Annotated in this window: 116 protein-coding genes, 6 tRNA genes and 6 pseudogenes (2 of these 128 only partly in view); 96 read left to right on the forward strand and 32 right to left on the reverse strand. The window is 63.1% G+C overall.

The window, feature by feature from the left end; all coding sequences use genetic code 11:
- A pseudogene (locus CBP34_RS01040) lies at nt 1-218 on the reverse strand (sigma 54-interacting transcriptional regulator) (it extends 1,473 nt beyond the left edge of the window).
- A 63-nt stretch (nt 219-281) separates the two neighbouring features.
- The gene (locus CBP34_RS19300; protein ID WP_157896411.1) at nt 282-464 is read right to left on the reverse strand and encodes a hypothetical protein; all 183 of its coding nucleotides are present in this window, start codon (nt 462-464) and stop codon (nt 282-284) included.
- 47 nt (nt 465-511) lie between these two features.
- Here CBP34_RS19300 and CBP34_RS01045 point away from each other — a divergent pair, with 47 nt between their 5' ends.
- The 10 genes from CBP34_RS01045 to CBP34_RS01090 are packed head-to-tail and all read left to right on the forward strand — an operon-like array spanning nt 512 to nt 7,908.
- The gene (locus tag CBP34_RS01045) at nt 512-745 is read left to right on the forward strand and encodes a phenol hydroxylase subunit (RefSeq protein WP_094097048.1); all 234 of its coding nucleotides are present in this window, start codon (nt 512-514) and stop codon (nt 743-745) included.
- Nucleotides 746-757: 12 nt separating this feature from the next.
- Nucleotides 758-1,750, forward strand: coding sequence for a ferritin family protein (locus CBP34_RS01050; protein WP_094097049.1), 993 nt, complete (start codon nt 758-760; stop codon nt 1,748-1,750).
- 38 nt (nt 1,751-1,788) lie between these two features.
- Nucleotides 1,789-2,058: an MmoB/DmpM family protein gene (locus tag CBP34_RS01055; protein ID WP_094099000.1), complete on the forward strand. Its 270-nt coding sequence runs from the start codon at nt 1,789-1,791 to the stop codon at nt 2,056-2,058.
- Between the two features lie 40 nt (nt 2,059-2,098).
- Entirely contained in the window at nt 2,099-3,658 is a 1,560-nt protein-coding gene (locus tag CBP34_RS01060; RefSeq protein ID WP_094097050.1) for an aromatic/alkene/methane monooxygenase hydroxylase/oxygenase subunit alpha, read from the forward strand.
- Nucleotides 3,655-4,011 (forward strand): phenol hydroxylase subunit P4, encoded by a 357-nt coding sequence (locus CBP34_RS01065; protein ID WP_094097051.1) that lies wholly within the window; start codon nt 3,655-3,657, stop codon nt 4,009-4,011. Before CBP34_RS01060 ends, CBP34_RS01065 begins: the two co-directional genes overlap by 4 nt.
- A 55-nt stretch (nt 4,012-4,066) precedes the next feature.
- Entirely contained in the window at nt 4,067-5,131 is a 1,065-nt protein-coding gene (locus tag CBP34_RS01070) for an NADH:ubiquinone reductase (Na(+)-transporting) subunit F (RefSeq protein WP_094097052.1), read from the forward strand.
- A gap of 8 nt (nt 5,132-5,139) precedes the next feature.
- Nucleotides 5,140-5,496, forward strand: a complete 357-nt coding sequence (locus CBP34_RS01075) for a 2Fe-2S iron-sulfur cluster-binding protein (protein WP_094097053.1) — start codon at nt 5,140-5,142, stop codon at nt 5,494-5,496.
- Nucleotides 5,497-5,532: 36 nt separating this feature from the next.
- Nucleotides 5,533-6,477 (forward strand): catechol 2,3-dioxygenase, encoded by a 945-nt coding sequence (locus tag CBP34_RS01080; protein ID WP_094097054.1) that lies wholly within the window; start codon nt 5,533-5,535, stop codon nt 6,475-6,477.
- Nucleotides 6,478-6,532: 55 nt separating this feature from the next.
- On the forward strand, nt 6,533-7,426 hold the full coding sequence (locus CBP34_RS01085) for a SphA family protein (protein ID WP_094097055.1): 894 nt from the start codon (nt 6,533-6,535) through the stop codon (nt 7,424-7,426).
- Nucleotides 7,427-7,437: 11 nt separating this feature from the next.
- Nucleotides 7,438-7,908: a GlcG/HbpS family heme-binding protein gene (locus tag CBP34_RS01090; protein WP_094099001.1), complete on the forward strand. Its 471-nt coding sequence runs from the start codon at nt 7,438-7,440 to the stop codon at nt 7,906-7,908.
- Nucleotides 7,909-7,951: 43 nt separating this feature from the next.
- Here the strand turns inward: CBP34_RS01090 and CBP34_RS01095 are convergent.
- Nucleotides 7,952-8,874, reverse strand: a pseudogene (locus CBP34_RS01095) (LysR family transcriptional regulator).
- 121 nt (nt 8,875-8,995) lie between these two features.
- Here CBP34_RS01095 and CBP34_RS01100 point away from each other — a divergent pair.
- Genes CBP34_RS01100 through CBP34_RS01135 form a run of 8 tightly spaced genes read left to right on the forward strand, consistent with a single transcriptional unit; the run spans nt 8,996 to nt 16,152 of the window.
- Nucleotides 8,996-10,450: a 2-hydroxymuconic semialdehyde dehydrogenase gene (locus CBP34_RS01100; RefSeq protein WP_094097056.1), complete on the forward strand. Its 1,455-nt coding sequence runs from the start codon at nt 8,996-8,998 to the stop codon at nt 10,448-10,450.
- A gap of 11 nt (nt 10,451-10,461) precedes the next feature.
- The gene (locus CBP34_RS01105; RefSeq protein WP_094097057.1) at nt 10,462-11,325 is read left to right on the forward strand and encodes an alpha/beta fold hydrolase; all 864 of its coding nucleotides are present in this window, start codon (nt 10,462-10,464) and stop codon (nt 11,323-11,325) included.
- Nucleotides 11,326-11,334: 9 nt separating this feature from the next.
- On the forward strand, nt 11,335-12,117 hold the full coding sequence (gene dmpE / locus CBP34_RS01110) for a 2-oxopent-4-enoate hydratase (protein ID WP_094097058.1): 783 nt from the start codon (nt 11,335-11,337) through the stop codon (nt 12,115-12,117).
- Nucleotides 12,118-12,130: 13 nt separating this feature from the next.
- Nucleotides 12,131-13,045, forward strand: a complete 915-nt coding sequence (locus CBP34_RS01115; RefSeq protein WP_094097059.1) for an acetaldehyde dehydrogenase (acetylating) — start codon at nt 12,131-12,133, stop codon at nt 13,043-13,045.
- Nucleotides 13,046-13,058: 13 nt separating this feature from the next.
- The gene (dmpG, locus tag CBP34_RS01120) at nt 13,059-14,099 is read left to right on the forward strand and encodes a 4-hydroxy-2-oxovalerate aldolase (protein ID WP_094097060.1); all 1,041 of its coding nucleotides are present in this window, start codon (nt 13,059-13,061) and stop codon (nt 14,097-14,099) included.
- Between the two features lie 11 nt (nt 14,100-14,110).
- On the forward strand, nt 14,111-14,899 hold the full coding sequence (gene dmpH / locus CBP34_RS01125; protein ID WP_094099002.1) for a 2-oxo-3-hexenedioate decarboxylase: 789 nt from the start codon (nt 14,111-14,113) through the stop codon (nt 14,897-14,899).
- Nucleotides 14,900-14,916: 17 nt separating this feature from the next.
- Complete coding sequence (locus CBP34_RS01130; RefSeq protein WP_094097061.1) at nt 14,917-15,909, forward strand: Bug family tripartite tricarboxylate transporter substrate binding protein; 993 nt, start codon at nt 14,917-14,919, stop codon at nt 15,907-15,909.
- Between the two features lie 51 nt (nt 15,910-15,960).
- A complete protein-coding gene (locus tag CBP34_RS01135) occupies nt 15,961-16,152 on the forward strand; it encodes a 2-hydroxymuconate tautomerase (protein WP_086911027.1) in 192 nt (63 codons plus the stop codon).
- A gap of 91 nt (nt 16,153-16,243) precedes the next feature.
- Here the strand turns inward: CBP34_RS01135 and CBP34_RS01140 are convergent, their stop codons facing one another.
- Both CBP34_RS01140 and CBP34_RS01145 read right to left on the reverse strand, forming a co-directional pair.
- Nucleotides 16,244-18,142 (reverse strand): GspE/PulE family protein, encoded by a 1,899-nt coding sequence (locus CBP34_RS01140; protein ID WP_094097062.1) that lies wholly within the window; start codon nt 18,140-18,142, stop codon nt 16,244-16,246.
- A gap of 69 nt (nt 18,143-18,211) precedes the next feature.
- On the reverse strand, nt 18,212-19,015 hold the full coding sequence (locus CBP34_RS01145) for an exodeoxyribonuclease III (protein ID WP_094097063.1): 804 nt from the start codon (nt 19,013-19,015) through the stop codon (nt 18,212-18,214).
- Nucleotides 19,016-19,024: 9 nt separating this feature from the next.
- Between CBP34_RS01145 and pyrE the strand changes: the two genes are divergently transcribed.
- Nucleotides 19,025-19,732 carry an orotate phosphoribosyltransferase gene (gene pyrE, locus CBP34_RS01150; RefSeq protein ID WP_094097064.1) on the forward strand — a complete coding sequence of 236 codons (708 nt, stop codon included), beginning with the start codon at nt 19,025-19,027 and terminating at the stop codon, nt 19,730-19,732.
- Nucleotides 19,733-19,749: 17 nt separating this feature from the next.
- The gene (locus CBP34_RS01155) at nt 19,750-20,415 is read left to right on the forward strand and encodes a DUF4124 domain-containing protein (protein WP_094099003.1); all 666 of its coding nucleotides are present in this window, start codon (nt 19,750-19,752) and stop codon (nt 20,413-20,415) included.
- Nucleotides 20,416-20,458: 43 nt separating this feature from the next.
- On the opposite strand, the gene gatB is transcribed toward CBP34_RS01155, so the two are convergent.
- From gatB to gatC, 3 genes are read right to left on the reverse strand one after another with little or no spacing between them, the layout of a single operon-like run.
- Nucleotides 20,459-21,913: an Asp-tRNA(Asn)/Glu-tRNA(Gln) amidotransferase subunit GatB gene (gene gatB, locus CBP34_RS01160; protein WP_094097065.1), complete on the reverse strand. Its 1,455-nt coding sequence runs from the start codon at nt 21,911-21,913 to the stop codon at nt 20,459-20,461.
- A 1-nt stretch (nt 21,914) separates the two neighbouring features.
- Complete coding sequence (gatA, locus tag CBP34_RS01165; protein WP_094097066.1) at nt 21,915-23,417, reverse strand: Asp-tRNA(Asn)/Glu-tRNA(Gln) amidotransferase subunit GatA; 1,503 nt, start codon at nt 23,415-23,417, stop codon at nt 21,915-21,917.
- Nucleotides 23,418-23,424: 7 nt separating this feature from the next.
- Nucleotides 23,425-23,724, reverse strand: coding sequence for an Asp-tRNA(Asn)/Glu-tRNA(Gln) amidotransferase subunit GatC (gene gatC / locus CBP34_RS01170; protein WP_086911033.1), 300 nt, complete (start codon nt 23,722-23,724; stop codon nt 23,425-23,427).
- A 202-nt stretch (nt 23,725-23,926) separates the two neighbouring features.
- Between gatC and CBP34_RS01175 the strand changes: the two genes are divergently transcribed.
- The 4 genes from CBP34_RS01175 to mrdA all read left to right on the forward strand — a co-directional run bounded on the left by CBP34_RS01175 (nt 23,927) and on the right by mrdA (nt 28,622).
- The gene (locus CBP34_RS01175) at nt 23,927-24,970 is read left to right on the forward strand and encodes a rod shape-determining protein (protein ID WP_005798130.1); all 1,044 of its coding nucleotides are present in this window, start codon (nt 23,927-23,929) and stop codon (nt 24,968-24,970) included.
- Between the two features lie 134 nt (nt 24,971-25,104).
- Nucleotides 25,105-26,025 (forward strand): rod shape-determining protein MreC, encoded by a 921-nt coding sequence (mreC, locus tag CBP34_RS01180; RefSeq protein WP_094097067.1) that lies wholly within the window; start codon nt 25,105-25,107, stop codon nt 26,023-26,025.
- A 37-nt stretch (nt 26,026-26,062) separates the two neighbouring features.
- On the forward strand, nt 26,063-26,581 hold the full coding sequence (mreD, locus tag CBP34_RS01185) for a rod shape-determining protein MreD (RefSeq protein ID WP_094097068.1): 519 nt from the start codon (nt 26,063-26,065) through the stop codon (nt 26,579-26,581).
- Nucleotides 26,582-26,681: 100 nt separating this feature from the next.
- Nucleotides 26,682-28,622 carry a penicillin-binding protein 2 gene (gene mrdA, locus CBP34_RS01190; RefSeq protein ID WP_086926298.1) on the forward strand — a complete coding sequence of 647 codons (1,941 nt, stop codon included), beginning with the start codon at nt 26,682-26,684 and terminating at the stop codon, nt 28,620-28,622.
- 85 nt (nt 28,623-28,707) lie between these two features.
- On the opposite strand, the gene CBP34_RS01195 is transcribed toward mrdA, so the two are convergent.
- The 5 genes and pseudogenes from CBP34_RS01195 to CBP34_RS01215 all read right to left on the reverse strand — a co-directional run bounded on the left by CBP34_RS01195 (nt 28,708) and on the right by CBP34_RS01215 (nt 32,991).
- Nucleotides 28,708-29,604 (reverse strand): DMT family transporter, encoded by an 897-nt coding sequence (locus tag CBP34_RS01195; protein ID WP_086911037.1) that lies wholly within the window; start codon nt 29,602-29,604, stop codon nt 28,708-28,710.
- Nucleotides 29,605-29,741: 137 nt separating this feature from the next.
- The gene (locus tag CBP34_RS01200) at nt 29,742-30,485 is read right to left on the reverse strand and encodes an amino acid ABC transporter ATP-binding protein (RefSeq protein WP_086911038.1); all 744 of its coding nucleotides are present in this window, start codon (nt 30,483-30,485) and stop codon (nt 29,742-29,744) included.
- Nucleotides 30,482-31,263 (reverse strand): annotated as a pseudogene (locus CBP34_RS01205) (amino acid ABC transporter permease). The gene CBP34_RS01200 and the pseudogene CBP34_RS01205 overlap by 4 nt, the downstream one beginning before the upstream one ends.
- A 27-nt stretch (nt 31,264-31,290) precedes the next feature.
- A complete protein-coding gene (locus CBP34_RS01210) occupies nt 31,291-32,052 on the reverse strand; it encodes an ABC transporter substrate-binding protein (RefSeq protein ID WP_086928559.1) in 762 nt (253 codons plus the stop codon).
- A gap of 180 nt (nt 32,053-32,232) precedes the next feature.
- A complete protein-coding gene (locus tag CBP34_RS01215) occupies nt 32,233-32,991 on the reverse strand; it encodes a sulfite exporter TauE/SafE family protein (RefSeq protein WP_087743058.1) in 759 nt (252 codons plus the stop codon).
- A 428-nt stretch (nt 32,992-33,419) separates the two neighbouring features.
- On the opposite strand from CBP34_RS01215, the gene CBP34_RS01220 reads away from it, so the two are divergent.
- Both CBP34_RS01220 and CBP34_RS01225 read left to right on the forward strand, forming a co-directional pair.
- A complete protein-coding gene (locus CBP34_RS01220; protein WP_094097069.1) occupies nt 33,420-34,736 on the forward strand; it encodes an ammonium transporter in 1,317 nt (438 codons plus the stop codon).
- Nucleotides 34,737-34,748: 12 nt separating this feature from the next.
- Entirely contained in the window at nt 34,749-35,084 is a 336-nt protein-coding gene (locus tag CBP34_RS01225; protein ID WP_094097070.1) for a hypothetical protein, read from the forward strand.
- 87 nt (nt 35,085-35,171) lie between these two features.
- Here the strand turns inward: CBP34_RS01225 and CBP34_RS01230 are convergent, their stop codons facing one another.
- Entirely contained in the window at nt 35,172-36,851 is a 1,680-nt protein-coding gene (locus CBP34_RS01230) for a GMC family oxidoreductase (RefSeq protein ID WP_094099004.1), read from the reverse strand.
- Nucleotides 36,852-37,123: 272 nt separating this feature from the next.
- Here CBP34_RS01230 and CBP34_RS01235 point away from each other — a divergent pair, with 272 nt between their 5' ends.
- The 7 genes from CBP34_RS01235 (at nt 37,124) to CBP34_RS01265 (ending at nt 42,803) form a co-directional block, all read left to right on the forward strand.
- Nucleotides 37,124-38,245, forward strand: coding sequence for an MlaE family ABC transporter permease (locus tag CBP34_RS01235; protein ID WP_086926302.1), 1,122 nt, complete (start codon nt 37,124-37,126; stop codon nt 38,243-38,245).
- A 217-nt stretch (nt 38,246-38,462) separates the two neighbouring features.
- A complete protein-coding gene (locus CBP34_RS01240; protein WP_094099005.1) occupies nt 38,463-39,302 on the forward strand; it encodes an ABC transporter ATP-binding protein in 840 nt (279 codons plus the stop codon).
- Nucleotides 39,302-40,279, forward strand: a complete 978-nt coding sequence (locus CBP34_RS01245) for an MlaD family protein (protein WP_086911045.1) — start codon at nt 39,302-39,304, stop codon at nt 40,277-40,279. Before CBP34_RS01240 ends, CBP34_RS01245 begins: the two co-directional genes overlap by 1 nt.
- A gap of 11 nt (nt 40,280-40,290) precedes the next feature.
- Nucleotides 40,291-40,959 (forward strand): ABC-type transport auxiliary lipoprotein family protein, encoded by a 669-nt coding sequence (locus tag CBP34_RS01250; protein ID WP_094099006.1) that lies wholly within the window; start codon nt 40,291-40,293, stop codon nt 40,957-40,959.
- A gap of 241 nt (nt 40,960-41,200) precedes the next feature.
- Nucleotides 41,201-41,419, forward strand: a complete 219-nt coding sequence (locus CBP34_RS01255) for a CsbD family protein (protein WP_086913876.1) — start codon at nt 41,201-41,203, stop codon at nt 41,417-41,419.
- 99 nt (nt 41,420-41,518) lie between these two features.
- Nucleotides 41,519-42,097, forward strand: coding sequence for a hypothetical protein (locus CBP34_RS01260; protein ID WP_086911046.1), 579 nt, complete (start codon nt 41,519-41,521; stop codon nt 42,095-42,097).
- A gap of 181 nt (nt 42,098-42,278) precedes the next feature.
- Complete coding sequence (locus CBP34_RS01265) at nt 42,279-42,803, forward strand: hemerythrin domain-containing protein (RefSeq protein ID WP_094097071.1); 525 nt, start codon at nt 42,279-42,281, stop codon at nt 42,801-42,803.
- A 137-nt stretch (nt 42,804-42,940) separates the two neighbouring features.
- Here CBP34_RS01265 and CBP34_RS01270 read toward each other — a convergent pair whose 3' ends face one another.
- A complete protein-coding gene (locus CBP34_RS01270; RefSeq protein ID WP_094097072.1) occupies nt 42,941-43,711 on the reverse strand; it encodes an alpha/beta fold hydrolase in 771 nt (256 codons plus the stop codon).
- 244 nt (nt 43,712-43,955) lie between these two features.
- Nucleotides 43,956-44,969, reverse strand: coding sequence for a M14 family zinc carboxypeptidase (locus CBP34_RS01275; RefSeq protein WP_236748483.1), 1,014 nt, complete (start codon nt 44,967-44,969; stop codon nt 43,956-43,958).
- Between the two features lie 165 nt (nt 44,970-45,134).
- Here CBP34_RS01275 and CBP34_RS20265 point away from each other — a divergent pair, with 165 nt between their 5' ends.
- From CBP34_RS20265 to trhA, 3 genes are read left to right on the forward strand one after another with little or no spacing between them, the layout of a single operon-like run.
- Nucleotides 45,135-45,269, forward strand: coding sequence for a hypothetical protein (locus CBP34_RS20265; protein ID WP_255378701.1), 135 nt, complete (start codon nt 45,135-45,137; stop codon nt 45,267-45,269).
- Nucleotides 45,232-45,402: a hypothetical protein gene (locus tag CBP34_RS19600; RefSeq protein WP_167372716.1), complete on the forward strand. Its 171-nt coding sequence runs from the start codon at nt 45,232-45,234 to the stop codon at nt 45,400-45,402. Before CBP34_RS20265 ends, CBP34_RS19600 begins: the two co-directional genes overlap by 38 nt.
- An 8-nt stretch (nt 45,403-45,410) precedes the next feature.
- A complete protein-coding gene (gene trhA, locus CBP34_RS01280; protein ID WP_094097074.1) occupies nt 45,411-46,049 on the forward strand; it encodes a PAQR family membrane homeostasis protein TrhA in 639 nt (212 codons plus the stop codon).
- On the opposite strand, the gene CBP34_RS01285 is transcribed toward trhA, so the two are convergent.
- Nucleotides 46,050-46,685 (reverse strand): MarC family protein, encoded by a 636-nt coding sequence (locus tag CBP34_RS01285; protein WP_086911050.1) that lies wholly within the window; start codon nt 46,683-46,685, stop codon nt 46,050-46,052.
- A gap of 205 nt (nt 46,686-46,890) precedes the next feature.
- On the opposite strand from CBP34_RS01285, the gene CBP34_RS01290 reads away from it, so the two are divergent.
- Nucleotides 46,891-47,580, forward strand: coding sequence for a dienelactone hydrolase family protein (locus tag CBP34_RS01290; RefSeq protein ID WP_086926306.1), 690 nt, complete (start codon nt 46,891-46,893; stop codon nt 47,578-47,580).
- A 36-nt stretch (nt 47,581-47,616) separates the two neighbouring features.
- Here CBP34_RS01290 and CBP34_RS01295 read toward each other — a convergent pair.
- Both CBP34_RS01295 and hemB read right to left on the reverse strand, forming a co-directional pair.
- Nucleotides 47,617-48,748, reverse strand: a pseudogene (locus CBP34_RS01295) (magnesium transporter CorA family protein).
- Nucleotides 48,749-48,807: 59 nt separating this feature from the next.
- Entirely contained in the window at nt 48,808-49,815 is a 1,008-nt protein-coding gene (gene hemB, locus CBP34_RS01300) for a porphobilinogen synthase (protein WP_094097075.1), read from the reverse strand.
- A gap of 110 nt (nt 49,816-49,925) precedes the next feature.
- Between hemB and CBP34_RS01305 the strand changes: the two genes are divergently transcribed.
- The 21 genes from CBP34_RS01305 (at nt 49,926) to CBP34_RS01405 (ending at nt 64,873) form a co-directional block, all read left to right on the forward strand.
- Nucleotides 49,926-50,363, forward strand: a complete 438-nt coding sequence (locus tag CBP34_RS01305) for a CopD family protein (protein ID WP_094097076.1) — start codon at nt 49,926-49,928, stop codon at nt 50,361-50,363.
- Nucleotides 50,364-50,382: 19 nt separating this feature from the next.
- A complete protein-coding gene (locus CBP34_RS01310) occupies nt 50,383-51,480 on the forward strand; it encodes a VanZ family protein (protein WP_086911054.1) in 1,098 nt (365 codons plus the stop codon).
- 9 nt (nt 51,481-51,489) lie between these two features.
- Nucleotides 51,490-51,849: a (2Fe-2S) ferredoxin domain-containing protein gene (locus CBP34_RS01315; protein WP_086911055.1), complete on the forward strand. Its 360-nt coding sequence runs from the start codon at nt 51,490-51,492 to the stop codon at nt 51,847-51,849.
- Between the two features lie 84 nt (nt 51,850-51,933).
- On the forward strand, nt 51,934-52,575 hold the full coding sequence (locus tag CBP34_RS01320; RefSeq protein ID WP_094097077.1) for an alpha/beta hydrolase: 642 nt from the start codon (nt 51,934-51,936) through the stop codon (nt 52,573-52,575).
- A gap of 107 nt (nt 52,576-52,682) precedes the next feature.
- A complete protein-coding gene (locus CBP34_RS01325) occupies nt 52,683-53,852 on the forward strand; it encodes a D-alanyl-D-alanine carboxypeptidase family protein (protein WP_094099007.1) in 1,170 nt (389 codons plus the stop codon).
- A gap of 238 nt (nt 53,853-54,090) precedes the next feature.
- Complete coding sequence (gene rpsL / locus CBP34_RS01330; RefSeq protein ID WP_024813771.1) at nt 54,091-54,468, forward strand: 30S ribosomal protein S12; 378 nt, start codon at nt 54,091-54,093, stop codon at nt 54,466-54,468.
- A 164-nt stretch (nt 54,469-54,632) separates the two neighbouring features.
- Nucleotides 54,633-55,106, forward strand: coding sequence for a 30S ribosomal protein S7 (rpsG, locus tag CBP34_RS01335; protein WP_005798541.1), 474 nt, complete (start codon nt 54,633-54,635; stop codon nt 55,104-55,106).
- 155 nt (nt 55,107-55,261) lie between these two features.
- Entirely contained in the window at nt 55,262-57,364 is a 2,103-nt protein-coding gene (gene fusA / locus CBP34_RS01340; protein ID WP_086911057.1) for an elongation factor G, read from the forward strand.
- 264 nt (nt 57,365-57,628) lie between these two features.
- Nucleotides 57,629-58,819, forward strand: coding sequence for an elongation factor Tu (gene tuf / locus CBP34_RS01345; RefSeq protein ID WP_086911058.1), 1,191 nt, complete (start codon nt 57,629-57,631; stop codon nt 58,817-58,819).
- A 26-nt stretch (nt 58,820-58,845) separates the two neighbouring features.
- Nucleotides 58,846-59,157, forward strand: a complete 312-nt coding sequence (gene rpsJ / locus CBP34_RS01350) for a 30S ribosomal protein S10 (protein WP_005796953.1) — start codon at nt 58,846-58,848, stop codon at nt 59,155-59,157.
- A 224-nt stretch (nt 59,158-59,381) separates the two neighbouring features.
- Nucleotides 59,382-60,056: a 50S ribosomal protein L3 gene (rplC, locus tag CBP34_RS01355; protein WP_007847818.1), complete on the forward strand. Its 675-nt coding sequence runs from the start codon at nt 59,382-59,384 to the stop codon at nt 60,054-60,056.
- The gene (gene rplD, locus CBP34_RS01360) at nt 60,056-60,676 is read left to right on the forward strand and encodes a 50S ribosomal protein L4 (RefSeq protein ID WP_008906425.1); all 621 of its coding nucleotides are present in this window, start codon (nt 60,056-60,058) and stop codon (nt 60,674-60,676) included. The genes rplC and rplD overlap by 1 nt, the downstream gene beginning before the upstream one ends.
- Nucleotides 60,673-60,987 (forward strand): 50S ribosomal protein L23, encoded by a 315-nt coding sequence (gene rplW, locus CBP34_RS01365; protein WP_094097078.1) that lies wholly within the window; start codon nt 60,673-60,675, stop codon nt 60,985-60,987. Before rplD ends, rplW begins: the two co-directional genes overlap by 4 nt.
- 2 nt (nt 60,988-60,989) lie before the next feature.
- The gene (gene rplB, locus CBP34_RS01370; RefSeq protein WP_094097079.1) at nt 60,990-61,814 is read left to right on the forward strand and encodes a 50S ribosomal protein L2; all 825 of its coding nucleotides are present in this window, start codon (nt 60,990-60,992) and stop codon (nt 61,812-61,814) included.
- A 10-nt stretch (nt 61,815-61,824) separates the two neighbouring features.
- Nucleotides 61,825-62,103, forward strand: coding sequence for a 30S ribosomal protein S19 (rpsS, locus tag CBP34_RS01375; protein WP_005796963.1), 279 nt, complete (start codon nt 61,825-61,827; stop codon nt 62,101-62,103).
- A gap of 9 nt (nt 62,104-62,112) precedes the next feature.
- Nucleotides 62,113-62,445 (forward strand): 50S ribosomal protein L22, encoded by a 333-nt coding sequence (rplV, locus tag CBP34_RS01380; RefSeq protein WP_005796970.1) that lies wholly within the window; start codon nt 62,113-62,115, stop codon nt 62,443-62,445.
- 14 nt (nt 62,446-62,459) lie between these two features.
- On the forward strand, nt 62,460-63,341 hold the full coding sequence (gene rpsC, locus CBP34_RS01385) for a 30S ribosomal protein S3 (protein ID WP_086911060.1): 882 nt from the start codon (nt 62,460-62,462) through the stop codon (nt 63,339-63,341).
- Nucleotides 63,342-63,343: 2 nt separating this feature from the next.
- Nucleotides 63,344-63,760 carry a 50S ribosomal protein L16 gene (gene rplP / locus CBP34_RS01390; protein ID WP_005796975.1) on the forward strand — a complete coding sequence of 139 codons (417 nt, stop codon included), beginning with the start codon at nt 63,344-63,346 and terminating at the stop codon, nt 63,758-63,760.
- Nucleotides 63,761-63,776: 16 nt separating this feature from the next.
- Nucleotides 63,777-63,971 (forward strand): 50S ribosomal protein L29, encoded by a 195-nt coding sequence (rpmC, locus tag CBP34_RS01395; protein WP_024813779.1) that lies wholly within the window; start codon nt 63,777-63,779, stop codon nt 63,969-63,971.
- A 9-nt stretch (nt 63,972-63,980) separates the two neighbouring features.
- Nucleotides 63,981-64,250 (forward strand): 30S ribosomal protein S17, encoded by a 270-nt coding sequence (gene rpsQ, locus CBP34_RS01400; RefSeq protein WP_086926311.1) that lies wholly within the window; start codon nt 63,981-63,983, stop codon nt 64,248-64,250.
- A gap of 116 nt (nt 64,251-64,366) precedes the next feature.
- On the forward strand, nt 64,367-64,873 hold the full coding sequence (locus tag CBP34_RS01405) for a peroxiredoxin (RefSeq protein ID WP_094097080.1): 507 nt from the start codon (nt 64,367-64,369) through the stop codon (nt 64,871-64,873).
- Nucleotides 64,874-64,935: 62 nt separating this feature from the next.
- On the opposite strand, the gene CBP34_RS01410 is transcribed toward CBP34_RS01405, so the two are convergent.
- Together CBP34_RS01410 and CBP34_RS01415 are read right to left on the reverse strand one after the other, a co-directional pair.
- Entirely contained in the window at nt 64,936-65,427 is a 492-nt protein-coding gene (locus CBP34_RS01410) for a GNAT family N-acetyltransferase (RefSeq protein ID WP_094097081.1), read from the reverse strand.
- Nucleotides 65,428-65,494: 67 nt separating this feature from the next.
- Nucleotides 65,495-66,163, reverse strand: coding sequence for a cytochrome b/b6 domain-containing protein (locus CBP34_RS01415; RefSeq protein ID WP_094097082.1), 669 nt, complete (start codon nt 66,161-66,163; stop codon nt 65,495-65,497).
- A gap of 151 nt (nt 66,164-66,314) precedes the next feature.
- Between CBP34_RS01415 and CBP34_RS01420 the strand changes: the two genes are divergently transcribed.
- Nucleotides 66,315-66,770 (forward strand): c-type cytochrome, encoded by a 456-nt coding sequence (locus CBP34_RS01420; RefSeq protein ID WP_094097083.1) that lies wholly within the window; start codon nt 66,315-66,317, stop codon nt 66,768-66,770.
- A gap of 85 nt (nt 66,771-66,855) precedes the next feature.
- On the opposite strand, the gene CBP34_RS01425 is transcribed toward CBP34_RS01420, so the two are convergent.
- Entirely contained in the window at nt 66,856-67,884 is a 1,029-nt protein-coding gene (locus CBP34_RS01425) for an IS30 family transposase (RefSeq protein WP_094097084.1), read from the reverse strand.
- Between the two features lie 111 nt (nt 67,885-67,995).
- A pseudogene (locus tag CBP34_RS01430) lies at nt 67,996-68,498 on the reverse strand (peroxiredoxin family protein).
- A 159-nt stretch (nt 68,499-68,657) separates the two neighbouring features.
- On the opposite strand from CBP34_RS01430, the gene CBP34_RS01435 reads away from it, so the two are divergent.
- The 4 genes from CBP34_RS01435 to ptsP all read left to right on the forward strand — a co-directional run bounded on the left by CBP34_RS01435 (nt 68,658) and on the right by ptsP (nt 71,815).
- Nucleotides 68,658-69,176 (forward strand): hypothetical protein, encoded by a 519-nt coding sequence (locus tag CBP34_RS01435; protein ID WP_335622260.1) that lies wholly within the window; start codon nt 68,658-68,660, stop codon nt 69,174-69,176.
- A gap of 95 nt (nt 69,177-69,271) precedes the next feature.
- Nucleotides 69,272-69,721 carry a PTS sugar transporter subunit IIA gene (locus CBP34_RS01440; protein ID WP_086911067.1) on the forward strand — a complete coding sequence of 150 codons (450 nt, stop codon included), beginning with the start codon at nt 69,272-69,274 and terminating at the stop codon, nt 69,719-69,721.
- Complete coding sequence (locus CBP34_RS01445; protein WP_086911068.1) at nt 69,690-69,959, forward strand: HPr family phosphocarrier protein; 270 nt, start codon at nt 69,690-69,692, stop codon at nt 69,957-69,959. The genes CBP34_RS01440 and CBP34_RS01445 overlap by 32 nt, the downstream gene beginning before the upstream one ends.
- Nucleotides 69,960-70,057: 98 nt before the next feature.
- Nucleotides 70,058-71,815, forward strand: coding sequence for a phosphoenolpyruvate--protein phosphotransferase (ptsP, locus tag CBP34_RS01450; protein WP_094097085.1), 1,758 nt, complete (start codon nt 70,058-70,060; stop codon nt 71,813-71,815).
- Between the two features lie 69 nt (nt 71,816-71,884).
- Here the strand turns inward: ptsP and CBP34_RS01455 are convergent, their stop codons facing one another.
- The 4 genes from CBP34_RS01455 to CBP34_RS01470 all read right to left on the reverse strand — a co-directional run bounded on the left by CBP34_RS01455 (nt 71,885) and on the right by CBP34_RS01470 (nt 74,818).
- Nucleotides 71,885-72,718, reverse strand: coding sequence for a DMT family transporter (locus tag CBP34_RS01455; RefSeq protein ID WP_094097086.1), 834 nt, complete (start codon nt 72,716-72,718; stop codon nt 71,885-71,887).
- 86 nt (nt 72,719-72,804) lie between these two features.
- Nucleotides 72,805-73,785, reverse strand: a complete 981-nt coding sequence (lipA, locus tag CBP34_RS01460) for a lipoyl synthase (protein ID WP_094097087.1) — start codon at nt 73,783-73,785, stop codon at nt 72,805-72,807.
- 16 nt (nt 73,786-73,801) lie between these two features.
- Complete coding sequence (gene lipB / locus CBP34_RS01465) at nt 73,802-74,497, reverse strand: lipoyl(octanoyl) transferase LipB (protein WP_086911072.1); 696 nt, start codon at nt 74,495-74,497, stop codon at nt 73,802-73,804.
- 3 nt (nt 74,498-74,500) lie between these two features.
- Entirely contained in the window at nt 74,501-74,818 is a 318-nt protein-coding gene (locus tag CBP34_RS01470; RefSeq protein WP_094097088.1) for a YbeD family protein, read from the reverse strand.
- 273 nt (nt 74,819-75,091) lie between these two features.
- Between CBP34_RS01470 and CBP34_RS01475 the strand changes: the two genes are divergently transcribed.
- The 9 genes from CBP34_RS01475 (at nt 75,092) to CBP34_RS01515 (ending at nt 82,260) form a co-directional block, all read left to right on the forward strand.
- Complete coding sequence (locus CBP34_RS01475) at nt 75,092-75,565, forward strand: ATP synthase subunit I (protein ID WP_086926324.1); 474 nt, start codon at nt 75,092-75,094, stop codon at nt 75,563-75,565.
- A 19-nt stretch (nt 75,566-75,584) separates the two neighbouring features.
- Nucleotides 75,585-76,463 (forward strand): F0F1 ATP synthase subunit A, encoded by an 879-nt coding sequence (gene atpB / locus CBP34_RS01480; RefSeq protein WP_086911075.1) that lies wholly within the window; start codon nt 75,585-75,587, stop codon nt 76,461-76,463.
- A 57-nt stretch (nt 76,464-76,520) separates the two neighbouring features.
- Nucleotides 76,521-76,790: a F0F1 ATP synthase subunit C gene (gene atpE / locus CBP34_RS01485; RefSeq protein ID WP_007847749.1), complete on the forward strand. Its 270-nt coding sequence runs from the start codon at nt 76,521-76,523 to the stop codon at nt 76,788-76,790.
- A 34-nt stretch (nt 76,791-76,824) separates the two neighbouring features.
- Entirely contained in the window at nt 76,825-77,295 is a 471-nt protein-coding gene (locus CBP34_RS01490) for a F0F1 ATP synthase subunit B (protein ID WP_024813794.1), read from the forward strand.
- Nucleotides 77,296-77,304: 9 nt separating this feature from the next.
- Nucleotides 77,305-77,847: a F0F1 ATP synthase subunit delta gene (locus CBP34_RS01495; protein WP_086926325.1), complete on the forward strand. Its 543-nt coding sequence runs from the start codon at nt 77,305-77,307 to the stop codon at nt 77,845-77,847.
- A 42-nt stretch (nt 77,848-77,889) separates the two neighbouring features.
- Nucleotides 77,890-79,443: a F0F1 ATP synthase subunit alpha gene (atpA, locus tag CBP34_RS01500; RefSeq protein ID WP_086911077.1), complete on the forward strand. Its 1,554-nt coding sequence runs from the start codon at nt 77,890-77,892 to the stop codon at nt 79,441-79,443.
- Between the two features lie 18 nt (nt 79,444-79,461).
- Nucleotides 79,462-80,328, forward strand: a complete 867-nt coding sequence (atpG, locus tag CBP34_RS01505) for a F0F1 ATP synthase subunit gamma (protein ID WP_086911078.1) — start codon at nt 79,462-79,464, stop codon at nt 80,326-80,328.
- A gap of 33 nt (nt 80,329-80,361) precedes the next feature.
- The gene (gene atpD / locus CBP34_RS01510) at nt 80,362-81,768 is read left to right on the forward strand and encodes a F0F1 ATP synthase subunit beta (RefSeq protein WP_086911079.1); all 1,407 of its coding nucleotides are present in this window, start codon (nt 80,362-80,364) and stop codon (nt 81,766-81,768) included.
- Nucleotides 81,769-81,843: 75 nt separating this feature from the next.
- Complete coding sequence (locus CBP34_RS01515) at nt 81,844-82,260, forward strand: F0F1 ATP synthase subunit epsilon (RefSeq protein WP_086913881.1); 417 nt, start codon at nt 81,844-81,846, stop codon at nt 82,258-82,260.
- 104 nt (nt 82,261-82,364) lie between these two features.
- Here CBP34_RS01515 and CBP34_RS01520 read toward each other — a convergent pair whose 3' ends face one another.
- From CBP34_RS01520 to CBP34_RS01530, 3 genes are read right to left on the reverse strand one after another with little or no spacing between them, the layout of a single operon-like run.
- A complete protein-coding gene (locus CBP34_RS01520) occupies nt 82,365-82,892 on the reverse strand; it encodes a TPM domain-containing protein (protein ID WP_094097089.1) in 528 nt (175 codons plus the stop codon).
- Nucleotides 82,893-82,894: 2 nt separating this feature from the next.
- Nucleotides 82,895-83,800: a TPM domain-containing protein gene (locus CBP34_RS01525; protein WP_094097090.1), complete on the reverse strand. Its 906-nt coding sequence runs from the start codon at nt 83,798-83,800 to the stop codon at nt 82,895-82,897.
- 13 nt (nt 83,801-83,813) lie between these two features.
- Nucleotides 83,814-84,410, reverse strand: a complete 597-nt coding sequence (locus tag CBP34_RS01530) for a LemA family protein (protein WP_086926329.1) — start codon at nt 84,408-84,410, stop codon at nt 83,814-83,816.
- Nucleotides 84,411-84,565: 155 nt separating this feature from the next.
- Here CBP34_RS01530 and CBP34_RS01535 point away from each other — a divergent pair, with 155 nt between their 5' ends.
- From CBP34_RS01535 to CBP34_RS01545, 3 genes are read left to right on the forward strand one after another with little or no spacing between them, the layout of a single operon-like run.
- On the forward strand, nt 84,566-85,015 hold the full coding sequence (locus CBP34_RS01535) for a YybH family protein (RefSeq protein ID WP_086926330.1): 450 nt from the start codon (nt 84,566-84,568) through the stop codon (nt 85,013-85,015).
- A gap of 30 nt (nt 85,016-85,045) precedes the next feature.
- Nucleotides 85,046-86,110, forward strand: a complete 1,065-nt coding sequence (locus tag CBP34_RS01540; RefSeq protein ID WP_204247592.1) for a YheT family hydrolase — start codon at nt 85,046-85,048, stop codon at nt 86,108-86,110.
- Nucleotides 86,103-86,633, forward strand: a complete 531-nt coding sequence (locus CBP34_RS01545) for a DUF2946 family protein (RefSeq protein WP_086926331.1) — start codon at nt 86,103-86,105, stop codon at nt 86,631-86,633. Before CBP34_RS01540 ends, CBP34_RS01545 begins: the two co-directional genes overlap by 8 nt.
- Nucleotides 86,634-86,729: 96 nt before the next feature.
- Here the strand turns inward: CBP34_RS01545 and CBP34_RS01550 are convergent, their stop codons facing one another.
- Nucleotides 86,730-87,599 (reverse strand): c-type cytochrome, encoded by an 870-nt coding sequence (locus CBP34_RS01550; protein WP_094097091.1) that lies wholly within the window; start codon nt 87,597-87,599, stop codon nt 86,730-86,732.
- A 325-nt stretch (nt 87,600-87,924) separates the two neighbouring features.
- On the opposite strand from CBP34_RS01550, the gene CBP34_RS01555 reads away from it, so the two are divergent.
- From CBP34_RS01555 to CBP34_RS01655, 21 genes and pseudogenes are all read left to right on the forward strand, one after another.
- Nucleotides 87,925-88,000, forward strand: a tRNA-Arg gene (locus CBP34_RS01555).
- Between the two features lie 123 nt (nt 88,001-88,123).
- A tRNA-Tyr gene (locus CBP34_RS01560) sits at nt 88,124-88,209 on the forward strand.
- Between the two features lie 69 nt (nt 88,210-88,278).
- Nucleotides 88,279-88,352, forward strand: a tRNA-Gly gene (locus CBP34_RS01565).
- Nucleotides 88,353-88,415: 63 nt separating this feature from the next.
- Nucleotides 88,416-88,490, forward strand: a tRNA-Thr gene (locus CBP34_RS01570).
- Nucleotides 88,491-88,563: 73 nt separating this feature from the next.
- Nucleotides 88,564-89,754, forward strand: a complete 1,191-nt coding sequence (tuf, locus tag CBP34_RS01575; RefSeq protein WP_086926372.1) for an elongation factor Tu — start codon at nt 88,564-88,566, stop codon at nt 89,752-89,754.
- A gap of 11 nt (nt 89,755-89,765) precedes the next feature.
- Nucleotides 89,766-89,841: transfer RNA gene (locus CBP34_RS01580), tRNA-Trp, on the forward strand.
- Between the two features lie 87 nt (nt 89,842-89,928).
- Entirely contained in the window at nt 89,929-90,315 is a 387-nt protein-coding gene (secE, locus tag CBP34_RS01585; protein ID WP_086926373.1) for a preprotein translocase subunit SecE, read from the forward strand.
- The gene (nusG, locus tag CBP34_RS01590; RefSeq protein ID WP_086926374.1) at nt 90,312-90,905 is read left to right on the forward strand and encodes a transcription termination/antitermination protein NusG; all 594 of its coding nucleotides are present in this window, start codon (nt 90,312-90,314) and stop codon (nt 90,903-90,905) included. Before secE ends, nusG begins: the two co-directional genes overlap by 4 nt.
- A gap of 142 nt (nt 90,906-91,047) precedes the next feature.
- Entirely contained in the window at nt 91,048-91,479 is a 432-nt protein-coding gene (gene rplK / locus CBP34_RS01595; RefSeq protein ID WP_024813807.1) for a 50S ribosomal protein L11, read from the forward strand.
- On the forward strand, nt 91,480-92,175 hold the full coding sequence (rplA, locus tag CBP34_RS01600; protein WP_086926375.1) for a 50S ribosomal protein L1: 696 nt from the start codon (nt 91,480-91,482) through the stop codon (nt 92,173-92,175). It begins immediately after the preceding gene.
- A gap of 229 nt (nt 92,176-92,404) precedes the next feature.
- Nucleotides 92,405-92,929 (forward strand): 50S ribosomal protein L10, encoded by a 525-nt coding sequence (gene rplJ, locus CBP34_RS01605; protein ID WP_007850048.1) that lies wholly within the window; start codon nt 92,405-92,407, stop codon nt 92,927-92,929.
- Nucleotides 92,930-92,969: 40 nt separating this feature from the next.
- Nucleotides 92,970-93,344, forward strand: coding sequence for a 50S ribosomal protein L7/L12 (rplL, locus tag CBP34_RS01610; protein ID WP_086911093.1), 375 nt, complete (start codon nt 92,970-92,972; stop codon nt 93,342-93,344).
- Nucleotides 93,345-93,610: 266 nt separating this feature from the next.
- The gene (gene rpoB, locus CBP34_RS01615; RefSeq protein ID WP_086926376.1) at nt 93,611-97,723 is read left to right on the forward strand and encodes a DNA-directed RNA polymerase subunit beta; all 4,113 of its coding nucleotides are present in this window, start codon (nt 93,611-93,613) and stop codon (nt 97,721-97,723) included.
- 21 nt (nt 97,724-97,744) lie between these two features.
- Nucleotides 97,745-101,971 (forward strand): DNA-directed RNA polymerase subunit beta', encoded by a 4,227-nt coding sequence (gene rpoC, locus CBP34_RS01620; protein ID WP_086926377.1) that lies wholly within the window; start codon nt 97,745-97,747, stop codon nt 101,969-101,971.
- 115 nt (nt 101,972-102,086) lie between these two features.
- Nucleotides 102,087-102,644, forward strand: coding sequence for a LemA family protein (locus CBP34_RS01625; RefSeq protein ID WP_086926378.1), 558 nt, complete (start codon nt 102,087-102,089; stop codon nt 102,642-102,644).
- A 71-nt stretch (nt 102,645-102,715) separates the two neighbouring features.
- Nucleotides 102,716-104,086 (forward strand): 16S rRNA (cytosine(967)-C(5))-methyltransferase RsmB, encoded by a 1,371-nt coding sequence (gene rsmB, locus CBP34_RS01630; RefSeq protein WP_086926379.1) that lies wholly within the window; start codon nt 102,716-102,718, stop codon nt 104,084-104,086.
- Between the two features lie 7 nt (nt 104,087-104,093).
- Nucleotides 104,094-104,696 carry a DUF4390 domain-containing protein gene (locus CBP34_RS01635; RefSeq protein WP_086926380.1) on the forward strand — a complete coding sequence of 201 codons (603 nt, stop codon included), beginning with the start codon at nt 104,094-104,096 and terminating at the stop codon, nt 104,694-104,696.
- Nucleotides 104,693-106,980, forward strand: a pseudogene (locus CBP34_RS01640) (sensor histidine kinase). The gene CBP34_RS01635 and the pseudogene CBP34_RS01640 overlap by 4 nt, the downstream one beginning before the upstream one ends.
- A 36-nt stretch (nt 106,981-107,016) precedes the next feature.
- Nucleotides 107,017-107,694 (forward strand): response regulator, encoded by a 678-nt coding sequence (locus CBP34_RS01645; RefSeq protein ID WP_086911100.1) that lies wholly within the window; start codon nt 107,017-107,019, stop codon nt 107,692-107,694.
- 52 nt (nt 107,695-107,746) lie between these two features.
- Nucleotides 107,747-107,822 (forward strand) — tRNA-Phe (locus CBP34_RS01650).
- A 165-nt stretch (nt 107,823-107,987) separates the two neighbouring features.
- Nucleotides 107,988-109,244, forward strand: a complete 1,257-nt coding sequence (locus tag CBP34_RS01655) for an Hsp70 family protein (RefSeq protein ID WP_086911101.1) — start codon at nt 107,988-107,990, stop codon at nt 109,242-109,244.
- 120 nt (nt 109,245-109,364) lie between these two features.
- On the opposite strand, the gene CBP34_RS01660 is transcribed toward CBP34_RS01655, so the two are convergent.
- A protein-coding gene (locus CBP34_RS01660) for an IS30 family transposase (RefSeq protein WP_094097092.1) crosses the window boundary here: on the reverse strand, nt 109,365-109,489 show its final stretch. It continues 904 nt past the right edge of the window; only the last 125 of its 1,029 coding nucleotides appear in the window; its start codon lies beyond the right edge, outside the window — the gene reads right to left on this strand; the stop codon is at nt 109,365-109,367.

Below are 109,489 nucleotides of genomic sequence, written 5' to 3' on the forward strand. Positions count from 1 at the left end.
CGTTCGCCCGAGGCGTAGCCCGCGCGCATCAGCAGGCGGCGCGTCTGTGCGGCCCCCAGCGTGTTCATCAACTCCCGGCGCAAGGCGCTCAGCGCAACCACATGGACCAGCAGCATGCGCTGGCCGGACAGCCAGATGCGACCGTCGCCTGCAGAGAAATGCACCAGCCGGCGCAAATCGGCATCGGGTGGCAGTGGAGGCAGGGCGGCGGACGGCATCTACGCACTATCGATAAAAACAGTGGCGAGCGCCACCGGGTTTGCCCCCGGTTTGGCTGCACTTCACCATTTCATCACTTCGCGGCCAGTGTGTTTCAGCATTTGATCATGCTGCACTGCGGTATCTGCAGGGCGATGCGCTGCTGTCCGGCGGTCAGCGGGTTGTTGTGGGTGGGATGCAAGGGTTTTTGTAAGGATTAACCCTTGCTTTATCGATATTGAGACCTTTTTATCGACAGTTGGCATGGCCCGTGCACCAGTTGACGGCGTAAAGCCAAAACGTGGAGCCCGCAATGAACCCACCGCCACTGGCCGACAACAGCCTGCAATGCGACGTGTCGCGCAAGTTCGTCCGTGTGCTGAAAAGACGGGACAACGGTTTTATCGAGTTCGAGTTTTCGATCGGCTGGCCTGAACTGGCCGTGGAGCTGATGCTGCCGCAGGCCGCCTTCGAGGCGTTCTGCCAAGCGCACCGGGTGCAGCCCGTCAGCAATCCGATCGACGACCGCGCTACCACCATCCTTTGAGGAAACACCCCCATGAACATTGATCTGCAGGCGCGCGAAATCCAGCCTTTGCGCAGCACCTTCGCCCGCGTGGCTGCCTACACGGGCGACAAGCCCGCGTCGCGGTACCACGAAGCCACGCTGGGCATGCAGCCCGCCGCGAACTTCCATTACCGCCCGACCTGGGAGCCCGAGTTTGAACTGTTCGATGCCACGCGCACCGCGGTCAAGCTGGCCGACTGGGATGCGCTGCGCGATCCCCGCCAGTTCTACTACGCCAACTGGACCATGGCGCGTGCGCGCCAGCAAGAGGCGATGGAAGCCAATTACCAGTTTGTCGAGTCGCGCGGCCTGATCGACAAGATTCCCGACGCGCAGCGCGCCGCAGCCTGCGAGGTGCTCATGCCGCTGCGCCACGCGGCCTGGGGCGCCAACATGAACAATTGCACGATCTGTTCACGCGGTTATGGCACGGCGTTCACTGCACCGGCCATGTTCCATGCCATGGACCATCTGGCGGTTGCGCAGTACCTCACGCGCCTGGGGCTGGCACTGGGCGAGCCCGGCGCGCTCGACGCGGGCAAGAACGACTGGCTGCACGACCCGCGCTGGCAGGGGCTGCGCAGGCTGGTCGAGGACACGCTGGTCGTCAATGACCCGTTCGAGCTGTTCGTGGCGCAGAACCTGGCGCTCGACGGTCTGCTGTACCCACTGATCTACACGCATTTCGTGGACGACCACCTTGCGGTGCAGGGCGGTACGGCGGTGGCCATGCTCACGGCCTTCATGCCCGAATGGCATGACGAGAGCGCACGCTGGGTGGACGCGGTCATCAAAGTGGCCGCTGCCGCATCGGACGACAACCGGGCGCAGATCACCGGCTGGTTCAAGAGCTATGCCGATCGGGCGCAGGCCGCGCTCGTGCAGGTGGCGGACCTGGCACTGGGAGCGCAAGGCAGCGCGGCGCTGATTGCAGTGCGCACGGCGCTAGATGCGCGGGCCCGCAAGTGCGGCCTGGCTGTCTGAAGGAGGTCATCACCATGAACACCCCCAACGCCTCCGTCATCTCCAGCGTCTTCATTGCCTTTCAGGACAACGAAGAGTCCCGCCCCGTTGTGGACGCCATCCTGGCCGACAACGCCGAAGCCGTAGCCACCTATCCGCAGGGGCTCGTGAAGATCAACGCGCCCGGTCGGCTTGTCATTCGGCGCGAAACCATCGAGGAGCAGACCGGGCAGCGCTTCAACCTGCAGCAGCTGCACGTCAACCTCGTCACGCTTTCCGGCTACATCGACGAAGACGACGACGAGTTTTCACTGAGCTGGGAACACTGAGCCAGTAGTTCTTTGCACCAAACAACCAGGAGATAACACCATGGACGCACCTGCTATCAAGAAGAAATTGGGCCTCAAGGACCGCTACGCCGCCATGACGCGCGGCCTGGCCTGGGATACGACCTACCAGCCCATGGACAAGGTCTTTCCGTTCGACAAGTACGAAGGCATCAAGATCCACGACTGGGATAAATGGGAAGACCCGTTTCGCCTGACCATGGACGCCTACTGGAAATACCAGGGCGAGAAGGAAAAGAAGCTCTATGCCGTGATCGAGGCCTTTGCGCAGAACAATGGCCAGCTGGGTATTTCGGATGCGCGCTATGTGAATGCGCTCAAGATCTTCTTCCAGGCCGTGACCCCGCTGGAGTACCACTCGCACCGCGGCTTTGCCCATGTGGGCCGCCACTTCACCGGTGCCGGTGCCCGCGTTGCCGCGCAGATGCAGTCCATTGACGAGCTGCGCCACTGCCAGACCGAAACCCACGCCCTGTCGCACTACAACAAGTATTTCAATGGCCTGCACCAGGCACCCCACATGTTTGACCGTGTGTGGTACCTGTCCGTGCCCAAGTCGTTTTTTGAAGACGCCTCCACCGCAGGGCCGTTCGAGTTCCTCACCGCCGTGAGCTTCTCGTTCGAGTACGTGCTGACCAACCTGCTGTTCGTGCCCTTCATGTCCGGCGCCGCCCACAACGGCGACATGAGCACCGTGACGTTTGGCTTCTCGGCCCAGTCCGACGAATCGCGTCACATGACCCTGGGCATCGAGTGCATCAGGTTCATGCTCGAGCAGGACCCGGCCAACGTGCCGATCGTGCAGAAGTGGATCGACAAGTGGTTCTGGCGCGGCTACCGCCTGCTCACCATTGTCGGGATGATGCAGGACTACATGCTGCCCAAGCGCGTGATGAGCTGGAAGGAAGCGTGGGAGATGTACGCCGAGGAAAACGGCGGCGCCCTGTTCCGCGATCTGGCCCGCTATGGCATCCGCGAACCCAAGGGCTGGAAGGAAGCCTGCGCCGGCAAGGACCACATCACGCACCAGGCCTGGAGCGGCTTCTACAACTACGCGGCCGTCGCCCCGTTCCACACCTGGATTCCCAAGGAAGACGAGTTGAACTGGTTGTCCGAGAAGTACCCCGACACCTTCGACAAGTACTACCGGCCGCGCTTCGAGCATTTCCACGCGCAGCAGCAACAGGGCAAGCGTTTTTACAACAAGACGCTGCCCATGCTGTGCACCATCTGCCAGGTCCCCATGTTCTTTACCGAGCCCGGCGATCCGACCAAGATCTGCTACCGCGAGTCCGACTACCACGGCGACAAGTACCACTTCTGCAGCGACGGTTGCAAAGAGATTTTTGACGACGAGCCCGAGAAATATTCGCAAGCCTGGCTGCCCGTGCACCAGATTTACCAGGGCAACTGCTTCCCCGAGGGCACCGACCCCACGGTGGAGGGCTTTGACCCGCTGGCTGCCGTGATGGACTACTACGACCTGAAGGTGGGCCGGGACAACTTCGACTTTGAAGGTTCGGAAGACCAGAAGAACTTTGCCGCCTGGCGTGGTGAAGCAGCCCAAGGAGACAAGGCATGAGCGTCGTTGCCCTCAAACCCTACGACTTTCCCGCCCGCGATCGGCGGGAGAACTTTCCCGCACCGCTGCTCTACATCGGCTGGGAAGACCACCTGATGTTTGCCTCACCGGTCTGCCTGCCGCTGCCGCCGGACACCCCGTTCGGCGCGCTGGCCCAGGGCGTGCTGCCCGGTGTGTACGGCGAACACCCCGACTTTGCCAAGATCGACTGGGCCCAGGTCGAGTGGTTCAAGTCCGGTCAGCCCTGGACGCCTGATCCGGCCCAGTCGCTGCAGGCCAACGGCCTTCAGCACAAGGACGCGATCCGCTTTCGCACCCCGGGCCTGACCGGCATCCAGGGTTCGTTCAGCTAAGCCCCATTCGGTGAGGGATGCCCGGGGCCTGTGCCCCGGGCCCCGCGTCCATGCCATGACCTACCAACTGACCATTGAGCCCTTGGGCGCAACCATCGACGTCGAAGAGGGCCAGACCCTGCTCGACGCCGCGCTGCGCCAGGGCATCTACATTCCCCACGCCTGTGGCCACGGCCTGTGCGGAACCTGCAAGGTGCAGGTTTCCGACGGCGAGGTGGACCACGGCGCCGCCAACCCTTTTGCCCTGCTGGAGATGGAGCGCGACGACGGCAAGACCCTCGCCTGCTGCGCCACGCTGCAGTCGGACGCCACCATTGAGGCCGATATCGACGACGAGCCCGATGCACAGATCATCCCCATGCGCGACTTTGAAGCCACGGTGGCGCGCATCGAGCAGCTCACGCCAACCATCAAGGCGCTGCATTTGCGTCTGAACCAGCCCATCCGCTACCAGGCGGGGCAGTATGTGCAGGTGCAGATTCCAGGCGTGGAAGGGGGCCGTGCGTTTTCGATCGCGAATGCCCCTGGCGCAGACGGCCAGAGCAGCGAGATCGAGTTGAACGTGCGCCAGGTACCTGGCGGCGCTGGCACCACCTGGCTGCACGAGTCGCTCCACGAGGGTGCGCGCTTGCAGCTGAGCGGTCCGTACGGGCGCTTTTTTGTGCGCCGCTCGGCCGCCATGCCGATGGTGTTCATGGCCGGCGGTTCGGGACTGTCGAGTCCGCGCGCCATGATTCTGGAGTTGCTGGCCAGTGGCTGCACGCAGCCCATCACGCTGGTGTACGGCCAGCGCAACGCGCAGGAGCTGTACTACGACGCCGAATTTCGTGCCCTGGCCGCGCGCCACCCGCATTTCACCTACGTGCCATCGCTGTCGGAAGCAGCGGACAGCGATGGGTGGGACGGCGCGCGGGGTTTCGTGCACGAAGCGGCCAAGGCGCATTTTGGCGGCAGTTTTGCTGGCCACAAGGCCTATCTGTGCGGGCCGCCGCCCATGATCGAAGCGTGCATCGGCACGCTGATGCAGGGGCGCCTGTTCGAGCGCGACATCTACACCGAGAAATTCCTCTCGGCCGCCGATGCGCAGCAGGCGCGCAGCCCCTTGTTCCGGACCATCTAGGAGTTGCCATGGGTGCCACCACCTGCCAGCAAGTGCGTGTCAGCGTGTCGCAGACCGGCGACTGTTTTGACTGCGCCACCAACGAAAGTCTGCTCGCCGGCATGTTGCGGCTGGGCCGCAAGGGCATTCCAGCCGGGTGCGTCAATGGTGGCTGCGGGGTCTGCAAGGTGCGCATTGTGGAGGGTGCGGTGCAGTCGCTCGGACCCGTCAGCCGTGCGCATGTCAGCACCGAAGAAGAAGCGCAAGGCTACACGCTGGCCTGCCGCGTGGCGCCCACCCAGGCGGTGTGCCTGGAAGTGGCCGCCCGATTGCGCAAACCGTTTCTGGGCAGTGCCGCCTCGGTGGCGCAACGTCCAGCCAATTGAGTCATTGAAGATTTATCAACCAAGAGGAGACATGAAATGGGTGTACTGAGAATCGGCCACGCGAGCCTGCGGGTCATGGATATCGCTGCTGCCGTCAAGCACTACGAAGAGGTCCTGGGCCTCAAGACGGTCATGAAGGACAGTGCGGGCAACGTCTACCTGAAGTGCTGGGACGAGTGGGACAAATACTCCATCATCCTGACGCCCAGCGACCGCGCGGGCCTGAACCACGTGGCCTACAAGGTGGAGAAAGACGAGGATCTGGAGGCGCTGCAGGCCCGCATCGAGGCCTGGGGCATCAAGACGACGCTGCTGCCTGAAGGCACGCTGCCCTCCACCGGCCGCATGCTGCAGTTCAACCTGCCCAGCGGCCACGAAATGCGCCTGTATGCCATGAAGGAATACGTGGGCACCGAAGTGGGAACCGTCAACCCCGATCCGTGGCCGGACGGCATCCGGGGCGCGGGCGCGCACTGGCTCGACCACCTGCTGCTGATGTGCGAGATGAACCCCCCGGCCGGCATCAACACCGTGCAGGACAACACGCGCTTCATGAAGGAATGCCTCGACTTTTTCCTGACCGAGCAGGTGCTGGTGGGCCCGCAGGGCGACATGCAGGCCGCCACCTGGATGGCGCGCACGACCACGCCGCACGACATCGCCTTTGTGGGCGGCCCCGTCAGCGGCCTGCACCACGTCGCGTTCTTCCTGGATTCGTGGCACGACGTGCTCAAGGCCGCCGACGTCATGGCCAAGAAGAAGGTCAAGATCGACGTGGCGCCTACGCGCCACGGCATCACGCGCGGCGAGACCATCTACTTCTTCGACCCCAGCGGCAACCGCAACGAAACCTTTGCCGGACTGGGCTACCTGGCGCAGCCCGACCGCCCAGTGACCACCTGGAGCGAGGACAAGCTGGGCAGCGGGATCTTCTTCCATACGGGTGAACTGGTGGCCTCGTTCACGGATGTCTACACCTGACCCGAAAGCCCCGCTCGCGTCTCTTCCCTTCTTGCTTTGTTGCACGAGAAAACCCATGAAAAAAACATTTGCAGCCACCGCAGTGCTGGCCGGGTTGGCCAGCCTTTCGCCTCTTGTGGCACAGGCCGAAGGCCATTACGTTCCGGGCGTGGAAGGCATTCAGGCCGCCAGCGTGCCGCCACCCGGGTTTTATTACCTGGGTTATGCCGTGAACTACAACGCCAACAGCTTTCGCGCGCCGGGCTCCAGCACCGACTTGCCGGGGCATAACAGCGCAACTGTCTCCGCACTGACCAACCGCTTTGTGTGGATGACCGGCCACAAGGTCTTGGGCGCCGACTACGGTGTGGAGGCCATCGTGCCCCTGGTGCGTACCTCGCTCACCATCAATGCCGCCGGCATTGCCGACAGCCGCACGGGCGTGGGCGATGTGTACGTCGGCCCCCTGGTGCTTGGCTGGCACGGCGCGCAGTGGGACGCTGTGGCCGCTGCCGGGATGTGGCTGGACACGGGCAGCACCGACCATCCGGCATCGGCGGGCAAGGGCTTCAAAAGCACCATGCTGACGGCCGGCATGACCTATTACTTTGATGCGGCCAAAACCATTTCTGGCTCGGCCCTGATGCGTTTCGAGCGCCACGGCAAGACCGACAGCGGCTTTCGCCATGGCAATCAGGCGACGGTGGAGTGGGGACTGGCCAAGGTGTTTGGCACGATGCAGGCGGGGGTGGTGGGCTACAGCCAATGGCAGACCAGCAACGACAGCGGTGCGGGCGCCAGCGCCGACAAATCCTCGCGGCACGCCTTGGGGGCCGAACTGGTGTACCCGATCGCTTCTGCCGGGGTGTTCCTCAAGGGCGCGGTCTACAAGGAGTTTCGCGCCGAAGCCGGCACCGGCCCGCAGCCCAAGGGGAGCCTTGTGCGGCTGACGATGGTCAAGGCCTTTTGAAAGCCATGTCCATGCCAGATCCCAGCGTTGGATCCGGTGTTGTCTCTCTCAGCCGGGAGCAGCGCGTGATCGATGCCCCTGCGGCCCTGCGCGCCGCGGCGGCAGCCGTGCAGGCCGCCACCGTCCTGAGCGTGCAGGTCAACGTAGCGGTGGTCGATGCCGCCGGCGTGCTGGCGGCGTTCGTGCGCATGCCCGGCGCGCCTTTGCATTCGGTCGATATCGCCATGGACAAGGCCTACACCGCCACGAGCTTTGGTCTTGCGACCTCCCAGTGGCATGCGGTCCTGGGCCAGCACTCGCCCGCGGTGCGGGAGGGGCTGGTATTGCGCCCGCGCTTTGTCGCCTTTGGTGGCGGGCTGCCCATCGTGGAGGGCGGCATGCGCATCGGAGCCATCGGCGTCTCGGGTGGCAGCGAAGCGCAGGACGAAGCCATCGCACTCGCGGGTTTGCAGGCGCTGGGGCTTGCGCCTGCCGGGGCCTGATGGGAAGACCATGGCCCACCTCCCATCCACGGCCATGGCAGGGTCAATGCAGCCCGCCCGCGTCCAGGCCCTTCGCGCTCTGGGCGTTGGCAAATGCACCCACCACATCCAGAAAGGCCGCCAGCACTGGCGAAGCATCGTCAGTGCGGTACAGGCAGCTGAGCTCGATGTCGCGCAGGTGGCGCGAGCGCAGCGGCCGGTACACCACGCCTGGCAGGCGCAGGCTGGTGGCCGAATGGGTGGTGATGCAGGCGCCAAACCCCCCGCCACCAGGGCCACACAGGTCAGTACATCTTCCACGGCCTGCACCACGTTCAGGCGAATGCCCTCGCGGTGAAAGGCGCTGGCCACTTCTTGGGCCAGCCCGGGCAGCGGGGCGTTGGGGTAGACGATCATCGGCTCGCCGTCCAGCTCGCGCAGCGTGATCTCCTGGCGCGCGCACAGGGGATGGGTCTCGGGGAGGCCGACGACCAGTGTTTCCTGCAGCACGGTGAGCACACCCAGGCCGGGCTCGGGGGGCACCAGCCGGTTGAAGCCGATGGTGATGCGGCGTTCGCGCAGCGCCTGCAGTTGTTCACCCTTGGTCAGGTTGTGCAGCTCGATGCGCACCTCGGGGCGCTCCCGGTGGAATGCGGCCAGCAGCCGCGGAATCACGTTGAGCACGCCCGAGCCAAAGATGCCCACGTCGAGCTGGCCGATCAGCCCCTGCCCGGCCTGCTGCGTGCGGTCGCGCGCGCGTTGCGTCAGCGAAAGAATGTTGGGCACCTCGTCCAGCAGCGCCTGGCCGGCAGCGGTCAGCTCCACGCCCTTGGCGGTGCGCAGGAACAAAGGGGTTCCCAGTTCGTCCTCAAGCCCCCGGATCTGCCGTGTCAGGGGCGGCTGAGCCATGTGCAGCCGCGCTGCTGCCCGGCCGAAGTGCAGCTCCTGGGCGAGCGCAAGAAAGTACTTCATCTGGCGCAAATCCACCGTGCACCTCCTCATTTCAATACCTTGAAGGTATCAGATTTGGAAAATTTGGTATTGGACATTATGAGTCTCCCACCCTATCGTTACAGCCAGTCAGTGCTTGCGAGATAAGAAAGTCACCATGAAACAGATTCTGAATTTCATCAACGGCGAATACCAGGCCACCGGGCGCAGCTTTGATAAGCGTTCGCCGCTCAATGGCGCAGTGATCGCCCAGGTGCACGAGGCCGGCCGTGCCGAGGTCGATGCGGCAGTGGCTGCCGCCCGTGCAGCCCTGGATGGCCCTTGGGGCCGCATGAGCGTGGCCGAGCGCGTGGAAAAGCTCTACGCCGTGGCCGACGGCATCAACAAGCGTTTTGACGAATTTCTGGCAGCTGAATGTGCCGACACCGGCAAGCCCCGCAGCCTGGCCAGCCACATCGACATTCCGCGTGGCGCGGCCAACTTCAAGGTCTTTGCCGATGTGGTGAAGAACGTGCCCACCGAGTTCTTTGAGATGGCCACGCCCGACGGCCGCGGTGCCATCAACTACGGCTACCGTTCGCCCGTGGGCGTGGTCGGCGTGATCTGCCCCTGGAATCTGCCGCTGCTGCTGATGACCTGGAAGGTCGGCCCGGCGCTGGCCTGCGGCAACACCGTGGTGGTCAAGCCCTCGGAGGAGACGCCCCAGACGGCTGCCTTGCTGGGCGAAGTCATGAACGAAGCCGGCATTCCGCCGGGCGTCTACAACGTGGTGCACGGCTTCGGCCCCGATTCGGCGGGCGAGTTCGTCACTTCGCACCCTGGCGTGGATGCGATCACCTTCACCGGCGAAACCCGCACGGGGGAAGTCATCATGAAGGCGGCGGCCCATGGCGCCCGCCCCGTCAGCCTGGAGATGGGCGGCAAGAACGCTGCCATCGTGTTCGCCGATGCAGACTTTGATGCCGCCATCGAGGGCACCATGCGCTCGGCCTTTGTCAATTGCGGCCAGGTGTGCCTGGGCACCGAGCGCGTGTATGTCGAGCGTCCGATCTTCGATAAATTCGTTGCCGCGCTGAAGAAGGGCGCCGAGGGCATGACCATCGGACTGCCCGACGATGCCTCCACTGGCATGGGGCCGCTCATCGGCAAGGAGCACCAGGCCAAGGTGCTGTCGTACTACCAGCTGGCGGTGCAGGAAGGCGCCACCGTGGTGACCGGGGGTGGCGTGCCCGACATGGGCGCTGCGCTGGCCGATGGCGCCTGGATTCAGCCCACCATCTGGACCGGCCTGCCGGAGACGGCGCGTGTGATCAAGGAAGAAATCTTCGGCCCCTGCTGCCACATTGCCCCCTTCGACAGCGAGGACGAGGTGCTGCAAAAGGCCAACGACAACGTCTACGGCCTGGCCACCGCCATCTGGACGAAGGACCTGGCGCGTGCGCACCGCGTGGCGCAGCGCATGAAGGTGGGCCTGTCCTGGGTCAACAGCTGGTTCCTGCGCGACCTGCGCACCCCGTTTGGCGGCGCCAAGCAGTCGGGCATCGGCCGCGAGGGCGGCGTGCATTCGCTCGAGTTCTATACCGAACTCAAAAACGTCTGCATCAAGCTCTGAGAGGCACGACCATGAGCAACCCTGAAATCGCCCGCTCCATCGTGGCCGCAGGCATCCGCACCAATTACCACGACGTGGGCGCGGGCCATCCGCTGCTCTTGATCCATGGCTCCGGGCCGGGCGTTTCGGCCTGGGCCAACTGGCGCCTGGTGATGCCTGAACTGGCCCGGCAGGCACGGGTGATCGCGCCCGACATGGTGGGCTTTGGTTTTACAGACCGCCTGGACCTCACGCAGCCCGGCCAGCGCTACGACATGGACACCTGGGTGCGCCAGGCCGTGGGCCTGCTCGACGCCCTGGGCATCGAGAAAACCGACCTGGTGGGCAACTCGTTTGGCGGCGCGCTGGCTCTGGCCCTGACCATTCGCCATCCGCAGCGCGTGCGCCGGCTGGTGCTGATGGGCAGTGTCGGTGTGAGTTTTCCCATCACTGCGGGGCTCGATGCCGTGTGGGGCTATGAGGCCTCGTTCGAAAACATGCGCCGCATCATGGACGTGTTCGCCTGGGATCGTCGCCTGGTCAATGATGAGCTGGCCCGCATGCGATACGAAGCCAGCATTCAACCGGGCTTCCAGGAGTCGTTCTCGGCCATGTTCCCGGCACCGCGCCAGCGCTGGGTCGATGCGATGACCAGCTCCGAACAGGACATCCGGGCGCTGCCCCACCACACGCTGGTGGTACATGGCCGCGAAGACCAGGTGATTCCGCTGACTACATCACAGACGCTGGCTGCGTGGATTCCTCGATCGCAGCTGCATGTGTTTGGCCAGTGCGGGCACTGGACGCAAATTGAGCACACCGCGCGTTTCGTGCGCCTGGTGGGCGACTTCCTGGCCGAGGCCGGCGATGCCGAGCCCGCACCCTTGCAATCCTGAGGACCTTTCATGACGCCTGACATCCAGCAGCAGCTTGGCGACGAGCTCTTTGACGCACTGCAAGCGCGCCGTACGGTGCCCCCGCTCACCAGCCGCCACCCCGAGATCACCATTGACGACGCCTACGCGATCCAGCAACGCATGCTGGCGCGCCGCCTGGCCGCTGGCGAGCGCGTGGTGGGCAAGAAGATCGGCGTCACCAGCGCCGCCGTGATGAACATGCTGGGCGTGTTCCAGCCCGACTTTGGCTGGCTCACCGACGGCATGGTCTACAACGAAGGCGAGGCCATTCCCGCCAGCACGTTGATTCAGCCCAAGGCCGAGGGCGAGATCGCCTTTGTGCTGAAGAAGACCCTGAAGGGCCCTGGCGTCACCGCAGCCGACGTGCTGGCCGCCACCGAGGGCGTGATGGCCTGCTTCGAGATCGTCGATTCGCGCATCCAGGACTGGAAGATCAAGATCCAGGACACCGTGGCCGACAACGCCTCGTGCGGCGTGTTCGTTTTGGGTGACCGCTTGGTCGATCCGCGCGATGTCGATCTGGTCACTGTCGGCATGGTGCTGGAGAAGAACGGTGACATCGTGGCCACCGGCGCCGGCGCCGCTGCGCTGGGTCACCCGGCCAATGCCGTGGCCTGGCTGGCCAACACGCTGGGCCAGCATGGCATTGCGCTGGAGGCGGGCGAGGTCGTGCTGTCGGGTTCGCTCGGCATCATGGTTCCGGTCACCGCTGGCGACAGCCTGCGCGTGACCATGGGCGGCATCGGCGGCTGCTCCGTTCGTTTTGTTTGAAGGAAACATTTCCATGTCCCGAAAAATCAAATGCGCCCTGATCGGGCCCGGCAATATCGGCACCGACCTGCTGGCCAAGCTGCAGCGCAGCCCGGTGCTGGAGCCCGTGTGGATGGTGGGCATCGACCCCGAGTCCGATGGCTTGAAGCGCGCCCGCGCGATGGGCATCAAGACCACCGCCGAAGGGGTCGATGGCCTGATCCCGCACATGAAGCAGGATGGCGTGCAGATTGTTTTTGACGCCACCAGCGCCTATGTGCATGCCGAAAACAGCCGCAAGGTCAACGCCCAGGGGGCGCTGATGATCGATCTCACGCCGGCCGCCATCGGCCCGTTCTGCGTGCCGCCGGTCAATCTGAAGCAGCATGTCGGCAAGGCCGAGATGAACGTCAACATGGTCACCTGCGGCGGCCAGGCCACCATTCCGATGGTTGCCGCAGTCTCGCGTGTGCAGGCCGTGGCCTATGGCGAGATCGTGGCCACCGTGTCGTCAAAATCGGTCGGCCCCGGCACGCGCAAGAACATCGACGAGTTCACCCGCACCACGGCTGGCGCGGTCGAGCAGGTGGGCGGTGCCAAAAAGGGCAAGGCCATCATCATCATCAACCCGGCCGAGCCGCCGCTGATCATGCGCGACACCGTGCACTGCCTGACGGAAACCGAGCCTGACCAGGCCGCGATCACCCAGTCCATCCACGACATGATCCGCGAGGTGCAGAAGTACGTGCCGGGCTACCGCCTGGTCAACGGCCCGGTGTTCGATGGCAAGCGCGTGAGCGTGTTCCTCGAAGTCGAAGGCCTGGGCGACTACCTGCCCAAGTACGCCGGCAACCTGGACATCATGACCGCCGCCGCCGCCCGCACGGCGGAAATGTTTGCCGAAGAAATCCTGTCCGGTTCGCTCACCCTCGAACCCGTGGCTGCGTAAGGAGAAACAGCACATGACCAACACACTCAAGGGCCGACGAGTCCGCCTGCACGACATGACCTTGCGCGACGGCATGCACCCCAAGCGCCACTTGATGACGCTGGAGCAGATGAAGACCATCGCCTGCGGCCTGGACGCCGCCGGCATGGCCCTCATCGAGGTCACGCACGGTGACGGACTGGGCGGCAGCTCGGTCAACTACGGCTTTCCCGCGCACACCGACGAGGAATACCTGGGCACCGTGGTGCCCCTGATGAAGCAGGCCAAGGTGTCGGCGCTGCTGATTCCCGGCATCGGCACCGTGGACCATCTGAAGATGGCGCATGAACTGGGCGTCAGCACCATCCGCGTGGCCACGCACTGCACCGAGGCCGACGTGAGCGAGCAGCACGTCACCTTGGCCCGCAAGATGGGTATGGACACCGTCGGTTTTCTGATGATGAGCCACATGAACAGTGCCGAAGGCCTGGTCACGCAGGCCAGGCTGATGGAAGGGTACGGCGCCAACTGCATCTACATCACCGACTCGGCCGGCCACATGCTGCCGCACGACGTGAAGGAAAAGCTCGGCGCCGTGCGCCAGGCCTTGAAGCCCGAAACCGAGCTGGGCTTTCACGGCCACCACAACCTGGCCATGGGCGTTGCCAACAGCCTGGCCGCGATCGAGGTGGGTTGCAGCCGCATCGATGCCGCCGCTGCAGGCCTGGGCGCCGGCGCAGGCAACACCCCTATGGAAGTGCTGGTGGCTGTGTGCGACCTCATGGGCATCGAGACCGGCGTGGACGTGTTCAAGATCCAGGACGTGGCCGAAGACCTGGTGGTGCCCATCATGGACTTCCCCATCCGCATCGACCGCGACGCGCTCACGCTGGGTTATGCCGGCGTGTACGGCTCGTTCCTGCTGTTCGCCAAGCGCGCCAGCCAGAAGTACGGCGTGCCGGCGCGCGAAATCCTGGTCGAGATGGGCCGCCGCGGCATGGTCGGCGGCCAGGAAGACATGATCGAAGACACCGCGCTCACCCTCGCCAGGGCGCGCGGCCTGCAGGCAGCTTGAAGGACAAGACCATGGCACTGAACGCATCCACCCTCGACCAACTGGCCGACCACCTGGAAAACTGCCAGCTGAAGGCCCAGGACACCCTCAAGATCACCGAGTCCCACCCTGATATGGACTGGGACGACGCCTATGCCATCCAGGACCGCATTCTGGCGCGCAAGCTGGCACGCGGCGCCCGCGTCGTGGGCTACAAGGCGGGCCTGACCTCGCACGCCAAGATGAAGCAGATGGGCGTGACCGACCCTGTGTTCGGTTTTCTGGTCGACGAGTTCGTCGTGCCCGAGGGCGCAGAGATCAAGGTCAGCGATCTGATCCACCCCAAGGTCGAGCCCGAGATCTGCTTCATCACGCGCACCGAACTCAAGGGCCCCGGCTGCCACATCGGCGCCGTGCTCGCCGCCAGCGATGTCGTGCTGCCCGGCATCGAAGTCATCGACAGCCGCTACCGCGACTTCAAGTTCGACCTCAAAAGTGTGGTGGCCGACAACACCTCGGCCGCGCGCTTCGTGGTTGGCGGGCGGATTGCCGCGGCGCGCGACCTGGACTTGCGCACGCTCGGCGTGGTGCTGGAGAAGAACGGCCAGCCCGTGGCCATGGGGGCCGGTGCGGCGGTGCTGGGGCACCCGGCGGCGGCCGTGGCCATGCTGGTCAACCACCTGGGGCGGCGTGGCCAGTCGCTGCCGGCGGGCTCGCTGGTGCTGTCGGGGGGCATCACCGAAGCCGTGGCCGTGCAGGCGGGCGACAACGTCACGCTGCGCATCCAGAACCTGGGCAGCGTGTCGGTTCGTTTTGTGTGACTGAAAAGAGAGAAAAAATGCAACGGAGACAATTCACCGCCACTGGCATGGGCACCGCGCTGTCGGCGTTCCTGGCATCGTTCCCACTCGCAAGCTGGGCACAGGACACCTGGCCCTCCAAGCCGATCAAGCTGATCGTGCCGTTCCCGCCCGGCGGCCCGACCGACATCATGGGCCGCACGGCGGCCAAGGTGATGGGCGACAAGCTGGGCCAGCAACTGGTGGTGGAGAACAAGGCCGGCGCCGGCGGCAACATCGGCACCGACGCGGTGGCCAAGGCGGCGGGCGATGGCTACACCATCGGCCTGTCGGCCATCAGCAGTCTGGCCATTGCGCCCACGCTGTACCCCAAGCTGCCGTTCTCCGTCGAAAAGGACCTGGCACCGGTGTCGCTGGTGGGCTTCACGCCCTGCGCCATCGTGGCGCACCCAAGCGCGCCGTTCGATGACCTCAAGGGGCTGATCGCCTATGCCAAGGCCCATCCCGGCAAGCTCAGCTACGGCACCTCGGGCATCGGCACCAGCACCCACCTGGCGGCCGAGCTGCTGCAATCCACCGCCGGCATTGTGCTCACTCACATTCCCTACAAGGGCACCAGCCAGATCGCCCAGGACCTGCTGGCCGGCACGATTCCCCTGAGCTTCGAGAGCTCGCTGACCACCACCCTGCCCAACGTGAAGTCGGGCAAGCTCAAGGTGATTGCCGTGACCTCGGCGCAGCGCTCGCGCGCCTTGCCCAACGTGCCCACGGTGGCCGAGCAGGGCGTTGCCGGCTTCGATGTGGTGACCTGGTTCGGCCTGATTGCGCCGGCATCCACGCCGCGCGACATCGTCATCAAGCTGGCCGATGCCTGGAAAACCGGCGCGGCCACCGCGCCCGCCCTGACGGCCTTCGAGAACATCGGCGCCGACATCAAGGTCAATACGCCGCAGCAGTTTGCCGAGTTCATCCGTGCTGAAAACGCGCGCTGGGGCAGTCTGATCCAGAAGCTGGGCATCAAGCTCGACTGATCGCCCGCCGGCATTGAATCCCCATGCTTTGAGAATTCCAAGGACATCCCCATGCCATTTGCCCAGATTTACATGATCGAAGGCCGCACCGAAGAGCAGAAGAAGGCCGTGATTGAAAAGGTAACGCAGGCGCTGCACGAGGCCGTGGGTGCGCCCAAGGAGAACGTGCGCGTGTGGATCCACGACGTGCCCAAGGAGAACTGGGGTATTGCCGGCGTCAGCGCCAAGGAGCTGGGGCGCTGACGCGGTTCGGTCAGAGGGACTTATTTGCAATCTTATTTATAGCATTTAGCGCTTTATAGATAAGCGTTGGCGGCGGATTTTGTGAAAATTTTCACAGATTGGTCGCTCCAATCACTTCGGGCATGTCGGTCAGGCCCTGCAGCACTTTTTCGATACCGTCCTGCCGCAGGGTGAGCATGCCGGCCGCCAGTGCCGAGTGCCGGATGTCCGAGGCGGGGGCCCGGTGCCGGATGTGCTGGCGGATGGAGTCGTCGCTGATCATCAGCTCATGGATGCCCAGCCGTCCGCGGTAACCGTGGTTCTCGCACTCCTTGCAACCTACCGCGCGCCACAGCTGCATGGCACCCGTGGCGTCGCCATGCTGTTTGCGCCAGCGTGCCACCTGCGCCGAGCGCGCCTCGGGCGTGTTGCTGGTGCCGCTGGCAAGGTATTGCGAGGCCAGATCGTTCAGGGTTTCCTCGTCGGCCAACCGGGGCTCGCGGCAGGCGGTGCACAGGCGCCGCACCAGGCGCTGGGCGAGGATGGCCAGCAGCGAGTCCGAGAAGTTGAACGGGTCCAACCCGATTTCGAGCAACCGCGCAATGCTCTCGGGCGCCGAATTGGTGTGCAGTGTGGACAGCACCAGGTGCCCGGTCAGCGAGGCCTCGATGGCGATGCGCGCGGTTTCCTCGTCGCGCATTTCACCGATCATGATGACGTCCGGGTCGGCCCGCAAAAAGGTGCGCATGGCGGCGGCAAAGGTCCAGCCGATGCGGGCGTTCACCTGCACCTGGCGCAGGCCGCTCTGGGTGATTTCGATGGGGTCTTCGGCTGTCCAGATCTTGCGGCCAGCGGTGTTGATGTCGCGGATGACCGAGTGCAGCGAAGTCGTCTTGCCGCACCCCGTGGGGCCGACCACGAGCACCAGGCCGTAGCTCTTTTTCATCACACCGCGTATGGCCACCAGGTTGGCCGGGCTCAGGCCAATGGCTTCCAGCGGCAGGGGCTTGGCGCCGGCCAGCAGGCGCAGCACCACGTCTTCGAGACCGCGCGAGGTGGGCACGGTGACCACGCGCAGCTCGACGGGCGGGCCGCCGAAGCGCGAGAAGTCGATCTTCCCGTCCTGCGGCTTGCGGTGCTCGGAGATGTCCATACTGGCCATGATCTTGATGCGGGCCACCATGGCGAACCGAAAGCGCGCTGGCAGCTCAAGGTAGGGCGTCAGTTCCCCGTCGATGCGCAGGCGCACGCGCACGTTCTGCGGGGCGGGCTCGGTTTCTATGTGGATGTCGGAAGCGCGGTGGTTGATGGCCTCGTCAATCACCGAGTTGATCAGGCGCACCAGGGTGTTGTCTGACTCGCTGATGACGTCGGTCTGCTCGGATTCGCTGTCGGGGGCCGTCGTGGTGAGGTTGATGGCCAGTTCTTGCGATGTGGCGCGCGAGGTGGCGGCGGTGGCTGGATGCGCCCCGGTCGCCGTTGGGGAGCCCGCCTGGGGCTGCAGGTGCACGCTGTAGGCCTTGGCGATGGCCGGCCCCAGGGTACCGGGGGCGGCGCGCAGCGGAATGAGCCGCCGCTGGGTCAGAAAGCGCAGCTCGTCGAGCAGCACGCGGTCGCAGGGGTCGGCCATGAGCAGCACCAGCGCGTCCTCGCGGGCCAACAAGGGCAGCACCGATTCGCGCTCGGCCACCGCACGCGGTACCAGCGCCAGCGAGACCGCGTCGGGCGTCAGGTGGCCGGGGTCCACCATGTATTCGCCCAGCCAGCTGTCAATCACATGCTTGAGCTGGTCTTGCGTCACGTCGCCGCGGTCCACCAGGATCTGGCCCACCTGGCGCCGCACGCCGATTTCGTGCTCGGCTTTTTGGGCCTGCAGGCCGTCCAGCAGCGTGCGTTCGCTGATGATGCCGGCCTGCAGCAGGGCCTCGCCCAAGTGGCGCGCCTTTCCCATCACCGGATGGGGGGTGGTGACCAGTTTCCACAGGGCGGTCGTATCCGGGGGGGTAAACACTGTGGCGGCGCGGAGGCAAGCGTTTCTGGCGTGGGAGCGATTGGCATGAAATGGCAGTGAGGGCGAAGGTCAGAGCGTGAAGTCGTAATCCACGGTGATGGGCGCATGGTCCGAGAATTTCTCGTCCTTGTAAATGTGCTCGGTGCGCGCGAGGGCTGCCAGCGCGGGGGTGGCGAGGTGGTAGTCCAGGCGCCATCCCACGTTGTTGGCATAGGCCTGGCCGCGGTTGCTCCACCACGTGTAGGCGGTGTCGGTGGCCGTCGGTTGTAACTGACGGTAAACGTCCACCAGCCCGCCGCCGGGGTCAGTTGTGTGTAACAACTTTGTCATCCAGGCGCGTTCTTCGGGCAGGAAGCCGCTGTTTTTCTGGTTGCTGCGCCAGTTCTTCAGGTCGATTTGCTGGTGCGCAATGTTGATGTCGCCGCACAGGATGAACTCCCGCTCGCTCTTGGCGGTCATGAGGTGCGGGTGGAAGGCATCGAGAAAGCGGTATTTGGCCAGCTGGCGTTCCTCGCCCGACGAGCCGCTGGGGAAATAGGCGCTGATGATGGACAGCTTGCGCGCGGGTGTGTCGAAACGCAGTTCGATATACCGGCCCTCGGCGTCAAATTCGGGTGAACCATAGCCGGCGATGACTTCGCTGGGCTCATGGCGCGTGTAGATTCCGACCCCCGAGTAGCCTTTCTTCTGGGCGAAGTGAAAATGGCCCTGCATGCCGGCAAGCTTTTCGAAGCGCGTGGCGACATCGGCCGCCTGGGCCTTCACTTCCTGCACACAAATACAATCCGGCCGCATGCTTGCGATCCAGGGTTCCACGCCTTTGCTGGTGGCGGAACGGATGCCGTTGAGATTGAGGCTGGTTAACTTGAACAAGGAATTCCCATGGTGAATGTTGGCGCGCGCACCCCCGAACAGGGCCGTCTGGCGCAGGATTTTGTCCGTTTTGCTGTCGAGGCAGGCGTGCTGCGATTCGGTGAGTTCAAAACCAAGGCGGGACGCCTGAGCCCCTACTTCTTCAACGCAGGTCTCTTCGACGACGGGGACAAGCTGGGCCGCCTTGCAGAATTTTATGCAAAAGCCCTGCTGGCCAGCGGCATGGAATTCGACATGGTGTTTGGCCCGGCCTACAAGGGCATTCCATTGGCTGCCACGGTGGCCGTGGAACTGGCGCGCCAGGGGCGCAACGTGCCCTTCGCCTACAACCGCAAGGAAGCCAAGGACCATGGCGAAGGCGGCACGCTGGTGGGCGCGCCGCTCCAGGGGCGGGTGCTGATTGTTGATGATGTGATGTCGGCAGGCACTGCCGCGCGCGAGTCGATTGCCATCATCCGTGCGGCCGGCGCTGTGCCGCATGCCGTGGCCATTGCGCTGGATCGGCAGGAAAAAGCCACCGAGAATGGGCGCGATGTCGAGCACAGCGCCGTGCAGTATGTGCGCCAGCAACTGGGCATGCAGGTGTGCGCCATCGCAACGCTGGCAGACTTATTGCTGTATCTGTCCCAAAAGGAAGGGACGGAGATGAGTGCACACCACGAACGGGTGCTGGCCTATCGCCAGCGGTACGGAGTCAACGAAGGGTCATCCAGTTGAGCAAATTGGCGTGGATCATGGGAGCGGGGGTGGTCGCCGGCCTGGTAGTGCCCTGCGCGTGGGCGCAGCAGGCCAGCGCCGGCAGCATCTATACCTGTGTCGATCGCCAGGGGCGTCGCCTGACGGCAGACCGCCCCATTGCTGAATGCCTGGACCGCGAACAGCGTGAACTGGGCCCCACGGGCACCGTGCGACGCCAGATTGGCCCCTCGCTCACCGAGCAGGAGCGGGCTGCCCTGGACGTGCAGCGTCGCAAGGAGGCGGAGGAGCGTGCTCGCCAGCAGGAAGAGCGCCGCCGCGAGCGGGTTCTCATCGCCCGCTACCCCGACAAGGCGGCCCATGACGTGGAGCGTGCCGCAGCGATTCAGCTGCTCGATGACATCACCGCCATCGCCGAAAAGCGCATGGTGGAACTTCAGCTGCAGCGCAAGGCCCTGGATTCGGAAATGGAGTTCTACCAGCGGGACCCGGCGAAGGCGCCGATGGCGTTGCGCCGCAAGATTGCCGAAAGCGATGAAGCCATGGCGGAGCAGCAGCGCTTCGTCGTCAATCAGGACCTGGAAAAGCGTCGCATTCACCAGCGCTACGACGCAGAGCTGGCACAACTGCGCAGGCTGTGGGCCGCACAGCTGGTGCCAGCAACGACCACCCCTGAATTATTACTGCCCGCTGCTTCGCGCTGAAGGCAGCACCGGCGGTGCGTGAACGCGCCGCTTGCCTTCAGTGTCAACCCTGGTTTGCCAGCCGCGCGCGCAGCAAGTCGTTGACCTGCTGCGGATTGGCTTTGCCCTTGCTGGCCTTCATGATCTGGCCCACGAGTGCATTGAACGCCTTGTCCTTGCCGGCGCGGAACTGGGCCACGTTGTCGGCGTTGGCGGCAATCACCTTGTCGATGATTTTCTCCAACGCGCCCGTGTCGTTCATCTGCTTGAGGCCTTTGGACTCGATGATGGCGTCCACATCCGCCGATTCACCGGCCCACAGCACGTCAAACACCTGCCGGGCGGCGTTGTTGGAAATCGTGCCGTCGGCAATGCGCGCGATCAGTGCTGCCAGCTGCGCGGAGGGTACCGGTGCCCGCTCGATGCCGATCTCGCCCGCGTTCAGGCGGCGCGACACCTCGCCCATGATCCAGTTGCTGGCCAACTTGGGCTGACCGCAGGCCTTGGCCACCGCCTCGAAGTAAGCCGCCATGGCTTTGCTTTGCGTGAGCGTGGTGGCGTCGTATTCCGGCAGGCCATAGTCCGCCACGAAACGCGCGGCCATGGTTCGGGGCAATTCGGCCATCAGCGCACGCTGCTCTTGCACCCATTGCTCTGAAATATGGAGCGGGGGCAGGTCCGGGTCCGGAAAGTAGCGGTAGTCCGCGGCGTCCTCCTTGGTGCGCATCGCACGCGTTTCGCCCGTGTCGGGGTCGAACAGCACGGTGGCCTGCTGGATGGCGTGGCCGTCTTCAATCTGCTCGATCTGCCAGCGGATCTCGTAGTCGATGGCCTGCTGCATGAACTTGAAGCTGTTCAGGTTCTTGATCTCGCGGCGCGTGCCTAAAGGGGCGCCGGGCTTGCGCACCGACACGTTGGCATCGCAGCGGAAGCTGCCTTCCTGCATGTTGCCGTCGCAGATGCCGATCCAGGTCACGATCTTGTGCAGTTCCTTGGCGTAGGCCACGGCTTCTTCGGACGAGCGCATGTCGGGCTCGGTCACGATCTCCAGCAGCGGCGTGCCGGCGCGGTTCAGGTCGATGCCGCTCATGCCGTGGAATTCTTCGTGCAGCGACTTGCCCGCGTCTTCTTCCAGGTGGGCGCGCACCAGGCGCACGGTCTTTTTCTCGTTGCCCAGGAAGAACTCGACCTCGCCGCCCTGCACCACCGGGATTTCGAACTGGCTGATCTGGTAGCCCTTGGGCAGGTCGGGGTAGAAGTAATTCTTGCGCGCAAAAATGCTCACGGGCGCAATGTGGGAGCCGAGCGCCAGTCCCAATTTGATAGCGCAGGCCACCGCTTCGCGGTTCATCACGGGTAGCGTGCCGGGCAGGGCCAGGTCCACCGCGCAGGCCTGGGTGTTGGGCTCCGCGCCGAAGGCCGTGGGGGCGCGGCTGAAAATCTTGCTCTGCGTGGCGAGCTGGGTGTGGGTTTCGAAGCCGATGACGACTTCGTAGCCGTGGATCAATTTGCTGGTCATGTCACAGACCTCCGGGTTGGCGGAGGTGGAAATCGGTGGCTTGCTGCAGGCGGTGCGCAGTGTTCAGCAGGCGGGCCTCCTGGAAGTAGTTGCCGATCAGCTGCAGTCCCACGGGCATACCGCCCTCGCCAAAGCCCGCCGGAACGCTCATGCCGGGCAGGCCGGCCAGCGATGCGGGCAGCGTGAAGATGTCGGCCAGGTAGTCGGCCAGCGGGTCGTTGCCGTGCTCGCCCAGCTTCCAGGCCACCGTGGGTGCCACGGGGCCGGCGATCAGATCGCATTCTTTGAAGGCGTTCTGGAAGTCGTCGGCGATCATGCGGCGGATTTTTTGCGCCTGCAGGTAGTAGGCGTCGTAGTAGCCATGGCTCAGCACATAGGTGCCAATCATGATGCGGCGCTTGACCTCGTCACCAAAGCCTTCGGCGCGGGTCTTCTTGTACATGTCCACCAGGTCGGTGTAGTTCTTGGCGCGGTGGCCGAACTTCACGCCGTCGAAGCGCGAAAGGTTGGACGAAGCCTCGGCTGGGGCAATGATGTAGTAGACGGGGATCGAGAGCTCCGTCCGGGGCAACGAGATGGGCACGAGCTTGGCGCCGAGCTTTTCGTATTCCTTGAGCGCCGCATCCACGGCAGCGCGCACGTCGGGGGCCAGACCTTCGCCAAAAAATTCGGCGGGGATGCCGATGCGCAGGCCGTCGATGCTGTCGTTCAGCTTGGCGCTGAAGTTTTCGGCAGGCACGTCGAGCGAGGTGGAGTCGCGGTCTGGGTCGGGGCCGCACATGGCGGACAGCAGCAGCGCGCAGTCTTCGGCAGAGCGGGCCATGGGGCCAGCCTGGTCGAGGCTGGAGGCGAATGCGATCATGCCGTAGCGGCTGGCGCGGCCATAGGTGGGCTTGATGCCGGTGATGCCGCAGAATGAGGCAGGTTGGCGGATGGAGCCGCCGGTGTCGGTGCCGGTCGTGGCTGGCGCCAGGCGCGCTGCCACCGCCACAGCGCTGCCGCCCGACGAGCCACCGGGAATGCGGCTGGTGTCCCAGGGGTTGCGCACAGGGGCGGGGGCGGCGAAGCCTACGGGGGCCACGGCCGAGTTCTCGTTGGCCGAGCCCATCGCGAACTCGTCGCAGTTGAGTTTGCCAAGGGTCACAGCGCCCGCGTCAGCGAGCTTGGTGACCACGGTGGCGTCAAATGGCGACTGGTAGCCCGCCAGCATTTTGGAGCCCGCAGTGCTGGGGAAGTCGCGCGTGACGAAGATGTCCTTGTGGGCAATCGGCACGCCTTCCAGCGCGCCCGCCGTGCCAGCGGCAATGCGGGCATCGGCGGCCAAGGCTTGCGCCAGGGTGGCGTCTTCGTTCAGTGCCACAAATGCGCCCATATTTTGGTGCGCCTTCGCGCGGGCCAGGAAATGGCGGGCGGCTTCAACGGCAGAAAATTGCTTGGCGCGCAGGCCGGCGGCCAGGTCGGCAACGCCTAGGTCGTGCAGGGCTTGGGTGGTAGCTATGCTCATGCGGGCCTCACTCGATCACTTTGGGGACGAGGAACAGGCCGCGCTCGACAGCGGGGGCGCTCTTCTGGTTGGCTTCGCGCTGGTTGGGCTCGCTGGCCACGTCCTCGCGCAGCCGCAGGGCCACATCCTGGATGGCCGCGACAGGGTGTGCCAGGGGTGTGAGGCCCGAGGTGTCCACTGCCCGCATCTTTTCCACGATGTCAAAAAAGCCGTTGAGCTGGGTCAGCATGCGCTCACTTTCGGAAGGTGTCAGCTCAAGCCGTGCCAAGTTGGCAATGCGGCCGATGTCCTGGGGTGTCAGTGCCATAAGGGAAAATTCGTGGGAAACCAGATGTAAACCTGTGATACGGATCAAGCCGAAGGGAGTTATTCACAGGGGATGGGGTATTATCCCGGCTTTGCCGCAATACCCTCCTACCTGCCGGTCATTGTGCGAAAAAAGCGATATTTGACCCGTAAACCCGGCGACGGCAGGCCGACGTGCATGCCGTGCCTGAGAGGATTTTTGAATGTTCGGAGCTTTCCGTCGGTATTTCTCCACCGACCTTGCCATTGATCTTGGCACTGCCAATACTCTCATTTTCGCCCGCGACAAAGGGATTGTGCTCGATGAGCCCTCTGTCGTTGCCATCCGCCACGAGGGCGGACCCCATGGCAAGAAAGTGATTCAGGCTGTCGGCCGTGAGGCCAAGGCCATGCTGGGCAAGGTGCCTGGCAACATTGAAGCCATCCGGCCCATGAAAGACGGCGTGATTGCCGACTTCGTGATCACCGAGCAGATGATCAAGCAGTTCATCAAGATGGTGCACCCGCGCACGTTGTTCACCCCCAGCCCGCGCATCATCATCTGCGTGCCCTGCGGCTCCACCCAGGTTGAGCGCCGCGCCATCAAGGACGCGGCTGAAGCTGCGGGCGCCACGGCGGTCTACCTGATCGAAGAGCCCATGGCGGCAGGTATTGGCGCGGGTCTGCCCGTTTCCGAAGCCAGCGGTTCGATGGTGGTGGATATTGGTGGCGGCACTACCGAGGTGGGCGTGATTTCATTGGGCGGCATGGTCTACAAGGGCAGCGTCCGTGTGGGCGGCGACAAGTTCGACGAGGCCATCATCAGCTACATCCGCCGCAACTACGGCATGCTGATTGGCGAGCCCACGGCCGAAGCCATCAAGAAAAACATCGGTTCGGCCTTTCCTGGCTCCGAAGTGCGCGAGATGGAAGTCAAGGGTCGCAACTTGAGTGAAGGTGTGCCGCGCAGCTTCACCATCTCCAGCAACGAAGTGCTGGAAGCACTGACCGATCCGCTCAACCAGATCGTTTCGGCCGTCAAGAATGCGCTGGAGCAGACACCGCCCGAACTGGGCGCCGACATTGCCGACCGCGGCATGATGCTCACCGGTGGCGGCGCCTTGCTGCGCGACCTGGACCGCTTGCTGGCCGAGGAAACCGGCCTGCCCGTGCTGGTTGCCGAGGACCCGTTGACCTGCGTGGTGCGAGGCTGCGGCATCGCGCTGGAGCGCATGGACCGCCTGGGCAGCATTTTTACCAGCGAGTAAGACGGAACGCCTGTGCCTGCACAGGTCGAATCCTCTTCTCCATTGCATGACTGACTGCGTTCGCACCAAGGCCTTGTGGGCACGCACCCGTGGCTCGGGTGCCCTGCAGCCCCGCCTGACAACAATGATCTGCCATGTCGCTCGGAACCCTTGAGCGCAGCGCGCCGCCATTTTTCAAGCAAGGGCCTTCGGCCCTGTCCAAGCTGGCCCTCTACAGCGCGTTGGCGCTGTTTTTGATGGTGGCCGATGTGCGCTTTCAACTCACGGGTACGGTGCGCCAGGCGGTGGCCACCATTCTTTACCCGGTGCAATGGTTGATGCTGCAGCCCGTCGAGTTCGTCGCGCAGGGCAGTGGCTACTTCCAGTCCTTGAAAGCGGCCCAGGAAGACGCCGATGCGGCCCGCAAGCAAATGACCTTGATGTCACAGCGCTCGATTCAGGCGGAGCAGCTGATGCAGGAAAACGCGCGATTGCGTCAATTGCTGGACCTTCGAACCCGGCTGGAAACCCCTGCACAGGCGGCGCAGGTGCTCTATGACACCGCGGATCCCTACACCCGGCGGGTGGTGGTGGACCAGGGCCGCGTGGCAGGGGTGGAGCTGGGTGCGCCGGTGCTCGACGAGAAGGGGGTGCTGGGGCAGGTTACGCGCGTGCATCCGTTCGTGAGTGAGGTCACCCTGCTGATTGACCGCGATCAGGCCATTCCGGTATTGAACATCCGCACCGGGGTCCGGGGCGTCGCCTACGGAGACCCGGTGGCGGGCCATGCCGGGGGCATGGAGCTGCGCTTCATGCCGGCGAACGCCGACATCCAGGAGGGGGATCTGCTCACGACCAGTGGTGTCGATGGGCTTTATCCCCCGGGTTTGCCCGTCGCCAAGGTGGTGCGTGTGGAGCGGCGGGCCGACTCTGCTTTTGCCCGCATTTATTGCGCCCCTATTGCCGGGGTGCAGGGAGCGCGCCATGTGATGCTGCTCAAGCCGGCAGCAGAGCCCATGCCCGCGCGGCCTGAACCCGACGCGGCGCTTCCTGGCAAGAAGGGGGCGCGCAAATGATGGCATGTGGCTATGTAGGGCCGGAAGGGGTCGCGCCATGATCATGCCGCGCGGGCAGCCATTGCTGCTGCCGGTCAATCCGGCCTTCATTGTTTCCAGTCTGGTGGTAGGCCTGGCGATCAACTTTGTGCCGCTGGGGCGCGTGGTGTGGATGCCCGATATCCTGATGCTGCTGCTGACGTTCTGGGTGGTGCACCAGCCCCAGCGTATCGGCATGGGTATCGCCTTCATGTTGGGCCTGTGCATGGATGTCCACCAGTCGTCCTGGCTGGGTCAGCACGCGCTGATCTACGCGGTGTTGTCGTTTGGCGCAATGTCCATGCACCGGCGCCTGCTGTGGTTCAGCGTGCCGTCGCAGGCCTTGCAGGTGTTCCCCTTGTTTTTGCTGGCCCATGCGGTGGAGCTGTTGTTGCGCATGGTGGGCGGTGGAATCTTTCCCGGTTTCTGGGGGCTGCTCGCGCCGATGCTGGAGGCGTTGCTCTGGCCCCTGGCCAGCTGGGTGCTGCTGGCGCCGCAGCGCCGTCCGCCGGATCGCGATGAGAACCGGCCCTTGTGAGGCCGTCGTAGAGCATGACGAGGTGTTCCATTTCCCGTTCTGATGCGTTGCGCGCCACGGCGCGCATACGCAGCGCGCAAGCGGCCGAAGGCCGGATGCCATGACGGAGCTGCGCAACGTCGAGGCCGATGCATCGCGTTTTCGCACGCGAGTGTTGGTGATTGGCGCAGTGGTTTTTCTGGCGTTTTGCCTGATCGTGGCACGCCTGCTCTTTTTGCAGGTGGTGCGCCACGAAGACCTCGCCGCCCAGGCCGAGAGCAACCGCACGGCGATCGTTCCCATTGTTCCCAACCGCGGCCTCATCCTGGACCGCAACGGCGTGGTGCTGGCAACCAACTATGCGGCGTACACGCTCGAAATCACGCCCTCGCGGGCGGGCGTGCTGGATGAAACCATTGATGGGTTGTCGAAGGTGGTGGAGATTCAGACCCGGGACCGCCGCCGCTTCAAGCGGTTGATGGAGGAGTCGCGCAATTTCGAATCACTGCCCATCCGCACCCGCCTGACGGACGAGGAAGTGGCGCGCTTTACGGCGCAACGCTACCGGTTCCCCGGTGTGGACATCAAGGCGCGGCTCTTTCGCAACTATCCCCTGGGGGAAGTCGCCAGCCACGCGATTGGCTACATCGGGCGCATCAACCAGGCGGAGAAAGCCCGCATCCAGGACTCTGACGACGAGGCCAACTACCGCGGCACCGAATACATCGGCAAGCTGGGCATCGAGCAGAGCTACGAAGCGGCCTTGCACGGCGCCACGGGTGTGGAGCAGATGGAGACCTCGGCGGGCGGCCGGGCCGTGCGCAAGCTGTCGAGCCGCGTGGCCACGCCCGGCGACAGCGTGATGCTGTCGATCGACATCAAGCTGCAAAAGCTCATTGAAGAGTTGTACGGGTCCCGCCGCGGCGCACTCGTGGCCATCGACCCGCGCAACGGCGAAATCCTGGCACTGGTGAGCAAGCCCACGTTCGACCCCAACCTGTTTGTCGAGGGTATCGATGTGGATAACTGGGCCGCGCTCAATGAATCCATCGACAAGCCCCTGCTGAACCGCGCCTTGCGTGGCACCTACCCGCCTGGCTCCACCTACAAGCCCTTCATGGCGCTCGCCGCGCTGCAACTGGGCAAGCGGTCGCCCAGTCTGGTGGTGAACGATCCCGGTTCGTACACATTTGGCGGCCACACCTTTCGCAGCCACGAAGGGGGGTTGGGCGGCGTGGACATGCACCGGGCCATCCAGTTTTCGAGCAATACCTACTTTTACTCGCTGGCCGTGGACATGGGCGTTGATGCCATTCACGATTTCATGAAGCCGCTGGGCTTTGGCCAGTCCACCGGCATTGACCTCAACGGTGAGGTGCGCGGCACGCTGCCGAGCACCGAGTGGAAGCGCAACGCCTACAAACGCCCGGAGATGAAGCGCTGGTTTCCGGGCGAAACCGTTTCGCTGGGCATCGGTCAGGGCTACAACAACTTCACCATGCTGCAACTGGCGCTGGCCCAGGCCACCATGGCCAACGGCGGAATCCGCTATCGCCCGCACATGGCCAAGGCCGTGAAGAATTCGATCACGGGGGTGGTGACCGAGATCGTCCAGCCGCCGGGTGAAAACCTCGGCTATCTGCCCAAGAATGTGGAGATCGTGCGCAACGCGATGGTGGCCGTGAACAAGGGGGGCACAGGCACGCGCGTGTTTGCGGGGGCCCCCTACACCTCCGGGGGCAAGACCGGCACGGCCCAGGCGGTGAGTCTCGGGCAGAACGTGCGCTACAACGCCAAGGCGCTGGAGGAACACCAGCGCGACCACTCCCTGTTCACGGCGTTCGCGCCCGCTGAAGCCCCCACGATTGCGCTGGCACTGATTGTCGAAAACGCCGGCTTTGGCGCCGCGCATGCGGCGCCGATTGCGCGCAGGGTGTTCGACTACTGGTTGACTGGTGAATATCCGAGCGAGGCAGACATTGCCGCCGTGCAGAAGGGGCAGGCCTCGGCGCCCATCGGCAAACCGCGTGCCGCTGCCGATGTTCCGTTGCTGGCCCCTTAAATTATTGAAAAATGATAGCTATTGGCGCTTTCTGCATAAGCGCTAAGGCCTATTTTCATCGTAAATTGCGGCGCCCCTGGCCTCTTCATGCGGCCGGGGTGACCACGGTCCGCTTGGGTGGCTGGATCTGGCTGAAAACCAGTGCGGCCACAATCAGCGCCGCTCCGCTCAGCCCGTGCCATCCCAGGCGTTCGCCCAGCAGCGCCCAGGCGGTCAGGGCGGCGAAAACCGGCTCCAGGCCAAACACGATGGCACTGCGCATGGCATCCACGCGCTGCTGGCCCCAGGCTTGCAGTGTCACCACGACCACGCTGGCCAGAAAACCCAGGTACACGAGCGCCAGCCAGCTCGACATCTGCAGGTTGCCCAGCGATTGCAGCCAGTCCATGCTGCCATCGCGCACCAGCAGCAGCACCGTAGCGGCCGCGCACATCACGGTGGCCTGTGCCGCGGCCATGCGCGTGGCGCGCAGCGGGTGCGCCGAGGTACGGCGTGCGCATTCTTCCAGCACCAGGATATAGATGGCATAGAACACCGTGCTGGCCAGCGTGAGCGAATCGCCCAGATTCCAGGGCTCGTTCTCATGGAACATCAATGCCATGCCGGCGAACGCCATGGCGCAGGCCGCCCACAGGCGCCAGCCATAGCGGCGCCCCAGGGCCGCCATGGCAATCAATGGCACCACGAGCACGTTGAGCCCGGTGACAAAGGCGTTGCGATTGCTGCTGGTGCGCGCCAGGCCCTCGATCTGAAGCCAGAACGCCAGGAACAGCAGCAGTCCCAGCGTACAACCCCACAGGCGTTCCTGGGGCCGCATGCCCACCCACAGCGGAGCCAGCACCAAAAGGGCCAGGGCAAAACGCAACCAGATGATCTGCAGGGCATCGAGGTGCGCCGACAGCAGCTTCATGGCGGGGAAGGTGGTTCCCCACACGGCGGTCACCACCAGCAGGGCGATGAGGCCAAAACGTTCAGATCGCATAAATATCGGGACAAGTCCCCAGCGCTTGCACGGGCCTGGCCCGTGCGCTGAGGGTCAAAGAGCGGGAGACGACAGGACGTTCGTACCGTAGCCTCCGTTGCCGGGTGCCTTGCGGTCATCCGGCCTGTAGGCGCTATTCAGGCACCCATCCGGCCAATGAAGGCGCGGATACGGTCGTTTCCGGGATTGTTGAAGAACTCGGCAGGGGGTGCATCGTGCGCAATGCGCCCCTTGTCGAAAAACAGCACACGGTCAGCCACCTCGCGTGCAAAACCCATCTCGTGGGTCACCACGATCATGGTCATGCCGCCGCGCGCCAGTTCGCGCATCACATCGAGCACTTCCTGCACCATCTCGGGGTCGAGCGCCGACGTGGGCTCGTCGAAGAGCATCACCTTCGGCGCCATGGCCAGGGCACGGGCGATGGCCACGCGCTGCTGCTGTCCCCCAGACAACTGCCAGGGGTACTTGTGCGCGTGGTCCTGCATGCCCACGCGGCGCAGCAGGGTCATCGCCTGCTCGTTGGCCTGGGCCCTGGCGAGATGGCGCAGGCGCCGTGGGGCCAGTGCCACGTTGTCGAGCGCGCTCATGTGGCCAAACAGGTTGAACTGCTGGAACACCATGCCCACTTCGCAGCGCTGCTGCTGCAGGGTGCGGGGGTCGTCGGTGACGGGTACGCCACCGATGCGGATGGTGCCGCTGTCGTGCGGTTCCAGCCGGTTGATGGCGCGCAGCAGGGTGCTTTTTCCAGAGCCTGACGCGCCAATGATGACGGTCACCTCGCCGGTGTTGAAGTGCGTGGAAACATCCTTGAGCACCTGGTTCGTGCCAAAGGACTTGCAGACATTCTCTGCCACGATGTAAGGCGTCGGGTCGCTCATTGGATGCGTCCTTCGACATCAAAACGGTGTTCGATGGCGTTGGAAAGCTGGGTCACCAGCGTGGTCAGGAGCAGGTAGGTCAGGGCCACGGTGGTCAGCGTGGCAATGGGCTGAAAGGTTGCGGACTGGATGCGGTTGCCCACGTTGGTCAGTTCGACCACGCCAATCGCGTAGGCCAGCGAGGAATCCTTGAGCAGCGCCACGAAGTTGCTGACCAGGGGCGGCAGCGATATCTTGAAAGCCTGCGGGAACACCACATCGAAAAACACATGGCCGCGCCGAGACCCAGCGCCCGTGCCGCTTCCGTCTGCCCCCGGGGCACCGCCAGCAGGCCCGCGCGAATCGCTTCGGCGTTGTAGGCGCCCACGTTCAGCCCCAGCGCCACCACGGCGGCGGCAAAGTCGGGCAGGTTCAGTCCAGGCACCAGCACCGGGAGCGCGAAGTAGACAAACAGGATCTGGACCAGCAATGGCGTTCCGCGAATGGCCCAGATGTAGAAACCCGCCAGCCAGCGCAAACCTATCCAGCGGGCGGTGCGCGCCAGTGCGGCCGCCGTGCCCAAAACCAGGCCCACGGCGCCGCTGATCAGCGTCAACCACAGGGTGGTTCGCGCGCCATCGGAAAATGCCTGTGCGTTGGAGCCAATGGGTTCGGGAAAAAGTGAAAGTATCTGGCCGAGAAGGGCCAGCATGAACACCATCAGGACCAGGGCCGCAATCAGCGTGGCATTGCTACGCTGCGGGCGGCTCCAGTGGCGCGGCCAAAGGGCTATGAGCATGGATCAGAGAGGGCCGGAGCCCCGTTTTCAGTTGCAGCGTACGTCTTCGTTGAAGTACTTTTTCGACACGGCGGCGTAGCTGCCATCGGCCATGGTTTCGGCCAGGGCCTTGCTCCACGCATCGGCCAGGGGCTGGTTGCCCTTGGCAACCGCCGAGGCGATGCGCTCGATGAACACCATTTCACCCAACTGGAGACCTGCCTTGGGGTTCTTCGCCACCACTTCCTTGGCAACGAAACGGTCGGTCACCCAGGCGTCCACCCGGCGCGAGGTCAGTGCGCTGCGCGCATCCACATCGGTGGGGAAGTTCTTCATTTCCTTGATGGTCGTGACCTTCTGGACATTTTCCAGGTAGCTCGTGCCGGTCTGCACGGCGACGATCTTGCCGGCCAGGTCCTTGGCGCTGCGGATTGCGGGGTCCATGGCAATCACCATGCCGCCAGAGCAATAGTGCGGCGCGGTGAACGTGACGGCCTTGGCGCGCTCATCGGTCACGCCGTGGGATGCGATCACCAGGTCCCAGCGGTCCTGCTTCAGGCCGGTCAGCAGGGCATCGAAACCGATGGTTTTCCACTCGATCTTCAAGCCCATTTTCTTGGCTGCGAGCTCTGCCACCTCCACCTCGAAGCCCGTCAGCGTGGTGCCCTTGAAGTAATTGAAGGGCGCGAACTGTCCTTCGGTGGCCACAATGATCTTGCCAGCCTTCTTGATCTCATCGAGGGAGCGGGCCTGCACGGAAAAGGCGGCACACAGAGCCACAGCGGAGGCGATGAACTGGAAGAGCTTCATGGTGAATCCTGTCTTGGGGTGGTACAGATACAAAAAATCCGGCTTGCGGGTCACGCAACCGGAGCCAGGAAAATGATAGTGCCCAAAGGTGGCGGGCGTCACAAAAATGTCGCAATCAATTATAGAGGGCAGGCCCTGCCGCCCGGGCTGTTGCTTTCGCAGCGAGTGCGGGCGGGCGCTTCAGCGCAGGAAGGCGTCGTAGCCCGTCTTGAGGATCAGGCTGCCCACGACCACGATGAAGATGCCCCGCACAAAGCCCGCGCCGTGCTTGAGCGCCATGTGCGTGCCCAGCAGGCTGCCCAGCACGTTGGCCACGGCGAGCGTCACCGCGTAGTGCCACCACACATGGCCCTTGGCTGCAAACAGCGCAATGGCGGCAATGTTGGTGGCGCAGTTGAGCAACTTGGCCGAGGCCGACGCGTTCAGAAAGTCGTAGCCCAGCAGCCGCACGAACAGGAAGACGAAGAAACTGCCAGTGCCGGGCCCGAAGAAGCCGTCATAAAAACCGATGAGCACACCGATCAGGCAGGCAGCCAGCACTTCGGCCCGGCCGGCATAGCGCGGTGTGTGGTGCCGACCCAGCTCCTTTTTGGCCAGCGTGTAGGCCAGCACGCCCAGCAGGACGAGCGGCAGCAGCTTGCGCAGGAAGTCGGCCGACATGACCGTGACCGTCCATGCGCCGGCGAATGCGCCCACGAATCCGGCCGCTGCAGCGGGCAGCATGGCGGGCCAGCGGATCTGCACGCGCCGGCTGTACTGCCAGGTGGCCATGGCCGTTCCCCACACCGATGCCGCCTTGTTGGTGCCCAGCAGCGTGGCCGGTGGCGCGCCCGGAAAAGCCGCAAACAGTGCCGGCACCATCACCAGCCCCCCTCCGCCCACAATCGCATCCACAAAGCCTGCGAGCAGCGAGGCCAGGGTGATAAAAATCCATTCCATCGCTGGATTCTCGCACCTGGTTTGCTATCAATTTAGAACTTTTATGCGCCGTGCTTCGTGCGGCGTGCGCGCAAAGCAGGCAAGAAAAAGGCGCCGGGATCGCCGGCGCCTGAAAAAAGAATGCACCTCGTTGGGTGCTTGGAATTTGATTGTTGGTAGAGATGTCTCCTCGGGCCCCTCGCTTGGCACACCGAAGCGCGCTTTCGAGTGCTGCAACTGTAGCGGCTGCACTTCGGTGGTGCATTGGGAGTTTCCCGCACCCATTTGCAGGGCCTCCAATGCCGCTTTTGCCCCGAATTGGCGGGCTCTGGCTGGCATGGCTTGTGCAACGCGCTTGTAACAATATGCGAAAGGGAGCGCTTATGCGGTCATTCATGCACTGGTTCATTGCGGTCGTGTCATTGAGCCTGGGGCTATGCGTCAGTGCGATGGCCCAGACAGCGCCGCCGGCCGCGGCAAACCCAGCCACCGGGGCGGCGGCGCCAGCAGCTGCGGCGCCACTGACGCGCCCCACGCTGGTGGCACAGGACACGGTGAGCGCGGCCGATACCGGCTGGATGATGACTGCCACCGCCCTGGTGCTGCTGATGACGCTACCGGGCATCGCACTCTTTTATGCCGGCATGGTGCGCAGGAAGAACGTGCTCAACACCATGGCCAGTGTGGTCGCCATTGCGGCACTGGTCAGCCTGTTGTGGTTTGCGGCGGGATATTCGCTGGCGTTCACGCCGGGCGGCGCCTGGCTGGGGGGACTGGACCGCTTGGGATTCGCGGGGCTCGATTTCCAGCTGGCAGAAGGCAAGCTGGCGGTGAGCCATGTGGCACCGCGCATCCCCGAGTCGGTGTACGCCATGTTCCAGCTTACGTTTGCCATCATCACGGCCGCGCTGCTGGTGGGGGCGTTGGTGGAGCGCATGCGGTTTTCCGCCATGCTGGTATTCATCGGCCTGTGGACCGTGGTGGTCTACGCCCCCGTGGCGCACTGGGTGTGGGAACCCGGCGGCTGGCTGGCCCAGATGGGTGCGCTCGACTTTGCCGGCGGCTCGGTGGTGCACGTGAATGCGGGCGTGGCCGGACTGGTCTGTGCCTGGTTCCTCGGTCGCCGCACGGGTTATGGCCGCGAGCCCTTCGAGCCCTACAACCTGGGGCTCACCATGGCGGGCGCCGGCATGCTGTGGGTGGGCTGGTTTGGTTTCAACGCTGGATCTGCCGTGGCGGCGGACGGGCGTGCCGGACTGGCGATGGCGGTGACGCAGCTGGCGGCAGCGGCGGGTGCCTTGTCGTGGATGCTGGGCGAATGGGTGGTGCGAGGGCGTCCGTCCCTGCTGGGGCTGTGCTCTGGTTTGGTTGCGGGTCTGGTGGCCATCACGCCGGCCGCGGGTTTTGTCACGCTGCGCTCTGCGGTGGTGATCGGCCTTGTGGCCGGGCTGGCTTGCTACTGGGGCGCCACGGGGCTCAAGCGCCTGCTGCGTGCCGACGATTCGCTGGACGTCTTCGGTGTGCATGGCATCGGGGGCATCGTGGGCTCGTTGCTCACGGGCGTGCTGGCCAGCAAAACGGTGGGGGGCGTGCAGGGCAGCCTGCTCACCCAGGCCATTGGTGTGGGCGCTGTCATGGCCTACAGCCTGGTGGTGACGGCGGCGCTGCTGTGGCTTGTCAATTTTGCGATGGGTCTGCGTGTGGACGAGCAGAGCGAGCAGACCGGGCTCGACATTGCCCAGCATCGTGAACGCCTGGGCGGCTGAAAGGGCCTTGCCATGCCAGACACCGACAGGCTCGCCATTGCGGCCCATCTGCATGTGCTGCTGCGCCGCAAGACGGGGCGTGTGACCGATACCGAATGGATGGCGGTCAACGCCGGCTATGCGCTGGAGATCGTGCGTTTTGCGCGCCAGCATGCCCAAGAAGACAACGTTCCCGAACTGGCCGAGTGGGCCGACCGTCTGGACCGCGCCGTCCATGCCGAACCACCCGGCGCAGCGCGCCGCCCGTTGCTGGACGTGGCCGCGCAGGCCGTGCGCCAGCGCATCGCGCCACCACCGTCCACGGAGCCTCCGCCAGAGTTGCCGCGCTACGTGGGCGGCATCCGCTGAAGCCGTTCCCACCCTGGGGCTTGGTGACGACTGCACATGTGCCTGCGGCCGCCACCGCATGGTCAGCGGGACCGGCGGGCCAGCGCTTCAGGAGGCGGTCTTGCGTGCCTGCAAAATCCACTCGGCCGCCTTCTCGGCCAGCATCAGCGTGGGCGAATTGGTGTTGCCGCTGGTGATGGTGGGCATGGCGCCTGCATCCACCACGCGCAGGCCGCCAATACCGCGCACGCGCAGCTGCGCGTCGAGCACCGCCATCGGGTCATCGTCCCGCCCCATCTTGGTCGTGCCTACGGGATGGAAGATGGTGGTGGCGATGTCGCCTGCCAGCCGCGCCAGGTCTTCGTCAGTTTCGAACTGAACGCCGGGCTTCCATTCCTGGGGCTGGTATTTGGCGAGTGCAGATTGCGCAACGATGCGGCGCGTGACACGCAGGCTGTCTGCCGCCACCTTGCGGTCCTCGGGCGTGCTGAGGTAGCGGGGCGCGATTGCGGGCGCGTCCTGAAAGCGGCCGCTCTTGATCTGCACCGTGCCCCGGCTGGTGGGGTTGAGGTTGCAGACACTGGCCGTGAACGCGGGAAAGCTGTGCAGCGGCTCGCCAAAGGCATCGAGCGACAGTGGCTGCACGTGGTACTCGATATTCGGCCAGGCCTGGTCGGGGCTGCTGCGCGTGAAGGCGCCGAGCTGCGACGGCGCCATGCTCATGGGGCCGCTGCGCTTGAAGGCATATTCCAGCCCGATCTTGGCCTTGCCCCACAGCGTGTTGGCCATGGTGTTGAGGGTTTCCACACCCTGCACCTTGAACACGGTACGGATCTGCAGATGGTCCTGAAGGTTGGCGCCCACGCCGGGCAGGTCGTGCACCACATCAATGCCATGCTGGCGCAGCAGTGCGGCGGGGCCGATACCCGACAGCTGCAGCAGCTGGGGCGAGTTGACGGCGCCGGCGCTCAGGATGACCTCTTGCGTGGCGCTGGCAGTGACCATCTCGTGCCCGTCCCACACCTGCACGCCGGTGCAGCGCTGGCTGCCGTCCGGCTGCGTCTCGATGATGAGCTGGGTCGCCTGCGCGGCGGTCCACATCTCGAAGTTGGGGCGGCCGTAGCAGGTGGGGCGCAGGAAGGCCTTGGCGGTGTTCCAGCGCCAGCCATTTTTTTGGTTGACCTCGAAGTAGCCCACGCCCTCGTTGTTGCCGCCGTTGAAATCGTCGGTGGCCGGAATGCCCGCCTGCTGCGCGGCCTGGGCAAAGGCGTCGAGCACGTCCCAGCGCAGGCGCTGCTTTTCCACGCGCCATTCGCCCGTGCCGCCAGTGCTCTTGTTGCCGTGCAGGCGCTTGAAGTCCTCATGAACGCCGCCGGGCTGATCGAGGCGCCAGTGGTCTTCGTGGCGCCGGAAGTAGGGCAGGGCGTTGTCCCAGCGCCAGCTGTCGTCGCCCGTCAGTGCGGCCCACTGGTCGTAGTCGCGGGCCTGGCCGCGCATATAGATCATGCCGTTGATGCTGCTGCAGCCGCCCAGCGTCTTGCCACGCGGGTAGCGCAGCGTGCGGCCGTTCAGGCCGGCGTCGGGCTCGGTGTTGTAGAGCCAGTCGGTGCGCGGGTTGCCAATGCAGTAAAGGTAGCCCACGGGGATATGGATCCAGTGGTAATCGTCCTTGCGGCCTGCCTCGATGAGCAGCACGCGGTTGCGGCCATCGGCACTCAGGCGGTTGCAGAGCAGGGCGCCGGCCGTGCCGCCGCCGATGATGATGTAGTTAAACGTGGTGTCGCTCATGGATGGAATGCTGGCTGCGGCGGTACGCGGAACAAGAAAGTAGTTGGGCGCCATTGTGCGGTGGGTAATCTACCTGTCGAGGGTAGAAACACGAATTGCTACGCTATTTGTAGCTAATGGCGCTTGTTGATGTTGCGCTAGCAGCCAATTTGACAATAATTGCATGCACGGGGCTTGCGGCTGTGCTTGTGTGCTGTGCGTTGTCCCGGCGCGTGCCGCCGACGCGGCGCACCTGATTTTTCCCAACCATGGTGGCTCACGCCGCCCCATCCATGAGCGAACTGTCGCCTCGCATCGTCCGTGCTGAATCACCCCAAGGGCCCCAGGCGCAGTTGCTGGGACGCTGGGGTGCGGCCGAGCTGGGCCAGCGCACGCAATGGCGCGCGCTGGCGGCCCAGTTGCGCGAGCATGCGGCGCCTGCGGGTGGCTGGGATTTGCGCAGCCTGCAATGGCTGGACCATGTGGGCGCGCAGTTGCTCTGGAAGCAATGGGGCCAGAAGTGGCCCGAACATGTGCAGCTCACCGATCTCCAGCGTGCCATGCTGGAACGCGTGGCAAGCCTCACGGTGGTGCCGCCGCCGGCAGAGCCCTGGCGCCTGTCCGAGCAGATGGATCACCTCGGCGTGCTGGTGCTGCACGGCCTGGACCACGCCAGGCACATGGTGCAACTGGTAGGGCAGTTGTCGCTCGACCTGGTGCGGCTGGCGCGAGCCCCGCAGCGCGGGCCCTGGCGCGATGTGTCGGGCCATGTGTACCGCATGGGCGCCACGGCGCTGCCCATCACAGCGCTGGTGGGTTTTCTGATCGGCGTGGTGCTGGCTTACCTGATGAGTTTGCAGCTGCGCCAGTTCGGGGCCGAGTCGTTCATCGTCAACATCCTGGGCATTTCGCTGATTCGCGAACTGGGGCCCATGCTGGCGGCCATCCTGGTGGCCGGCCGGTCGGGTTCGTCCATCACGGCGCAGATTGGCGTGATGCGGGTCACCGAAGAGCTCGACGCCATGCGCGTGATGGGCATTCCGCACGGCTTTCGCCTAGTGCTGCCGCGCACGCTGGCGCTGGCGCTGGCCATGCCCCTCATCAGCGTGTGGACCACGCTGGCGGCGCTGGCCGGCGGCATGCTGGCGGCCGATGTCGCCATGGGCATTTCGCCGGCCTACTTCGCGCAGGCCCTGCCCGCAGCGGTGAAGATCGGCAACCTCTGGCTGGCGATGGCCAAGTCGGTGGTGTTTGGCGCCCTGATTGCCCTGATCGGCTGCCACTGGGGCCTGCGCGTCAAGCCCAACACACAGAGCCTGGGAGAGGGCACCACGGCCTCGGTCGTGACATCCATCACCATGGTCATCATCGTGGACGCGGTGTTTGCCGTGGCGTTCAAGAACATCGGAATATGAGAAGCCCCCCTGAGTCGCACAGCGCCCGGTGTTGCCGCCAGAGTCGGCAACCCTTCGGAGCCGTCCAGGCCTGCACTGGCAGGCTTGGGGCCGCGGCTCCTCAGCCCCGAGGGGGACGCCACCCCTGGCCCGGCAAAGCCGGTTCCACGGTGGCGCTGGCCTGGGACGCGTCGGTTTTCAGCGACGTGAGCATGTGTTTGGACTGCGGGGGCAGCCCATGATGGCCCGTTCCGCGCCGCCCGAGGATCTTGCCATGGCGCCGGGCGAGCCACCCGTTGTGGACGTGCAAGGCCTGTGGACCACGTTCGGCAAGGGCGACGAAGCCTTTACCGTGCACCAGGACCTGCAGCTGTCGGTGCAGCGCGGCGAGATCCTGGCGTTGGTGGGCGGCTCGGGCACGGGCAAGACCGTGCTGCTGCGCCAGATGCTGGGCCTGGCCATGCCCACGCGCGGGAGCGTCACGGTGCTGGGCCAGCCGGCCTCGGAAATGGGGCGCGAAGGCGCTGCCAGCCGAGTGGGCATGCTGTTCCAGCATGGCGCGCTGTTTTCGGCTTTCAACGTGCTGGACAACGTGGCGTTTGCGCTGCGCGAGCAAGGCACGTTGCCGGCCGATGTGGTGCGCGATGCGGCGCTGGTCAAGCTGCAGATGGTGGGCCTGGAGCCCGAGCACGCCAGCCGCATGCCTGCCGACCTTTCGGGCGGCATGGTCAAACGCGTGGCCCTGGCGCGGGCGCTCATCATGGATCCCCCGCTGCTGCTGCTCGATGAACCCACGGCGGGGCTGGACCCGAGCAGCGCGGACGATTTCGTGGCCTTGCTGCGCGAGCTGCATGCGGCGCTGGGCCTGACCGTCGTGATGGTCACGCACGACCTCGATACCCTGTTTGCGCTGAGTACCCGCGTGGCCGTGCTGGCGGACAAGAAAGTCATCGTCACCGGCGCGCCGGCGGAGGTGGCGCGCTACCCTCATCCGTTCATCGAACACTTTTTTCTGGGTGAACGCGGCCAGCGCGCCATGGCGCCCGCGCACACCCTGGTCACCGCCAAGGAATCCTGATGGAAAACAAAGCCCACGCCCTCGCCGCCGGCATCTTCGTGCTGGTGGTGGCCGCCATGCTGGCGGGTCTGGCCATCTGGCTCACCCGCGACAACACGAGCTATCAGCAATACGAAATGACCAGCAAGGACGGCGTCACCGGCCTGCAGCCCCAGGCCGCCGTGCGCTACAAGGGCGTGGCCGTGGGCAAGGTCACGCGCATCGGCTTCGACCCCCAGGTTCCGGGCAACGTGCTGATCCGCATCGCCGTCAATGACCAGGCCCCCATCACCCCCAGCACCTTCGCCGTGCTGGGCTACCAGGGCGTCACCGGCCTGGCCCATGTGCAGCTGGACGATGAGGGGGTGGCGGAGCCGCCATTGCCACCCGGCCCCAGCGGCCTGCCGCGGCTGCCGCTGCGCAGTTCGCCCCTGTCGCGCCTGGCGGAGCAAGGCCCCGCCATCCTGGGTCAGGTGGAAGAAGCCACGCACCGCATCAACCAGTTGCTGGGCGATGACAACCAGAAACGGTTCAGCCAGGCACTCGATGGCATGGGGCAGGCCGCCAGCAGCGTGGCGGCCCTGACCCAGCGGCTGGACACCACGGTGAAAGAGCGTCTGGACCCGGCCCTGGCGGCCCTGCCGCCACTGGCGGGCGACGCACGCCAGACCCTGCAGGCCCTGCAGCAGGCCGGCGCCCAGGTGTCCACGCTGGCCGCTGACATCGGTCAGACCACCCGACGCCTGAGTGCAGAAGGTGGTGCCCTCGATCAGATCACCCAGGGCACCCAGGCCCTGGCGCGCGCCGCCGACCAGTTTGGCAACAGCACCCTGCCGCGCGTCAACCGCGCGGCAGATGACACCTCGCGTGCCGCGCGCCAGTTCGGGCGCACGGCCGGTGGAATCAACGAAAACCCGCAACTCTTCATCTATGGCACCGGCCGGGCCGGCGCTGGCCCGGGCGAGCCCGGCTTTGAGGCACCCACGGTTCAACCCTGATGCAATTCGCCATGAAAACTATCAAATTCATAGCTGCCAGCGCTCGCAAATCAAGCGCTGGAGCCGTATTTGTTGCTATTTTATTGGCGGGATGCTCGGCGTTGCCATCGCCACCATCACGGCCCGTGCACTACGACTTCGGCCCGGGCGCCATGGCGCCAGTGGCCGGCGACCGGCGCGCACCGCTGCCGCCCCTGGCGCTGGCCGATGTCGAGGCGCCGGGCCTGATCGAAGGCAGCACCGCCGTGCTCTACCGCCTGGCTTACGCCGATGCCCGGCAGCTGCGCCCCTACACCCAGGCCCGATGGAGCCAGCCGCCTGCGCAACTGGTGCAGCAGCGCCTGCGCGACCAGCTGGGTCAGCGCCGCGCCGTGCTCACACTCGAAAGCGGTGCGGCCCAGGCCCGCGCGGGCGGCAAGCTGCCCACCGTGTTGCGCGTGGACGTGGAGGAGTTCAGCCAGGTCTTCACCAGCGCCGCCGAAAGCGCCAGCCTGGTGCGCCTGCGTGCCACCCTGGCAGAGCCCGCCCAGGCCGGTGAAATGCTGCTGGGCCAGCGGGTTTTCATCGTGCAGCGCCCTGCGGCCAGTGCCGATGCCGCAGGCGGCACCCGGGCACTGGCTGAGGCCACGGACCAGGTGGCGCAAGAGCTGGCGCAGTGGCTGGAGCAGCTGGGTCGCTGAGCTGCGCCTTCAACCCGGCTGCCTGCCGTTGCGAGGGCAGGGCGCCGCAATGCCTTCTGCCGGTGTCCTATGCGGGGTGTTTGTCTGTCAGGACCGTAGGCCTGGGCTGACGCGTGGTTCTCGGCATGGCCTACGCGGCGCAGCGCCTGTCGTTTTTACAGTGGACTCCATCGCATCACGCACATGTTCCACGCATTCCGGGTGGATGGCTGAGGCGAAATTTTTCGAGGAAGCACACACCATGAATGAAGACACCCTCCAAGGCAACTGGAAGCAATTCAAGGGCAAGTTGGTCGAGCAATGGGGCAAGCTCACCGATGACGATTTCGATGTGATTGCCGGCCGGCGCGACCAGTTTCTGGGCAAGCTCCAGGAACGCCACGGCATCGCCCGTGACGCAGCTGAAAAACAGCTCAAGGAATGGCAGGACCGCCATCCTGATTTCCGCTTCAAGGATTGATGCCTTGCGCGTTTCCGCTTACGGCCTTTGAACGCCGTTTCCTGCCCGCAGGCGCTGCCGCGCCTGCGCCCCTTTCCGATTTCCACTGAGGTATCCGCCATGAAAATTGCACGCACATTGATTGCCACCGTCACCGCCGGCCTGTTGGCCACCAGCGCTTTTGCCCTGACCCAGCCAGAGTACAAGGCGGCGAAAGACACCATCTCGGCCGAATACAAGGCGAGCAAGGACAAATGCAATGCCCTGACGGGCAACGCCAAGGACATTTGCGTCAAGGAAGCCAAGGGCCATGAAGATGTCGCCAAGGCCGAACTGGAAGCCAAATACAAACCCAGCCCGAAAGCCGACTACAAGGCCCGCGTAGCCCGGGCGGATGCCGACTATGCAGTCGCCAAGGAGAAATGCGACGACCTCAGCGGTAACGCCAAGGACGTCTGCGTGAAAGACGCCAAGGCGGCCCATGTGACGGCCAAGGAAAACGCCAAGGTTGCCGAAGTGAAGGCCAAGCCGGCCGACACGCCGGCCGCCAAGGGCGCTGCCGTTGCCGAGGCGCGCAAGGACGCTGCCGCGGAAAAGAACGAGGCCAACTACAAGGCCGCCAAGGAGCGTTGCGACGCGATGTCGGGCGACCTCAAGTCCAAATGCGTGGACGACGCCAAGCGCATGTACGGCCAGTAAATAGACGGGCAGCAGCGCATCCGCGCAGCTGGCAGGCACATTTGCCTGCCCCCCCGAAGCCCCGCCCTGTGCGGGGCTTTCTTGCGTTGTGGCGTGCACGCAAGACCCATGACGTGCGTCAACACATGGCATGGCCTGGCGCCCTAAGCTCACGCCTTTTTCGTGACGCAAGGAGTCAAGAATGTCTGCACTCGAATGGTCCGACGCATTGGCACTGGACCTGCCGCTCATGGATGACACCCACCGCGAGTTCGTGGATCTTCTGGCTGCGGTGGAGGCGGCCGACGACGCTGCGCTGGTGGCTGCCTGGCAGGCCCTGGTCGAGCACACCGAGCAACATTTTGGCCAGGAGGATGCGTGGATGGCCGCCACGCGATTTGCTTCGGGCAATTGCCACGCCATGCAACACAAGGTGGTGCTGCAGGTCATGCGCGAGGGCGCCGAGCGCGCCGGCGGCCGGGGCGAGCTGCATGTGGTGCGTGCCATGGCGGCCGAGTTGGCGCTGTGGTTTCCCCAGCATGCGGAAAGCATGGACGCGGCGCTGGCATTGCATTTGCGCCGGGTGGGTTTTGACGCCACCACCGGTGTGGTGCACGCCCCCGATGCGTTGCCCGAGGGGTTGATTCACGGTTGCGGCGGTGCGAGTTGTTCCGACGAAGGCAGCCATGCAGCGGTGGCTGGCGCGGCAGAAGCCGCGCTGGCCTGAACGCCTGTACGGCCGATAGGCAACCAGGGGCAGTGGCCAGGCGCTGCCCCGCAGCAGCCCCATCCAATTGCTTTAATTTTAATAGCATCAGGCCCATGATGCTCGTGGTCTACAACCTTTTTTGGCTTGTATTCACATCAGTGCTCCGCGCGGTGGGGCTCCTGCACCAGCCACTGCTGCACCTGCTCCAGCACCCACTGGGGCGCATCCAGCGGTAGATCGTGGCCGGACTGTGGGTGCAATGCCAGGTCGCAATGCCAGCCACGGGCAATGGCTTGCGAGCAGCGGCTGTCCACCAGCTGATCGTTCTGGCTGGCCAGCAGCAGGACGGGCGGGCTGGGTGCCACGGTGGGCGCGCGGTAGCGGGCCGCCGCCACCAGTTGGCGCAGGGCGTTGGCTGCCGACACCGGGTTCCGGGCGCGGGCGGCCACCCAGTCGTCAATGACCGCGTTGCGCGGGTCGGGCGCATTGCTCGTCAGCCGCCACACCGTGCGTTCGATGGCTTCGGGCGATCGGGGCCGCAGCGCCAGGCCCAGCAATGCCGCGTAGTTGCGCGGGCGCAGCCGGTGAAAAAAGGGGCTGAACGGGCGAAAGCTGGTGTTCACCAGTACGCAGCCCGCGATGTCCGCCGGTGCCGTGCGTGCCCATTCGGTGGCGACCATGGCGCCCAGCGACATGGCGAACAGCCGAAACGGCGGGCGCACCCCTTGTCTGGCCAGCTCGGCCCGGCAGGCCGCCACCATGCCCTGCACGGTGAGCGGGCTGCGCCGGGCATGGAGCTGGCCGTTGCCCGGCAGGTCGAGCGTCACGACCCGGGCATCGGGCCATGCGCTCTGGAAGTTGTCCGCAAAGCGGCCCCAGTGGGCGGTTTCCCGGGTGAGGCCGCGCAACAGAATCCAGGTGTCCATGGGGCTCAACCTAGAAACGGCAGTTGGATGCGCCCGGTAGCGCCGAGATCGGGGTGCCAGGCAAGGCGCGACGACGCAGCGGGCTCCTGCCCGCAAGGAGGAGCAACGCCGCATGGTGCCCTGAGCACGGTGCTGGCGGGTGCATAGCGCTCTCACCCATAAGGCGAACGCCATCGATGTCATCAGCGATAGATGTCATGTAACTTGGCAATGGATGCAAAGCGGTCAATTGCCGTTTCTAGTTTTAATACCACTCGGCCAGCGCGTTGGCGCGGTGTAGTTCGTAGTGTTCCTTGCCGGGGACCCAGCGCTGGTGGCTGCATGCCGCGCGCGACAGGAAGTCGAGCAGCGCCAGATGCCGGCGCAGCACCCGCTGCTGGCGGTGGTCGATCAGGGGATTGAAGATGCCCATGCGCGAGAACAGCTGGCGCGGATTTTTCTTGATCCAGATCCACGAGCCCATCTCCAGCGTCAGCGGCAGAAAGATGCGTTCAGCCTGCTCGCAGGACTGCAGGTACAGGTAGTCCCACAGGTCGCCGTGGGCCAGGTACTGGGCGCTCTGGGGTTCGATGATGTACTGGTGGTGGCTGTGCGCCTGCAGGAAGATGGTCTTGAGCGCATGCAGCTCGTTGAGATGTGCGATGGGTTTGCGGGTATGGGCAAACGGAAACCACAGTCGGTCGCGCACGCCGAAGCCCGAATGGCAGTCCAGCGCAATGCTGAAGGGCCGGGGCAGAAGCTCTGTGCGCACCACCTCGCACAAGGCCTGGCTCTCGATCTCCATCGGCTCGCCAAAGTGGCCGCGATACCACGGCAGGCCTGCGCTCAGCCGCTGGCCACCCATCAGGAAGGGCACGCGGTCCAGGGCCTCAACCGGCGCATTGCGCATCAGGTCCACCCCGTTCGGGTTGGCGCGCGTGGCAGCCCACATGCCACCGGGGTTGACGATGGGCATGAACACCAGGCGCACATGCTCGAGCTGTTGGTGCAGCGTGGTGTCCCAGCGCAGCCGCATGACGATGTTTTGCAGATAGGAAATCACCACCTCGGCGCCGATCCGCTCCAGGCCATGCACGCCGCCAAAAAAACCGACCGCGGGAATCTGGGGGCTGGGGTTGCCAATGCCGATCGAATAGATGGGAAACGTCAGTCCCGACGCCACGCTGACCTCGCGCACCACGCGGACCTGCAGGTCCGGGCCGCCCTGTTCCATGATCTTTTCCAGGGCCCGCAGTTCGGGCAGATCGTTTTCGGGCACGGTGGTGGTGGCTGGAGTGGCAGAGGGTGGACGCCGCAGCATACCGCCCGATCGGCCTGCCGTGTCAATCGGATATTTGGATGTGGCAAATGCGCCGACGGACGCCAAACTGTCACACGCCGCAGTTACCTTGCAGCTGCCAACAACCTTCTCCAAAGGCCTCGTATGCTCTGGAAACTGCTCGGATTGCAAAGACTCTTCGACGAATTGTTCGACGAACGCTGGCGTTTCCTGGATTTGCCGGGCAACGACTGTTTCTCCCATGAAGAATTCACCACCCCAGCGCCAGCGCAGGATTGACGTGTTGCGCTGGCTGATGCTGTGCGGCCTGGTCGGCTGTGGCATGGCGTGGGGTGTGGTGGAGTTCTTTGCCCTGCAGCGGGCGCGCTACCACGCCTGGCGCGACCGCCAGCAGACCGCGCTCCCGCACTAGAGGGCGTGATGAGTGGGCTCACCCATCCTCGCCCACAAAGCCGGGGCGAGGAAATTGCGAACGCGGCGAGCCACGCAGCGGCCCTGGTCGCCGCCATCGCGGCCGGTCCCTGGCTGGTTTCCTGGGGGCGGAGTCGGGGTATCGAGGGCTTTGTCGGTGTCTGCGTTTTCGTGGCCACGATGGTGTGGCTGTACCTGGCGTCCACCGTGTACCACGCTTTGCCGGAAGGCCGTGCGAAGCGGGTTTTTCTGAAGCTGGACCACGGCGCGGTTTATCTGTTCATCGCGGGCAGTTACACGGCCTTCGCGGCGGGCCATCTTGATGCACCGTGGGGCAGCGCTACCTTGGCGCTGGTCTGGCTGGTGGCGGCTGCGGGCATGGCGCTCAAGGCCATGGGCCGTCTGGCATCGCCCTGGCTGTCCACGGGCGGGTATCTGGCGATGGGCTGGCTGGTGTTGCTGGCGGCGGTGCCCATTCTGGAGCGGGCTTCACCGGCGGGCGCCCAGTGGCTCGTGGCCGGGGGCTGCGCCTACACCGTCGGGGTGGCCTTTTTTGTGCTGGACGCGCGCATCCGTTATGCCCATGCGGTCTGGCATGGCTTTGTGGCGGCGGGGACGGCGTGCCACACCTGGGCGGTACTCGGTTAGCTAGCGCGCCCCGAGAATGGGGAACAGCTTGCCCAGGCCGTCGGCCATCACCTCCACAGCCAGTGCCGCCAGGATCAGGCCCATCAGCCGTGTCATCACGTTGATGCCCGTCTTGCCCAGCACGCGCGCGATCGGATCGGCGAGCGAAAAGCACAGGGCCGTGGCCAGAGCGATCACCACGCCGTAGCCCACCAGCGCCGCGTGCTGCCAGAAGGTTTGCGCACGGTCGGCGTAGATCACCACGGTGGACATGCTGGCAGGCCCGGTGAGCAGGGGAATGGTGAGTGGCACCACGGCAATGCTGCTGCCCGCCGCCGCCTTCTCGGCGCCTTCCTCCAGCTCGTGGGTGTGGGTCTTGGCCTCGGCCGGCTGCGCGTTGAGCATGTTCATGGCGCTGATCAGCAGCAGCATGCCCCCGCCCACCTGGAAGCTCTGCAGCGAAATGTTGAAGAACTCCAGGATCTGCAGGCCGAGCAGCGCGCAGGCTGCAATCACGCAAAACGAGGCCAGGGCCGCCGTGCGGATGGTGCGGCGGCGCTGCTCGCTGGAAAACCCCTGCGTGTAATGGATGAAAAACGGCACGATGGCCAGCGGATTCACGATGGCCAGCAAGGTGATGAGGGGTTTCAGATCCATCGGCGGTTTCCTGACATGCGCAAAGCGGGGGCGGGCGTGGTGGTGGTGCGGACGGTGCCGGTCAAGCGCAGCACTTTGTGCAAAACCGGTCTCCTGCAAGAATGGGGTGCATTACAGCATCCCGGCACGGGGCCGGAATGCGTCGCAGGGTGGCGGTGGTGCCTTGGCGCCACAGCCCTTTTTTCTTCCCTTAAGGAGCAATTGCATGGGCCAGTTTGTCAATCTGACGTCGAAAGACGGTTTTGTGGTGCCCGCCTGGGTGGCGCAGCCCGATGGGCCACCGCGCGGCGCCGTCGTGGTGCTGCAGGAGATCTTCGGGGTCAATTCGCATATCCGTGCCGTGGCCGACCGCTTCGCGGCGCGCGGCTATCTGGCCGTGGCCCCCGCTACCTTTGCGCGCGTGCAACCCGATGTGGATCTGGGCTACAGCGAGGCCGACATGGGCGTGGGCTTCGGTTTCAAGACGGCGGTGGATGCACTGCCCGGCGACGGTGTCATGCCCGACATCCAGGCCGCCATCGACTATGCCGCCCAGCACGGTGGCGGCAAGGTGGGCATTGTCGGCTTCTGCTGGGGTGGCCTGCTCACATGGCGCGCGGCCTGCAGCCTCAAGGGTTTGTCGGCGGCGGTGTGCTACTACGGCGGCGGCATGACCACGGCAGACGAGGTGGCGCGCCAGCCCCAGGTGCCGGTGCTGGCGCATTTTGGCCAGCGCGACCACTGGATTTCGGTGGACAGCGTGCAGGCCTTTGCGCGCGCGCATCCGGAGGTGCAGGTGCATGTGTACGAGGCCGACCACGGCTTCAACTGCGACCAGCGCGGGTCATATGACGAAGCCTCGGCCCTGGTCGCGCGCGACCGCACCCTGGCCTTCTTTGCAAAGCACGTGGGCTAGGCCGGCGGTTTGCGTGTGGCGTGGGGGCGGGCGGTATTACTGCCCGCCGGTGCGCGCCAGGTAGCGTTTGCGCCAGAACAGCGACACCAGGCCCACGGCAATCGTGATCATGGAGCCCATGGCCCACCAGAAGCCGTCCTGCTTGTGCACCAGCGGAACGAACTCGAAGTTCATGCCAAAAATGCCCGCAATCAGGTTCAGCGGCAGGAACACCGCGGTCAGTGCGGTGAGCGTGCGCATGATGTCGTTGGTGCGGTTGCTTTGCACTGAAAAGTGCATCTGCACGGCGGTTTCGGTGCTTTGCTCCAGGCGGCGCACATGGTGCACCACGCGTTCGATGTGCTCGAGCACATCGCGGCTGCGCACCTTGAGCAGGTCCAGGTCGCGCTGACCGGCGCTGCTTTCGGGCATGGCCCAGGTGTCCAGCTCGTCGATCCAGTGCTGCACGGCAGTGCGCTGGTCTTCGCAGATGTCGTCAAGCTGGTGCAGCGACAGGCGCGCTTCCAGCAGCGAGCTCCAGTTCACATAGCGTGCGCGGGGCTTGAGCAGCTCGGTCTGCCAGTGATCGAGCTGGCGCGTGAGTTCGCGGCGCAGGTCCAGGTAGGCGTCCACGATCATGTTGACCACGCGCAGCATCAGGTCGGCCGTGCTGGACGGCTGGCGCGCGCCGGGAGCCGGGCTGGCGCGGCCCTCGCGGGGTCGGTGGGGCGGCGGCGAGCAGGCGCGCGGCGTAGGCATCGCGCACGGCACAGTCGGTGGGGTGCACCGACAGCAGCAGCTGGTCAAACATGGCAAACCCCACCGGGCTGGTGTCGATGCGGCGCAGCACCGGCGGCCCGCTCTGGCGCACCGGCGCAGCCGCCGTGCCCACTGTGCGGCCCGGTTCGGCTGCTTGGGGTTGCATGGTGGCCAGGCGGCGAAACACCAGCAGGTCGTATTGCGAGGTGTAGTCGTAGTGCGAAGGCAGTTGCGCGTTCAGCAGGTCCGAGACATGCAGGTCCACCAGCTGCAGGCCCGTGGTGGCCTGCAGCGACGCCTGGATCTGTCCGAGCTGTTCACCGAAGGCGGTGCGCGTGCAGGCCACCCAGAAAAAGCCCTGGCTCGGTGGCTGGCTCGGCAGCGCGTTCAGTTCGATCGCGCCGCCAGCGTGGATGTGGAAGATGCGCATGCCGTCTTGTTGCATATAAAAATGGCCGCTAGCGCTTTATGGATAAGCGCTAATAGCTATTATTTTTGAAGCAAGCGTGCCGCGTCGCGGGCAAAGTAGGTCAGCACGCCGTCGGCGCCTGCGCGCTTGAAGGCCAGCAGGCTTTCCATCATCACGGCATCGTGGTCGAGCCAGCCGTTGGCGGCGGCGGCCTTGAGCATGGCGTATTCGCCGCTGACCTGGTAGGCGAAGGTGGGCACGCGGAACTCGTCCTTCACGCGCCGCACGATGTCCAGATACGGCATGCCGGGCTTGACCATCACCATGTCGGCGCCTTCGGCGATGTCGAGCGCCACTTCGCGCAGGGCCTCGTCGCTGTTGCCGGGGTCCATCTGGTAGACGAACTTGTTGCTCTTGCCCAGGGCGCCACGCGTGCCCACTGCATCGCGAAACGGGCCGTAGAAGGCGCTGGCGTATTTGGCGCTGTAAGCCATGATGCGGGTGTGGATGTGGCCCTGCACCTCAAACGCCTCGCGGATGGCGCCAATGCGCCCGTCCATCATGTCGCTGGGCGCAACAATGTCCACGCCCGCTTCGGCATGGGTGAGGGCCTGGCCGGTCAGAATCTCGACCGTTTCGTCATTGATGATGTAGCCCGTCTCGTCGAGCACGCCATCCTGGCCGTGGCTGGTGTAGGGGTCGAGCGCCACGTCGGTCATCACGCCCAGGTCGGGAAACTCTTTCTTCAGGGCGCGCACCACGCGCGGAATCAGGCCGTCGGGGTTCAGCGCTTCCTTGCCATCGGGTGTCTTGAGCGACGGGTCGATGGCCGGGAACAGCGCCAGCACCGGAATGCCCAGTTTCACGCAATCCTCGGCCACCGGCAGCAGCAGATCCAGGCTCAGCCGGTCCACGCCGGGCATGGAGGCCACGGCCTCGCGCTGGTTCTGGCCCTCGTGCACGAAAACGGGGTAGATCAGGTCGTGGGGCGTGATGGCATGTTCGCGCACCAGGTTGCGGGTAAAGCTGTCACGGCGCAGGCGGCGTGGGCGGCTTTGCGGAAAGGGGGTGGGGCTGGAGAGGTGCATGGAAACGATTATGAAGCCCCTGTGTCGCTTTGCGCCCCTCGCCCATGTGAGCGGACCTGCTGGGCTTTTTGCCGACTGCCGCTGCGTGCGGTGGCCCTTAAACTGCAGGCATGCTCTGGATCAAAGCCTTTCACATCGTTTTCGTGGCCAGCTGGTTTGCGGGTCTTTTCTATTTGCCGCGCATTTTTGTCAATCTGGCGATGGTGGCGCCCGGCTCGGTGGCCGAGCGCGAGCGCCTGGTGCTGATGGCGCGCAAGCTGCTGCGCTTCACCACGATGCTGGCGGTGCCCGCCGTGGCGCTGGGTTTGTGGCTGTGGCTGGGCTATGGCATTGGCCGCGGCCCGGCGTCAGAGGGCAACGGCTGGATGCACGCCAAGCTGGCCGTGGTGCTGCTGGTGATCGGCTACCACCACGCCTGCGCCGTGCTGCTGCGCAAGCTCATCGCCAACAGCAGCCGCAAGAGCCACGTCTGGTTTCGCTGGTTCAACGAAGTGCCCGTGCTGCTGCTGCTGATTGCCGTGGTGCTGGTGGTGGTCAAGCCGTTCTGAGACCAGGGAGTTCGCGCCGGTGCACAAGACCTCTGCCTGGCCGCTGGCGCTGATCCATGCAGCGCTGATTGTCTTTGCCAGCCTGTTCCCGTTTGACGGCTGGCGCGACCAGGGCATCGACCCTTGGGTTTTTCTGTCGGCGCCGCTGCCACCGCCTTACTGGACGGGGTTTGATGTCGCCATCAACATGGCCGGTTACGCCCCGCTGGGATTCTTGCTGGTGCTGGCCCTGCTGCGCTCGGGCAGCGAGCGCGGGGCGGTGTTGCTGGCCACGCTGGCGGGCACGCTGCTGTCGCTGGTGATGGAATACCTGCAGATCTACCTGCCCCGGCGTGTGCCGTCCAACCTCGACCTGCTGCTCAACGCGGCGGGAGCGCTGGCGGGGGCGTGCACGGCGGCGCTGCTGGAGCGCTGGGGTGCCATCGACCGCTGGAGCGATTTCCGCGCCCGCTGGTTCGTGCGCGATGCGCGCGGCGCGCTGGTGCTGCTGGCGCTGTGGCCTGCGGCGCTGCTGTTTCCGGCGGCGGTGCCGTTTGGCCTGGGCCAGGTGCTGGAGCGGCTGGAACAGGCCCTCGAAGACCTGCTGGCCGACACGCCTTTTCTCGAATGGCTGCCAGTGCGCGATGTGCCGCTGGAGCCGTTGTCTCCGGGCGGCGAGTTGCTGTGCGTGACCCTGGGGCTGCTGATTCCCTGCCTGCTGGGCTATTGCGTCATTCGCCACATGGGGCGCCGCGCCGTGTTCGCCGTGGGCGTGGCAGGGGTGGGCATCGGCGTGACGGCCCTGTCGGCGGCGCTGAGCTGGGGGCCGTCGCATGCCTGGAGCTGGCTGGAGCTGCCCACGCGCGTGGGGGTGGGGGCAGCGCTAGCACTGGCGGCGCTGCTGCTGGCCCTGCCGCGGCGCGCCAGTGCGGCGCTGCTGCTGCTGGCGCTGGCCTGGCACCTGGGGTTGCTCAACCAGGCGCCCGCCAGTGCCTATTTTGCCCAGACGCTACAGATATGGGAGCAAGGACGCTTCATCCGCTTTTTTGGTCTGGGCCAGTGGCTGGGCTGGTTGTGGCCTTATGCCGCACTGGCGTATGTGCTCTTTCGGGTGTCGCGCCGGGACCCGCAAAACTAGAATGGCTCCATGAGCGACACCCCCTCCACTCCCCCCGCAGCACCCGGCTATTTCGCCCGGCATATCTTTTTTTGCCTGAACGACCGCGCCAACGGCGAGAACAGCTGCGCCCACCACGGCGCCCAGGAAGCCTTTGACCGGTGCAAGGCGCAGGTCAAGGCGGCGGGGCTTGCGGGCCCCGGCAAGGTGCGGGTAAACAAGGCGGGCTGTCTGGACCGCTGCGCCGCCGGCCCCGTGGCCGTGGTGTATCCCGAAGGCACCTGGTACTCCTATGTGGACGCCAGCGATGTGGATGAAATCGTGGAGTCGCACCTGAAAAACGGCCAGATCGTTGAGCGACTGCTCACGCCAGCGGAACTTGGGCGCTGAACACGGCTCTACGGTTCTTTGAGTGATTTTGGCAGCTAGCGCTTATCTGGTAAGCGCTAAATGCTATTTAATAAGTAGCAATCCGTGAATGCACAAACCGAACGCCTGGCGCTGACCGGTGCCGCAGGCGCCATAGAGGCGGCCCGTGATGCGGCGTCCCTGCAGGGCGGTACGGCCCCCCGTGGCGTGGCCATCATTGCCCATCCCCATCCGCTGTTTGGCGGCACCATGGACAACAAGGTGGTGCAGACCCTGGCGCGTGCCTTCACCCAATGCGGCTGGACCACGGTGCGCTTCAACTTCCGGGGCGTGGGCGCCAGCGCCGGTGCGCACGACGAGGGGCGTGGCGAGCTGCAGGACCTGCTGGCCGTGGTGCAGCAGGTGGCGCCCCAGGGCCCGATCGCGCTGGCTGGCTTTTCGTTTGGCGCTTTTGTCACCAGCCACGCCCTGGCCGCGCTGTGGGGCGAGCGCGAGGTAGCGCAGGCGGTGCTGGTCGGCACCGCAGCGAGCCGCTTCACGGTGGCCCCCGTGCCGCCCGAAGCCCACCTGCGCACGCTGGTGCTGCATGGCGAGCAGGACGATACCGTGCCGCTGTCGGCCGTGCTCGACTGGGCGCGGCCCCAGATACTGCCTGTCACAGTCGTCCCCGGTGGCGGCCATTTCTTTCACGGACAATTGACGCTGCTGAAAAATCTGGTGGTGCGCCACCTCCAGTCCGGGCCGTGAAGCCCGGCAGCGGCTGCGGTGCCTGCGCACCCTTTGCCGCCCTTCCGGGCCTCGCCGGTTTGAATTTTTTCCATCCCCGGGGCTTGCGCCCCATTTATTCCTGCCCCATGAAACGAATCCTGTCCGCGCTGCGATCCCTGGCCCTTTTTGCGGCGGTCGCGCCCGCTGCCTTCTTTGCCCACGCCCAGGCACCCCAGCCCCCCGAGATCGCCGCACGCACCTACATGCTGGTCGATGTGACTGCCAACCAGGTGCTGGCGGCGAAAGACATCGATGCGCCCGTGGAGCAGGCTTCGCTCACCAAGCTCATGACGGGCTATCTGGTGTTCGATGCGCTGCGTGCCAAGAAGGTCACGCTCGAGCAGAAACTGCCCGTGAGCGTGCGCGCCTGGAAGATGCCCGGCTCGCGCATGTTCATCGACCCCAAGATGCAGGTGCCGGTGGACGATCTGCTCAAGGGCATGATCGTGCAGTCGGGCAACGACGCCACCATGGCGCTGGCCGAGGGCGTGGGCGGCACGGTCGAGAATTTCGTCAAGCTCATGAACGACCAGGCGCAGGCCCTGGGCATGAAGGGCACGGCCTACAAGAACCCCGAAGGGCTGACGGAGCCCGGCCACACCACCACCGCGCGCGACCTGGCCACCCTGGCTACCCGGCTGATGAAAGACTTCCCGGAGTACATGCACTACTACGCCACCAAGCAGTACAGCTACCCCGGCACGCCCGCCTCGAACGGCAACAACCGGAACTCGCTGCTGTTCCGCGACCCCACCGTGGACGGCCTCAAGACCGGCCACACCGCCGCTGCCGGTTACTGCCTGGTGGCTACCTCCAAGCGTGATTTCCCCAACGTGGGCCAGCGCCGCCTGCTGTCCATCGTGCTCGGCGCCGCCAGCGAGAACGCACGCGCCAACGAAAGCCAGAAGCTGCTGAACTGGGGCTACACGGCCTTTGATGCGGTCAAGCTGTTCGATGCGGGCCAGCCCGTGGCCACGCCTGCCGTGTGGAAGGGCAAGGAAAGCACCATCAAGATCGGTCGCACCGAGTCCATCGTGGTGGCAGTGCCTTCGGGCAGCGCGGGCAAGGTCACCACGCAGATCGTGCGCCAGGACCCGCTGGTGGCGCCCTTCACCAAGGGCCAGACAATTGGCTCGCTCAAGGTCGTGCTGGGTGACCAGCCACTGGTAGAAGTGCCGCTGGTGGCGCTGGATGGCGTCGAGCAGGCCGGCATTCTGGGCCGGGCCTGGGATGCGATCCGGTTGTGGATCAAGTAATTGAATTGTGTTGCGCGGCTGGCTTTCAAAAAGATAGCTGCCAGCGCTTGCGCCATAAGCGCAAAACACTGATTTGACTGTAATTTCTTTTGATCACGCAGCTGCCGCAGCGGCAGGGACAAGCGGGCCAGGGCTTGCCTGTTGAGGTCTGCCCTGCTACATTAGAAGGCTTTTCGGAATTTCCGAAGGGATTCACGTTTTCGTTTTCACGAAGCATTTCACGTTTAGGGACGTATTCATGCCAACCATTAACCAGCTCGTGCGTCAGGGGCGTCAGGTCGAAACGACCAACTCCAAGAGCCCCGCGATGCAAAACTCTCCACAGCGCCGTGGCGTGTGCACCCGTGTGTACACCACGACGCCTAAGAAGCCTAACTCCGCTCTGCGGAAGGTCGCCAAGGTTCGTCTGACCAACGGCTTCGAAGTCATTTCCTACATCGGCGGCGAAGGCCACAACCTGCAGGAACACAGCGTCGTGCTGGTTCGCGGCGGTCGTGTCAAGGACTTGCCCGGTGTGCGTTACCACATCGTGCGCGGTTCGCTCGACTTGCAGGGCGTGAAAGACCGCAAGCAGTCGCGCTCCAAGTACGGTGCGAAGAAACCAAAGGCCAAATAAGTCCGCGGTTGATCGAAATACAAGGTGCTGTTTCCCGCGTGGCGCGGTGATGCAGCGTAGTGACCCCAAGCGCAAATGTCTGCGTGGGTCGAGTAAGTGGGAGTCCAGAATGGCTCTCGCGGTGTCTGAAAAGATGCCAACTGAAGCAAAGATAGAGGTAAAAAATGCCACGTCGTCGCGAAGTCCCCAAACGTGAAATCCTGCCGGATCCCAAGTTCGGCAATGTAGAGCTGTCCAAATTCATGAACGTGATCATGGAAGGCGGCAAAAAGGCGGTTGCAGAGCGCATCATTTACGGTGCCCTGGAATTGATCGAGAAGAAGCACCCCGATAAGGACCCTCTGGAAGCTTTCACCGTTGCCATCAACAACGTCAAGCCCATGGTCGAAGTCAAGTCCCGCCGTGTCGGCGGCGCCAACTACCAGGTGCCCGTGGAAGTGCGCCCTGTGCGTCGTCTGGCCCTGTCGATGCGCTGGATCAAGGAAGCGGCCCGCAAGCGTGGCGAGAAGTCGATGGCCCAGCGTCTGGCCAACGAACTGCTCGAGGCCACCGAAGGCCGAGGCGGCGCCATGAAGAAGCGTGACGAAGTGCACCGCATGGCCGAAGCCAACAAGGCATTCAGCCACTTCCGCTTCTAAGCCAAAACGGCGACCACTCTCGTCGCTCCGCGCAAGGCTGCCGGCATTTTTGCCTGCAGCCTTGTGGCGATTGCGGTGGTCACAAAATTGACGGGTTGCAGCGTCACAATGCTGGGCCCGCCCCCTGAATAACACGACCCATCCAAGGATCCACCATGGCTCGCAAGACTCCCATCGAGCGCTACCGCAATATCGGTATCTCGGCCCACATTGACGCTGGCAAGACCACGACCACCGAACGTATTCTTTTCTACACCGGCGTGACCCACAAGCTGGGTGAGGTGCATGACGGCGCTGCCACCACGGACTGGATGGAGCAGGAGCAAGAGCGCGGCATCACCATTACCTCGGCTGCCGTGACCTGCTTCTGGAAGGGCATGGACCTGTCCTACCCCGAGCACCGCTTCAACATCATCGACACCCCCGGCCACGTGGACTTCACGATTGAAGTCGAGCGTTCCATGCGCGTGCTCGACGGCGCCTGTATGGTGTATTGCGCCGTGGGTGGCGTGCAGCCCCAGTCGGAAACCGTCTGGCGCCAGGCCAACAAGTACAAGGTGCCCCGTCTGGCCTTTGTGAACAAGATGGACCGCACCGGTGCCAACTTCTTCAAGGTCTATGACCAGATGAAGCTGCGCCTGAAGGCCAACCCCGTGCCCGTGGTGATCCCGATCGGTGCCGAAGACAAGTTCCAGGGCGTGGTCGATCTGCTGAAGATGAAGGCCATCATCTGGGACGAAGCTTCGCAAGGCATGAAGTTCGAGTACCAGGAGATCCCTGCTGAGTTGCTCGAATCGGCCAAAGAATGGCGCGAAAAGATGGTCGAAGCCGCAGCCGAAGCCTCGGAAGAGCTGATGAACAAGTACCTCGAAGAAGGTGACTTGAGCGAAGAGGAAATCAAGGCGGGCCTGCGTCAGCGGACCATTGCGACCGAAATCCATCCCATGCTGTGCGGCACCGCGTTCAAGAACAAGGGCGTGCAACGCATGCTGGACGCCGTCATCGACTATCTGCCAGCACCGACGGACATCCCGGACGTGACGGGTACCGATGAAGACGAAAACCCCGTCACCCGCAAGGCCGACGACGGTGAAAAGTTCTCGGCACTGGCCTTCAAGCTGATGACCGACCCGTTCGTCGGTCAGTTGACCTTCGTGCGCGTTTATTCGGGCGTTCTGACCAAGGGCGACACCGTCTTCAACTCAGTCAAGGGCAAGAAAGAGCGTATCGGCCGTATCGTGCAGATGATGGCGAACGACCGCGTCGAAGTGGACGAAATCCGCGCCGGCGACATCGCTGCCTGCGTGGGCCTGAAGGACGTGACCACCGGCGAAACGCTGAGCGATATCGACTCGCCGATCATTCTGGAGCGCATGGTGTTCCCCGAGCCCGTGATCACGCAGGCTGTGGAACCCAAGACCAAGGCCGACCAGGAAAAGATGGGCATCGCGCTGCAGCGTCTGGCTGCCGAAGATCCATCGTTCCGCGTCAAGACCGACGAAGAATCGGGCCAGACGCTGATCGCCGGCATGGGCGAGCTGCATCTGGAAATCATTGTGGACCGCATGAAGCGCGAATTCGGCGTGGAAGCCAACGTGGGCAAGCCCCAGGTTGCGTACCGCGAAACCATCCGCAAGACGGTGGAAGAAGCCGAAGGCAAGTTCGTGCGCCAGTCTGGCGGTAAGGGCCAGTACGGTCACGTTGTGCTCAAGATCGAACCCAACGAAGCCGGCAAGGGCATCGAGTTCGTCGACGCCATCAAGGGCGGCGTGGTTCCTCGCGAATTCATTCCGGCCGTGGAAAAGGGTATCAACGAAGCCGTCACGCAAGGCGTGCTGGCCGGCTACCCCGTGGTGGACGTCAAGGTCACGCTGCACTTCGGTTCGTACCACGATGTGGACTCGAACGAACTGGCGTTCAAGATGGCTGCCATCTTCGGCTTCAAGGAAGGCTGCCGCAAGGCCAACCCGGTCATCCTGGAACCCATGATGGCCGTGGAAGTGGAAACGCCTGAAGACTACGCAGGCAACGTGATGGGCGACCTGTCCTCGCGTCGCGGCATGGTGCAGGGCATGGAAGACATTCCCGGCGGCGGCAAGGCCATCAAGGCCGAAGTGCCGCTGTCGGAAATGTTCGGCTACTCGACCACGCTGCGTTCCGCAACGCAAGGTCGCGCCACATACTCGATGGAATTCAAGCACTACAGCGAAGCACCTCGCAACGTGTCGGAAGCCATCATGGCGGCCCGCGCAAAATAAGCGCCTGAGGCCAGACCAGCTTTGCTGCTCTGGCCTCGCTAATCAAATCCTTGGGGTTGACTAGCTTCGCTGAGCCACTCTCTCTGATTTGATTGAAAAATGCCTCCAGTGCTTATGCAGTAAACGCTGGTCGCTATAGATTAAATAGCAAATTGTTTTTGCAATCTGCGATCCGGTGCCGCCCCGTTGCCTGTGCAGGGCGAATCAGCAACCGGATGCAGACGTTAAACCACTACACAGGCATCGCTCTTTGGAGAATTGAAAATGGCAAAAGGTAAGTTTGAACGCACCAAGCCCCACGTCAACGTGGGCACGATCGGTCACGTGGACCATGGCAAGACGACACTGACGGCGGCCATCGCCACCGTGCTGTCGGCCAAGTTTGGCGGCGAAGCCAAGGCCTACGACCAGATCGACGCAGCGCCTGAAGAAAAGGCCCGCGGCATCACGATCAACACCGCGCACGTGGAATACGAAACGGCTGCTCGCCACTACGCCCACGTGGACTGCCCTGGTCACGCCGACTATGTGAAGAACATGATCACCGGCGCTGCCCAGATGGACGGCGCCATTCTGGTGTGCTCGGCCGCTGACGGCCCCATGCCCCAGACCCGCGAACACATCCTGCTGGCCCGCCAGGTGGGCGTGCCCTACATCATCGTGTTCCTGAACAAGTGCGACATGGTGGACGACGAAGAACTGCTCGAACTCGTCGAAATGGAAGTGCGCGAACTGCTGGACAAATACAACTTCCCTGGCGACGACACCCCGATCATCCGTGGTTCCGCCAAGCTCGCCCTCGAAGGCGACAAGGGCCCGCTGGGCGAAGAAGCCATCATGAAGCTGGCCGAAGCGCTGGACACCTACATCCCCACGCCTGAGCGCGCTGTGGACGGTGCCTTCCTGATGCCTGTGGAAGACGTGTTCTCCATCTCTGGCCGCGGCACCGTGGTGACCGGCCGTATCGAACGCGGCATCATCAAGGTCGGCGAAGAAATCGAAATCGTCGGTATCAAGGACACCGTCAAGACCACCTGCACCGGCGTGGAAATGTTCCGCAAGCTGCTGGACCAAGGCCAAGCGGGCGACAACGTGGGCCTGCTGCTGCGCGGCACCAAGCGCGAAGACGTGGAGCGCGGCCAAGTGCTGTGCAAGCCCGGCTCGATCAAGCCCCACACCCACTTCACCGCTGAAGTGTATGTGCTGAGCAAGGACGAAGGCGGCCGCCACACCCCCTTCTTCAACAACTACCGTCCTCAGTTCTACTTCCGCACGACCGACGTGACCGGCGCCATCGAGCTGCCAGCCGACAAGGAAATGGTCATGCCTGGCGACAACGTGTCGATCACCGTGAAGCTGATCAACCCCATCGCCATGGAAGAAGGTCTGCGCTTCGCTATCCGCGAAGGCGGCCGCACCGTGGGCGCTGGCGTCGTGGCCAAGATCATTGCTTAATTCTTAAGCAGAACAAGGAACTTGCCATGTCCAAGCAAAAAATCCGCATCCGCCTGAAGGCGTTTGACTACAAACTGATCGACCAGTCCGCTGCCGAGATCGTTGACACCGCCAAGCGCACCGGCGCCATTGTCAAGGGCCCCGTGCCCCTGCCAACGCGCATGAAGCGTTTTGACATCCTGCGCTCGCCGCACGTCAACAAGACCAGCCGCGACCAGCTCGAAATCCGCACGCACCAGCGCCTGATGGACATCGTGGACCCCACCGACAAGACGGTGGACGCCCTGATGAAGCTCGACCTGCCCGCTGGCGTGGACGTCGAAATCAAGCTGCAGTAAACGGCATTGGCGTTGCTGGCTTGCCAGCGGGGCCGTGTCTTCATAACGCGAACTTGCTTGAAAAAGCAGTTCGCGTTATACTTTAGGGCTTCGCCTAATTTGCGCCGTACAAACGACGCTGAGTGGGCGAGGTTTTATCAACCGCCTTTCATGCATGCGAGTGAGAACTCGCTTAAACGCCGCAGCCAATTGAAGTTGTGGCGGTGGAAGTTTTGGAGAAACAAATGAGCTTGAGCAACTCCCTGGGGTTGCTGGGTCGCAAGGTGGGCATGATGCGTCTGTTCACCGATGACGGGGACGCAGTGCCTGTCACGGTGGTGGATGTGTCCAACAACCGCGTAACCCAGATCAAAACCCAAGAGAACGATGGCTACGTGGCCCTGCAGGTCACGTTCGGTTCGCGCAAAGCATCGCGCGTGACCAAGCCAGAAGCCGGTCACCTTGCCAAGGCAGGTGTGGAAGCCGGTGAGATCATCCAGGAATTCCGCGTGACCGCCGATACCGCAGCCCAGTACCAAGCTGGCGCATCGGTGGCTGTGACGTCCGTGTTTTCCGTGGGTCAAAAGGTCGACGTGCAGGGCACTTCGATCGGTAAAGGCTACGCCGGTACCATCAAGCGTCACAACATGAGCTCGCAGCGCGCGTCGCACGGTAACAGCCGTTCGCACAACGTGCCTGGCTCGATCGGTATGGCGCAAGACCCCGGTCGCGTGTTCCCCGGCAAGCGCATGACGGGCCACCTCGGCGATGTCACCAAGACCACGCAAAACCTCGATGTCATCCGCATCGACGAAGCGCGTCAACTGCTCTTGATCAAGGGCGCTATTCCGGGCTCCAAGGGTGGGTTCGTGACGGTGCGTCCAGCGATCAAGGCCAAAGCCTCCAAAGGAGCGAACTAATGCAGCTCGAACTCCTGAATGACCAAGGCCAGGGCGCATCCAAGCTGGATGTTCCTGAAACCGTGTTCGGTCGTGAATACAACGAAGATCTGGTCCACCAGATCGTGGTGGCCTACCAGGCCAACGCACGCCAAGGCACTCGCGCCCAGAAGGACCGCGAGCAAGTCCGTCACTCGACCAAGAAGCCTTTCAAGCAAAAGGGTACGGGTAACGCACGTGCAGGTATGACTTCCTCGCCTCTGTGGCGTGGGGGCGGTCGGATTTTCCCGAACATGCCTGACGAAAATTTCACGCAGAAGATCAACAAGAAGATGTACCGCGCCGGTATGTCTGCCATCTTGTCGCAGCTGGCCCGCGAAGGCCGCCTGGCTGTGGTCGACTCCTTGAAGCTTGATTCGCCCAAGACCAAGGTCCTGGCCGACAAGTTCAAGGCGATGAACCTGCAATCGGTGATGGTGATCGCCGACGAAGTGGACGAAAACCTGTACCTGGCCTCGCGCAATCTGGTGAACGTGCTCGTCGTCGAGCCCCGTTACGCCGATCCCGTGTCGCTGGTGCGTTTCAAGAAAGTGCTCGTCACCAAGGGTGCAATCGACAAACTCAAGGAGATGTTCGCATGAGCACGCCCAAGTTTGACGAAGGTCGTCTGATGCAAGTGCTGGTCGCTCCCATCGTGTCCGAAAAGGCCACCATGGTTGCCGAGAAGTCCAATGCTGTGACGTTCAAGGTGCTGCAGAACGCAACCAAGCCAGAAATCAAGGCCGCTGTGGAATTGATGTTCAAGGTCGAGGTCAAGGGCGTCTCTGTGGTGAACACCAAAGGCAAGACCAAACGTTTCGGCAAGACGGTCGGCCGCCGCGACAACGTTCGCAAGGCATACGTCACGCTGCAGCCTGGTCAAGAGCTGAACCTGTCTGGGGAGGCCGCGTAATCATGGCTGTCATCAAGATGAAACCTACTTCGCCCGGCCAACGTGCTGTGGTGAAGGTCACGCGTGACCACCTGTACAAGGGTGAAGCGTACGCCCCGCTGCTGGAGCCACAATTCCAGAAGGCCGGTCGTAACAACAATGGTCACATCACGACGCGCCACAAGGGCGGTGGTCACAAGCACCACTACCGCGTGGTGGACTTCAAGCGCAACAAGGATGGCATTCCTGCCACCGTCGAGCGTGTTGAGTACGATCCCAACCGCACGGCCCACATCGCTCTGGTGTGCTATGCCGACGGCGAGCGTCGCTACATCATCGCTCCCCGCGGTCTGGAAGCTGGCGCAACGCTGATGAGCGGTTCGGAAGCCCCGATCCGCGCAGGCAACACGCTGCCGATCCGCAACATCCCCGTGGGCTCGACGATCCACTGCATCGAGCTCAAGCCCGGTGCCGGTGCCCAGATCGCTCGCTCGGCAGGTGCTTCGGCAACGCTGCTGGCCCGTGAAGGCATCTACGCCCAGGTGCGTATGCGTTCCGGTGAAGTGCGCAAGATTCATATCGAATGCCGCGCCACCATTGGCGAAGTGGCCAACGAAGAGCACAGCCTGCGCCAATTGGGCAAGGCTGGTGCGAAGCGCTGGATGGGTATTCGTCCCACGGTTCGCGGCGTTGCCATGAACCCGGTGGATCACCCTCACGGTGGTGGCGAAGGCCGCACCGGCGAAGGCCGTCATGCAGTCGATCCTTGGGGCAATCTGACCAAGGGTTATCGCACCCGTAACAACAAGCGCACACAGGTCATGATTGTGTCGCGTCGCAAGAAGTAAGGGGTAACAGATGACTCGCTCTCTCAAAAAGGGTCCATTTGTTGACCATCACTTGCTGGCCAAGGTCGAAAAGGCCGTTGCCACCAAGGATAAGAAACCAGTGAAGACCTGGTCGCGTCGCTCCATGGTTCTGCCCGAGTTCATCGGTCTGACCATTGCCGTGCACAACGGCAAGCAGCACGTACCTGTCTACGTCACCGACCAGATGGTGGGCCACAAGCTGGGCGAATTCGCCCTGACGCGCACCTTCAAGGGTCACCCCGCGGACAAAAAAGTCCAGAAGAAATAAGGAACGACCATGTCTGAAACACGTGCAGTCCTCCGGGGCGTCCGTCTGTCGGTCGACAAAGGCCGTCTGGTCGCTGATCTGATCCGCGGCAAGAAGGTGGACCAGGCCCTGAACATCCTGACGTTCACGCAGAAAAAAGCTGCTGGCATCGTCAAGAAGGTTCTGGAATCGGCTATCGCCAATGCAGAACACAACGATGGCGCTGACATCGACGAACTGAAGGTCAAGACCATCTACGTCGAACAAGGCACCACGCTCAAGCGCTTCACCGCGCGCGCCAAAGGCCGCGGCAACCGCATCAGCAAGCCCACGTGCCATGTGTACGTGACGGTTGGCAACTGAGGCCAAGGAAGACTATGGGACAGAAAATCCATCCTACCGGCTTCCGCCTCGCGGTCAGCCGCAACTGGTCCAGCCGTTGGTACGCCAGCAACCGCGATTTCGCGGGCATGCTGGCCGAAGACATCAAGGTGCGCGAGTACCTGAAGGCCAAGTTGAAGAACGCCGCCGTGTCGCGCATCCTGATCGAGCGTCCTGCCAAGAACGCCCGCATCACCATTTACTCGGCACGTCCGGGCGTGGTGATCGGCAAGAAGGGTGAAGACATCGAGAACCTCAAGAAGGAACTCGCTGCTCGCCTGGGCGTTCCGGTCGCAGTGAACATCGAAGAAGTGCGCAAGCCTGAAATCGATGCCAAGCTGATCGCCGACAGCATCACGCAGCAGCTCGAAAAGCGCATCATGTTCCGTCGCGCCATGAAGCGCGCCATGCAGAACGCCATGCGTCTGGGTGCACAAGGCATCAAGATCATGTCGTCGGGTCGTCTGAACGGTATCGAAATCGCTCGCTGCGAGTGGTACCGCGAAGGCCGCGTGCCACTTCACACGCTGCGTGCCGATATCGACTACGGTACCTCCGAAGCCAAGACCACCTACGGTGTGATCGGCGTCAAGGTCTGGGTCTACAAGGGTGACACCCTGGGCCGCAACGATCTGCCAGCCGTGGAAACCCCACGTCCGGAAGAAGAGCGTCGCCCACGTGGCCCGCGCCGTGATGGCCGCCCAGGTGGCGATCGTCCAGGTGCAGGTCGTGGTCCCCGCCGTCCCATGGGTGCCAACAGCGCCCCTGCCGATGGCAGCGACAAGCCCGTCGGCGCCGGTGGCGCCGATGCAACCGCCGTTAAGCGCGTTCGTAAAGTTGACGCGCCCGCTACAGCAGCGGACGGCAAAGGAGAATAAAGATGCTGCAACCTGCTCGCCGCAAGTACCGCAAGGAGCAAAAGGGCCGTAACACCGGTGTCGCAACGCGGGGTGCCTCCGTTGCGTTTGGTGATTTCGGCCTGAAGTGCACCGATCGTGGCCGTCTGACGGCCCGCCAGATCGAAGCTGCACGCCGTGCGATTTCCCGTCACGTCAAGCGTGGCGGCCGTATCTGGATCCGCGTGTTCCCGGACAAGCCAATCTCTACCAAGCCCGCAGAAGTGCGTATGGGTAACGGTAAGGGCAACCCCGAGTACTACGTGGCTGAAATCCAGCCCGGCAAGATCGTTTTTGAAATCGTGGGCGTGCCTGAAGAACTGGCCCGCGAAGCGTTCCGCCTGGCTGCCGCCAAGCTGCCGCTGCGCACCACGTTTGTCAGCCGCCTGATTGGCTCGTAATTCAGGAGAACATGCAATGAAAGCTACTGAACTGCGCCAAAAAGACGTCGCCGGCATCGAAACCGAAATCAAGGCCTTGCAAAAAGCCCATTTCGGTCTGCGCATGCAGAAGGCCACGCAACAGCTGGGTAACACCAACACGCTGCGTACCACCCGTCGCGACATCGCTCGCGCCAAGACCATTCTTGCTGAAAAGCAAGCCGCCAAGTAAGGAGCCCCTATGACGGAACCTAAAAAATCCCTCAAGCGCACCTTGATTGGCAAGGTGGTCAGCGACAAGCGTCAAAAGACCGTAACGGTGCTCGTTGAGCGCCGTGTGAAGCACGAGCTCTACGGCAAGATCGTCGGTAAGTCGAGCAAGTACCACGCCCATGATGAAAAGGGCGAGTACAAGTTGGGTGACACGATTGAAATCACCGAGAGCCGTCCGCTGTCCAAGACCAAGAACTGGGTTGCTACCCGTCTGGTCCAAAAGGCCGGCCTGCTCTAAGCCCTAAAGGCGAAAGCCTGCAAGGCCCCTCAAAACGACCCACAATGTGGGTCGTTTTGCTTTGTGGGATGCAATGTGCACCCCGGCGGAATTTCCTCAGCCTCTTGGAGAAAAACATGATCAAAGTCGGTGATACCCTGCCCGCCACCACCCTGATGGAATACTCGGAAGTCGAGGGCGAGGGCTGCAGCATCGGTCCAAACCCCGTGTCCGTGGACAAGGCCACCGCCGGCAAGACCATTGCGCTGTTTGCCCTGCCTGGTGCCTTCACCCCCACCTGTTCTGCCAAGCATGTGCCCGGCTACGTGGCAAAGGCTGCCGAGTTCAAGGTGGCGGGCGTGGACGAGATCTGGTGCGTGAGCGTGAACGATGCCTTTGTGATGGGTGCCTGGGCACGCGACCAGAAGACCGACGGCAAGGTGCGCATGCTCGGCGACGGCGATGCTGCCTTCGCCAAGGCCACGGGTCTGACGCTGGATCTGACTGGCAAGGGCATGGGGCTGCGCAGCAATCGTTATTCGATGCTGGTGCGCGACGGCAAGGTCGTCACGCTCAATGTGGAAGCCCCTGGGCAGTTTGCCGTGAGCGATGCCGACACGCTGCTGTCGCAAGCCAAGGCCTGACGGTTGCTATTAAATAAATAGCTGCAGGCGCTTGATATATATGCGCTTTCGGCCTATTTGAATCAGAGAATATCGGCCTTGAGGTAATGCGCCCCGGCAATGGGGTTGTGGTAGTAAGGCGGAATCTCCTCAAAGCCGAGGTCGGCATACAGCGCCCGTGCCGACTCCATGTCGTCCAGCGTATCGAGCAGCACGCAGGCGTAGCCTGCCTGCCGCGCCGCATCCAGCGCGGCCTCGGCCAGTTGACGTCCCAGGCCAAAGCCCCGAAATGCCTTGCGTACATACAGGCGTTTCATTTCGGCGGCATTGGGGTAGTCTGCCGTGTCCATAGGGCGCAAGGCACAGCAACCGGCGATAGCCCCGTCCACTTCGGCCAGCAGCAAGTTCCCGCGCGGGGCCGCGTACTCACCGGGCAACTGCGCCAGTTCGGTTTCAAAATCCTGAAAGCACAAATCGACATCCAGGCCGTCGGCGTACTCCCGGAAGATGGCACGCACCGCCTCCAGCTCATGGGGCTGGGACGGGGTCAGCAGGGTGACAGGTAGCTTTTCCACAACGCAAGCGGGAGAATCCAAAGGCGGCAGTGTAGCGCCAGCCTTGTGTACGGTGGCCTGAATCCCCTCACGGCGCTCCCAGTGCGGACACCCACCAGGACGCCGCCGCGCACACGGCCAGCACGGCACAGGCGGCGGCCCGGGTGAGCGCGTCGTCGCGCGCAGGCGGGGCAGTAACGGGCAGCAGCTTGTCACCGCCGATCATGGGGCGCACCAGCGTCTGCTGGCGAAAAAGCACATAAAACAGGATGGCCGCAACATGCAGGCCGATCAAGCCGTACAGCAGATACTGGCCGATGTCCGCGTGGTAGCGGGTCGCCTGTTCCACCACCGCCGAAGAAACCCAGCGGGTGAGCGGGCCGGAAAACGCGATTTCGTCGTCGCTGAACAGCCCCGTGCCCACCTGGGCCAGCAGCACGCCCAGCAACGCCAGGACCGACAGCGCGCCGAGGGGGCTGTGCCCCACGCTGTCCTGGGCCGTGCCGCCAGTGCGTAGATAGCGCAGCAGCCCGGTGGGCGAACAGGCGAAAGCCGCAAACCGCGACCAGCGCCCGCCCACGAAACCCCAGACCAGTCGAAACATCAGCAAGGCCAGCACGCAGTAGCCCAGCCGGAAATGCCAGGCCATGGCATTGCCCCCGATATTGGCGGTAACGACCAGCCCCGGAATGGCGAGGACGAGGCCCCAGTGAAAAAGGCGGGTGGGAAGGTCCCAGATGCGAACGGTGTGTGCCATGTGCGGTGTTGGTGAATGGAGCAATTGGCGCATTGTGTGCGAGACGCCGCCATGGCATCCGCGTGGTGCGACTGTGCCAATGGGGTCGCCACGGCATACTCCGGCCTGGCCTGCGGGCCTGTTTTCGCCACCCACCAAAAGGAAGCCGTTGATGAAAGCCTTTGCCGTATTGACCCTTGCCGCCGCCACCCTCACCCTGTCTGCGCCTGCTGCAGCACAGTTTGCCAAGGCAGAAGACGCCATCAAATACCGCCAGAGTGCCCTGTTTGTGCTGGGGCAGCATTTCGGCCGCCTGGGTGCCATGGCCAATGGCAAGGCGCCCTTTGATGCCCGGCTGGCGCAAGAGAATGCGGACGTCGTGGCTGCCATGGCCCGTCTGCCCTGGGCAGCGTTTGGGCCTGGCACGGACAAGGGAGCGCCTACCAAGTCCAAGCCCACCATCTGGACCGAACAGGCCAGGTTCAAGGAACACGCCGAAAAACTGGAAGCAGAGTCGATCAAGCTGGCGGCGGCCGCCAAAACGGGCAGCCTGGACAACCTGAAGGCCGCCTTTGGCCCGGCGGCGCAGACCTGCAAGTCGTGCCACGACGCCTATCGCTCCAAATAGCAGGTTGCTTGAATGCTACAGAATTAATAGCTATTGGCGCACGCTGCTAAAGGGCGGATTCAAGTCCAAGTGCAACAAATATTCATTAATGCACTGAATCAGGCTGTTGTGTCAGCCGGGCCAAATGTTCGGCATAAACCTCAATGGGCTTGCTCCACCCCAGAGTCATCCTGGGGCGCCCATTGAGCTCATCGGCTACGGCATCCAGATACTGCTGGCTATAGCCGCTCAGATCAGTCCCCTTGGGGAAGTACTGCCGCAGCAATCCATTGGTGTTTTCGTTGGAGCCCCGCTGCCAGGGGCTGTAGGGGTCACAGAAGTACACCTTCATGCCCGTGTTCTCGGTGAGCTTGGCATGCTCTGCCATCTCACTGCCACGGTCATAGGTCAGGCTCTGGCGCATCGGGCTGGCAATGCCATTGAGCTTGTCGCTGAAGGCCTGCAGTACATGTGCCGCTGTCGCCGGGTTGGGGTGCGGCAGCTTGACCAGCACCACCAGGCGGGTCGTGCGCTCGACCAGCGTGCCAATGGCACTGGCATTGCCTTTGCCCTTGATGAGGTCGCCCTCCCAGTGCCCGGGCAACTGACGATCCTCAATCTCGGGTGGGCGCACATGGATGCTCAGCAGGTCGGTGATTTGCCCACGCCGATCCTCGCCTTTGGAGCGCGGCCAGCGCTTGGCGCGGGCCATGCGCAAGCAGGCCACCAGCTCCTTCTTGAGCTCTCCGCGGGGCTGGGCGTAGATGCAGGTGTAGATGCTCTCGTGGGACACTTGTTTGCGCTTGTTGTCAGGGTGCAGTTTCTTCAACTGCCCAGCGATTTGCTGGGGAGACCAGTGCCGGAGCAGATAGTCGCGAACGATCTTGAACAAAGGTCCATCGCGGTGCAGTTTGGGCTGGGGACGGGCAAAGCATCTGCGCCTGTCGCTGCGTTGCTGGGCGAACTTGGAGGTGTAGGCCTTGGCGCCCGCATTGCGTTGGCATTCCCGGCTGATGGTGCTCTTGCAGCGCCCCAAGGCCCGCGCTATGGCGCTGAGGCTTTGCTTTTGCTGAAGCCCCAAGGCGATCGCATGGCGTTCGCTCTCGCTCAACTGCTGGTAATTCTTCTTTGTCATCTTGACCTCAATTCTCGGTGTTGCACTTCGGAATTGAGGCCGCCAAGCGCAAAAGGCCTGTTTCATTGAAACAGGCCTTCTCTTGCCGCAAACGCAGGGCAATGCGCGGGATCAGGTTTCTGCCAGCAGTTTTTCGATCAGCTGGTGCAATTGCGGAAAGTCGGGGGCGCCCACATAGCTCTTCACGATTTCGCCGCGCTTGTTGACAATGAACGTCGAGGGCGTGAGGCGCACGTCGCCCCAGGCCTTGGCCACCGCGCCCGTGTTGTCGAGCGCCACCTTGAATGGCAGCTTGCGCGATTCGGCAAAGTTCACCACGTAGCTCGGCGGGTCGTAGCTCATGGCCACGGCCAGGGTGTCAAAACCCTTGGCGTGGTACTTGTTGTGGGTGGCGATGATTTCAGGCATCTCGGCCACGCAGGTGGTGCAGCTGGTGGCCCAGAAATTCACCAATGTGACCTTGCCGCGCAAATCGGCAGTGGTTTGGCGCGAGCCGTCCAGCAGCACGAACGTGGATTCGGGCGCCGCAGAACGCCCCGCGTCCAGATACACAAACGCCCCACGCCCGCAAAAGCCACCAATGCAGCGCCCACCGCCCAATGCTTGATACCCATGACATCCTCATCAAAAAACTGCGGGCAACGCCCAAGGCTGCATTGTGCAGGACTCCCTGCCCATGCCCGCCGCCCGTGCGACTAGGGGTGGTAGACCTCGTAGGGCCATAAAAGTTCGCCGGCGCTGTGCGGCTGGATGCCACTGCCCATAATCGGGCTATGAACTGGATATTGACCTGGCCCGTCGCCCTGCTGTTGCTGGCCGCCTGCAGCCCCGCCCTGAACTGGCGCAGCGTGCCGATTGAAGGCGCTGCACTCATTGTCACCCTGCCATGCAAGCCCGACCATGCCGCGCGCACCGTGGAAATGGCCGGTGCGCCGGTGGAACTGGCCATGGCAGGCTGCGAAGCCGACAACGCCATCTTTGCCGTCTCATCCGCCGCGCTGCCTGATCCTGCACGGGCTGATGCTGCGCTCGCGCATTGGCGGGCTGCCGTGCTGGCACGCGTGGGGGCCGCCACCGTGCTCTCCGAACAGCCGTTTGCCCGGCAGGGCACGCTGGCGCTGCCATCATCGGTGCGCCTGGTGGCGCAGGGCCGGCGCGCGGATGGCACGGCCGTGACGGTGCAGGGCGTGTGGTTTGCACGCGCAGGGGGGCGCAGGTGCGGCTGTACAACGCCGTGGTGTATTCCCCCAAGCCCCGGCCCGACGTGGCCGATGCCCTTTTTGACGGCCTGAGCCTGCAGTGAGCCTGTTGCAGCGGCGCAGCGCCAGCGGCGGGACTGTGGCGGCAGCGGTTCAGGCCGCCATAATGCAAGACAAACCATCACACCATGAGCACCAGCATTCTCATCATTGCCCACGCCCCGCTGGCACATGCCTTGCGCGAATGCGCGCTGCATGTGTTTGCCGACTGTGGCGACAGCGTGGCCGCGATGGACGTGCAGCCCAACGCGGCCCCGGAAGTCAGCCTGGCGCAGGCGCGCAGCCTGCTGGAGCAGCTGGGCACCCATTCCACGCTGGTGCTGACCGACCTGTTTGGCGCCACGCCCTGCAATATCGCCCAACGCCTGGTGGACGGCGTCGGCTCGCGTCTGGTGGCGGGGGTGAACCTTCCGATGCTGCTGCGTGCCGTGAGCTACCGGGCGGAGCCCCTGGATGCCGTGGTGTCGCGCGCCGTCGTAGGCGGCACCCAGGGTGTGATGCAAGTGGCCATTGCGGCGCCGCAGAACCAGACTCGACGAAACTCCCATGATCAAGACCCGCACGACCATCAACAATAAGCTGGGCCTGCATGCCCGGGCGTCGGCCAAGCTGACCAAGCTGGCCGGCAGCTTTCCGTGCGATGTTTTCATGAGCCGGGGTGATCGCCGTATCAACGCCAAGAGCATCATGGGGGTGATGATGCTGGCTGCGGGCATGGGTATCGAAATTGAAATCGAGACCGTTGGCGAGCGCGAGCAGGAGGCCATGGATGCGTTGCTCGCATTGATTGCCGACAAGTTCGGCGAGGGCGAATGACGTTGGTTGCCGTGCGTGCCGATCGCGCGGGAGGCTGGCCCGCCATGGTGCGCTGGGGCTGACGCGGTGGTAGAAGAGTTGCCAGAAAAGGATCTTTGATGACGTTTTCCGTCCACGGTCTTGCGGTCGCCCGGGGCATTGCTATCGGCCGGGCCGTGCTGGTGGCTTCGAGCCGTGTGGATGTGGCGCACTATTTCATCCAGCCCGAGCAGGTTGTGGCGGAAGTGGAGCGGGTGCGCCAGGGGCGCAACGCGGTGGCCGAGGAATTGCAGCGCCTGCAGGCCGACATGCCGCCCGACGCCCCGCCCGAGTTGACCGCGCTGCTGGATGTGCACCTGATGCTGCTGCAGGACGAGATGCTCACTGGCGGGGTCAAGCACTGGATTTCCGAGCGCCTGTACAACGCCGAATGGGCCCTGACCACGCAGTTCGAACTGATCGCGCGCCAGTTCGACGAGATGGAAGACGAATACCTGCGCGAACGCAAGGCCGACCTGGAACAGGTGGTCGAGCGCATCCTGCGCTACATGAAGGGCGTGGCCAGCCCCGTGGCGCCGCCTGCCAGCAGTCCGCGGCGCAAGAACCAGCAGGACCTGCTGCTCGACGACACGGTCGATGTGCCGCTGGTGCTGGTGGCGCACGACCTGTCTCCGGCCGACATGCTGCAGTTCAAGCAGAGCGTGTTCGCCGGCTTTGTGACCGATGTGGGCGGCAAGACCTCGCACACCGCCATCGTGGCGCGCAGCATGGACATCCCGGCCGTGGTGGGGGCGCGTTCCGCCAGCCAGCTGGTGCGCCAGGACGACTGGGTCATCATTGACGGCGATGCCGGGGTGATGATCGTCGATCCCTCGCCCATCATCCTGGCCGAGTATGGTTTTCGCCAGCGCCAGATTGATCTGGAACGCGAGCGCCTTGCGCGCCTGCGCCACACGCCCGCGGTCACGCTCGATGGCCACAAGGTGGAGTTGCTGGCCAATATCGAGCAGCCCGGCGATGCTGCGGCGGCCGTGCGCGCGGGTGCTGTGGGCGTGGGCCTGTTCCGCACCGAATTCTTGTTTATGGGAAAAAGCGGGAACTTGCCCGGTGAAGATGAGCAATACCGTGCCTACTGTGACGCGATTGACGGCATGCAGGGTTTGCCGGTCACCATCCGCACCATCGACGTGGGTGCCGACAAGCCGCTCGACAAGGGTTTCAAGGACACGCACCTCAATCCGGCGTTGGGCTTGCGCGCCATCCGCTGGAGCCTGGCCGATCCGTCGATGTTCCGCAACCAGCTGCGCGCCGTGCTGCGCGCCGCGGCCTATGGCAAGGTGAAGCTGCTGTTCCCCATGCTGGCGCATGTGCACGAAATCGAGCAGACGCTGGCCCAGGTCGAACTGGCGCGCAACGAGCTGGATGCCCGGGGCGTGCCCTATGGTCCGGTCGAACTTGGCGCCATGATCGAGGTGCCTGCGGCCGCGCTGATGGTGCGCAGCTTCCTCAAGTATTTCGACTTTCTGTCCATCGGCACCAACGACCTCATCCAGTACACCTTGGCCATTGACCGGGCTGACGAAGCCGTGGCCCACCTGTATGACCCCTTGCACCCGGCCGTGCTGCGCCTGGTGGCCGATGTGATCGCGGAGGGCCAGGCGCAGGGCAAGAGCGTGTGCGTGTGTGGCGAAACTGCCGGTGATGTGACCATGACGCGCCTGCTGCTCGGGCTGGGTTTGCGCAGCTTCTCCATGCACCCGGCGCAGATACTGGCCGTGAAGCAGGAGATCCTGCGGGCCGACACGCGCAAGCTGGCCCCCTGGGCGCAGCAGGTGCTCACCGGGGACGAACTTCCAGTCGCCTCGCTGATGATCTGATTTGCTATTTATTAGATAGCTTATCGCGCTTGATGGGCGGGCGCCTGAGGTCTTTTTGGCTCAAAGCCTTCAGCGCGCCCGCATGCCCATCACGGCGGCACTGATGATCATGGCCGTGGCCGCGGCGATACTCCAGCTGAACGGGCGGCCGCTCACCACGAGCAGCAGCGCCGTGGAGGCCAGCGGTGTGATGTAGCTCAGGATGCCGATGTGCCGCGCGTCCCCGAGCTTGAGCGCCTTGTCCCACAGAAAGAACGATGCCCCCAGCGGGCCCAGGCCCAGCACGGCCAGCAACGCCCAGTCGCGCGCCTGCAGCGACACGGCCGGCTCCAGCGCCACATGGCACAGCAAAGACAGCACGCCCGACACCAGCCCGAACAGGCCAATCGCCGTGGTGGGAAAGGCTGCCACGCGCTTGGTCAGCAGGGAGTACGTGGCCCAGATAAAGGCGGCGGCGAGCGCTGGCAGATAGCCCCAGGCCAGCGTGCCGCTGAGTTCGCGCCCGCCCGCAATGGCAATGGCAGCACCGGCAAAACCGAGCAGCGCCGCCAGCACATGCGGCAGGCGCAGTGCCACGCCGGGCAGCACCACGGGTGCCAGCACCACGATGAACAGCGGCCACAGGTAGTTGACCAGATTGGCCTCGACCGGCGGCGCGTGGCGCAGCGCGATGAACAGCAGGAAATGGTAGGCAAACAGGCCATACACGCCCAGCGCCAGCGTGCGCGCGGGAATGCGCCATTGCGAGGGATCGCGCAGCACAAAAGGCCATGCGGGCACGCTGCCGATGATGAGGGCGATGCCTGTGAGCAGGAACGGCGGAACATGCGTGAGCGACACGCCCAGCGAGGCGAGAGAGGCCCACAGCGCGATGGCGCCCAAGGCGTACAGGTTGGCTTGCATGCGCCGACTATAGGCGGACCAAGTGCTGCGTTTCGTCGCAGTGCTGGGAGTGCAAGCCCGTTCGGGGCCGCGCTCCGATCCCAGGCTTACACGCCAGCGGCGTGCGCCTGCTGGTCGGCGTGGTAGCTGCTGCGCACCATGGCGCCCACGGCGGCATGGCTGAAGCCCATCTTGTAGGCCTCTTCCTCAAACATCTTGAAGGTGTCGGGGTGCACGTAGCGGCGCACGGGCAGGTGGCTGTTGCTGGGGGCCAGGTACTGGCCGATGGTCAGCATGTCGATGTTGTGTTCGCGCATGTCGCGCATCACCTGCAGGATCTCGTCGTCCGTCTCGCCCAGGCCCACCATGATGCCGCTCTTGGTGGGCACGTTGGGGTGCAGGGCCTTGAACTTTTTCAGCAGGTTCAGGCTGAACTGATAGTCGGAGCCGGGGCGCGCTTCCTTGTACAAACGCGGTGCGGTTTCCAGGTTGTGGTTCATCACGTCAGGCGGCGCGGCCTTGAGGATTTCGAGTGCGCGATCATCGCGGCCGCGGAAGTCGGGCACCAGGATTTCAATTTGGGTCTGGGGCGACAGTTCACGGATGTTCTGGATGCATTCCACAAAGTGGCCGCTGCCGCCGTCGCGCAGGTCGTCGCGGTCCACGCTGGTGATGACGACGTACTTGAGCTTGAGCGCGGCAATCGTCTTGGCCAGACTCAAAGGCTCGTCCTTGTCGAGCGGATCGGGGCGGCCATGGCCCACGTCGCAGAAGGGGCAGCGGCGCGTGCATTTGTCGCCCATGATCATGAAGGTGGCCGTGCCCTTGCCAAAGCATTCGCCGATGTTGGGGCACGACGCCTCTTCGCACACCGTGTGCAGCTTGTGCTCGCGCAGGATGTCCTTGATCTCGTAGAAGCGCGTGGTGGGGCTGCCTGCCTTCACGCGGATCCACTCGGGCTTCTTGAGCACTTCGCCTTGCTCCACCTTGATCGGAATGCGCGACAGCTTGGCCGCAGCCTTCTGCTTGGCCAGCGGGTTGTAGGCTTCGGTGGATTGCGCTTCGCGGACGACTTCAGGGGTGCTCATGGCGTGTAGGCAGAGTTCAGGGGGCCAGGCGGATGCTGAGCTGCTGGCCCAGCACCTGCGCGGCTTCTTCCCAGGTGGTGTGGACCCCGATTGTAGAAAGGTCCACCGTTTTCAATCCTGCGTAACCGCAAGGGTTGATGCGTTCATAGGGCTCCAGGTCCATCGACACGTTGAGCGCCACGCCGTGGTAGGTGCAGTGTCGGCTGACTTTGATGCCCAGTGCCGCAATCTTGCCAAGGCCTTCGAAGTCGGGCGTTGGTACATCGGAGTCCGTGCGCTTTTGGGGGCGCTGGGGCAGCATTGCATGGCTGTGCGGGTCGTCCAGGCGCACATAGATGCCGGGTGCGCCAGCGACCCGGTGGCCCGTGACGCCAAAATGCGCCAGCGTGCGGATCACGGCCTCTTCCACGCGGTAAACGTATTCCTTGACGAAGTAACCCGCACGCTGCAGGTCGATCAGCGGGTACGCAACCACCTGCCCCGGGCCATGGAAAGTGACCTGTCCGCCGCGGTTGGTGGCGAGCACAGGAATGTCGCCGGGGTGAAGGAGGTGATCGCTTTTGCCGGCTATCCCCTGCGTGTAGAGCGGCGCGTGCTCACATATCCAGAGTGCATCGGGGCTCTCTGGCGTGCGACTGGCCGTGTAGTCCTGCATGGCCTGCACGGTGGCGGAATAATCAGCCCGCCCCAGCGTGCGAATGTCAATGGCCATGCCTTAAAGCACCACTTTCACCAAAGGGTGGGACGACAGCGCACGGTACAGGTCATCGAGCTGCTCGCGGCTGGTGGCGGTGATGGTGATGGTGACGCCGAGATAATTGCCAGCGCGGCTGTCGCGCAGTTCAATCGTGGCGGCATCGAAGGTTGGGTCAAACTGGCGGGCCAGCTCGGTGATTGCATGCACGAAGCCATCCACTTTGGCACCCATGACCTTGATGGGAAACCGGGAGGGATATTCGATCAGCGAGTCCTTGCGGGGATCATTGGCTGATGGTGCGGTGCCGTTGGTTGCTGGAATCGAAGGGGTGGTCATGGCTGAATTGCTTTGTTTTTAATAGCTATAGACGCTTTGCCGTTGTATGGCAAAGCCCGTTGGGCGCAAGGTGCTCTCTATGCGCCCGTGCATCATGACGATGCAGGAAGGCGGACTTTTTAACCCATGCGCCGTTGGTCAGTGGCCACAACAGTGCAGCGCAGGCACCACTTTCGCCACGACATTGCGGGTCTTTGTCGTTTGTCACGGGTTTGTACTTATAATTAGAGGCTTTGTGAAAGTTCCGGTCTTTAACGCGGGCGTCATTCAACAATGAAAACAATCGCGCCTGAGATGGAAGCTGAGGCTGAAGAATCTGACTTCAAGCCCCTGACGGCCCAAGAGGCTGAGCAGTGGCGCAGTCGCAACCCTCCCATCTCGGTGTGGAAGGTGGTGGCGGGTCAAGCGCTGGTTGGAGTGTTCGTGGCTCTGGTGGCCTGGGTGTGGACGGGCAGGGCGTCGGTAGGCTGGTCTGCAGCCTATGGTGCTTTGGCTGTGGTGGCTCCGGCTGCGCTGTTTGCGCGTGGTGTGCTGCGCCACAGGGCGTCTGCCAATCCGCGTGCCGCCATGGTGGGGTTCTTTGGCTGGGAAATTGCCAAGATCGTGTTGACGGTGGCGCTGCTGGCGGCGGCACCTCGGCTGGTTCCGGAATTGAGCTGGATCGCTCTGCTGGTGGGTATGGTGATCGCAATGAAAACGTACTGGGTGGCACTGTTGGTGCGGCCTGGTGTCCGAAAAACCGATTGATAGAGAGAAGAGTTGTCCGATGGCCGCAGAAGCGCACGCTCCGACTGCAAGTGAATACATCGTTCACCACCTGCAGCATCTTCAAAACATCAACCAGACCAAGATTGTTGACTTCACTGTCTTCAACTATGACTCCATCATCGTGGGGTTGGTGCTGGGTGCTCTCACGCTTTTGATCCTCTGGTCGGCCGCCCGTAAGGCAACCTCGGGTGTTCCTGGTCGCTTTCAGGCGGCAGTGGAAATTCTGGTCGAAATGGTGGACAACCAGGCCAAGGCCAATATCCACAACGCTGAGAGCCGCAAGTTCATTGCTCCTCTGGGGCTCACGGTGTTCGTCTGGATCTTTCTGATGAATTTCATGGACATGCTGCCCGTCGATCTGTTGCCTGCCCTGTGGGCTAAGGTGTATGGCGCTGCGGGCCACGATCCGGCCCATGCCTACCTGCGCGTTGTGCCTACGGCCGACCTTTCCACGACGCTCGGCCTTGCATTCGCCGTGCTGATCCTGCGTTTCTGGTACAGCGTCAAGGTCAAGGGCGCTGGCGGCTGGGCGCACGAACTCGTGTCCGCTCCGTTCGGCACCAGCAAGAACCCCATCTTCGCCCTGATCCTGGGCGTGGTGAACCTGCTGATGCAGGTCATTGAATATGTCGCCAATACCGTGTCGCATGGCATGCGGTTGTTCGGCAACATGTACGCCGGCGAACTGGTGTTCATGCTGATCGCCCTGATGGGTGGTGCAGCTGCGCTGTCGCTGTCGGGTGTGCTGCTTCCTGTGGGCCATGTGATTGCTGGCACCATCTGGACGTTGTTCCACATTCTGGTGATCACCCTGCAGGCATTCATTTTCATGATGCTGGCATTGATCTACCTTGGTCAGGCGCACAACGCCCACTAAGCTTTCCCTTTCGTTGTTTCTTTTCTTAACCTTTCTTTTTTTAACTCAGGAGTCATCATGGAAAACATTCTCGGTCTCGTCGCTCTGGCTTGTGGTCTGATCGTTGGCCTCGGCGCTATCGGCGCTTCCATCGGTATTGCACTGATGGGCGGCAAGTTCCTCGAATCGTCGGCCCGTCAGCCTGAGCTGATCAACGAACTGCAAACCAAGATGTTCATCTTGGCTGGTCTGATCGATGCGGCTTTCCTGATTGGCGTGGCTATCGCTCTGCTGTTCGCATTCGCCAATCCCTTCGCGTCGACGTTCTTGGCCAACCTGCCCAAGTAATTCCCGTACAACGCCACTCTAGAAAGGTGTTGCCGTGAGTATCAATGCGACCCTGTTCGTTCAGGCCATTGTCTTTCTGATCTTGGTGTGGTTCACGATGAAATTCGTGTGGCCACCGATCGCGAAGGCGCTGGATGAACGAGCCCAGAAAATCGCCGATGGCCTCGCTGCTGCCGATCGTGCCAAGTCCGAGTTGACTGCTGCCAACCAGCGCGTCGAAAAGGAACTGTCACAGGCGCGCAACGAAACGGCCTCGCGTCTTGCGGACGCCGATCGTCGTGCCCAGGCCATCGTGGAAGAGGCCAAGGCCCGTGCCACCGAGGAAGGCAACAAGATCGTTGCTGCTGCGCGCGCGGAAGCCGAGCAGCAGACGGTGCAAGCCCGCGAATCCCTGCGTGAGCAGGTGGCCGCGCTGGCCGTCAAGGGTGCCGAGCAGATTCTCCGCAAGGAAGTCAACGCTGGCGTCCATGCCGACCTGCTCAACCGCCTGAAGACCGAGCTGTAAGGGGACAACATGGCAGAACTCGCCACCATTGCACGCCCTTACGCCGATGCCTTGTTCAAGGCCGCTACGTCGGGTGCGGGCGTCGATCTGGGCAGCACCGCTGCCTGGGTGGACGAATTGGCGGCGATTGCCGCCAACCCCCAGTTACGTCAGCTGGCGGATAACCCCAAGGTGACGGCAGACCAGGTGTTTGACGTCCTTACGGGTGTAGCGCGGTCTGCGCTGCCCGAAATGGCGAGGAATTTCCTGCGCACAGTCATCGACAACGGGCGTCTCAATGCACTCCCCGAAGTGGCTGAGCAGTTTCGTGCCCTCGTGAATCGCCGCAACGGATCTTCGGATGCCGTGGTGTACAGCGCCTTTCCCATGGATGGGGCGGCATTGGCGGAAGTCGGTGCGGCGCTGGAAAAGCGCTTTGGCCGCAAGCTCAATCTCACCGTGCAGCAGGACGATTCCCTGATCGGTGGCATTCGCGTAGTGGTGGGTGACGAGGTGCTGGACACTTCGGTCAAGGCCCGTCTTGAACAAATGAAAGCGGTCCTCACCGCGTAATGCGGCGAGGTCTTCGCGAACCAAAGAAAGAAGGAAAGAGTCATGCAACTCAATCCCGCAGAAATTTCTGAACTCATCAAGAGCCGCATCGAAGGGCTGGCCGCCAGCAGCGACATCCGCAATCAGGGCACCGTGGTGTCCGTGTCTGACGGTATCGTGCGCGTTCATGGCCTGTCGGACGTGATGCAAGGCGAAATGCTGGAGTTCCCCGCCACCAAGGACGGTCAGCCTTCCTACGGCCTTGCCCTGAACCTCGAGCGCGACTCTGTCGGCGCCGTGATTCTGGGTGAATACGAGCACATCTCCGAAGGCGATACCGTCAAGTGCACGGGCCGCATTCTGGAAGTGCCTGTGGGTCCCGAACTTGTGGGCCGCGTGGTGAATGCGCTGGGTCAGCCCATTGACGGCAAGGGCCCCATCAACGCCAAGCTCACCGACGTCATCGAAAAGGTCGCTCCGGGCGTGATTGCCCGTAAATCGGTGGACCAGCCCCTGCAGACCGGCCTGAAGTCGATCGACTCCATGGTGCCTGTGGGCCGTGGCCAGCGCGAGCTGATCATCGGTGACCGCCAGACCGGCAAGACGGCCGTGGCCATCGACGCCATCATTGCCCAGAAGGGCCAGGGCGTGACCTGTATTTACGTTGCCATCGGACAGAAGGCTTCGTCGATCAAGAACGTGGTGCGCGCACTGGAGCAAGCCGGTGCCATGGAATACACGATTGTGGTGGCTGCATCGGCTTCCGAATCGGCTGCCATGCAGTATGTTTCGGCCTATTCGGGCTGCACGATGGGCGAGTACTTCCGCGACCGCGGTGAAGACGCGCTGATCGTGTACGACGACCTGTCCAAGCAAGCTGTTGCTTACCGTCAGGTGTCGCTGCTGCTGCGCCGCCCACCAGGCCGCGAAGCCTACCCCGGCGACGTGTTCTATCTGCACAGCCGCCTGCTCGAGCGTGCAGCCCGCGTGAATGCCGACTACGTCGAAGCGTTCACCAAGGGTGCCGTAAAGGGCAAGACCGGTTCGCTGACCGCGCTGCCGATCATCGAAACGCAGGCTGGCGACGTGTCCGCTTTCGTGCCTACCAACGTGATCTCGATCACCGACGGCCAGATCTTCCTGGAAACCAGTCTGTTCAATGCCGGCATCCGCCCCGCCATCAACGCCGGTATCTCGGTGTCGCGCGTCGGTGGTGCAGCCCAGACCAAGCTGATCAAGAACCTGTCCGGCGGTATCCGTACCGACCTGGCGCAGTACCGTGAACTTGCTGCGTTCGCGCAGTTTGCGTCCGATCTGGACGAAGCCACCCGCAAGCAGCTCGAACGCGGCGCCCGCGTGACGGAATTGCTCAAGCAGGCACAGTACAGCCCCCTGCCCATCTCGCTGATGGCGTCGACGCTGTTCGCTGTGAACAAGGGCTTCCTCGACGACATCGACGTCAAGAAAGTGCTCGACTTCGAACACGGCCTGCACCAGTTCCTCAAGACCAGCCATGCCGCTTTGCTGGCCAAGCTGGAGAAGGACCGCGCCATGGACAAGGACGCTGAGGCCGAATTGACCGCTGCCGTGGGCGCGTTCAAGAAGTCGTTCGCTTAAACCGGACGAGGAGGCATCATGGCAGCAGGCAAGGAAATACGCGGCAAGATCAAATCGGTGGAAAACACCAAGAAGATCACCAAAGCCATGGAAATGGTGGCCGCATCCAAAATGCGCAAGGCGCAGGAGCGGATGCGGGCTGCCCGCCCCTACAGCGAAAAGATCCGCAACATCGCAGCCAACCTCGGCCATGCCAACCCGGAATATGTGCATCCGTTCATGAAGGTGAACGATGCCAAGGTGGCCGGCGTGATCGTGGTCACGACCGACAAGGGTCTGTGCGGCGGCATGAACACCAACGTGTTGCGCGCCGTGACGACCAAGTTGCGTGAACTGCAGAGCGCTGGCGTGTCCACCGAGGCTGTGGCCATTGGCAACAAGGGTTTGGGTTTTCTGAACCGTGTCGGCGCCAAGGTGGTTTCGCATGTGACGGGTCTTGGCGACACGCCGCATCTGGACAAGCTGATCGGCCCGGTGAAGGTGCTGCTCGATGCGTATGCCGAGGGCAAGGTCAACGCGGTGTATCTGAGCTACACCAAGTTCATCAACACCATGAAGCAGGAATCGGTGGTGGAGCAGTTGCTGCCCCTGTCCTCCGAGCAGATGCATGCCGAGAAGACGGAACATGGCTGGGACTATATCTATGAGCCCGATGCGCAGAGCGTCATCGACGAACTGCTGGTCCGCTATGTCGAGTCCCTGATCTACCAGGCGGTTGCGGAAAACATGGCGTCCGAGCAGTCGGCACGCATGGTGGCCATGAAGGCCGCCACCGACAACGCCGGCAGCGTCATTGGCGAGTTGAAGCTGGTCTACAACAAGACGCGCCAGGCAGCGATCACGAAAGAACTTTCGGAAATCGTGTCCGGCGCCGCTGCTGTGTAAGCAGCTCAACCAACATCTAAATTGGAGCGAAAAATGGCTCAAGTGCAAGGCAAGATTGTTCAATGTATCGGCGCTGTGGTGGACGTTGAGTTCCCACGCGACCAGATGCCCAAGATTTACGACGCTCTGAAGCTCGAGGGCTCGTCCCTGACGCTGGAAGTGCAGCAGCAGCTGGGTGACGGCATCGTGCGTACCATTGCGCTCGGTTCCTCCGACGGTCTGCGCCGCGGCATCATGGTGTCCAACACCGGCAACCCCATCACCGTGCCCGTTGGCAAGGCGACGCTGGGCCGCATCATGGACGTGCTGGGCGCGCCCATCGACGAACGCGGTCCTGTCAGCCAGGAACTCACCGCATCCATCCACCGCAAGGCCCCTGCGTACGACGAACTGTCGCCATCGCAAGAGCTGCTGGAAACCGGCATCAAGGTGATCGATCTGGTGTGCCCGTTCGCCAAGGGCGGCAAGGTGGGTCTGTTCGGTGGCGCCGGCGTGGGCAAAACCGTGAACATGATGGAACTCATCAACAACATCGCCAAGGCCCACAGCGGTCTGTCGGTGTTTGCGGGTGTGGGCGAGCGTACCCGCGAAGGGAACGACTTCTATCACGAAATGGCCGATTCGGGCGTGGTGAACCTCGAGAAGCTCGAAGACTCGAAGGTCGCCATGGTGTACGGCCAGATGAACGAGCCCCCAGGCAACCGTCTGCGCGTGGCGCTGACCGGCTTGACCATCGCCGAGTCCTTCCGTGACGAAGGCCGTGACGTGCTGTTCTTCGTAGACAACATCTACCGCTACACGCTGGCCGGTACCGAAGTGTCCGCTCTGCTGGGCCGTATGCCTTCCGCTGTGGGCTACCAGCCTACGCTGGCTGAAGAAATGGGCCGTCTGCAAGAGCGCATCACCTCGACCAAGGTCGGTTCGATCACTTCCATCCAGGCCGTTTACGTGCCTGCCGATGACTTGACCGATCCATCGCCTGCCACGACCTTTGCCCACCTGGACTCCACCGTGGTGCTTTCGCGTGACATCGCTTCGCTGGGTATCTACCCTGCCGTGGATCCTCTGGACTCCACCAGCCGCCAGCTGGACCCGAACGTCGTGGGCGAAGACCACTATGCCACGGCCCGTGCGGTGCAAGGCACGCTGCAGCGCTACAAGGAACTGCGCGACATCATCGCCATTCTGGGCATGGACGAGCTGGCGCCTGAAGACAAGCTGGCTGTGGCCCGCGCCCGCAAGATCCAGCGTTTCCTGTCGCAGCCTTTCCACGTGGCGGAAGTGTTCACGGGCTCGCCTGGCAAGTACGTTCCGCTGTCGGAAACCATCCGTGGTTTCAAGATGATCGTGAACGGCGAGTGCGATCACCTGCCGGAACAAGCGTTCTACATGGTGGGCACCATCGACGAAGCCTTCGAAAAGGCCAAGAAGGTGGCCTGATTGCCCGACGGCTGAGCGGCCCGTGGCGGCTCAGCCTTCAGCGATCAAGCTAACCCTCTTTTCCCAGGAGCAATGATGAACACCATCCACGTTGATGTGGTCAGTGCCGAAGAGTCCATCTTCTCCGGTGAAGCGCGTTTTATTGCGCTGCCCGGCGAAGCGGGCGAACTGGGTGTGTACCCACGTCACACTCCGCTGATCACGCGCATCAAGCCCGGCTCGGTGCGCATTGAAATGGCCGATGGCAGCGAAGAGTTTGTTTTCGTGGCCGGTGGCATTCTGGAAGTTCAGCCCGACTGCGTGACCGTGTTGTCAGACACAGCCATTCGTGGCAAGGATCTGGACGACGAGAAGGCCAATGCCGCCAAGGCCGCTGCCGAAGAAGCGCTGAAAAACGCCAAGAGCGAAATCGATCTGGCCAAGGCGCAATCCGAACTGGTCGTCATGGCCGCGCAGATTGCTGCCTTGCGCAAGTTCCGCCAGAAGAAGTAATCGAGCCACCGGCTTGATAGCATGGCAAAGAAACCCGGCCCTGGCCGGGTTTTTTCATGGGCGCTGTGCAATCCAGACCGGTGCGCGTTGTGGGCGCACTAAGCTCATGAGATATGGGGTTCGTCGGGCAATTCGTTGGGGTGTTGCGGGGTGCCCGGGCGGGCCGGGAAATGCTGGCACAGCAGGTCCGTTGCCTCGTCCACGGCCAAACCCAGGCCTTGCTCGAACTGACCCGCTCGGAAGGAGGAGGACATGCGGGCAACCATCCGTTGCCAATCGGCGTGGCTGACATGTGCGTGCAGTCCGCGGTCGGCGACGATGTCGATCGAGTGTTCTGCCAGCAAAAGGTAAATGAGCACCCCGTTGTTGAGTTCCGTGTCCCACACGCGCAGCTTGCTGAACATCATCAGTGCGCGCTCGCGGACGGGCGCATTGCGCAGCAGATAGCTCCACGGCAGACCGCCTTCGACGCAGATGCGGATCTGTCCGGTGTGCAGCTGTTCGCTGGCGGCAATGCGGGCGGTGAGACGATGCAAGGTGCTGGACGGCAGTGCACTGCGTACGAACAGGTCATGCCAGCGGTGCCGAAAGAGGCGGGCAATGCCTGAGAAGAACGACAAAGGCGCTGTCATGGTTACCAGTCTCCGGAGGCGCCACCACCCCCAAAATCGCCACCACCACCGGAGCTGAACCCGCCACCGCCAGACGACCCGCCGCCCCAGCCGCCACCACCGATGCCACCACCCCATCCACCGCCGCTGCGCCCACGGCCCGACATTGCTCGGGACGAAGCACTGAGCAGCGTGTAGACCAAGGCTGCCAGCCCCGCCAATCCGGCCAGCAGTACGCTGGCTGTGGCCACATAGGCCACCACCGCTGCAGCGGAGCCGGTCAGCACCGTACCGAGTGCATTGCCGAACAGGGAGCGAACCACGGGACCCACCACCGCAACCCCCAAAAACAAGAAAATGGCCCATTCGCCCCAGTCGATAGCGCTGCTTTCGCCCGACGCGCGGGCGGGGGCTTCCGGCTCTGGCAGGGCTTCTCCGGCAATGCGGGCGGCGATCTGGGTGACCGCGGCCTGCAGGCCGCCGGCAAAATCGCCATCGCGAAAGCGTGGTTTCATGGCGGTGTCGATGATGCGGGCCGCGGCAATGTCGGGAATAGCCCCCTCCAGCGTCTTGGCTACCTCCACCCGCATCTTGCGGTCGTCCTTGGCCACGAGCACGAGTACACCGTCACCGACTGCGCGGCGGCCAATCTTCCACGCGTTGGCAACGCGGTTGGCGTAGCTGGCAATGTCTTCGGGGGCCGTGGTGGCCACCATCAGCACAACAACCTGGGAACCCTTGGATTGTTCGATGGCTGCCAGTTGCTGCTCCAGCACCTGCAGTTGGCTGGCGTTCAGGGTGCCGGTCTGGTCGAGCACGCGGGCGGTGAGCGCGGGAACCGGTTGCAGGGTGTCGGCGTAAACAATGCTCCACCCGGACGCTATAAATAATATAGCTGTTAGCGCAAAGCGGATAAGCGCTACAGGCATAAAAGACCAAATGTCAGGGTTTGGAAGTCGAAAAATCCACCGCCGGAGGTGCCGTGATCTGCGCCTCGTTCTGCACGCTGAAAGTGGGCTTGGGTGGGTAGCTGAATGCCATGGCGGTCAGGTTAGTGGGAAAGCTGCGCGCCAACACGTTGTATTCCTGCACGGTCTGGATGTAACGGTTGCGTGCCACCGTGATGCGGTTTTCGGTGCCTTCGAGGGTTACGCGAAGGTCGCGAAAGCCCTGATTGGCCTGCAGGGTGGGGTAGCGCTCGGCCACTACCATGAGTCGTGACAGCGCGCTCGACAGTTCGCCCTGCGCGGCCTGGAATTTGGCAAATGCTGCGGGATCATTGAGTGTTGCCGGGGTCACCTGGATGGAGGTGGCCTTGGCACGGGCCTCGATCACCTTGGTCAGCGTGTCCTGCTCGAAACTGGCCTCGCCCTTGACGGTGGCCACGATGTTGGGCACCAGATCGGCACGGCGTTGGTACTGGTTGAGCACCTCGCTCCAGGCGGCCTTGGATTGTTCGTCAAGGCGCTGAAAATCGTTGTAGCCGCAGCCTGTAAGCAGCAGAGCGGCCGTGAAAAGGGCAAGAAGACGTCGTTTCATGGTGGCGGACCTGTCTCTGAAAAAAGCGGTGTTGTGCAAGGGCCAACGCGCCGGTGGATTCTGCCGCAAGGCGGGCGCGGCTGAAAAAACCGCACCAGCACCTGCGCTGGCCAAGGCAAAGCACAATACCAGCTTCGCCATATCCCCGCCATCCCATGACCCGTTCACGCCCCGGAGTTGCCGCACTGAGCGGCTCTGCCGACGATATTGAAGCCGCGTTTTACGAAGCGCTGCAGCACGGTGACATCGAAACGCTGATGTCCTGCTGGGCGCAGGACGAGGACATCGTGTGTGTCCATCCCGGCAGCCCACGTCTGTTGGGCGCGCATTCCATTCGCGCCGCCTTTGAGTCGATGTTCAGCCATGGGGTGGTGCGGGCGACCCCTATGCAGGTGCATCGTGTTGTTGCGCTAGGCAGTGCGGTGCACAGCGTGGTCGAGCAACTCCAGGTGACGCTGCCCGATGGAGAGCACCTTGCCGTGGTGATGGCGACGAATGTGTATCACAAGACCCCGGAAGGCTGGCGCATGGTGGCGCACCACGCAAGCCCTGGTGCGGCGCTGGATGCCCAGGCGCTGGATACCGTGCGGCCGGTACTGCACTGAGCGTTGCAAGTGCCGAGCGTGGGTAATGACATGCATGCCAAGATCGCCGAGAGCGGACAAGTTGCCCTGCCCTATGTGGCGCCGCGCTGGTTGCCCGGTGGACAGCTGCAAACGATATGGCCGGCGCTGTATGCGCGGCGTGTGCATGGACCGGCACTGCCCTATCGGCGTGAACGCTGGACGACACCTGACGCGGATTTTGTGGATGTGGATTACCTCGACGATGGTGCTCCGCCAGGCGTGCAGCGTCCGTTGCTGGTGGTCTTCCATGGCCTGGAGGGATCGTCCCGCAGCCACTATGGCGAGGCTTTCGCCGATGTGGCCCGCGAGCGGGGCTGGGCTTGCGCGCTGCCGCATTTTCGCGGCTGCAGTGGTGAAATCAACCGGGCGCCACGTGCCTACCATTCAGGCGACCATGAAGAGATCGGCTGGATGCTGGAACGCTTGCGCCGTGCCCATCGAGGTCCGGTGATGGCCGTGGGGGTCTCGCTGGGAGGCAACGCGTTGTTGCGGTGGGCGGCGGAGGCCGGCGCACAGGCCCGTCGCAGCGTGGATGCAGTGGCTGCGGTGTGCTCGCCACTGGATCTTGCGGCCGGGGGCAGGGCGATCGGCCGCGGATTCAACCGGCAGGTATACACGCGCATGTTCATGCGAACGCTCGTTCCCAAAGCCCTGCAGAAACTCGCACAGCATCCGGGCCTGTTTGACCGGGAAGCGCTAATGAGGGCCCGTGATCTGTATGCGTTCGACAACGTGTTCACGGCGCCCCTGCATGGGTTCAGAAACACCGAGGACTACTGGCGCCGCGCTTCCGCGAAACCATTGCTGAACCGCATCCGTATCCCGGCCTTGGTGCTCAACGCCCGCAATGACCCCTTTGTGCCGGCGGCAAGCCTTCCTGCAGCTACAGAGGTGGGGTCATACGTACGCTTGTGGCAGCCCTTGCACGGCGGCCACGTGGGCTTTGCACAGGGGCGAATGCCGGGGCATGTGCGCGCCATGCCGGACCTGGTGGTGGGATGGCTGCTGCAGCATGCCGTTGCATCGCCTGGCTCGGATGTCTGGCTGGACGGAGCACAATCAGCACATGGATGACATCGTCAAACAGGCGCTTGCGAAGTGGCCCCATGTGCCGGATTGCTATGGCTGGCTGGGCCTGGATGCACGCGGCCGATGGTATCTGCGCGACGACGCGGTGCAGGCGGCAGGCCTCTTCCCCCAAAGCCGGGGTTCTTTGCTGCAGCACGAGAAGCTCATTGCGTTCATCCACCGCAATTACGAGCACGATTCTCAAGGGCAGTGGTTCTTTCAGAACGGCCCGCAGAAGGTGTACGTCGAGCTAGAGTGCGCGCCATGGGTGTGGCGTATCGAACCAGACCTTTCGTTGGTGGCACACACGGGTGCCAGAGCCAGTGCCATGGACTGCCTTCAGGATGGGTGTGGCCGCGTCTATCTCAGCTCCGCCCTCGGTGTGGGGCTGGTTCACACCCTGGACATGGAAGCCGTTGCGGATGCTGTTGAAAAGGGTATCTGGTCGCCGCAAGCCGTGAGCAGCACCGATCTGCCGAAGCGATACGGCTTTGTCTTGAGCCCGAAGGTGCGCAGCACGGTTGGTTGAGCAGCTGCTTAGCAGTGACAGTCGTCCAGCGCGGACAAAAAAGCCGACCACTGGGGTCGGCTCTGTTTGGGGGTGACTGTGAGGAGCGGCGGGTGCTTACTTGGCTGCGGCAGCCATGTATTCCACTGCGGCGCGCAGGTCGGCATCCGAGGCTTGTGTACCGCCACGGGCTGGCATGCCGCCCTTGCCTTGAACCGCACTTGCATACACCGCATCGATGCCTGCGACCAGGCGCGGAGCCCAGGCCGCCTTGTCGCCGAACTTGGGTGCGCCCGCAATTCCGGCACCATGACACACCTGACAAGCCTGCTTGTACAGAGTTTCGCCACTGGCTGCAGCAGCCGCTGGCACCGCTGTTGCTGTTGCTGCTGCTGCTGGTGCTGGTGCTGGTGCTGGTGCTGGTGCTGGTGCTGGTGCTGGTGCTGGTGCTGGTGCTGGTGCTGGCTCTGCCGCTGCGGCAGGCGCCCCAGCGGCAGCGGGTTCGGCAAACGTGGCACCGCCAGCGTTTGCCATATAGGCCACAGCTCGGGCAATTTCGGTGTCATTGAACTCGCCGCCACCTTGGGGTGCCATGGCATTCTTGCCCTTGAGTGCAGACTGAACCAGTGCGTCAAAGCCAGTCTTGATGCGTGGGCCCCAGGCTGCGGCATCGCCAAACTTGGGTGCGCCTGCTGCTCCCGTGGCGTGGCAAGCGGCGCATTGGCCCTTGTAGACTTCCTCACCCGGGCGCAATGGACGGTTGGCATCACGAATTTCCACCATGCCCACCTTCTGAATGCGCTCGGCGATGGCCTTCTCGGGGTTGCCTGAGCCAGCCGCCGTCTTGTTGTCAGAGGTGACATACAAGACCAGGCCAATGATGGCAAAGATCGGAATCACAAACGAAAAAATGACCGCGAACAACAACTGCTTGGGGTTTTTGATCGGGCCGGTGTGCGCTTCTTCGTGATGGTTGTTATCGCTCATGACGTCCTCAGGTGTATCGGGGGGGCTTGATGAAATCAACCTTTTATTATAAGTGTGATGATATGGGGTCTGCGTTGAGCGTGGCGTTTTCACGGGAGGCGTGTCGACACTGCGTGCGAAGTGCGGTTTGGGGCGGTGAGGCGTCAGGCAGTGCTTTGCTATCCACTGAACGAACTGAACGCAGTTTGTGACGTGGACCAGGAGTGATTGAACAAGCTTGGAGCCTGCACACGGCGGAGGCTGCATGTTGAGTGCGCCTCAGCTATATGAATTCTCGAGGGCCGTGCTCGTGCAATAATTGCAGAGTTGATTCGGTATATCAAGTGCGGCTGTAGCTCAGTGGATAGAGTATCGGCCTCCGAAGCCGAGGGTCGTGGGTTCGATCCCCGCCAGCCGCACCAGTGACCCACGTTGATTGCCTTGTTCTGAGGTTGCAGGCCGAGGTCATGCTGTGTGCCAAATCGCGATGTTGCTGTGCAACTCGACGATAGGGCAAAACTTAGTGCTATAATTCGAAATTCTTCGGAGGGGTGCCCGAGTGGCTAAAGGGGGCAGACTGTAAATCTGTTGGCTTACGCCTACACTGGTTCGAATCCAGTCCCCTCCACCAGTTTTTAGATGATGTGTCAAAAGTGCTCAGCGTTGGCTGGGTGGCGCGAAAGCGGCGCATGCTGCTGATGCGGGAGTAGTTCAATGGTAGAACCCTAGCCTTCCAAGCTAATGACGCGGGTTCGATTCCCGTCTCCCGCTCCATTGTCTGATGGCTGGTTTGTAGAGTTTGAGAAGTCTTTGGTGTTGCTTCGGCAGCTCCAAATGGCCCATGTGGCTCAGTGGTAGAGCACTCCCTTGGTAAGGGAGAGGTCGCGGGTCCGATTCCCGCCATGGGCACCAATTCAGGTGCGTCCGAGTCCGGTTGCGCCGAGATCCTGTTTTGTTGGCATAGATTTTTTTCGGAGTCGGAAAAATGGCAAAAGGCAAATTCGAGCGCACCAAGCCCCACGTCAATGTGGGCACGATCGGTCACGTGGACCATGGCAAGACGACACTGACGGCGGCCATTGCCACCGTGCTGTCGGCCAAGTTTGGCGGCGAAGCCAAGGCCTACGACCAGATCGACGCAGCGCCTGAAGAAAAGGCCCGCGGCATCACGATCAACACCGCTCACGTGGAATATGAAACGGCTGCTCGCCACTACGCCCACGTGGACTGCCCTGGTCACGCCGACTATGTGAAGAACATGATCACCGGCGCTGCCCAGATGGACGGCGCCATCCTGGTGTGCTCGGCCGCTGACGGCCCCATGCCCCAGACCCGTGAACACATCCTGCTGGCCCGCCAGGTGGGCGTGCCCTACATCATCGTGTTCCTGAACAAGTGCGACATGGTGGATGACGAAGAGCTGCTCGAACTCGTCGAAATGGAAGTGCGCGAACTGCTGGACAAATACAACTTCCCTGGCGACGACACCCCGATCATCCGTGGTTCCGCCAAGCTGGCTCTCGAAGGCGACAAGGGCCCACTGGGCGAAGAAGCCATCATGAAGCTGGCCGAAGCGCTGGACACCTACATCCCCACGCCTGAGCGCGCTGTGGACGGTGCCTTCCTGATGCCTGTGGAAGACGTGTTCTCCATCTCTGGCCGTGGCACCGTGGTGACCGGCCGTATCGAGCGCGGTATTGTCAAGGTCGGCGAAGAAATCGAAATCGTTGGTATCAAAGACACCGTCAAGACCACCTGCACCGGCGTGGAAATGTTCCGCAAGTTGCTGGACCAGGGCCAGGCTGGCGACAACGTCGGCCTGCTGCTGCGCGGCACCAAGCGCGAAGACGTGGAGCGCGGCCAAGTGCTGTGCAAGCCCGGCTCGATCAAGCCCCACACCCACTTCACCGCTGAAGTGTATGTGCTGAGCAAGGATGAAGGCGGCCGTCACACACCCTTCTTCAACAACTACCGTCCTCAGTTCTACTTCCGCACGACCGACGTGACCGGCGCCATCGAGCTGCCAGCCGACAAGGAAATGGTCATGCCTGGCGACAACGTGTCGATCACTGTGAAGCTGATCAACCCCATCGCCATGGAAGAAGGTCTGCGCTTCGCTATCCGCGAAGGCGGCCGCACCGTGGGCGCTGGCGTCGTGGCCAAGATCATTGCTTAAAGCGTGTTCATAGGGGTATAGCTCAATTGGCAGAGCGTCGGTCTCCAAAACCGAAGGTTGTAGGTTCGATTCCTACTGCCCCTGCCACTTGAATGTGGTCAAAAACAAGCCCGCCAAGCCTTGGCGGGCTTCGGTGTCTTGGGCGACGCCGGAAATCGACGTAGGAAATTAGACATGGCCAGTACACAAGTTGACACCGTCAATACGGGGGCGGACAAGGCCAAGCTCGCCGCAGCAGTGGCATTGGTGATAGCGTCCGTGGCAGGTTTTTACTTGCTGGGCAAGCAGGGTCCCGTCGTTCAGTGGGCTGCACTACTGGCGGGGCTCGTTGCGGCGGTGGCTGTCTTTCTGGTTTCCGAATCGGGCCGCCAGTTCGTGGCCTTTGCGCGTGACGCCTGGCGTGAAGTCAAGAAGGTGGTCTGGCCTACTCGCAAAGAAACGTTGCAAATGACCGCATATGTGTTTGCTTTTGTTGTGATCATGGCGTTGTTTCTGTGGTTCACCGACAAGACCCTTGAATGGGTTTTGTACGATTTGATTCTGGGCTGGAGAAAATCATGACAGGCGTTGTGGAATTGGCTGGGGCAGATGCCTCTGGTGGTGCTGCATCCACCAATCCTGATTTGCGCTGGTACATCGTCCATGCTTATTCGGGTATGGAAAAAGCGGTGGAGCGCAACATCTTGGAGCGCATTGCGCGCTCCGGCATGCAGGATAAGTTCGGGCGCATTCTTGTCCCGACCGAAGAGGTGGTCGAGATGAAGAACGGGCAGCGCAAAACCACCGAGCGCCGTTTGTTTCCCGGTTATGTGTTCGTCGAAATGGTCATGGACGATGACACGTGGCACTTGGTAAAGCACACCAACAAGGTTACTGGGTTCGTGGGTGGCGCGAAGAATCGCCCGGCGCCCATCTCTGAAGAAGAGGTGCAGAAGATCGTCAGCCAGATGCAGGAAGGCACTGACAAGCCACGGCACAAGGTTGAGTTCATGGTGGGCGAGTTGGTGCGGGTCAAGGAAGGCCCTTTCACGGATTTCAACGGATCAGTGGAAGAGGTGAATTACGAAAAGAGCCGAGTACGCGTTTCCGTGATGATCTTTGGTCGCTCTACTCCGGTGGAGCTGGAGTTTGGGCAGGTCGAAAAGACGTAAGTCTTTCGATACAAAACCTGATCCAACAAATTTGGGCATCGCACTTTTCGACTCGGTGCGAATGCAGTTGATGAGTCGTTAACCCCGGGGAGCCAGTTCTTGCATCGGCAGGGCTGGCGTTATCACCCGCAAGGAGTAAAGCATGGCGAAAAAAATCGTCGGTTTTATCAAGCTGCAAGTGCCAGCTGGTAAGGCCAATCCATCCCCACCCATCGGCCCTGCGCTCGGTCAGCGTGGCCTCAACATCATGGAATTCTGCAAGGCATTCAATGCGCAGACCCAAGGTGTTGAGCCCGGTCTGCCGCTGCCTGTGGTCATCACGGCGTTTGCAGACAAGAGCTTTACCTTCATCATCAAGACGCCGCCTGCGACGGTTTTGATCAAGAAGGCGATCAAGCTGGAAAAAGGCTCGCCCAACGCCCTGAGCACCAAGGTTGGCAAGATTACTCGCGCCCAGCTCGAGGAAATCGCCAAGACTAAGTTCAAGGACATGAATGCCGCCAATGTGGACGCCGCTGTCCGCACGCTGGCTGGCTCTGCGCGCTCCATGGGCGTGACGGTGGAGGGTTTGTAAATGGCCAAGCTGACAAAGAAACAAAAGGCCCAGCAGGGCAAAGTGGACAGCACCAAGCTGTACGCATTTGCTGACGCGATTGCACTCGTCAAGGACGCGGCAACTGCCAAGTTCGATGAGTCCATTGATGTGGCCGTGCAGTTGGGCATCGATGCCAAGAAGTCCGACCAGGTTGTGCGCGGTGCCGTGGTGCTGCCCAATGGGACCGGAAAGACCACCCGCGTGGCGGTTTTTGCACAAGGTGCCAAGGCGGAAGAAGCCAAGGCCGCTGGTGCCGACATCGTGGGCATGGACGACCTCGCTGCCATGGTCAAGGCTGGTGACATGCCTTTCGATGTGGTGATCGCCGCGCCTGACGCGATGCGCGTGGTGGGTACGCTGGGTCAGATTCTGGGCCCGCGTGGCCTGATGCCTAACCCCAAGGTGGGCACCGTGACGCCTGATGTTGCTACCGCCGTCAAGAATGCCAAAGCGGGTCAGGTGCAATTCAGAGTCGACAAGGCCGGCATCGTGCACGGCACGATTGGTCGTCGCTCGTTTGACAATGACAAGCTGCAGGGCAACCTGGCTGCCTTGATCGACGCGCTGAACAAGGCCAAGCCTGCGTCGAGCAAGGGTCTGTACCTGCGCAAGGTTGCTGTTTCGTCGACGATGGGCCTGGGTGTCCGCGTGGATACGCAGTCCATCGCAGCGTAATTGCAAGAAATCTTCAGGCCTTCAAAAGGCCTGATGTGGTGGGCTGAAAGCGCTCTGGCGTTTTCGGGCCATCCAAGACCGTTGGTGTGCTGGATGTTCGCACTTAAACCCTTTGGGGCCAACGCAGATGGCGATCCCGCTGCAGATGGAATGTTTTCCTGAACAGTTGGTCGCTGCAACAAGAGCGCGTACGAGGCCTTTGCCGAGTGCGCATTTTAAGGAGTAGACCTTGAGTCTTAATCGCAGTGAGAAAGAAGCGGTCATCAGTGAAGTGACCAGCCTCGCCGCTAAAGCTCAAACGCTTGTGATCGCGGAATACCGTGGCATCACGGTCGCCGACATGACCAAACTGCGTGTTGATGCTCGCAGCAAGGGCGTGACCCTGAGTGTTCTGAAGAACACCCTGGCTCGCCGTGCTGTGGCTGGCAGCGCATTTGACGTGGTGGCAGACCAGATGACCGGTCCGCTCATCTATGGCTTCTCTGAAGACGCTGTGGCCGCCGCCAAGGTGGTGGCCGATTTCGCGAAGACCAACGACAAACTGGTAATTCGCGGTGGCGCTTTCGGTGGCAAGGCCCTGGATGTCAACGGCGTTAAGCAACTGGCCAACATTCCTTCCAAGGAAGTTCTTTTGGCTCAGATTTGTGGCTTGCTTATGTCCCCCATGTCGCGTACGGCCGTTGTGCTGGGCGCGCTGGCGGCGAAAAAAGGCGAAGGCGCTGCCGCACCGGCAGCCGAACCTGTCGCGGCTTGATTGCCGGGCAGTTAACCAACAAAATTGTTAGGAATTCAAAATGGCATTCGATAAAGACGCATTTTTGACCGCGCTGGACAGCATGACGGTTCTGGAACTCAATGACCTGGTGAAGGCCATTGAGGAGAAGTTTGGCGTGAGCGCGGCCGCAATGGCTGCTCCTGCTGCTGCTGGCGGTGGCGCTGCTGCCGCTGCCGAAGAAAAGACGGAATTCAACGTGGTGCTGCTCGAAGCTGGCGCCAACAAGGTGTCCGTCATCAAGGCAGTGCGTGAAATCACCGGCCTGGGCCTCAAGGAAGCCAAGGACCTGGTGGACGGCGCTCCCAAGAACGTCAAGGAAGCTATTGCCAAGGCCGACGCCGAAGCAGCCGTCAAGAAGCTGGTGGAAGCCGGCGCCAAGGCCGAACTCAAGTAATTCGGTCTTGCTCAAGGGCTGGAGTGCTCCTCAAAGGGCCTCCAGCCTTTGGTGCTTTCAGAGAGCACCCGAAAGCCCCCTCAAACCTGGGGCTTTCGAGTGTCTTCTGACAACCCCGACAGCAGAAGACGCCTTGGTTCGGGTGATGTGCAATGCATCACCGTCCGCCATGGTTGGTAGTGGCCAACCGCCAAGCCCGCAGGGACAGAACTCCTTGCGGGTCAGTCGTCGAAGACCCAGGACTCATGTCTTTGCCCGGAGATCTCATGGCCTATTCCTATACCGAACGCAAGCGAATTCGCAAAAGTTTCGGCACCCGCGATAGCGTGCTCGAAGTTCCTTATCTGCTGCAGATGCAGAAGGACGCATACACCGCTTTCCTGCAGGCTGATAAAGCACCCCAGAAAAGAACCATCGAAGGCCTTCAGGCTGCATTCAATGCAGCCTTTCCTATCGTCTCCCACAATGGTTTTGTGGAGATGAAGTTCATCGAATACAACCTGGCCAAGCCCGCATTTGACGTGCGCGAATGCCAGACGCGCGGGCTGACCTTTGCGTCCGCCGTGCGGGCCAAGGTTCAGCTGATCATCTATGACCGCGAGTCCTCGACGTCGCAGTCCAAGGTGGTCAAGGAAGTGAAGGAGCAAGAGGTCTATATGGGCGAAGTGCCGCTCATGACCGATAAGGGCTCGTTCATCATCAACGGCACCGAGCGCGTGATCGTCTCGCAGCTGCACCGTTCGCCTGGCGTGTTTTTCGAGCACGACAAGGGCAAGACCCACAGCTCCGGCAAGTTGCTGTTTTCAGCACGGATCATTCCTTACCGCGGCTCGTGGCTCGACTTCGAGTTCGATCCCAAGGACATTCTGTATTTCCGCGTTGACCGTCGTCGCAAGATGCCTGTCACGATCCTGCTCAAGGCCATCGGTCTGAACCCGGAATCGATCCTGGCGAACTTCTTCGTCAATGACAACTTCCGCCTGATGGACAGTGGTGCACAAATGGAATTTGTGTCCGAGCGTCTGCGCGGTGAAGTGGCCCGTTTCGACATCACCGACAAGTCCGGGAAGGTCGTCGTGGCCAAGGACAAGCGCGTGACGGCTCGCCACACCCGCGAACTGGAGCAGTCCGGCACCACGCACATCAGCGTGCCCGAAGACTTCCTCATTGGCCGCGTCGTGGCCCGCAACATCGTGGATGCGGACACCGGCGAAATCATCGCCAAGGCGAATGACGAGCTGACCGAAGCGCTGCTCAAGAAGCTGCGCAGTGCCGGCGTGCAGGACGTGCAGTGCATCTACACCAATGAACTCGACCAGGGTGCGTATATGTCGCACACCCTGCGCATCGACGAAACGGTGGACGAGTTTGCCGCCCGCGTGGCCATCTATCGCATGATGCGCCCCGGCGAGCCGCCCACGGAAGACGCTGTGCAGGCCCTGTTCCAGCGCCTGTTCTACAACCCCGACACGTACGACCTGTCGCGCGTGGGCCGCATGAAGTTCAACGCCAAAATCGGCCGCGACGAATCCACCGGCCCCATGGTGCTGTCCAACGAGGACATCCTGGCCGTGGTCAAGATCCTGGTGGACCTGCGCAACGGCAACGGCGAAGTCGATGACATTGATCACCTGGGCAACCGCCGCGTGCGCTGCGTCGGCGAACTGGCCGAAAACCAGTACCGCACGGGCCTGGCACGTATCGAAAAAGCGGTGAAGGAACGTCTGGGTCAGGCCGAGCAAGAGCCGCTGATGCCGCATGACCTGATCAACAGCAAGCCGATCTCGGCGGCGCTGAAGGAGTTCTTCGGCGCCTCGCAGCTGTCGCAGTTCATGGACCAGACCAACCCGCTCGCTGAAATCACGCACAAGCGCCGGGTATCTGCCCTTGGCCCGGGCGGTTTGACCCGCGAGCGCGCCGGATTCGAAGTGCGTGACGTGCACGTGACCCACTACGGCCGTGTCTGTCCTATTGAAACGCCCGAAGGTCCGAACATCGGCCTGATCAACTCGCTGGCCCTGTACGCCCGCCTGAACGAATACGGCTTCATCGAAACGCCGTACCGTCGCGTGGTGGATGGCAAGGTCACCAACGACATCGATTACCTGTCGGCCATCGAAGAAGGCAAGTATGTGATCGCGCAGGCCAATGCCGTGCTCGACAAGGACGGCCGCCTGACCGGCGAGTTGGTTTCGGCCCGCGAAAAGGGTGAATCCATTCTGTGCGGAGCAGACCGCGTGCAGTACATGGACGTGTCGCCCGCGCAGATCGTGTCGGTAGCGGCCTCGCTCGTGCCGTTCCTGGAGCACGACGATGCAAACCGCGCACTGATGGGCGCCAACATGTCGCGCCAGGCTGTGCCTGTGCTGCGTCCTGAAAAGCCCCTGGTTGGCACGGGCATCGAGCGCGTCGCTGCCGTGGACTCGGGCACCGTGGTCACCGCCACCCGTGGCGGTATCGTGGACTATGTCGATGCGACGCGTATCGTGGTGCGTGTGAACGACGCGGAAGCCCTGGCCGGTGAAGTGGGTGTGGATATCTATAACCTCATCAAGTACCAGCGCTCCAACCAGAACACCAACATCCACCAGCGCCCCATCGTCAAGAAGGGCGATGCTCTGGTCAAGGGTGATGTGATTGCCGACGGTGCATCGACGGACTTCGGCGAAATCGCCATTGGCCAGAACATGCTCATCGCGTTCATGCCATGGAACGGTTACAACTTCGAAGATTCGATCCTGATCTCCGAACGCGTCGTGTCGGAAGACCGCTATACCTCGATTCACATCGAGGAACTGGTCGTCATGGCCCGTGATACCAAGCTGGGTGCCGAAGAAATAACGCGCGACATCCCGAACCTGAGCGAACAGCAACTGAACCGCCTGGACGAGTCCGGCATCATCTACGTGGGTGCTGAAGTGCAGCCCGGCGATACGCTGGTCGGCAAGGTCACTCCCAAGGGCGAGACCACGCTCACACCGGAAGAAAAGCTGCTGCGCGCGATCTTCGGTGAGAAGGCCTCCGACGTGAAGGACACTTCGCTGCGCGTGGACCAGGGCTCGCAAGGCACCGTGATCGACGTGCAGGTGTTCACCCGCGAAGGTATCCAGCGCGACAAGCGCGCCCAGCAGATCATCGACGATGAACTCAAGCGCTTCCGCCTGGACCTGAACGACCAGCTGCGCATCGTCGAAGCCGACGCCTTCGACCGCATCGAAAAGCTGCTGAACGGCCGCGTGGCCAACGGTGGCCCGCAAAAGCTGGCCAAGGGCACGAAGATCGACAAGGCCTACCTGGCCTCGGTCGAGAAGTTCCACTGGTTCGACATCCGTCCTGCGGAAGACGAAGTCGCCACCCAGCTCGAGTCCATCAAGAACTCGCTGGAGCAAACGCGCCACAGCTTCGACCTGGCTTTCGAAGAAAAGCGCAAGAAGCTCACGCAGGGCGACGAGTTGCCCGCGGGCGTGCTCAAGATGGTCAAGGTGTACCTGGCCGTCAAGCGTCGCCTGCAGCCGGGTGACAAGATGGCCGGCCGCCACGGTAACAAGGGTGTGGTGTCCAAGATCGTTCCGGTCGAAGACATGCCCTACATGGCCGATGGCACGCCTGCCGACATCGTTCTGAACCCGCTGGGCGTGCCTTCGCGGATGAACATCGGTCAGGTTCTTGAGGTTCATCTGGGCTGGGCCGGTAAGGGCATCGGCCAGCGCATTGGCGACATGCTGCAGCAGGAGGCCAAGGCGTCCGAACTGCGCAAATTCCTCGAGGAGGTCTACAACTCGCGTGGTCGTACCGAAGATTTGTCGCAACTGAGTGACGATGACCTCATGGCCATGGCAGCCAACCTCACTAACGGCGTGCCGTATGCCACGCCCGTGTTCGACGGTGCGTCGGAAGACGAAATCAAGGCCATGCTGAAGCTGGCTTATCCCGACGATCTGGCCGAGCGCAAGGGGCTGACCCCTGAACGCACCCAAGCCTATCTGTTTGACGGCCGCACGGGTGATCGCTTCGAGCGTCCCACCACCATCGGCTACATGCACTACCTGAAGCTGCACCACTTGGTGGACGACAAGATGCACGCCCGCTCGACCGGTCCGTACTCGCTCGTTACGCAACAGCCGCTGGGCGGCAAGGCCCAGTTCGGTGGACAGCGTTTCGGGGAAATGGAAGTGTGGGCGCTGGAAGCCTACGGCGCCGCGTATGTGCTGCAGGAAATGCTGACAGTGAAGTCCGACGACGTGGTGGGCCGTACCAAGGTGTACGAATCCATCGTCAAGGGCGAACACGCCATCGAAGCCGGCATGCCGGAATCGTTCAACGTGCTGGTCAAGGAAATCCGTTCGCTGGGCCTGGACATCGAGCTGGAACGCTCCTAAGCAGAAAAGGAAAGAGTCACTATGAAATCGCTACTCGACCTGTTCAAGCAATTCACGCCGGATGAGCACTTCGATGCCATCCGCATCGGCATGGCCTCGCCCGAAAAGATCCGTTCGTGGTCTTTCGGCGAAGTGAAGAAGCCCGAGACCATCAACTACCGCACGTTCAAACCTGAGCGCGACGGCCTGTTCTGCGCCAAGATTTTTGGTCCCATCAAGGACTACGAATGCCTGTGCGGCAAGTACAAGCGCCTCAAGCACCGCGGTGTGATCTGCGAGAAGTGCGGCGTTGAAGTCACGCAGACCAAGGTGCGTCGCGAACGCATGGGTCACATTGATCTGGCCGCGCCCTGCGCTCACATCTGGTTCCTGAAGTCGCTGCCATCGCGTCTGGGCCTGGTGCTCGACATGACGCTGCGCGACATCGAACGCGTGCTGTACTTTGAAGCGTACGTGGTGACCGACCCTGGCATGACCCCGCTGAAGAAGTTCAGCATCATGTCCGAGGACGACTACGACGCCAAGCGCAAGGAATACGGCGACGAATTCATCGCCAAGATGGGCGCCGAAGGCATCAAGGACCTGCTGGAATCCATCGACATCGACCTGTCGATCGAGCGTCTGCGTGGCGACTTGACCGGCTCTGAAGTCAAGGTCAAGAAGAATGCCAAGCGCCTGAAGGTGCTGGAAGCGTTCAAGAAGTCGGGCATCAAGCCCGAGTGGATGGTGCTCGAAGTGCTGCCCGTGCTGCCACCGGACCTGCGTCCACTGGTGCCGCTGGACGGCGGCCGCTTCGCGACCTCCGACCTGAACGACCTGTACCGCCGCGTCATCAACCGCAACAGCCGTCTGCGCCGCCTGCTGGAGCTGAAGGCCCCTGAAATCATCGCCCGCAACGAAAAGCGGATGCTGCAGGAAGCTGTGGATTCGCTGCTGGACAACGGCCGCCGTGGCAAGGCCATGACGGGTGCCAACAAGCGTGCGCTCAAGTCGCTGGCCGACATGATCAAGGGCAAGTCCGGCCGGTTCCGCCAGAACTTGCTGGGCAAGCGCGTCGACTACTCTGGTCGTTCCGTGATTACCGTGGGCCCAACGCTCAAGCTGCACCAGTGCGGTCTGCCCAAGCTGATGGCGCTGGAGCTGTTCAAGCCTTTCATCTTCTCGCGCCTCGAAGCCATGGGCATCGCGACGACGATCAAGGCCGCCAAGAAGGAGGTCGAATCCGGCACCCCCGTGGTGTGGGACATTCTGGAAGAGGTCATCAAGGAACACCCCGTGATGCTGAACCGTGCACCTACGCTGCACCGTTTGGGCATCCAGGCCTTTGAGCCCATCCTGATCGAAGGCAAGGCCATCCAGCTGCACCCCCTCGTCTGCGCGGCCTTCAATGCCGACTTCGACGGTGACCAGATGGCTGTGCACGTCCCGCTGTCGGTGGAAGCACAAATGGAAGCCCGCACGCTGATGCTGGCCTCCAACAACGTGCTTTTTCCCGCTTCGGGCGAGCCTTCCATCGTTCCTTCGCAGGACGTGGTGCTGGGGCTGTACTACGCCACCCGTGACCGCATCAACGGCAAGGGCGAAGGCCTGGTGTTTGCCGACACCGGTGAAGTGCAGCGTGCGCTCGACGCTGGCGAAGTGGAGCTGGCAGCCAAGATCACGGTGCGCATGACCGAGTGGACGAAGACCAAGGAAACCGGCGAATTCGTGCCGTCGACCTCGTTGGTGGAAACCACCGCGGGCCGCGCACTGTTGTCTGAAATCCTTCCCAAGGGCCTGCCGTTCTCCAACATGAACAAGGCGCTCAAGAAGAAGGAAATCTCCAAGCTCATCAACGTGAGCTTCCGCAAGTGCGGCCTGAAGGAAACCGTGGTGTTTGCCGACAAGCTGCTGCAAAACGGGTTCCGCCTGGCTACGCGCGCCGGTATCTCCATTGCCATCGACGACATGCTGGTGCCTCCGCAAAAGGCCGGCATCATTGAGCGCTCCGAGAAGGAAGTCAAAGAGATCGAGCAGCAATACGTGTCCGGTCTGGTCACCGCTGGCGAGCGCTACAACAAGGTGGTGGATATCTGGGGCAAGGCCGGCGACGAAGTGTCCAAGGTGATGATGGCCCAGCTGTCCAAGCAGAAGGTCATGGACCGCCACGGCAACGAAGTGGACCAGGAGTCGTTCAACTCCATCTACATGATGGCCGACTCCGGTGCCCGCGGCTCTGCCGCCCAGATCCGCCAGGTGGCTGGTATGCGGGGTCTGATGGCCAAGCCAGACGGCTCGATCATCGAGACGCCCATTACCGCGAACTTCCGCGAAGGTCTGAACGTGCTGGAGTACTTCATCTCCACCCACGGTGCCCGTAAGGGTCTGGCCGACACGGCGCTGAAGACGGCTAACTCGGGTTATCTGACCCGCCGCTTGGTGGACGTGACGCAGGATCTGGTCGTGACCGAAGAGGATTGCGGCACTGGCAATGGTTCGCTGATGCGCGCCATCGTCGAAGGCGGTGAAGTGATCGAATCGCTGCGCGAGCGTATCCTGGGCCGCACGGCGGCAGAAGACGTGCTGCACCCCGAGAACCGCTCGGTGCTGGTCCAGGCGGGCGTCATGCTCGACGAAGACCTCATCGAAGAGCTCGAAGCGGCCGGCGTGGACGAAGTGAAGGTGCGTACGGCCCTGACCTGCGAAACCCGCTACGGCCTGTGCGCCAAGTGCTATGGCCGCGACTTGGGCCGTGGCGGCCTGATCAACCTCGGCGAAGCCGTGGGTGTGATTGCTGCCCAGTCCATCGGTGAACCCGGCACGCAGCTGACCATGCGCACGTTCCACATCGGTGGTGCCGCATCGCGCGCTGCCATCGCATCGAGCGTGGAAGCCAAGTCCAACGGCGTGATCGGCTTCAACGCCACGATGCGCTACGTGAGCAACACCAAGGGTGAGCTGGTGGTGATTGCGCGTTCGGGTGAAATCATCATCCACGACGAGCATGGCCGCGAGCGTGAGCGCCACAAGGTGCCTTACGGCGCCACGCTGACGGTGAAGGCCGACCAGCAAATCAAGGCCGGTACGATCCTGGCCAACTGGGATCCGCTGACGCGACCCATCATCACCGAGTTCGCCGGTCAGACCAAGTTCGAGAACGTCGAAGAAGGTCTGACGGTGGCCAAGCAGGTCGATGAAGTGACCGGTCTGTCCACCCTGGTGGTGATCGATCCGAAGCGCCGTGGTGCCGCCAAGGTCGTGCGTCCGCAGGTGAAGCTGATCGATGCGCAAGGCAACGAAGTGAAGATCCCTGGCACCGACCACTCGGTGACCATCGGCTTCCAGGTCGGCGCGCTGATCCAGGTGCGTGATGGCCAGGACGTGGGCCCCGGCGAAGTGCTGGCGCGTATTCCTGTCGAAGGCCAGAAGACCCGCGACATTACCGGCGGTTTGCCGCGTGTGGCCGAGCTGTTCGAAGCCCGTACGCCCAAGGACAAGGGCACGCTGGCCGAGATGACCGGTACCGTGTCGTTCGGCAAGGAAACCAAGGGCAAGGTCCGCCTGCAGATCACCGATCCCGAAGGCCATGTGTTCGAAGAACTCGTGCCCAAGGAAAAGAACATCCTGGTGCACGAAGGCCAGGTGGTGAACAAGGGTGAATCGATTGTGGACGGCCCGGCCGACCCGCAAGACATCCTGCGCCTGCTGGGCATCGAAGAACTGTCGCGCTACATCGTCGACGAGGTGCAGGACGTGTACCGCTTGCAGGGTGTGAAGATCAACGACAAGCACATCGAGGTGATCGTTCGCCAGATGCTGCGCCGCGTGGTGGTCGAGAACATCGGCGAGTCCAGCTACATCGGTGGCGAGCAGGTCGAGCGCTCCGAGATCCTCAACACCAACGATGCACTGCAGGCCGCTGGCAAGATCCCTGCGACCTACAGCAATCTGCTCTTGGGTATCACGAAGGCATCGCTGTCCACCGACTCGTTCATCTCGGCCGCTTCCTTCCAGGAAACCACCCGCGTGCTCACCGAGGCGGCCATCATGGGCAAGCGCGACGAGTTGCGTGGCCTGAAGGAAAACGTGATCGTGGGGCGTCTGATTCCTGCCGGCACCGGCATGGCGTACCACCAGGCACGCAAAGCCAAGGACGCCATGGACGACGCCGAACGCCGTGCCATTGCCGAAGCGGAAGCTGCTGAAATGGAAGCGTCCGCAGAAGCTTCCGTGACGGAAGGCGCTGCACCCGACGCAGCGGCCGATTAAGCCCCCCGGGCCGTCACTGATGCGCTCCCGCCCTGTCTCCCGACAGGCCGGGAGCGTTTTTTCTGGAAATCTCACGGAACGGGCCGCATGGTGCATGCGGTGCCGGTATTAGTCCATGTGGTCATCGCCGCTCATCTGGATAGCCATTGCGATTGCTCTGTTCTGGGCCGTCGGTGCCTACAACCGCCTCGTGCGCCTGCGCTCGGCCGTGGTTCAGGCATTTGGCAGTCTGGATGCCCACCTGATCCGGTGGCTTGCCATGCTGGGCGAATTTGACGCTGCGCAGGTTACCGCTGGCGTCCTGGATCGCGAGGCGCACAGCACCCTGCAAGGGTCCACAACGCAGTTGACGGCGTCGCTGGCAGTGGCGCGGGCTCGCCCGCTGCAGGGGGACGCCGTGGCCGCGCTGTCCGCTGCGTGCGCGGTTCTGGATGCCGTGTGGCTGAACCTTCAGCCGGGTGGAGATACCGATGACGCCATCCGCAAGATGGCGCCCTGGCGCGCGCGCTGGGACGAATTGCACAAACACAATGAACAGGCTGCACAGCTCTTCAATGAAGCGGTGCTTCAATACAACGCTGCGATCAGGCAGTTTCCGGCAGCGCTGGTGGCCTGGGTGTTCGGTTTCACACCAGCGCGTGCGCTGTCCATCGCGCGAGAAGGCAATTCATGACACGAGCCGGTTCACCCCCACCATCATCCCGCACCCCGTCACGTGCGGCCGCAGCAGGCAGCCGGGCTTCCATGGCGGCAGAGCGCAGCGCGGATTCGCACAAGACAGCCGGGATTGCGCTGTGGCAGCAGCTCGCGGGCGTTGCTGCGGCGTTGCAGGCCATTCGCGCCGGGCAGTCGGGTACGGCGGCGCTGGCCGCCGTGGATGCTGGCTTGCGGCCGGGGGTGCAGTCCTTGCTGTTCCAGGTGTTGCGCATGCTGGGCCGCGCCGAGGCGCTGCGGCGCAAGCTGGCGTCGCGCACGCCACCGCCCGCTGCGGATGCACTGTTGTGCACGGCACTGGCGCTGTCGTGGCAGCCAGAAGGGGCGCCTTACGAGCCTTTCACCCTGGTCAACCAGGCCGTGGAGGCGGCCAAGCGCAGCGTTGCCATGCGTGCGCAGGCGTCGTTCATCAATGCCTGCCTGCGTCGTTTTCTGCGAGAGCGCGATGCCCTCGTTGCGGCGACGGATGCCGACCCCGTGGCGCGCTGGAACCACCCGCTGTGGTGGGTGAAAAAGCTGCAAAAAGACCACCCTGCGCACTGGGAGCAGATCCTGCAGGCCAACAATGCCCATGCACCCATGGTTTTACGGGTTAACGCATTAAAAGGCACGGTAGCCCTATACCAGCAAGCGCTAGCCGCTATGAATATTGATTCGACTGTGGTGGGTGAAAGCGGCTTGATGTTGCAGCAACCCGTGCCGGTCACGGAGCTGCCGGGATTTTCCCAGGGGCTGGTTTCGGTGCAGGACGCGGCTGCGCAACAGGCCGCCCCGCTGTTGCTGCAGGGGCTAGACCTCACGAAGCCGCTGCGGGTGCTGGATGCCTGCGCGGCGCCGGGTGGCAAGACCGCCCATCTGCTGGAATACGCGGGCGCCTCCAGCGCCATGCAGGTGACCGCCCTGGAGGTCGACCCGGTGCGCAGCGCGCGCATTCACGAAACCCTGGAGCGCCTCGGTTTGCACGCCCACGTGCTGGTGGCCGATGCAGGCCGGCCGCAGGACTGGTGGCAGCAGGCCTGCGCCGGCGACCTGTTCGATGCGATCTTGCTCGATGCCCCCTGCACCGCATCAGGCATCGTCCGCCGCCATCCGGATGTGCGCTGGTTGCGCCGCGAAAGCGATATTGCCCAGTTGGCCACCCAGCAGGCGCGCCTGCTGGCGGCCTTGTGGCCGCTGGTGCGACCGGGCGGCCGGCTGCTGTACTGCACCTGTTCGGTATTCCGCGCCGAGGGTGACGCGCAGATTGAAACGTTTCTTGCAAACAACACCGATGCCCGGTTGCTGCCATCGCCAGGGCATTTAATTCCCGCCGATGTGAACAACGCAGACGCTGTCCCGGACAATGCACCGGGTGAGCATGACGGATTTTTTTACGCACTGTTGCATAAAGCACCCGGGTGAGCGCCGCATGGCTCGCCTCGTCTTCGTGTGGGTGATGGCATGGGTGCTGGTGCTGGCTTGGCCGGGCTCGGCACAGGCGCAATCGCCTGCCAGCGAAGTGGCGAATCTGCGCGTGGAACGGGCCGACGATGGCGTGTATCTGAGCGCCACCCTGCAATTTGCACTGCCCGAGTTGGCCGAAGACGCCCTCTACAAGGGCATTCCCATGTTTTTTGTGGCCGAAGCCCAGGTGCTGCGCGAGCGCTGGTACTGGTCAGACCGCCAGGTGGCCGCCGCTACCCGCCACATGCGCCTGAGTTATCAGCCGCTGACACGCCGTTGGCGCCTGAGCACGTCGACCTCGCCGATCTCCAACACCGGCCTGGGGGTGGTACTGGGTCAGAACTTCGATGACCTGCGCGACGCAGTGTCTGCCATGCAACGAATTTCGCACTGGAAGATTGCGGATGCCGGTGAGGTCGATACCGATGCTTTGCATATGGTGAATTTCCGTTTCCGTCTCGACATGTCCCAGTTGCCCCGCCCGCTTCAGATTGGTGCGGTCGGCAGCGCGGGCTGGAGCCTGGCGGTCACACGCAACCAGCGGCTGCTGCCGGAGGTCGCGCGGTGAGCAAGCGCCAACCCACCGGCGAACCGGCATCGACCCAGGCGCTGGCGCGGCAGTCGCGTGCAGTGCGCTGGACCGTCGGTGTCGGGGCCGCCATCATGTCGGCCATCGGCATGGTGCTGCTTTTCATGCTGACGCTGGCCACCAACAACCGGGCGCTTTACGAGCGCAACTACGCGTGGCTGTTCGGGGTCAACGTGCTGGTGGCGGTGTTGCTGCTGGCAGTGCTGGCGTGGGTGGGTGTGCGACTGGCTGTGCGCCTGCGGCGTGGGCGCTTTGGCAGCCGCCTGCTGGTCAAGCTGGCCGCCATCTTTGCGCTGGTCGGCCTGCTGCCGGGGTTGCTGATCTATGTGGTGTCGTACCAGTTTGTGACCCGTTCCATTGAAAGCTGGTTTGACGTGAAGGTGGAGGGCGCACTGGTGGCGGGGGTGAACCTGGCGCGGGTGTCCCTTGATTCCATGGCCGAAGACATGGCTACCAAGGCGCGGGCTGCCAGTGTGCAGCTGGCCCAGGTTCCCGATGCCGCAGCCGGGCTGGTGCTCGAGCGCATCCGTGACCAGCTTTCGGCCACCGACGTGATCCTGTGGAACGCCGCGGGCCAGGCCGTGTCCAGCGCCGGCCAGTCGCGTTTCAGTCTGAGTCCTGAGCGCCCAGGCACAGCCCAGTTGCGCATGGTGCGCCAGCAGCGCACCCTGGCCCAGATCGAGGGGCTGGACGACCTCAACGACCCGGCCGTCTCCCAGAACGCCAGGGTGAAGGTGTTTGCCTTGGTCGCCAGCCCCAGCGTGGGGTTGCTGCTGGAGCCGCGGTTTTTGCAGGTCACGATGCCATTGCCCCCGGCGCTGGTGGCCAATGCCCTGGCGGTGCAGGAGGCCAATCGGGAATACCAGGAGCGTGCACTGGCCCGCGAGGGCTTGCGCCGCATGTATGTGGGCACGTTGACGCTGGGTTTGTTTCTGGCCGTGTTTGGCGCAGTGTTGCTGGCGGTGTTGCTGGGCAACCAGTTGGTGCGGCCGTTGTTGGTGCTTGCGGAAGGGGTGCGGGAGGTGGCGGCCGGCAATCTCGGCCCCAAGGCCGCCTTGCAGGGCAAGGACGAACTCGACGGTCTCACCCGTTCCTTTGCCACCATGACCCAGCAGATTGCGGACGCGCGGGGCGCGGTGGAGCAGAGCATGGGCGAGGTGGATGCTGCACGCGCCAAGCTGCAGACCATTCTGGACAACCTCACGGCAGGCGTGATGGTGCTGGATCAGCAGGGCCTCATCCTGTCCTTCAATCCCGGTGCCACGCGTATCCTGCGTGCCCCCATGGCAGCCTACGCGGGTAAACCGCTTGCAGCGGTGCCGGGCCTGGCCGCTTTTGCCGCCGCAGTGCAAAAGCAGTTCGACGAATTCCTGGGCGATCGCCACCACCACGGCCTGGACCATTGGCAGCAGCCCTTTGAACTGCACGGTTCCCCCAGTGGGGCGGCGCACCATGCAACAAGCCTGGTGATGCGGGGGGCGGAGCTTCCGGATGCATCGCGTTTGTTGGTTTTTGACGACATTTCTGAAATTGTTTCGGCCCAGCGAGCGCAGGCCTGGGGCGAGGTGGCGCGGCGCCTGGCCCATGAAATCAAGAACCCCCTCACGCCCGTCCAGCTGTCTGCCGAGCGCCTGGAAATGAAGCTCACCGGCAAGCTGCCGGCGCCCGAGCAGGCCATCCTGACCAAGTCGGTCAGAACCATCGTCGAGCAGGTCGATGCGATGAAGCGTCTCGTCAACGAGTTCCGCGACTACGCGCGCCTGCCCGCCGCCGAATTGCAGGCGCTGGACCTCAACGCACTGGTGACCGATGTGCTCTATCTTTATGGAGCCGAAAACGCCACCGTGCCCGTGGAATCCGAGCTCGATGCGCGTTGCCCGCCGATTGCCGGCGACGCCCAGCAGCTGCGCCAGGTGGTGCACAACCTGCTGCAAAACGCCCAGGACGCTACCGAACAGGCCCGTGCGGACGGGGCCGCGTTGCCGCCCGTGCGCATCAGCACGCGCTGGAGCGAGTCATCGCGCCGCGTTCGCCTGACCGTGGCCGACAGCGGCGCCGGCTTTCCCGCGCATATCCTTCAGCGGGCGTTTGAACCCTATGTGACCACCAAGCCCAGGGGCACGGGATTGGGGTTGGCCGTGGTGAAAAAGATCGCCGATGAACACGGTGCACGCATCGAGCTGTCAAACCGGGTTGACGAAGGCGTGGTGCGGGGGCGCAAGTGTCGTTATCATTCGCCACTTATCCATCGGTGGTGTCATAACAACACCCCCTGCAGCATCCAAGGCGTTTCATACACATGGCAAACATTCTGGTGGTTGATGACGAACTCGGCATTCGTGACCTCTTGTCGGAAATTCTGAATGACGAGGGGCACAGCGTGGACCTCGCCGAGAACGCCACACAGGCGCGCGCGGCGCGTGCCGCGGGTGTGTACGACCTGGTGCTGCTGGACATCTGGATGCCGGACACCGATGGCGTGTCGCTTTTGAAAGAATGGGCCACGGCCGGAGTGCTCACCATGCCCGTCATCATGATGAGCGGACATGCCACCATAGACACCGCCGTCGAAGCCACCCGGATCGGCGCTTTCTCGTTCCTGGAAAAACCTATCACCCTGCAAAAACTGCTCAAGGCCGTGGAGCAGGGGCTGGCGCGCAAGGCCGCCCACCAGGCGGCTCCTGCGGTCACCCATCAGCCCGCAGCGGCGCCCACCGATGGTGGTTTTGTGCCCGCGCCGATCATCACCACAGCGATGGTGGGAGAGGTCGCACCCCATTCCCACCAGGGGTTCGATCTGGACCGCCCCTTGCGCGAAGCCCGCGACGGCTTCGAGAAAGCCTACTTTGAATTCCATCTGGCCCGTGAAGGCGGCTCGATGACCCGCGTCGCAGAGAAAACCGGGCTGGAGCGCACGCATCTTTACCGCAAGCTGCGGCAACTTGGCGTAGATCTCGGCCGAGGAAAACGTGGTTAATCTGGCGCCGTCGGTTTCTTCGTGAAAAATTCTGGTTATAATTTGAGGCTCAGGCCCGGTAGCTCAGTCGGTAGAGCAGAGGATTGAAAATCCTTGTGTCGGCGGTTCGATTCCGTCCCAGGCCACCAAACAAAAGCCCTTGATTTGAAAGAATCAAGGGCTTTTCCCATTGGCTTTCCGTGTCCGCACAGGCGTGGATGCGTACCTTTGCCGCGACGACGTTTAACGGTTTTGTCGAACCATCTGTGTCGGCGTGACATGTCGGCCAGGTCTCTTCTCCCAATATTTTCACGATGGCATTTCTGACGGACACGACCCTGGGCATTGACTTTGGCACTTCCAACTCGGCGATGGCCGTGCGCCAGGGAGACTCGCCTGCGCGCATGCTGCGTCTGGAAGGCGAGAACAACACCTTGCCGACGGCACTGTTCTTCAATGCCGAAGACCATCGCACCCACTATGGGCGCGACGCGGTAGAGCAGTATCTCGCCGGCACCGAGGGGCGGCTCATGCGCTCGCTCAAAAGCCTGCTGGGCAGTTCGCTGCTGCAGGACAAGACGGCGGTGCACAACGCGCTGGTGAGCTACCAGGACATCATCAGCTTGTTCCTGCGCATGCTGGCCCACCAGGCGCGGGAAACGCTGGGCGGCATGCCGGGGCGGGTGTTGCTGGGGCGGCCCGTGCACTTTGTGGATGGCGATGCTGCACGGGACCAGCAAGCCGAAGATGCCTTGCGACAGGCAGCGCAGGACGCGGGATTCGTGAATATATCGTTCCAGTTGGAGCCCATTGCAGCGGCGCTGGACTATGAACAGCGCATCGAGCGTGAATCGCTGGTGCTGGTGGTGGACATTGGTGGCGGCACGTCCGATTTCACCGTGGTGCGCCTGGGGCCGGACCGCAGGGCCAGGCCCGATCGCGCCAGCGACATTCTGGCCACCACCGGCGTGCATGTCGGGGGCACCGACTTCGACCGGCGCCTGAGCCTGGCGCTGCTGATGCCATTGCTGGGCCTGGGCCACACTGGGCCTTCGGGGCGCGAGGTGCCCAGCCGGGTGTTCTTCGACCTCGCGACCTGGCACCTGATCCAGTGGCTGTATGCGCCTCGGGCGCTGCGCGACGCACAGGCCCTGCGACCCGACTATGCGCAGCCGGCGCTGCACGATCGCCTGATGGCGGTGCTGCACCGGCGTCTGGGGCATCGCCTGGCCAACACGGTGGAGCAGGCCAAGATCGCAGCGTCGGTGGGGGCCGCGGATGCGCCGATGGCGCTGGACTGGATCGAACCGGGATTGGGTGCGCTCGTGACTTCCGAAGGCCTGGCCCGCCACCTGGCGGGGCCGTTGCACCAGGTGGTGGCCTGCGCCAGCGAATGCCTGCAACAGGCCGGCCTGGCGCCTCTGGATTTGCAGGCGATCTACCTCACCGGGGGATCGTCGGCGCTGCGTCCGCTGCGCCAGGCGCTGCGTGCGGCGTTCCCAGACACTCCACAGGTCGAGGGGGATCTGTTTGGCGGCGTCGCAGCGGGGCTGGCGGTGGCCGCTCCATGACTGCAGGTGCGGTCATCGGAAGGATGGGGTATGACGGTGCGGATAATTTGCTATTGAACTGATAGCTTCATGCGCTTGTTAATCAAGGGCGGATTCAAGTCCAAGTGCAACAAATATTCATTAATGCACTGAATCGGGCTGTAGGGTCAGCCGGGCCAAATGTTCGGCATAAACCTCAATGGGCTTGCTCCACCCCAGAGTCATCCTGGGGCGCCCATTGAGCTCATCGGCTACGGCATCCAGAT

The sequence above is a fragment of the Acidovorax carolinensis genome, assembly GCF_002157145.1.
GTDB classification, from domain to species: Bacteria; Pseudomonadota; Gammaproteobacteria; order Burkholderiales; family Burkholderiaceae_C; genus Acidovorax; species Acidovorax carolinensis.

Bases quoted from the DNA above. Each gene is read 5' to 3' on its own strand.
- CBP34_RS01440 (WP_086911067.1), top strand. From the start codon at position 69,272: ATGAGCACCAGCATTCTCATCATTGCCCACGCCCCGCTGGCACATGCC.
- CBP34_RS01285 (WP_086911050.1), bottom strand. From the start codon at position 46,685: ATGGATCTGAAACCCCTCATCACCTTGCTGGCCATCGTGAATCCGCTG.
- mreC (WP_094097067.1), top strand. From the start codon at position 25,105: ATGTCGCTCGGAACCCTTGAGCGCAGCGCGCCGCCATTTTTCAAGCAA.
- rplW (WP_094097078.1), top strand. From the start codon at position 60,673: ATGAGCACGCCCAAGTTTGACGAAGGTCGTCTGATGCAAGTGCTGGTC.
- CBP34_RS01495 (WP_086926325.1), top strand. From the start codon at position 77,305: ATGGCAGAACTCGCCACCATTGCACGCCCTTACGCCGATGCCTTGTTC.
- CBP34_RS01050 (WP_094097049.1), top strand. From the start codon at position 758: ATGAACATTGATCTGCAGGCGCGCGAAATCCAGCCTTTGCGCAGCACC.
- CBP34_RS01445 (WP_086911068.1), top strand. From the start codon at position 69,690: ATGATCAAGACCCGCACGACCATCAACAATAAGCTGGGCCTGCATGCC.
- rplC (WP_007847818.1), top strand. From the start codon at position 59,382: ATGAGCTTGAGCAACTCCCTGGGGTTGCTGGGTCGCAAGGTGGGCATG.
- dmpE (WP_094097058.1), top strand. From the start codon at position 11,335: ATGACGCCTGACATCCAGCAGCAGCTTGGCGACGAGCTCTTTGACGCA.
- rplA (WP_086926375.1), top strand. From the start codon at position 91,480: ATGGCCAAGCTGACAAAGAAACAAAAGGCCCAGCAGGGCAAAGTGGAC.
- rplD (WP_008906425.1), top strand. From the start codon at position 60,056: ATGCAGCTCGAACTCCTGAATGACCAAGGCCAGGGCGCATCCAAGCTG.
- CBP34_RS01435 (WP_335622260.1), top strand. From the start codon at position 68,658: ATGAACTGGATATTGACCTGGCCCGTCGCCCTGCTGTTGCTGGCCGCC.
- rpsS (WP_005796963.1), top strand. From the start codon at position 61,825: ATGACTCGCTCTCTCAAAAAGGGTCCATTTGTTGACCATCACTTGCTG.
- CBP34_RS01260 (WP_086911046.1), top strand. From the start codon at position 41,519: ATGAAAATTGCACGCACATTGATTGCCACCGTCACCGCCGGCCTGTTG.
- CBP34_RS01245 (WP_086911045.1), top strand. From the start codon at position 39,302: ATGGAAAACAAAGCCCACGCCCTCGCCGCCGGCATCTTCGTGCTGGTG.
- CBP34_RS01270 (WP_094097072.1), bottom strand. From the start codon at position 43,711: ATGGACACCTGGATTCTGTTGCGCGGCCTCACCCGGGAAACCGCCCAC.
- CBP34_RS01405 (WP_094097080.1), top strand. From the start codon at position 64,367: ATGATCAAAGTCGGTGATACCCTGCCCGCCACCACCCTGATGGAATAC.
- rpsL (WP_024813771.1), top strand. From the start codon at position 54,091: ATGCCAACCATTAACCAGCTCGTGCGTCAGGGGCGTCAGGTCGAAACG.
- rplK (WP_024813807.1), top strand. From the start codon at position 91,048: ATGGCGAAAAAAATCGTCGGTTTTATCAAGCTGCAAGTGCCAGCTGGT.
- CBP34_RS01130 (WP_094097061.1), top strand. From the start codon at position 14,917: ATGCAACGGAGACAATTCACCGCCACTGGCATGGGCACCGCGCTGTCG.
- CBP34_RS01225 (WP_094097070.1), top strand. From the start codon at position 34,749: ATGCCAGACACCGACAGGCTCGCCATTGCGGCCCATCTGCATGTGCTG.
- CBP34_RS01080 (WP_094097054.1), top strand. From the start codon at position 5,533: ATGGGTGTACTGAGAATCGGCCACGCGAGCCTGCGGGTCATGGATATC.
- CBP34_RS19300 (WP_157896411.1), bottom strand. From the start codon at position 464: ATGCCAACTGTCGATAAAAAGGTCTCAATATCGATAAAGCAAGGGTTA.
- tuf (WP_086911058.1), top strand. From the start codon at position 57,629: ATGGCAAAAGGTAAGTTTGAACGCACCAAGCCCCACGTCAACGTGGGC.
- CBP34_RS01155 (WP_094099003.1), top strand. From the start codon at position 19,750: ATGGGAGCGGGGGTGGTCGCCGGCCTGGTAGTGCCCTGCGCGTGGGCG.
- CBP34_RS01535 (WP_086926330.1), top strand. From the start codon at position 84,566: ATGACCCGTTCACGCCCCGGAGTTGCCGCACTGAGCGGCTCTGCCGAC.
- CBP34_RS01415 (WP_094097082.1), bottom strand. From the start codon at position 66,163: ATGGCACACACCGTTCGCATCTGGGACCTTCCCACCCGCCTTTTTCAC.
- CBP34_RS01230 (WP_094099004.1), bottom strand. From the start codon at position 36,851: ATGAGCGACACCACGTTTAACTACATCATCATCGGCGGCGGCACGGCC.
- trhA (WP_094097074.1), top strand. From the start codon at position 45,411: ATGAGTGGGCTCACCCATCCTCGCCCACAAAGCCGGGGCGAGGAAATT.
- CBP34_RS01545 (WP_086926331.1), top strand. From the start codon at position 86,103: ATGGATGACATCGTCAAACAGGCGCTTGCGAAGTGGCCCCATGTGCCG.
- CBP34_RS01655 (WP_086911101.1), top strand. From the start codon at position 107,988: ATGGCATTTCTGACGGACACGACCCTGGGCATTGACTTTGGCACTTCC.
- mrdA (WP_086926298.1), top strand. From the start codon at position 26,682: ATGACGGAGCTGCGCAACGTCGAGGCCGATGCATCGCGTTTTCGCACG.
- CBP34_RS01085 (WP_094097055.1), top strand. From the start codon at position 6,533: ATGAAAAAAACATTTGCAGCCACCGCAGTGCTGGCCGGGTTGGCCAGC.
- CBP34_RS01625 (WP_086926378.1), top strand. From the start codon at position 102,087: ATGTGGTCATCGCCGCTCATCTGGATAGCCATTGCGATTGCTCTGTTC.
- gatC (WP_086911033.1), bottom strand. From the start codon at position 23,724: ATGGCACTGACACCCCAGGACATCGGCCGCATTGCCAACTTGGCACGG.
- CBP34_RS01100 (WP_094097056.1), top strand. From the start codon at position 8,996: ATGAAACAGATTCTGAATTTCATCAACGGCGAATACCAGGCCACCGGG.
- CBP34_RS01105 (WP_094097057.1), top strand. From the start codon at position 10,462: ATGAGCAACCCTGAAATCGCCCGCTCCATCGTGGCCGCAGGCATCCGC.
- CBP34_RS01525 (WP_094097090.1), bottom strand. From the start codon at position 83,800: ATGCCTGTAGCGCTTATCCGCTTTGCGCTAACAGCTATATTATTTATA.
- CBP34_RS01045 (WP_094097048.1), top strand. From the start codon at position 512: ATGAACCCACCGCCACTGGCCGACAACAGCCTGCAATGCGACGTGTCG.
- CBP34_RS01290 (WP_086926306.1), top strand. From the start codon at position 46,891: ATGGGCCAGTTTGTCAATCTGACGTCGAAAGACGGTTTTGTGGTGCCC.
- CBP34_RS01540 (WP_204247592.1), top strand. From the start codon at position 85,046: ATGCATGCCAAGATCGCCGAGAGCGGACAAGTTGCCCTGCCCTATGTG.
- rpsC (WP_086911060.1), top strand. From the start codon at position 62,460: ATGGGACAGAAAATCCATCCTACCGGCTTCCGCCTCGCGGTCAGCCGC.
- rplP (WP_005796975.1), top strand. From the start codon at position 63,344: ATGCTGCAACCTGCTCGCCGCAAGTACCGCAAGGAGCAAAAGGGCCGT.
- rpsG (WP_005798541.1), top strand. From the start codon at position 54,633: ATGCCACGTCGTCGCGAAGTCCCCAAACGTGAAATCCTGCCGGATCCC.
- CBP34_RS01305 (WP_094097076.1), top strand. From the start codon at position 49,926: ATGCTCTGGATCAAAGCCTTTCACATCGTTTTCGTGGCCAGCTGGTTT.
- CBP34_RS01475 (WP_086926324.1), top strand. From the start codon at position 75,092: ATGAAAACAATCGCGCCTGAGATGGAAGCTGAGGCTGAAGAATCTGAC.
- CBP34_RS19600 (WP_167372716.1), top strand. From the start codon at position 45,232: ATGAAGAATTCACCACCCCAGCGCCAGCGCAGGATTGACGTGTTGCGC.
- rplB (WP_094097079.1), top strand. From the start codon at position 60,990: ATGGCTGTCATCAAGATGAAACCTACTTCGCCCGGCCAACGTGCTGTG.
- pyrE (WP_094097064.1), top strand. From the start codon at position 19,025: ATGGTGAATGTTGGCGCGCGCACCCCCGAACAGGGCCGTCTGGCGCAG.
- atpB (WP_086911075.1), top strand. From the start codon at position 75,585: ATGGCCGCAGAAGCGCACGCTCCGACTGCAAGTGAATACATCGTTCAC.
- fusA (WP_086911057.1), top strand. From the start codon at position 55,262: ATGGCTCGCAAGACTCCCATCGAGCGCTACCGCAATATCGGTATCTCG.
- CBP34_RS01255 (WP_086913876.1), top strand. From the start codon at position 41,201: ATGAATGAAGACACCCTCCAAGGCAACTGGAAGCAATTCAAGGGCAAG.
- hemB (WP_094097075.1), bottom strand. From the start codon at position 49,815: ATGCACCTCTCCAGCCCCACCCCCTTTCCGCAAAGCCGCCCACGCCGC.
- rpsQ (WP_086926311.1), top strand. From the start codon at position 63,981: ATGACGGAACCTAAAAAATCCCTCAAGCGCACCTTGATTGGCAAGGTG.
- CBP34_RS01250 (WP_094099006.1), top strand. From the start codon at position 40,291: ATGAAAACTATCAAATTCATAGCTGCCAGCGCTCGCAAATCAAGCGCT.
- CBP34_RS01240 (WP_094099005.1), top strand. From the start codon at position 38,463: ATGATGGCCCGTTCCGCGCCGCCCGAGGATCTTGCCATGGCGCCGGGC.
- rplL (WP_086911093.1), top strand. From the start codon at position 92,970: ATGGCATTCGATAAAGACGCATTTTTGACCGCGCTGGACAGCATGACG.
- CBP34_RS01200 (WP_086911038.1), bottom strand. From the start codon at position 30,485: ATGAGCGACCCGACGCCTTACATCGTGGCAGAGAATGTCTGCAAGTCC.
- rpmC (WP_024813779.1), top strand. From the start codon at position 63,777: ATGAAAGCTACTGAACTGCGCCAAAAAGACGTCGCCGGCATCGAAACC.
- CBP34_RS01135 (WP_086911027.1), top strand. From the start codon at position 15,961: ATGCCATTTGCCCAGATTTACATGATCGAAGGCCGCACCGAAGAGCAG.
- tuf (WP_086926372.1), top strand. From the start codon at position 88,564: ATGGCAAAAGGCAAATTCGAGCGCACCAAGCCCCACGTCAATGTGGGC.
- atpG (WP_086911078.1), top strand. From the start codon at position 79,462: ATGGCAGCAGGCAAGGAAATACGCGGCAAGATCAAATCGGTGGAAAAC.
- CBP34_RS01060 (WP_094097050.1), top strand. From the start codon at position 2,099: ATGGACGCACCTGCTATCAAGAAGAAATTGGGCCTCAAGGACCGCTAC.
- CBP34_RS01235 (WP_086926302.1), top strand. From the start codon at position 37,124: ATGAGCGAACTGTCGCCTCGCATCGTCCGTGCTGAATCACCCCAAGGG.
- CBP34_RS01635 (WP_086926380.1), top strand. From the start codon at position 104,094: ATGGCTCGCCTCGTCTTCGTGTGGGTGATGGCATGGGTGCTGGTGCTG.
- CBP34_RS01065 (WP_094097051.1), top strand. From the start codon at position 3,655: ATGAGCGTCGTTGCCCTCAAACCCTACGACTTTCCCGCCCGCGATCGG.
- secE (WP_086926373.1), top strand. From the start codon at position 89,929: ATGGCCAGTACACAAGTTGACACCGTCAATACGGGGGCGGACAAGGCC.
- lipB (WP_086911072.1), bottom strand. From the start codon at position 74,497: ATGGCCATTGACATTCGCACGCTGGGGCGGGCTGATTATTCCGCCACC.
- mreD (WP_094097068.1), top strand. From the start codon at position 26,063: ATGATCATGCCGCGCGGGCAGCCATTGCTGCTGCCGGTCAATCCGGCC.
- gatA (WP_094097066.1), bottom strand. From the start codon at position 23,417: ATGAGCATAGCTACCACCCAAGCCCTGCACGACCTAGGCGTTGCCGAC.
- ptsP (WP_094097085.1), top strand. From the start codon at position 70,058: ATGACGTTTTCCGTCCACGGTCTTGCGGTCGCCCGGGGCATTGCTATC.
- CBP34_RS01520 (WP_094097089.1), bottom strand. From the start codon at position 82,892: ATGACAGCGCCTTTGTCGTTCTTCTCAGGCATTGCCCGCCTCTTTCGG.
- CBP34_RS01425 (WP_094097084.1), bottom strand. From the start codon at position 67,884: ATGACAAAGAAGAATTACCAGCAGTTGAGCGAGAGCGAACGCCATGCG.
- rsmB (WP_086926379.1), top strand. From the start codon at position 102,716: ATGGCGGCAGAGCGCAGCGCGGATTCGCACAAGACAGCCGGGATTGCG.
- gatB (WP_094097065.1), bottom strand. From the start codon at position 21,913: ATGACCAGCAAATTGATCCACGGCTACGAAGTCGTCATCGGCTTCGAA.
- nusG (WP_086926374.1), top strand. From the start codon at position 90,312: ATGACAGGCGTTGTGGAATTGGCTGGGGCAGATGCCTCTGGTGGTGCT.
- CBP34_RS01215 (WP_087743058.1), bottom strand. From the start codon at position 32,991: ATGGAATGGATTTTTATCACCCTGGCCTCGCTGCTCGCAGGCTTTGTG.
- CBP34_RS01075 (WP_094097053.1), top strand. From the start codon at position 5,140: ATGGGTGCCACCACCTGCCAGCAAGTGCGTGTCAGCGTGTCGCAGACC.
- CBP34_RS01325 (WP_094099007.1), top strand. From the start codon at position 52,683: ATGAAACGAATCCTGTCCGCGCTGCGATCCCTGGCCCTTTTTGCGGCG.
- CBP34_RS01070 (WP_094097052.1), top strand. From the start codon at position 4,067: ATGACCTACCAACTGACCATTGAGCCCTTGGGCGCAACCATCGACGTC.
- rplV (WP_005796970.1), top strand. From the start codon at position 62,113: ATGTCTGAAACACGTGCAGTCCTCCGGGGCGTCCGTCTGTCGGTCGAC.
- CBP34_RS01550 (WP_094097091.1), bottom strand. From the start codon at position 87,599: ATGAGCGATAACAACCATCACGAAGAAGCGCACACCGGCCCGATCAAA.
- CBP34_RS01530 (WP_086926329.1), bottom strand. From the start codon at position 84,410: ATGAAACGACGTCTTCTTGCCCTTTTCACGGCCGCTCTGCTGCTTACA.
- CBP34_RS01515 (WP_086913881.1), top strand. From the start codon at position 81,844: ATGAACACCATCCACGTTGATGTGGTCAGTGCCGAAGAGTCCATCTTC.
- CBP34_RS01090 (WP_094099001.1), top strand. From the start codon at position 7,438: ATGCCAGATCCCAGCGTTGGATCCGGTGTTGTCTCTCTCAGCCGGGAG.
- dmpG (WP_094097060.1), top strand. From the start codon at position 13,059: ATGACCAACACACTCAAGGGCCGACGAGTCCGCCTGCACGACATGACC.
- CBP34_RS01115 (WP_094097059.1), top strand. From the start codon at position 12,131: ATGTCCCGAAAAATCAAATGCGCCCTGATCGGGCCCGGCAATATCGGC.
- CBP34_RS01210 (WP_086928559.1), bottom strand. From the start codon at position 32,052: ATGAAGCTCTTCCAGTTCATCGCCTCCGCTGTGGCTCTGTGTGCCGCC.
- CBP34_RS20265 (WP_255378701.1), top strand. From the start codon at position 45,135: ATGCTCTGGAAACTGCTCGGATTGCAAAGACTCTTCGACGAATTGTTC.
- CBP34_RS01195 (WP_086911037.1), bottom strand. From the start codon at position 29,604: ATGCGATCTGAACGTTTTGGCCTCATCGCCCTGCTGGTGGTGACCGCC.
- lipA (WP_094097087.1), bottom strand. From the start codon at position 73,785: ATGAGCACCCCTGAAGTCGTCCGCGAAGCGCAATCCACCGAAGCCTAC.
- CBP34_RS01315 (WP_086911055.1), top strand. From the start codon at position 51,490: ATGAGCGACACCCCCTCCACTCCCCCCGCAGCACCCGGCTATTTCGCC.
- dmpH (WP_094099002.1), top strand. From the start codon at position 14,111: ATGGCACTGAACGCATCCACCCTCGACCAACTGGCCGACCACCTGGAA.
- atpA (WP_086911077.1), top strand. From the start codon at position 77,890: ATGCAACTCAATCCCGCAGAAATTTCTGAACTCATCAAGAGCCGCATC.
- CBP34_RS01645 (WP_086911100.1), top strand. From the start codon at position 107,017: ATGGCAAACATTCTGGTGGTTGATGACGAACTCGGCATTCGTGACCTC.
- rpsJ (WP_005796953.1), top strand. From the start codon at position 58,846: ATGTCCAAGCAAAAAATCCGCATCCGCCTGAAGGCGTTTGACTACAAA.
- CBP34_RS01470 (WP_094097088.1), bottom strand. From the start codon at position 74,818: ATGACCACCCCTTCGATTCCAGCAACCAACGGCACCGCACCATCAGCC.
- CBP34_RS01420 (WP_094097083.1), top strand. From the start codon at position 66,315: ATGAAAGCCTTTGCCGTATTGACCCTTGCCGCCGCCACCCTCACCCTG.
- CBP34_RS01220 (WP_094097069.1), top strand. From the start codon at position 33,420: ATGGCCCAGACAGCGCCGCCGGCCGCGGCAAACCCAGCCACCGGGGCG.
- atpD (WP_086911079.1), top strand. From the start codon at position 80,362: ATGGCTCAAGTGCAAGGCAAGATTGTTCAATGTATCGGCGCTGTGGTG.
- CBP34_RS01175 (WP_005798130.1), top strand. From the start codon at position 23,927: ATGTTCGGAGCTTTCCGTCGGTATTTCTCCACCGACCTTGCCATTGAT.
- CBP34_RS01455 (WP_094097086.1), bottom strand. From the start codon at position 72,718: ATGCAAGCCAACCTGTACGCCTTGGGCGCCATCGCGCTGTGGGCCTCT.
- rpoC (WP_086926377.1), top strand. From the start codon at position 97,745: ATGAAATCGCTACTCGACCTGTTCAAGCAATTCACGCCGGATGAGCAC.
- rpoB (WP_086926376.1), top strand. From the start codon at position 93,611: ATGGCCTATTCCTATACCGAACGCAAGCGAATTCGCAAAAGTTTCGGC.
- CBP34_RS01265 (WP_094097071.1), top strand. From the start codon at position 42,279: ATGTCTGCACTCGAATGGTCCGACGCATTGGCACTGGACCTGCCGCTC.
- atpE (WP_007847749.1), top strand. From the start codon at position 76,521: ATGGAAAACATTCTCGGTCTCGTCGCTCTGGCTTGTGGTCTGATCGTT.